104 protein-coding genes, 5 tRNA genes and 1 pseudogene (2 of these 110 cut by a window edge) are annotated in these 112,850 nt (G+C 61.5%); 51 read left to right on the top strand and 59 right to left on the bottom strand.

What is annotated here, in order from left to right:
- Both F7R90_RS00795 and F7R90_RS00790 read right to left on the bottom strand, forming a co-directional pair.
- Window positions 1-162, bottom strand: the 5' portion of a protein-coding gene (locus tag F7R90_RS00795) for a HalOD1 output domain-containing protein (RefSeq protein WP_158055393.1). 120 nt of this gene lie to the left of the window's left edge; 162 of the gene's 282 nt are visible here — the first part of the coding sequence; it begins with the start codon at window positions 160-162; its stop codon lies beyond the left edge, outside the window.
- Window positions 163-254: 92 nt separating this feature from the next.
- The gene (locus tag F7R90_RS00790) at window positions 255-3,215 is read right to left on the bottom strand and encodes a bacterio-opsin activator domain-containing protein (RefSeq protein ID WP_192498366.1); all 2,961 of its coding nucleotides are present in this window, start codon (window positions 3,213-3,215) and stop codon (window positions 255-257) included.
- Window positions 3,216-3,435: 220 nt separating this feature from the next.
- On the opposite strand from F7R90_RS00790, the gene F7R90_RS00785 reads away from it, so the two are divergent.
- Window positions 3,436-4,146: an SOUL family heme-binding protein gene (locus F7R90_RS00785; RefSeq protein WP_158055391.1), complete on the top strand. Its 711-nt coding sequence runs from the start codon at window positions 3,436-3,438 to the stop codon at window positions 4,144-4,146.
- Between the two features lie 3 nt (window positions 4,147-4,149).
- Here F7R90_RS00785 and F7R90_RS00780 read toward each other — a convergent pair whose 3' ends face one another.
- Together F7R90_RS00780 and F7R90_RS00775 are read right to left on the bottom strand one after the other, a co-directional pair.
- Complete coding sequence (locus F7R90_RS00780) at window positions 4,150-4,935, bottom strand: hypothetical protein (RefSeq protein WP_158055390.1); 786 nt, start codon at window positions 4,933-4,935, stop codon at window positions 4,150-4,152.
- A gap of 522 nt (window positions 4,936-5,457) precedes the next feature.
- The gene (locus F7R90_RS00775) at window positions 5,458-6,930 is read right to left on the bottom strand and encodes an aldehyde dehydrogenase family protein (RefSeq protein ID WP_158055389.1); all 1,473 of its coding nucleotides are present in this window, start codon (window positions 6,928-6,930) and stop codon (window positions 5,458-5,460) included.
- A gap of 124 nt (window positions 6,931-7,054) precedes the next feature.
- Between F7R90_RS00775 and F7R90_RS00770 the strand changes: the two genes are divergently transcribed.
- The 12 genes from F7R90_RS00770 (at window position 7,055) to F7R90_RS00715 (ending at window position 21,830) form a co-directional block, all read left to right on the top strand.
- Window positions 7,055-7,486 carry a GNAT family N-acetyltransferase gene (locus F7R90_RS00770; protein ID WP_158055388.1) on the top strand — a complete coding sequence of 144 codons (432 nt, stop codon included), beginning with the start codon at window positions 7,055-7,057 and terminating at the stop codon, window positions 7,484-7,486.
- A 55-nt stretch (window positions 7,487-7,541) separates the two neighbouring features.
- Window positions 7,542-8,807: an MBL fold metallo-hydrolase gene (locus tag F7R90_RS00765; RefSeq protein WP_158055387.1), complete on the top strand. Its 1,266-nt coding sequence runs from the start codon at window positions 7,542-7,544 to the stop codon at window positions 8,805-8,807.
- Window positions 8,808-8,897: 90 nt separating this feature from the next.
- On the top strand, window positions 8,898-10,817 hold the full coding sequence (acs, locus tag F7R90_RS00760) for an acetate--CoA ligase (RefSeq protein ID WP_158055386.1): 1,920 nt from the start codon (window positions 8,898-8,900) through the stop codon (window positions 10,815-10,817).
- Window positions 10,818-10,956: 139 nt separating this feature from the next.
- On the top strand, window positions 10,957-12,717 hold the full coding sequence (locus tag F7R90_RS00755) for a bacterio-opsin activator domain-containing protein (protein WP_158055385.1): 1,761 nt from the start codon (window positions 10,957-10,959) through the stop codon (window positions 12,715-12,717).
- A 160-nt stretch (window positions 12,718-12,877) separates the two neighbouring features.
- Complete coding sequence (gene acs, locus F7R90_RS00750; RefSeq protein ID WP_158055384.1) at window positions 12,878-14,875, top strand: acetate--CoA ligase; 1,998 nt, start codon at window positions 12,878-12,880, stop codon at window positions 14,873-14,875.
- A gap of 33 nt (window positions 14,876-14,908) precedes the next feature.
- Window positions 14,909-15,337, top strand: a complete 429-nt coding sequence (locus F7R90_RS00745) for a DUF4212 domain-containing protein (protein ID WP_158055383.1) — start codon at window positions 14,909-14,911, stop codon at window positions 15,335-15,337.
- A complete protein-coding gene (locus tag F7R90_RS00740; protein ID WP_158055382.1) occupies window positions 15,334-16,977 on the top strand; it encodes a VC_2705 family sodium/solute symporter in 1,644 nt (547 codons plus the stop codon). The genes F7R90_RS00745 and F7R90_RS00740 overlap by 4 nt, the downstream gene beginning before the upstream one ends.
- Window positions 16,978-17,439: a universal stress protein gene (locus F7R90_RS00735; RefSeq protein WP_158055381.1), complete on the top strand. Its 462-nt coding sequence runs from the start codon at window positions 16,978-16,980 to the stop codon at window positions 17,437-17,439.
- A 1-nt stretch (window position 17,440) separates the two neighbouring features.
- Window positions 17,441-17,656, top strand: a complete 216-nt coding sequence (locus tag F7R90_RS00730) for a hypothetical protein (RefSeq protein WP_158055380.1) — start codon at window positions 17,441-17,443, stop codon at window positions 17,654-17,656.
- A 166-nt stretch (window positions 17,657-17,822) separates the two neighbouring features.
- Window positions 17,823-18,917 carry a hypothetical protein gene (locus F7R90_RS00725; protein WP_158055379.1) on the top strand — a complete coding sequence of 365 codons (1,095 nt, stop codon included), beginning with the start codon at window positions 17,823-17,825 and terminating at the stop codon, window positions 18,915-18,917.
- Window positions 18,918-18,990: 73 nt separating this feature from the next.
- A complete protein-coding gene (locus tag F7R90_RS00720) occupies window positions 18,991-20,373 on the top strand; it encodes a TIGR00341 family protein (protein ID WP_158055378.1) in 1,383 nt (460 codons plus the stop codon).
- A 170-nt stretch (window positions 20,374-20,543) separates the two neighbouring features.
- A complete protein-coding gene (locus F7R90_RS00715) occupies window positions 20,544-21,830 on the top strand; it encodes an AI-2E family transporter (RefSeq protein WP_158055377.1) in 1,287 nt (428 codons plus the stop codon).
- 64 nt (window positions 21,831-21,894) lie between these two features.
- On the opposite strand, the gene F7R90_RS00710 is transcribed toward F7R90_RS00715, so the two are convergent.
- Together F7R90_RS00710 and F7R90_RS00705 are read right to left on the bottom strand one after the other, a co-directional pair.
- Complete coding sequence (locus F7R90_RS00710) at window positions 21,895-22,584, bottom strand: hypothetical protein (RefSeq protein ID WP_158055376.1); 690 nt, start codon at window positions 22,582-22,584, stop codon at window positions 21,895-21,897.
- Window positions 22,584-23,195: a hypothetical protein gene (locus F7R90_RS00705; RefSeq protein ID WP_158055375.1), complete on the bottom strand. Its 612-nt coding sequence runs from the start codon at window positions 23,193-23,195 to the stop codon at window positions 22,584-22,586. Before F7R90_RS00705 ends, F7R90_RS00710 begins: the two co-directional genes overlap by 1 nt.
- A gap of 175 nt (window positions 23,196-23,370) precedes the next feature.
- Here F7R90_RS00705 and F7R90_RS00700 point away from each other — a divergent pair, with 175 nt between their 5' ends.
- Window positions 23,371-24,213, top strand: coding sequence for an ion transporter (locus F7R90_RS00700; protein WP_158055374.1), 843 nt, complete (start codon window positions 23,371-23,373; stop codon window positions 24,211-24,213).
- Window position 24,214: 1 nt separating this feature from the next.
- Here the strand turns inward: F7R90_RS00700 and F7R90_RS00695 are convergent, their stop codons facing one another.
- Window positions 24,215-24,748, bottom strand: a complete 534-nt coding sequence (locus F7R90_RS00695; protein WP_158055373.1) for a PH domain-containing protein — start codon at window positions 24,746-24,748, stop codon at window positions 24,215-24,217.
- A 387-nt stretch (window positions 24,749-25,135) separates the two neighbouring features.
- Between F7R90_RS00695 and F7R90_RS00690 the strand changes: the two genes are divergently transcribed.
- The gene (locus F7R90_RS00690; protein WP_225741223.1) at window positions 25,136-25,720 is read left to right on the top strand and encodes an HdeD family acid-resistance protein; all 585 of its coding nucleotides are present in this window, start codon (window positions 25,136-25,138) and stop codon (window positions 25,718-25,720) included.
- A 27-nt stretch (window positions 25,721-25,747) separates the two neighbouring features.
- Here F7R90_RS00690 and F7R90_RS21960 read toward each other — a convergent pair whose 3' ends face one another.
- Window positions 25,748-25,915: a hypothetical protein gene (locus tag F7R90_RS21960; protein WP_192498365.1), complete on the bottom strand. Its 168-nt coding sequence runs from the start codon at window positions 25,913-25,915 to the stop codon at window positions 25,748-25,750.
- A 128-nt stretch (window positions 25,916-26,043) separates the two neighbouring features.
- Here F7R90_RS21960 and F7R90_RS00685 point away from each other — a divergent pair, with 128 nt between their 5' ends.
- The gene (locus tag F7R90_RS00685) at window positions 26,044-26,967 is read left to right on the top strand and encodes a glycosyltransferase family 2 protein (protein WP_158055372.1); all 924 of its coding nucleotides are present in this window, start codon (window positions 26,044-26,046) and stop codon (window positions 26,965-26,967) included.
- A 4-nt stretch (window positions 26,968-26,971) separates the two neighbouring features.
- Here the strand turns inward: F7R90_RS00685 and F7R90_RS00680 are convergent, their stop codons facing one another.
- The 3 genes from F7R90_RS00680 to F7R90_RS00670 all read right to left on the bottom strand — a co-directional run bounded on the left by F7R90_RS00680 (window position 26,972) and on the right by F7R90_RS00670 (window position 30,275).
- The gene (locus F7R90_RS00680) at window positions 26,972-27,667 is read right to left on the bottom strand and encodes a hypothetical protein (RefSeq protein ID WP_158055371.1); all 696 of its coding nucleotides are present in this window, start codon (window positions 27,665-27,667) and stop codon (window positions 26,972-26,974) included.
- Between the two features lie 222 nt (window positions 27,668-27,889).
- A complete protein-coding gene (locus tag F7R90_RS00675; RefSeq protein WP_158055370.1) occupies window positions 27,890-28,849 on the bottom strand; it encodes an oxidoreductase in 960 nt (319 codons plus the stop codon).
- 43 nt (window positions 28,850-28,892) lie between these two features.
- Window positions 28,893-30,275, bottom strand: coding sequence for a phenylacetate--CoA ligase family protein (locus tag F7R90_RS00670; RefSeq protein WP_225741222.1), 1,383 nt, complete (start codon window positions 30,273-30,275; stop codon window positions 28,893-28,895).
- Between the two features lie 144 nt (window positions 30,276-30,419).
- Between F7R90_RS00670 and F7R90_RS00665 the strand changes: the two genes are divergently transcribed.
- Window positions 30,420-33,356, top strand: a complete 2,937-nt coding sequence (locus F7R90_RS00665) for a PAS domain S-box protein (RefSeq protein ID WP_158055369.1) — start codon at window positions 30,420-30,422, stop codon at window positions 33,354-33,356.
- 249 nt (window positions 33,357-33,605) lie between these two features.
- On the opposite strand, the gene F7R90_RS00660 is transcribed toward F7R90_RS00665, so the two are convergent.
- From F7R90_RS00660 to F7R90_RS00650, 3 genes are all read right to left on the bottom strand, one after another.
- Window positions 33,606-33,908 (bottom strand): DUF6360 family protein, encoded by a 303-nt coding sequence (locus F7R90_RS00660; RefSeq protein ID WP_192498364.1) that lies wholly within the window; start codon window positions 33,906-33,908, stop codon window positions 33,606-33,608.
- A complete protein-coding gene (locus tag F7R90_RS00655) occupies window positions 33,908-35,683 on the bottom strand; it encodes a nitrite/sulfite reductase (RefSeq protein ID WP_158055368.1) in 1,776 nt (591 codons plus the stop codon). The genes F7R90_RS00660 and F7R90_RS00655 overlap by 1 nt, the downstream gene beginning before the upstream one ends.
- 123 nt (window positions 35,684-35,806) lie before the next feature.
- Window positions 35,807-36,106 (bottom strand): hypothetical protein, encoded by a 300-nt coding sequence (locus F7R90_RS00650; protein ID WP_158055367.1) that lies wholly within the window; start codon window positions 36,104-36,106, stop codon window positions 35,807-35,809.
- Between the two features lie 248 nt (window positions 36,107-36,354).
- Here F7R90_RS00650 and F7R90_RS21955 point away from each other — a divergent pair, with 248 nt between their 5' ends.
- Both F7R90_RS21955 and F7R90_RS00645 read left to right on the top strand, forming a co-directional pair.
- Window positions 36,355-36,531 carry a hypothetical protein gene (locus F7R90_RS21955; RefSeq protein WP_192498363.1) on the top strand — a complete coding sequence of 59 codons (177 nt, stop codon included), beginning with the start codon at window positions 36,355-36,357 and terminating at the stop codon, window positions 36,529-36,531.
- Between the two features lie 85 nt (window positions 36,532-36,616).
- Window positions 36,617-37,288: a DUF7119 family protein gene (locus tag F7R90_RS00645; protein ID WP_158055366.1), complete on the top strand. Its 672-nt coding sequence runs from the start codon at window positions 36,617-36,619 to the stop codon at window positions 37,286-37,288.
- A 1-nt stretch (window position 37,289) separates the two neighbouring features.
- On the opposite strand, the gene F7R90_RS00640 is transcribed toward F7R90_RS00645, so the two are convergent.
- Both F7R90_RS00640 and F7R90_RS00635 read right to left on the bottom strand, forming a co-directional pair.
- Window positions 37,290-37,472 carry a hypothetical protein gene (locus F7R90_RS00640; protein WP_158055365.1) on the bottom strand — a complete coding sequence of 61 codons (183 nt, stop codon included), beginning with the start codon at window positions 37,470-37,472 and terminating at the stop codon, window positions 37,290-37,292.
- A gap of 4 nt (window positions 37,473-37,476) precedes the next feature.
- A complete protein-coding gene (locus F7R90_RS00635) occupies window positions 37,477-38,787 on the bottom strand; it encodes a M20/M25/M40 family metallo-hydrolase (protein ID WP_158055364.1) in 1,311 nt (436 codons plus the stop codon).
- Between the two features lie 92 nt (window positions 38,788-38,879).
- Here F7R90_RS00635 and F7R90_RS00630 point away from each other — a divergent pair.
- The 3 genes from F7R90_RS00630 to F7R90_RS00620 all read left to right on the top strand — a co-directional run bounded on the left by F7R90_RS00630 (window position 38,880) and on the right by F7R90_RS00620 (window position 40,935).
- A tRNA-Lys gene (locus F7R90_RS00630) sits at window positions 38,880-38,953 on the top strand.
- 401 nt (window positions 38,954-39,354) lie between these two features.
- Entirely contained in the window at window positions 39,355-40,476 is a 1,122-nt protein-coding gene (locus tag F7R90_RS00625) for a chymotrypsin family serine protease (RefSeq protein ID WP_158055363.1), read from the top strand.
- Window positions 40,477-40,515: 39 nt separating this feature from the next.
- Window positions 40,516-40,935, top strand: coding sequence for a hypothetical protein (locus tag F7R90_RS00620; RefSeq protein WP_158055362.1), 420 nt, complete (start codon window positions 40,516-40,518; stop codon window positions 40,933-40,935).
- Window positions 40,936-41,080: 145 nt separating this feature from the next.
- Here F7R90_RS00620 and F7R90_RS00615 read toward each other — a convergent pair whose 3' ends face one another.
- The 8 genes from F7R90_RS00615 to F7R90_RS00580 all read right to left on the bottom strand — a co-directional run bounded on the left by F7R90_RS00615 (window position 41,081) and on the right by F7R90_RS00580 (window position 52,073).
- Window positions 41,081-42,790: a pyrroloquinoline quinone-dependent dehydrogenase gene (locus F7R90_RS00615; RefSeq protein WP_158055361.1), complete on the bottom strand. Its 1,710-nt coding sequence runs from the start codon at window positions 42,788-42,790 to the stop codon at window positions 41,081-41,083.
- Window positions 42,787-43,725 (bottom strand): hypothetical protein, encoded by a 939-nt coding sequence (locus F7R90_RS00610; RefSeq protein WP_158055360.1) that lies wholly within the window; start codon window positions 43,723-43,725, stop codon window positions 42,787-42,789. Before F7R90_RS00610 ends, F7R90_RS00615 begins: the two co-directional genes overlap by 4 nt.
- 158 nt (window positions 43,726-43,883) lie before the next feature.
- On the bottom strand, window positions 43,884-44,318 hold the full coding sequence (locus F7R90_RS00605) for a NusA-like transcription termination signal-binding factor (RefSeq protein WP_158055359.1): 435 nt from the start codon (window positions 44,316-44,318) through the stop codon (window positions 43,884-43,886).
- Between the two features lie 3 nt (window positions 44,319-44,321).
- Entirely contained in the window at window positions 44,322-45,518 is a 1,197-nt protein-coding gene (gene rpoA2, locus F7R90_RS00600) for a DNA-directed RNA polymerase subunit A'' (protein ID WP_158055358.1), read from the bottom strand.
- 6 nt (window positions 45,519-45,524) lie between these two features.
- Entirely contained in the window at window positions 45,525-48,449 is a 2,925-nt protein-coding gene (locus F7R90_RS00595; protein ID WP_158055357.1) for a DNA-directed RNA polymerase subunit A', read from the bottom strand.
- 1 nt (window position 48,450) lies between these two features.
- Window positions 48,451-50,277, bottom strand: coding sequence for a DNA-directed RNA polymerase subunit B (gene rpoB, locus F7R90_RS00590; protein WP_158055356.1), 1,827 nt, complete (start codon window positions 50,275-50,277; stop codon window positions 48,451-48,453).
- Window positions 50,278-50,280: 3 nt separating this feature from the next.
- Window positions 50,281-51,846 carry a DNA-directed RNA polymerase subunit B'' gene (locus F7R90_RS00585; protein WP_158055355.1) on the bottom strand — a complete coding sequence of 522 codons (1,566 nt, stop codon included), beginning with the start codon at window positions 51,844-51,846 and terminating at the stop codon, window positions 50,281-50,283.
- A complete protein-coding gene (locus tag F7R90_RS00580; protein ID WP_158055354.1) occupies window positions 51,846-52,073 on the bottom strand; it encodes a DNA-directed RNA polymerase subunit H in 228 nt (75 codons plus the stop codon). The genes F7R90_RS00585 and F7R90_RS00580 overlap by 1 nt, the downstream gene beginning before the upstream one ends.
- Before the next feature lie 283 nt (window positions 52,074-52,356).
- Here F7R90_RS00580 and F7R90_RS00575 point away from each other — a divergent pair.
- The 3 genes and pseudogenes from F7R90_RS00575 (at window position 52,357) to F7R90_RS00565 (ending at window position 53,179) form a co-directional block, all read left to right on the top strand.
- A tRNA-Asp gene (locus tag F7R90_RS00575) sits at window positions 52,357-52,429 on the top strand.
- A 246-nt stretch (window positions 52,430-52,675) separates the two neighbouring features.
- A pseudogene (locus F7R90_RS00570) lies at window positions 52,676-52,981 on the top strand (group I intron-associated PD-(D/E)XK endonuclease).
- A gap of 125 nt (window positions 52,982-53,106) precedes the next feature.
- A tRNA-Asp gene (locus F7R90_RS00565) sits at window positions 53,107-53,179 on the top strand.
- 220 nt (window positions 53,180-53,399) lie between these two features.
- Here the strand turns inward: F7R90_RS00565 and F7R90_RS00560 are convergent.
- The 4 genes from F7R90_RS00560 to F7R90_RS00545 form a co-directional block, all read right to left on the bottom strand.
- Window positions 53,400-53,885, bottom strand: a complete 486-nt coding sequence (locus F7R90_RS00560) for a twin-arginine translocation signal domain-containing protein (RefSeq protein WP_225741221.1) — start codon at window positions 53,883-53,885, stop codon at window positions 53,400-53,402.
- A gap of 210 nt (window positions 53,886-54,095) precedes the next feature.
- The gene (locus tag F7R90_RS00555; RefSeq protein ID WP_158055353.1) at window positions 54,096-54,443 is read right to left on the bottom strand and encodes a fluoride efflux transporter FluC; all 348 of its coding nucleotides are present in this window, start codon (window positions 54,441-54,443) and stop codon (window positions 54,096-54,098) included.
- A complete protein-coding gene (gene crcB, locus F7R90_RS00550) occupies window positions 54,440-54,847 on the bottom strand; it encodes a fluoride efflux transporter CrcB (RefSeq protein ID WP_158055352.1) in 408 nt (135 codons plus the stop codon). The genes F7R90_RS00555 and crcB overlap by 4 nt, the downstream gene beginning before the upstream one ends.
- A 107-nt stretch (window positions 54,848-54,954) precedes the next feature.
- Window positions 54,955-55,986 carry an ATP-binding protein gene (locus F7R90_RS00545; protein WP_394352023.1) on the bottom strand — a complete coding sequence of 344 codons (1,032 nt, stop codon included), beginning with the start codon at window positions 55,984-55,986 and terminating at the stop codon, window positions 54,955-54,957.
- Between the two features lie 90 nt (window positions 55,987-56,076).
- On the opposite strand from F7R90_RS00545, the gene F7R90_RS00540 reads away from it, so the two are divergent.
- From F7R90_RS00540 to F7R90_RS00530, 3 genes are all read left to right on the top strand, one after another.
- Window positions 56,077-56,280 carry a hypothetical protein gene (locus tag F7R90_RS00540; protein ID WP_158055350.1) on the top strand — a complete coding sequence of 68 codons (204 nt, stop codon included), beginning with the start codon at window positions 56,077-56,079 and terminating at the stop codon, window positions 56,278-56,280.
- Window positions 56,277-57,119, top strand: a complete 843-nt coding sequence (locus tag F7R90_RS00535) for a BKACE family enzyme (RefSeq protein ID WP_158055349.1) — start codon at window positions 56,277-56,279, stop codon at window positions 57,117-57,119. The genes F7R90_RS00540 and F7R90_RS00535 overlap by 4 nt, the downstream gene beginning before the upstream one ends.
- 62 nt (window positions 57,120-57,181) lie before the next feature.
- Window positions 57,182-57,634 (top strand): DUF7382 domain-containing protein, encoded by a 453-nt coding sequence (locus tag F7R90_RS00530; RefSeq protein WP_158055348.1) that lies wholly within the window; start codon window positions 57,182-57,184, stop codon window positions 57,632-57,634.
- A 33-nt stretch (window positions 57,635-57,667) separates the two neighbouring features.
- Here F7R90_RS00530 and F7R90_RS00525 read toward each other — a convergent pair whose 3' ends face one another.
- The 6 genes from F7R90_RS00525 to F7R90_RS00500 all read right to left on the bottom strand — a co-directional run bounded on the left by F7R90_RS00525 (window position 57,668) and on the right by F7R90_RS00500 (window position 62,217).
- The gene (locus tag F7R90_RS00525) at window positions 57,668-58,432 is read right to left on the bottom strand and encodes a protein-L-isoaspartate O-methyltransferase family protein (RefSeq protein ID WP_158055347.1); all 765 of its coding nucleotides are present in this window, start codon (window positions 58,430-58,432) and stop codon (window positions 57,668-57,670) included.
- Window positions 58,433-58,458: 26 nt separating this feature from the next.
- Window positions 58,459-59,397 (bottom strand): class I SAM-dependent methyltransferase, encoded by a 939-nt coding sequence (locus F7R90_RS00520; RefSeq protein ID WP_158055346.1) that lies wholly within the window; start codon window positions 59,395-59,397, stop codon window positions 58,459-58,461.
- Between the two features lie 25 nt (window positions 59,398-59,422).
- The gene (locus F7R90_RS00515) at window positions 59,423-60,079 is read right to left on the bottom strand and encodes a protein-L-isoaspartate(D-aspartate) O-methyltransferase (protein WP_158055345.1); all 657 of its coding nucleotides are present in this window, start codon (window positions 60,077-60,079) and stop codon (window positions 59,423-59,425) included.
- Window positions 60,080-60,119: 40 nt separating this feature from the next.
- The gene (locus F7R90_RS00510; protein WP_158055344.1) at window positions 60,120-60,773 is read right to left on the bottom strand and encodes an HVO_0476 family zinc finger protein; all 654 of its coding nucleotides are present in this window, start codon (window positions 60,771-60,773) and stop codon (window positions 60,120-60,122) included.
- 158 nt (window positions 60,774-60,931) lie between these two features.
- A complete protein-coding gene (locus F7R90_RS00505) occupies window positions 60,932-61,270 on the bottom strand; it encodes a CHY zinc finger protein (protein WP_158055343.1) in 339 nt (112 codons plus the stop codon).
- A gap of 2 nt (window positions 61,271-61,272) precedes the next feature.
- A complete protein-coding gene (locus F7R90_RS00500) occupies window positions 61,273-62,217 on the bottom strand; it encodes an aminopeptidase (RefSeq protein WP_158055342.1) in 945 nt (314 codons plus the stop codon).
- A gap of 194 nt (window positions 62,218-62,411) precedes the next feature.
- On the opposite strand from F7R90_RS00500, the gene F7R90_RS00495 reads away from it, so the two are divergent.
- Complete coding sequence (locus F7R90_RS00495; protein WP_158055341.1) at window positions 62,412-63,425, top strand: type II glyceraldehyde-3-phosphate dehydrogenase; 1,014 nt, start codon at window positions 62,412-62,414, stop codon at window positions 63,423-63,425.
- Between the two features lie 143 nt (window positions 63,426-63,568).
- Complete coding sequence (locus tag F7R90_RS00490) at window positions 63,569-63,964, top strand: Hsp20/alpha crystallin family protein (protein ID WP_158055340.1); 396 nt, start codon at window positions 63,569-63,571, stop codon at window positions 63,962-63,964.
- Window positions 63,965-64,170: 206 nt separating this feature from the next.
- On the opposite strand, the gene F7R90_RS00485 is transcribed toward F7R90_RS00490, so the two are convergent.
- The 7 genes from F7R90_RS00485 to F7R90_RS00455 form a co-directional block, all read right to left on the bottom strand.
- Window positions 64,171-65,034 (bottom strand): ATP-grasp domain-containing protein, encoded by an 864-nt coding sequence (locus F7R90_RS00485; RefSeq protein ID WP_158055339.1) that lies wholly within the window; start codon window positions 65,032-65,034, stop codon window positions 64,171-64,173.
- A gap of 40 nt (window positions 65,035-65,074) precedes the next feature.
- A complete protein-coding gene (locus F7R90_RS00480; protein WP_158055338.1) occupies window positions 65,075-65,419 on the bottom strand; it encodes a VOC family protein in 345 nt (114 codons plus the stop codon).
- A gap of 292 nt (window positions 65,420-65,711) precedes the next feature.
- Window positions 65,712-66,242, bottom strand: a complete 531-nt coding sequence (locus F7R90_RS00475; RefSeq protein WP_158055337.1) for a 50S ribosomal protein L16 — start codon at window positions 66,240-66,242, stop codon at window positions 65,712-65,714.
- A 107-nt stretch (window positions 66,243-66,349) separates the two neighbouring features.
- A complete protein-coding gene (locus F7R90_RS00470) occupies window positions 66,350-68,758 on the bottom strand; it encodes a methyl-accepting chemotaxis protein (RefSeq protein WP_158055336.1) in 2,409 nt (802 codons plus the stop codon).
- A gap of 158 nt (window positions 68,759-68,916) precedes the next feature.
- Window positions 68,917-70,059: a DUF7537 family lipoprotein gene (locus tag F7R90_RS00465; RefSeq protein WP_158055335.1), complete on the bottom strand. Its 1,143-nt coding sequence runs from the start codon at window positions 70,057-70,059 to the stop codon at window positions 68,917-68,919.
- A gap of 102 nt (window positions 70,060-70,161) precedes the next feature.
- Window positions 70,162-70,755 carry a metal-dependent hydrolase gene (locus tag F7R90_RS00460; RefSeq protein ID WP_225741220.1) on the bottom strand — a complete coding sequence of 198 codons (594 nt, stop codon included), beginning with the start codon at window positions 70,753-70,755 and terminating at the stop codon, window positions 70,162-70,164.
- A 73-nt stretch (window positions 70,756-70,828) separates the two neighbouring features.
- Window positions 70,829-71,683 carry a hypothetical protein gene (locus F7R90_RS00455; RefSeq protein WP_158055334.1) on the bottom strand — a complete coding sequence of 285 codons (855 nt, stop codon included), beginning with the start codon at window positions 71,681-71,683 and terminating at the stop codon, window positions 70,829-70,831.
- Window positions 71,684-71,994: 311 nt separating this feature from the next.
- On the opposite strand from F7R90_RS00455, the gene F7R90_RS00450 reads away from it, so the two are divergent.
- Window positions 71,995-72,840 carry an aldo/keto reductase gene (locus F7R90_RS00450; RefSeq protein WP_158055333.1) on the top strand — a complete coding sequence of 282 codons (846 nt, stop codon included), beginning with the start codon at window positions 71,995-71,997 and terminating at the stop codon, window positions 72,838-72,840.
- A gap of 95 nt (window positions 72,841-72,935) precedes the next feature.
- Here the strand turns inward: F7R90_RS00450 and F7R90_RS00445 are convergent, their stop codons facing one another.
- The 6 genes from F7R90_RS00445 to fer all read right to left on the bottom strand — a co-directional run bounded on the left by F7R90_RS00445 (window position 72,936) and on the right by fer (window position 76,414).
- The gene (locus tag F7R90_RS00445) at window positions 72,936-73,130 is read right to left on the bottom strand and encodes a cold-shock protein (RefSeq protein ID WP_158055332.1); all 195 of its coding nucleotides are present in this window, start codon (window positions 73,128-73,130) and stop codon (window positions 72,936-72,938) included.
- Window positions 73,131-73,368: 238 nt separating this feature from the next.
- Window positions 73,369-73,563 carry a cold-shock protein gene (locus tag F7R90_RS00440; RefSeq protein ID WP_158055331.1) on the bottom strand — a complete coding sequence of 65 codons (195 nt, stop codon included), beginning with the start codon at window positions 73,561-73,563 and terminating at the stop codon, window positions 73,369-73,371.
- A 263-nt stretch (window positions 73,564-73,826) separates the two neighbouring features.
- Window positions 73,827-74,495 (bottom strand): hypothetical protein, encoded by a 669-nt coding sequence (locus F7R90_RS00435; protein ID WP_158055330.1) that lies wholly within the window; start codon window positions 74,493-74,495, stop codon window positions 73,827-73,829.
- A gap of 212 nt (window positions 74,496-74,707) precedes the next feature.
- Window positions 74,708-75,244, bottom strand: a complete 537-nt coding sequence (locus F7R90_RS00430; RefSeq protein WP_225741219.1) for a GNAT family N-acetyltransferase — start codon at window positions 75,242-75,244, stop codon at window positions 74,708-74,710.
- A gap of 201 nt (window positions 75,245-75,445) precedes the next feature.
- Window positions 75,446-75,595 carry a rubrerythrin-like domain-containing protein gene (locus tag F7R90_RS00425; protein ID WP_158055328.1) on the bottom strand — a complete coding sequence of 50 codons (150 nt, stop codon included), beginning with the start codon at window positions 75,593-75,595 and terminating at the stop codon, window positions 75,446-75,448.
- 159 nt (window positions 75,596-75,754) lie between these two features.
- Complete coding sequence (fer, locus tag F7R90_RS00420) at window positions 75,755-76,414, bottom strand: ferredoxin Fer (protein WP_158055327.1); 660 nt, start codon at window positions 76,412-76,414, stop codon at window positions 75,755-75,757.
- Window positions 76,415-76,889: 475 nt separating this feature from the next.
- Here fer and F7R90_RS00415 point away from each other — a divergent pair, with 475 nt between their 5' ends.
- Window positions 76,890-77,918 (top strand): tyrosine-type recombinase/integrase, encoded by a 1,029-nt coding sequence (locus F7R90_RS00415; protein ID WP_158055326.1) that lies wholly within the window; start codon window positions 76,890-76,892, stop codon window positions 77,916-77,918.
- 82 nt (window positions 77,919-78,000) lie between these two features.
- Window positions 78,001-78,237, top strand: a complete 237-nt coding sequence (locus tag F7R90_RS21950) for a hypothetical protein (protein ID WP_192498361.1) — start codon at window positions 78,001-78,003, stop codon at window positions 78,235-78,237.
- Between the two features lie 108 nt (window positions 78,238-78,345).
- Here F7R90_RS21950 and F7R90_RS00410 read toward each other — a convergent pair whose 3' ends face one another.
- On the bottom strand, window positions 78,346-79,245 hold the full coding sequence (locus F7R90_RS00410; RefSeq protein WP_225741218.1) for a hypothetical protein: 900 nt from the start codon (window positions 79,243-79,245) through the stop codon (window positions 78,346-78,348).
- Window positions 79,246-79,683: 438 nt separating this feature from the next.
- Here F7R90_RS00410 and F7R90_RS00405 point away from each other — a divergent pair, with 438 nt between their 5' ends.
- On the top strand, window positions 79,684-80,121 hold the full coding sequence (locus F7R90_RS00405) for a hypothetical protein (protein ID WP_225741217.1): 438 nt from the start codon (window positions 79,684-79,686) through the stop codon (window positions 80,119-80,121).
- Window positions 80,122-80,335: 214 nt separating this feature from the next.
- Here the strand turns inward: F7R90_RS00405 and F7R90_RS00400 are convergent, their stop codons facing one another.
- Window positions 80,336-80,623 carry a BRCT domain-containing protein gene (locus tag F7R90_RS00400; RefSeq protein WP_158055325.1) on the bottom strand — a complete coding sequence of 96 codons (288 nt, stop codon included), beginning with the start codon at window positions 80,621-80,623 and terminating at the stop codon, window positions 80,336-80,338.
- Window positions 80,624-80,706: 83 nt separating this feature from the next.
- Window positions 80,707-82,569 carry a bifunctional DNA primase/polymerase gene (locus F7R90_RS00395; RefSeq protein WP_158055324.1) on the bottom strand — a complete coding sequence of 621 codons (1,863 nt, stop codon included), beginning with the start codon at window positions 82,567-82,569 and terminating at the stop codon, window positions 80,707-80,709.
- 801 nt (window positions 82,570-83,370) lie between these two features.
- Here F7R90_RS00395 and F7R90_RS00390 point away from each other — a divergent pair.
- From F7R90_RS00390 to F7R90_RS21945, 3 genes are all read left to right on the top strand, one after another.
- Window positions 83,371-83,973: a hypothetical protein gene (locus tag F7R90_RS00390; protein ID WP_158055323.1), complete on the top strand. Its 603-nt coding sequence runs from the start codon at window positions 83,371-83,373 to the stop codon at window positions 83,971-83,973.
- A gap of 2 nt (window positions 83,974-83,975) precedes the next feature.
- On the top strand, window positions 83,976-84,182 hold the full coding sequence (locus F7R90_RS00385) for a hypothetical protein (protein WP_158055322.1): 207 nt from the start codon (window positions 83,976-83,978) through the stop codon (window positions 84,180-84,182).
- 91 nt (window positions 84,183-84,273) lie between these two features.
- Complete coding sequence (locus F7R90_RS21945) at window positions 84,274-84,924, top strand: hypothetical protein (RefSeq protein WP_192498359.1); 651 nt, start codon at window positions 84,274-84,276, stop codon at window positions 84,922-84,924.
- Window positions 84,925-85,267: 343 nt separating this feature from the next.
- On the opposite strand, the gene F7R90_RS00375 is transcribed toward F7R90_RS21945, so the two are convergent.
- From F7R90_RS00375 to F7R90_RS00365, 3 genes are all read right to left on the bottom strand, one after another.
- Window positions 85,268-85,828, bottom strand: a complete 561-nt coding sequence (locus F7R90_RS00375) for a hypothetical protein (RefSeq protein WP_158055321.1) — start codon at window positions 85,826-85,828, stop codon at window positions 85,268-85,270.
- 1,007 nt (window positions 85,829-86,835) lie between these two features.
- Window positions 86,836-86,909: transfer RNA gene (locus F7R90_RS00370), tRNA-Phe, on the bottom strand.
- Window positions 86,910-87,101: 192 nt separating this feature from the next.
- Window positions 87,102-87,683 carry an FxLYD domain-containing protein gene (locus tag F7R90_RS00365; protein ID WP_158055320.1) on the bottom strand — a complete coding sequence of 194 codons (582 nt, stop codon included), beginning with the start codon at window positions 87,681-87,683 and terminating at the stop codon, window positions 87,102-87,104.
- A 288-nt stretch (window positions 87,684-87,971) separates the two neighbouring features.
- Here F7R90_RS00365 and F7R90_RS00360 point away from each other — a divergent pair, with 288 nt between their 5' ends.
- From F7R90_RS00360 to F7R90_RS22780, 5 genes are all read left to right on the top strand, one after another.
- Entirely contained in the window at window positions 87,972-89,894 is a 1,923-nt protein-coding gene (locus F7R90_RS00360; RefSeq protein WP_233752298.1) for a sensor histidine kinase, read from the top strand.
- Between the two features lie 209 nt (window positions 89,895-90,103).
- Window positions 90,104-91,147: a hypothetical protein gene (locus tag F7R90_RS00355; protein ID WP_158055318.1), complete on the top strand. Its 1,044-nt coding sequence runs from the start codon at window positions 90,104-90,106 to the stop codon at window positions 91,145-91,147.
- 241 nt (window positions 91,148-91,388) lie between these two features.
- The gene (locus tag F7R90_RS00350) at window positions 91,389-92,417 is read left to right on the top strand and encodes an LLM class flavin-dependent oxidoreductase (RefSeq protein ID WP_158055317.1); all 1,029 of its coding nucleotides are present in this window, start codon (window positions 91,389-91,391) and stop codon (window positions 92,415-92,417) included.
- 257 nt (window positions 92,418-92,674) lie between these two features.
- Window positions 92,675-93,769, top strand: coding sequence for a hypothetical protein (locus F7R90_RS00345; protein WP_158055316.1), 1,095 nt, complete (start codon window positions 92,675-92,677; stop codon window positions 93,767-93,769).
- Window positions 93,770-95,165: 1,396 nt separating this feature from the next.
- Complete coding sequence (locus F7R90_RS22780; RefSeq protein WP_158058790.1) at window positions 95,166-95,885, top strand: HNH endonuclease; 720 nt, start codon at window positions 95,166-95,168, stop codon at window positions 95,883-95,885.
- Here F7R90_RS22780 and F7R90_RS00335 read toward each other — a convergent pair.
- Window positions 95,845-95,918 (bottom strand) — tRNA-Val (locus F7R90_RS00335). The two genes, F7R90_RS22780 and F7R90_RS00335, sit on opposite strands and share 41 nt — an antisense overlap.
- Before the next feature lie 92 nt (window positions 95,919-96,010).
- Here F7R90_RS00335 and F7R90_RS00330 point away from each other — a divergent pair.
- Both F7R90_RS00330 and F7R90_RS00325 read left to right on the top strand, forming a co-directional pair.
- Entirely contained in the window at window positions 96,011-96,280 is a 270-nt protein-coding gene (locus F7R90_RS00330; protein ID WP_158055315.1) for a DUF7538 family protein, read from the top strand.
- Between the two features lie 188 nt (window positions 96,281-96,468).
- The gene (locus tag F7R90_RS00325) at window positions 96,469-98,424 is read left to right on the top strand and encodes an ABC transporter ATP-binding protein (RefSeq protein WP_158055314.1); all 1,956 of its coding nucleotides are present in this window, start codon (window positions 96,469-96,471) and stop codon (window positions 98,422-98,424) included.
- Window positions 98,425-98,454: 30 nt separating this feature from the next.
- Here the strand turns inward: F7R90_RS00325 and F7R90_RS00320 are convergent, their stop codons facing one another.
- The 4 genes from F7R90_RS00320 to F7R90_RS00305 form a co-directional block, all read right to left on the bottom strand.
- The gene (locus F7R90_RS00320; protein WP_158055313.1) at window positions 98,455-99,297 is read right to left on the bottom strand and encodes a hypothetical protein; all 843 of its coding nucleotides are present in this window, start codon (window positions 99,295-99,297) and stop codon (window positions 98,455-98,457) included.
- A gap of 131 nt (window positions 99,298-99,428) precedes the next feature.
- Entirely contained in the window at window positions 99,429-100,352 is a 924-nt protein-coding gene (otsB, locus tag F7R90_RS00315) for a trehalose-phosphatase (protein WP_225741216.1), read from the bottom strand.
- 16 nt (window positions 100,353-100,368) lie between these two features.
- Window positions 100,369-101,892: an alpha,alpha-trehalose-phosphate synthase (UDP-forming) gene (locus F7R90_RS00310; protein WP_158055312.1), complete on the bottom strand. Its 1,524-nt coding sequence runs from the start codon at window positions 101,890-101,892 to the stop codon at window positions 100,369-100,371.
- A 228-nt stretch (window positions 101,893-102,120) separates the two neighbouring features.
- Window positions 102,121-102,417, bottom strand: a complete 297-nt coding sequence (locus tag F7R90_RS00305) for a DUF5789 family protein (RefSeq protein ID WP_158055311.1) — start codon at window positions 102,415-102,417, stop codon at window positions 102,121-102,123.
- Window positions 102,418-102,557: 140 nt separating this feature from the next.
- Here F7R90_RS00305 and F7R90_RS00300 point away from each other — a divergent pair, with 140 nt between their 5' ends.
- From F7R90_RS00300 to trpB, 6 genes are all read left to right on the top strand, one after another.
- Complete coding sequence (locus tag F7R90_RS00300; protein ID WP_158055310.1) at window positions 102,558-103,712, top strand: NAD(P)/FAD-dependent oxidoreductase; 1,155 nt, start codon at window positions 102,558-102,560, stop codon at window positions 103,710-103,712.
- A 535-nt stretch (window positions 103,713-104,247) separates the two neighbouring features.
- Window positions 104,248-105,537, top strand: coding sequence for an ABC transporter substrate-binding protein (locus tag F7R90_RS00295; protein ID WP_158055309.1), 1,290 nt, complete (start codon window positions 104,248-104,250; stop codon window positions 105,535-105,537).
- Window positions 105,538-106,422, top strand: coding sequence for a branched-chain amino acid ABC transporter permease (locus F7R90_RS00290; protein ID WP_158055308.1), 885 nt, complete (start codon window positions 105,538-105,540; stop codon window positions 106,420-106,422).
- 37 nt (window positions 106,423-106,459) lie between these two features.
- A complete protein-coding gene (locus F7R90_RS00285) occupies window positions 106,460-107,512 on the top strand; it encodes a branched-chain amino acid ABC transporter permease (protein ID WP_158055307.1) in 1,053 nt (350 codons plus the stop codon).
- 25 nt (window positions 107,513-107,537) lie between these two features.
- Window positions 107,538-108,299 (top strand): ABC transporter ATP-binding protein, encoded by a 762-nt coding sequence (locus F7R90_RS00280; protein ID WP_158055306.1) that lies wholly within the window; start codon window positions 107,538-107,540, stop codon window positions 108,297-108,299.
- Window positions 108,300-108,442: 143 nt separating this feature from the next.
- A complete protein-coding gene (gene trpB / locus F7R90_RS00275; RefSeq protein WP_158055305.1) occupies window positions 108,443-109,603 on the top strand; it encodes a tryptophan synthase subunit beta in 1,161 nt (386 codons plus the stop codon).
- Here the strand turns inward: trpB and F7R90_RS00270 are convergent, their stop codons facing one another.
- Window positions 109,604-111,127: a helix-turn-helix domain-containing protein gene (locus F7R90_RS00270; protein ID WP_158055304.1), complete on the bottom strand. Its 1,524-nt coding sequence runs from the start codon at window positions 111,125-111,127 to the stop codon at window positions 109,604-109,606. It abuts the gene before it with no gap.
- A 168-nt stretch (window positions 111,128-111,295) separates the two neighbouring features.
- On the opposite strand from F7R90_RS00270, the gene F7R90_RS00265 reads away from it, so the two are divergent.
- Window positions 111,296-112,850 carry the 5' portion of a S8 family serine peptidase gene (locus F7R90_RS00265; protein WP_192498358.1) on the top strand. The gene runs 1,268 nt beyond the window's last position, so the window shows 1,555 of its 2,823 coding nt (coding positions 1-1,555); the start codon lies at window positions 111,296-111,298; its stop codon lies beyond the right edge, outside the window.

The raw sequence follows: 112,850 nt of genomic DNA, 5'->3' as shown, positions 1-112,850 counted from the left end.
GACGCCGCCGACTGTGGTCTGAAACAACTGGTCGAGTGCGTCTGGGTCTACGTGGTGATACAGCGGTTCTAACTCCGCTACGTCCACCCCTTTCGCGTCGGCGACGGTCGTCACGACGCGTTCGCTGAGCGACGCTTGTGCGGGCCGTTCGTCGATTGTCATTTGGGCACTCGTCACGCTCTCCACTTACGCCGAAGCGGACATAGCCATTCTTCACAGGTGTATAGCCATGGCCGCAGAGGAGGGCTATTTATCTAGAGACGAGTGGCCCGGTGCTCGAACAACAGGTCGAACAGTTTCCGCTGTGCGACCCGCAAGTGGTTGTTGAACGTCGGTTGCGAGATGTCGAGCGAGCGCCCGATTTCTTCGCCGGTTCGGTTCCGAGGCGACTGGAAGTAGCCGCTGAAGTGGGCGGTCTTCAACACCTCCTGTTGTCTGTCGGTCAGTTCGGCGTCGAGTTCGGCGTGGAAACTGTTCCGCGTTCGGTGTGGTCGCTCGAACTCGCGCTGTGCGAGCAGTTCGACGTTCGGCAGTCGGTCGTCCAGCATCGCAACGAACGAGCGAGCGTCCCCGTCGGCAGGCAGTTCGACGGTGAGGTCTATGGCGTCGTCGTCGACCTCGATGGTAGTTGGAACCCCTCCGTGAGCGAATATCGTCGCGGTGAGACTTTCGTCCGTCAACACCGCCTCGAAGAGCGACCTCGAAGATTCCTCCCACGTCGAGAGGTGCGTGATGTCGGAGACGGCCCCGTTCGGAGCGAATTCAGTGACTCGGTCGGAGTCCGCGCCGGTGGTGGAAAAGTAAACTCGCAACTCGCCGTCCGACTGACGGAATGCCGTCTCGTACGTGAACGAGCAGTCGTGCTCCGAACAGAGGTCGAGTATTTCGACTCCAGGCCCTGTAATCTCGAAGTCCAGTTCGACGACGCTGTCGGCGACGAGCGCCTTCTTGTGTTCGACGGAGTTGATGGCATACGCGATAGTTTCCCCGAGTTCTGTGAGGACGTCTCGCTCCAGTTGACCGAACGTGTTCGTCTCGGACCCGTAGACGGTCATCACACCGTACGTGGACCCGTCGTAGGCGAGCGGAATCGAGATGATGGAGTGGTAGCCGTGAGCGAGTGCGGCCTGTCGCCACGGCCCGAGCGTAGAGTCCCGAAACACGCTATCGACGACTTGTGGTTCACCGGTTTCGATGGCGGTTCCTGCTGGTCCAGTACCAGTGGCTGAGTCGTCGCTCGTAATCGTGATGCTCTGGACGTACTCGTCACCGTCACCGACCCACGTCACTGGTTCCACTTCCGCGTTGACGCCGTCGTACTCCCCCACCCACGCGAGTTTGTAGGAGTCGAGGTTGGCCAGATGCTTACAGACCACCTCGTGTATCTCGTCTCGGGTCGAGGCTTCGACGAGTGCTTGGTCGATAGTTCTGATGATGCTGTTGATGCGGTTCAGTCGTTCCAGTGACTCGTTTCGTTCCTGTAGCGTCGATTCGCGTTCGTGGAGTAACTGTTCGCGCTCGGCACGGTCCAACGCCGATTCGACGTTCAGCGCCATCGTCCGGAGGAAGTCGAGGTCGGTCTCCCGGAACGATTGGGTAGCGGCACCGACCACCAACCCACCGTGGTCGCCCAACGGAACGATGGAATACTCGGAAACCGCATCGTCGTCGGACGCTATCGTGCGCATCTCACCTTCGACGACGGACTGCCACGCTTCACCTTCCCCCGTTCGACAGAGGTCGTCGAGTGGGAGGTGTTCGGCAGCGACTGCGGTGGCTTCGGTCGGTCGAAGCGACGCACTGTCCTCGTCGTAGAGGGCGAGAGCGACGGCAGACAGACCGAACGTGTCCGCGCTATCGACGACCGTTCTACAGACCTGTGCGTGCGTTTCGTCGTCCATCAAGTCCTGCGTGAGTTCGGCGAGGGCGGCGAGGCGGTTCTCTCGGCGCTCGCGTTCGAGTTCCGCGCTCACCCACTCGCTCATCAGTTCCAAGTAGGTTTGCTCGTGGTCGGTGAACGACGACTTTTGTGGCGACGTGTCTGCGAAACAGAGGGTTCCGAACCGTTCGCCCGCGACGGAGACGGCGACGCCGAGGTAACTCTCCAGTCCGTACTTCTGGTGGGCGACGTCCCCGTTCCAACCTTCCTCCGTCGCGTTCGAGACTTCGACTGGTCCCGGAGCGCCGTACGTGCGACGACAGTACGTCTCCGAGAGTTGGGCCGTCTCGCCCGCCTGTAGCAACTCGTGAGAGCCGTGGGCGTGTCGCACTTCGAACCCACCGGCGTCGATTTCGGAGAGGAACCCAACGTCGAGGCCGAAGCGCTCACAGCCGATTTCGAGGAGGCGTTCGACCTTCTCATCGAACGAGAGTTGCAGGTCGGACGTCGTCTCGTAGAGTTTTCTGAGGTAGTCTTCGCGTTCGCTAAGTTGACGGCGGCGACGGTTTCGCTCCGAAACGTCCCGGACGACGCAGGCGATTCCCCCGTCCTCAGTCGTCGTAATCGAGTGCATCTCGGGAAATTCGGTCCCGTCAGAGCGCGTGCCGGTCGTCTCTCCCGACCAGACGCCATCTCGTTTCAGCTTCGGGACGATCTCCGATTCGATTCGCTCGGATTCTGCCGGTGAGTACAACGTCTCCCACTGTTCGCCGACTAACTCTCCCTTTTCGTAGCCGTACGTGTCGTCGTACGCCGGGTTCGAGTACGTTATCGTCCCGTCGTCGTCGAGCAGGCAGATGCCTTCGTGGGCCGTCTCCAGCGCTCTGTGTCCGCGGCGTCGTTGGCGTTCGGTTCGATGGTCTTCGGTCGTCTCGACGATGCAGTCCGCGAGCGTCGAACGGTCCACTGTGTCGTCGCCGCGACGGAAATACTCCGTGACGCCAGCGGAGACTGCCTCGCTCGCGACCGATTCGTCACCGCTGTCGGTGTAGAGGATGAAGGGGAGACCGGGCCGTTCCTCGCGCACTGTCCGAAGCAACTCGACGCCGTCACTACTGGGGAGCGAATACTCGCTGACGACGCAGTCAGCGTGGTCGTTCGTGACGGCCGTCGACGCCCTTTCGAACGTTCTGACCGCGTGACCTGATAGTTCCGGTCGCACCGATTCTAACGCTCGGACGGACTGTTCACCTCGGTCGCGGTCCGGACCGACGTAGAGTACCTCCACGGTGCCCGACGGACGTTCGGTGGTGTCACCTTGATCCACTCCACCCATCGTGTTCTTTCCAGTTCCATTCATATTTGATATATGTTATGGCCGCCGCTCCCGGCACGCTCTTGTCCACCAGCTACACTACTGACAACGTTCACTATAGAGGGAGCCGTCGGCAAGGGCGTTGTGGTCGGGGAAGTCTGCTGTGGCACCGACAATCGCCTAGCAGAAGAATCATTCGAACAGCGGGCAAACTTTTGCCCATTCCGAGCGTACCCGACCCATGCGCAACCGAACGAAAGCGCTACTGGGGGTCGCCGGGGGACTGTTCGCCGCGTGGGTCGGGTGGGGAGCGTACAGCACCTACTCGACCGAGCGGGTGCCCTACGAGACAGTCGAGTCGTTCGACGGCGTCGAGGTTCGTCGCTATCCGCGGACCGTCCTCGTGGAGACGACAGCCGACAGCAGCGGAGCGGCGTTCGGCCGCCTGTTCAAGTACATCAGCGGCGCGAACGAGAGCGAGGACGCAGTTTCGATGACTGCGCCCGTGCCGACGGGCGGCGGTTCGAAGATAGAGATGACCGCACCGGTCCGGATGGCCAAGCCCGGTCGGATTGCGACGTCGAGCGGCGAGGACGTCTCGATGACAGCACCGGTTCGAGTCGCAAGACAGGGCAACAGCGGGGACGACGGTGGACCGGTCACCATGGCGTTCTACCTGCCGCCGGAGTACACGCCGGGGAGCGCGCCGACGCCGACGGACCCGCGAGTGCGACTGGTCGTGGAACCGCCGCGGACGCTCGCCGTCACGTCGTTCTCGTGGTACGCCACGGACAGTCGAGTGGCACGGCAGGAGCAACAACTGCTCGACGCGCTCGAAAGGCACGGCATCGAACCGCTGGACCGGCCGGTGCTGTTCGGCTACAACGACCCGTGGACGCCGCCGTTCATGCAACGGAACGAGGTGGCGGTGGAAATCGAGGCGCGAGAGTAGAAATTAAAAATCGTCCAGTCTGGCGTTCGTCGGCGCGTCGTAGGTGACGGAGACGGCTTCGTCGTCGGACGCCTCGTCGCCGCGAGGAACGCCCTCCGTGCCGTCCGGTGCGATTTGGCGCACCCACGCAGTGTAGCTCTGCGGGAGTTCCGTGACATCGACGCGAATCTTGAGGACGGGCGCGTCCTGCGCTTTGCGCTTCATGCCCTCGCGCTGGCTTCGTTCGAACGAGCCGTCTCCCGCTTTCACCTCACACCAGTACTCGTGGGCGAGTTTCTGGCGAGAGCCGACTCGGACTTTGGCGCGGCAGTCCGGTTGCCACTGCCTGCCCGCGCGCTGGTCTACGACCACTGGCTCGGGGTCGGTGTCGAGTTCGACGCGAATCTCGGCGTCGTCCGGGACTGCCGGGTCGTATTTTGCGTAGTGAGTCAGCAGCGGTGGGTTGGTCTCGGGCGAGAGGACGAGGGCCTCCCCGAGCGCGCCGTACTGGTTCGCGCCCGTGTCGAAGGTCAGCCCCTCGGCGACGGTGCCGTCGGGGTCGTGTTTTCGGCGCTGAGGCCACCCGACGAGGTAGGCGTCCACGTCGGCGGGGTCCATCTCCGAGACGCGCTGAATTTTGACGGGCATGTCGCCCTCGTCGGAGAGTTCCGAGGCGCGTTGGGTGGCTTCGGCTTTGGTGGGGAACTCGATAACGTCGCCTTCTTCGTGGGCGAGTTCGCGGACTGCTTGGTTTTCGTCTTTGGCGGAGTCCTTGACGGCGACGCGATAAGCGGGGGACTCGTCTAGCATTGGGTTGGTGTCTCTTCTGGAAGGTAGATGAATGTGTAGATTCTAATTGGTGACGCAAAGGTGTGAGTTTGGGTGAGTATTACCGAATGAATAGGAACCTTCCTCAGATGATGAACTGCGGTGTTTCAGCTAGCTACTGCCGGTGCCGAGGAGAGACCGCACAGCACCGCACTGCGTCAGCCACACGCCTCCCCAACCGATTCGCTTCACTCCCTCCGGTCGTTCCGCTCATCCCTCGCACGGGTTTGGCGCGACACGGGGTCGCGCCAGCGCGCGCCGTGACCCTAAGTCCTGTTTCGCGTATCTCCACGAACCACTCGGCGCGCGGGGTCGCGCCCAGCGGGCGCGACCGCGCGAGGGTCGAGCGAAGCGAGTCGGTTGGGGAGGACGTGGTGCGGTCTTCTAGGTATCGGGAATAGCTAGCCTCGTGGTCTCAGAACTAGATACCCCCATGCTTCCGACCGAAAACACATCAGCAGAACACCAACCCAAAAATCAAAAACAATCCGAAAAGCCGACACCTTAGAACGGATACTCACGCCGCTCTTCCTGCACCGAGACCCACTTCGTCTGGGTCAACTCGTGCAGAATCTCCTCGCCGTCGTACCGGCCGATTCCGGACTCTTTGACACCACCAAACGGAACGTTCGGCTCTTCGTTGATTGGCTGGTCGTTGATGTGGACCATGCCCGCCTCGATGCGGTCTGCAAGCTCTCGCGCTCTCTCCATGTCGCCAGCGTGAACAGCCCCAGCAAGCCCGTACTCCGTGTCGTTGGCCATCTCGATGGCCTCTTCATCATCCGAGTACGGAATCACGGGCGCGATTGGACCGAAGTGTTCGTTGCACGCCGCCGCCATGTCGTTTTCCGCCCCCGACAGCACTGTCGGCTCGACGAACAAGCCGTCGTGGTCGCCACCGGTCTCCAGCGTCGCGCCAGCCTCGACGGTCGTCTCCACGTAGTCGAGCATCTGGTCGCGCTGGTCCTCGTCGATGATTGGACCGATGACGTTCTCTCGGTCCGTGGGGTCGCCAATCGGCAGGCTCTCTGCGCGCTCCGTTAGCTTCTCGACGTACTCGTCGTAGATGTCCTCGTGGACGATGTGGCGGTTGATGGAGATACAAATCTGGCCCTGATGGAGGAACGACCCGAACACTGCCGAGTCGATTGCCGCGTCGAGGTCCGCGTCGTCGGTGACGACGAAGGGGTTGTTGCCGCCGAGTTCCATCGCGGGAAGCGCGAGATTCTCCGCCGCCTTCGAGGCCACGCGCTTGCCGACCTGCGTCGAACCGGTGAACGCCATCACGTCCAGTGCGGGATGTTCGGCCATCCGGTCGCCGATGTCAGAGCCGTGGCCGGTCACGACGTTCAGCAGACCGTCAGGGAGACCTGCTTCGTCGAAGATTTTCGCCAGCAAGAGACCGCCCGTCACGGGCGTCGGCGAGGCAGGCTTGAGGACGACTGCGTTGCCCGTCGCCAGCGCGGGTGCCACAGCGCGCATCGAGAGATTGAACGGGAAGTTCCACGGCGAGATGACGCCGACGACGCCCGCCGGGATGCGCTCGATTTCGTTTTCCTTGCCGGGGATGAACGAGTCGGCTTCCTCGGTGCCGAGTTCGTCGGCGAGACCGGTCGCGTGGTGGCACATCCCCTGTGCAGTCTGCCACTCGGCGAACGCCTTGGCGTTCGCGCTCCCCGACTCGACGGCCAGCGATTCGAGGATTTCGTCGCGGTGGTCGTCCAGCAGACCGAGGGCGCTCTTGATGACCTCGACGCGCTCGTCCGCCGGTCGCTCGGCCCACTCCGACTGGGCGTCTGCGGCCGCTCCGTAGGCCCGGTCTACGTCGTCCTCGGTCGCCGCAGGGACAGTCGTCACCTGCTCGCGCGTCGCCGGATTCTCGACTGCGATGGTGTCTCGGTCGCCCGCATCCTCCCACTCGCCGTCGATGTAGAGGGCGTTCCAGTCGCCGTCTGCTGTGAAGCCTCTGTCTGACATATCGCCTACTGCTTCGTGTTGGACGTAGTTAAAGAGCGGTAAATCGGCGGGCGTCTCTGGATTCGAGAGACGGACCCCTCGACTCGATAGCAACGTCTATGCTCCCGTCGTTCGCGTATCGACCATGTCTGAACAGGATTCCCAAACCGAGACCTATGCCGTCGAAGAACGGATTCCGACGCCGACGGAGTTCGTCGCACTCCGGGACGCGACCGGACTGCCCCCGCGGTCGCGGGAGGGCGTCGAGCGCGGACTCCCGAACTCCGTCTTCGGCGTGGTCGTTGTCCACGAACCGACCCGAGAGACCGTCGGCATGGGCCGCATCGTCGGCGACGGCGGGACCGTCTTCCAAATCGGCGACATGGCAGTCCACCCAGACCACCAGCGGCAGGGTCTCGGGGCGAAGATTATCGAGGCTCTGCTGGCGTACCTCGACCGTGAAGCCCCGCCGGACAGTTACGTCAACCTCGTGGCCGACGTAGACGGCTTCTACGAGCAGTTCGGCTTCGAGGAAGTGCGACCGGATTCGAAGGGGATGTACCTCCGAACGGAGTAGCGACAGAGTCCCGAAACCGACGGACGAAAAAGGCCGCCGTTCGTACGCCCTGCCAATGCAAATCGAGTTTCTCGGCGGGGCGCGCGAAGTCGGCCGCAGCGCCATCCTCGTCAACGATTCGCTCCTGCTGGACTACGGGATGGCGACCGGCAATCCGCCGAGCTATCCCGTCTCGGACCCCGACCCCGACGCAGTCGTGGTGAGCCACGGCCACTTAGACCACGTCGGGGCGCTCCCCTCGCTTCTTTCGGGTGACGCCCGGCCGCCCATCCACTGGACGCCCCCGACGCGCGAGTTGACCACCGTTCTCGCACGCGACACCATCAAGTTGCACGGCGGGAGCTACGACTGCCCGTTCACCGAGACCGAGGTGAAGCGCCTCTCGCAAGTTTCGGAGACCCACGGCTATCGAGAGACCTTCTCCGCGGCGGGCCACGAGGTCACCTTCTTCGACGCGGGCCACATCCCGGGGAGCGCGCACGTGCTGGTAGACGATGGAGAGACGCGCTTTCTGTACACCGCCGACTTCCACACCGAAGATACGCAGTTGTTGTCGGGGACGACGGCGCGACCCGAAGCGGATATTGTCCTGTGCGAATCGACGTACTCGGACGTGGAGCATTCGCCCCGCAAATCGGTCGAGCAGTCGTTCGCCGAGAGCGCGAAGACGACGATTTGGGAGGGTGGCACGGTGGTGGTTCCTGCCTTTGCGATTGGGCGCACGCAGGAGATGTTAATGGTGTGTGAGGCCCACGATATGGACTGTTACGTGGATGGCATGGGCCAGCAGGTAACGAAGATTGCGCGGCGGTATCCCGACTTCGTGAGGGATGCCGCCGCGCTCCGACGCGCGAAGTCGAACGCTCGCTTCGTGACGGGGAGAGATGGCCAGCGAAAACGCATCGCCGACCAGAACACGGTCGTCGTCACGACTTCGGGAATGCTCACCGGCGGCCCTGCGATGACCTACGTCCCCGCAGTTCGCGCGAATCCGACGAACAAGATTACCATGACTGGCTACCAAGTCGATGGGACACCGGGTCGGAATCTGCTCGACAGAGGGCGTGCCGAGATAGACGGCCAGATGATGGCCGTCAGTGCGCAAGTCGAATCGTACGACTTCTCGGCGCACGCTGACCGGGACGGGTTACTGGACTTCCTCGACTCGTACCGAGACGCCGAAATTCTTGTCAACCACGGCGACCGATGTGAGGACTTTGCAGAAGAACTACGAGACGACGGCTACGACGCGAGCGCGCCGGAACTGGGAGCGGTAGTCATAGACGACGGCGATGCGTCGGATGGTACAAGGGAAACGTGACAAACGGATAGAAGAATCGAGACGAATGACTCGGGTCGGTGGCTCTGGTAGACGAACGATTTTTGTCTGTTTAGATGAATCTCAAAGCGAATGGCCGACGGCAGTGAAAAACGCGGCGGGGTGGACCCGCCATCGTCGTTCGCCGAAGGGGCAAACGTCACCGCGAGCGACTGTGAGTCCTTGCGAGCGGCGGGCTGGCCAGCGTGTTGGGAGCGGGCCGCCGAGTTACTGGACTGGGACCGCCCGTTCGACGCGGTCGTAGACGACGACGGCGCGACGTGCTGGTTCCCCGGCGGGCGACTGAACGCGTCGTACAATTGCGTAGACCGGCACGTAGCGGCCGGTCGCGGCGACGAAGTCGCCCTCGTCTGGGAGGGGAAACTCGACGAGACGCGGACTTACACGTACCGGGAACTGTACGACGAAGTGAACGCGTTCGCGGCGGGCTTACGTGACCTCGGCGTCGGCGAGGACGACGTGGTCACGGTCTATCTACCGATGGTGCCGGAACTCCCGATAGCGATGCTGGCGTGTGCGCGCATCGGCGCACCGCACAGCGTCGTCTTCGCCGGATTCTCGGCGGACGCGCTGGCGACTCGAATGGAGGGCGCAGACTCGGAGTATCTCGTCACCTGCGACGGCTACTATCGGCGAGGCACCGCGCTCGATTTGAAGCGCATGGCCGACAACGCCTGTCTCTCCGTCGAGTATCCAGTCGAGCAGGTCGTCGTCAACCGACTCGACGCCGAGTCGCCTGCTGGGGACTACCACCGCTACAGCGACGTGGTCGAAGCCAACGAGGGCACCGAAGTCGAACCGGTCGCACGTGACGTAGACGACCTCCTCTTTCTCATCTACACGTCCGGAACGACGGGCGAGCCGACGCTGGTCAGGCACGTGACTGGTGGATACCTCGCGCACGTGGCGTGGACGAGTCACGCCGTGTTCGACCTCGGGCCGGACGACGTCCACTGGTGTTCGGCCGATGTCGGCTGGATTACGGGCCACTCCTACGCGGTCTACGGCCCGCTCGCGCTCGGTGCGACGACCGTGCTGTACGAAGGGACGCCGGACCATCCGGAGAAAGACCGACTCTGGAGAGTCATCGAACGGAACGAAGTCAACGTCTTCTACACGGCACCGACCTCCGTTCGGGCGTTCATGAAGTGGGGCAGCGAGTACCCCGAGCGCCACGACCTCTCCTCGCTCCGCTTGCTCGGCACTGTCGGCGAACCGATAGACGAGACGGCGTGGCGCTGGTACCGGGAACACGTGGGCGGCGGCGAGTGTCCGGTCGTGGACACGTGGTGGCAGACCGAGACGGGCGGCGTCGTCCTCTCGACGCTCCCCGGCGTCGATTCGATGCGTCCCGGTGCGGTCGGCCGGAGTCTTCCCGGTGTCGAGGCGGCCGTCGTAGACCAGATGGGCAAGCGAGTTGAGGCCGGACAGTCGGGAGAACTGGTCCTCACCCGACCGTGGCCGGGGATGGCCCAATCGCTCTGTGAGGGGACCGACTGGGGCGCTCGGCGAACGAGGACCGTCGATGGCGAGTGGCAGTACGACACCGGTGACAAGGCCGTCAGAGACGACGAGGGATACTTCCACCTCCGAGGACGGGCCGACGACGTTCTCAACGTCTCGGGTCGCCGACTGAGTAGCACGGAAATCGAGAGCGCCATCATCGGAGTCAGAGGCGTCGCGGAGGCCGCCGTCGTCGGGCGGGCGGACGCCATCAAAGGGTCCGAAATCCACGCGTTCGTGAGTCCGGCGTCGAACGTGGCAGGCGACGAGGCCCTTCGAGCGCGCGTTCGAGAGGCCGTCGAGTCAGCTATCGGGGCTATCGCGGTACCCGACACGGTCACCTTCGCACCGTCGTTGCCGAAGACGCGCTCGGGAAAGGTCGTTCGGCGCTACCTCGAAGCGATTGCGAACGGCGAGGACCTTGGCGACACGAGCGCGCTCCGCAATCCGGAAATCGTCGGCGAACTCGAATCACTCCTCGACGAGTAGTAGTTCGTTTCTTTCTAAGAGCGCGAAACGTCGTCGGTTCGTGACTGGTGTGCTTTCAGAGAGGGTGTAGCGTCGCGAGGCAGAATTCAGGAGCGAATCCCGAATATTTATTCGTCTTTCTCGGAAAGGACGAAACAGAATGGACGGCGAGGCAACCGACGAGTTTCTAACGACGACGGAGTACGAGCGCCTCCGTCGCGCGACCGAAACCTACCGCGAGGACCTCGTCGTGGCGATGGCGGGACGAGTCGGACTCCGACCCTCGGAACTGACCGCAGTTCGTCCCACGGACCTCCGCGAACACGAACGCGACGGCGAGTGTTTCTACTGTCTCACGGTTCCCGAAGGAGACGGCGACACCCGCGAGGCGTACGTCCCACGCGAAGTCGCCCACGACCTTCGCAAGTTCGCTGCTTCGAACGACGTGTCTCGACAGGACCCGTTCGTCGGCGTCTCGTCTCGGCGCGTCCAGATGCTCGTGAGCGACGTCGCAGACCGAGTTGAAGGCCTTCACTACGTGACGTGTCGGGACCTTCGCAAGCACTTCGCGTGGCGACACCTCGTCAACGAAGGGCTCAGTCCACGAGTGGTGCAGTCTGTCGGCGGCTGGAAGAGCCTCGACAGTCTCGCGCGGTACTACAGTACTCCGACGACGACGACGATTATCGACGCCTTCGAGAACCAGGCGCAGGGCCGCGGAAACCGCGAAGGACGTGCGAGTGGACGTGACGAACGTCTCACGAACGAGCGATACTTCCGAAGTACCGAACTCCTGACCTGCGCCGAGGGCTTGGGCCAGACGCTCGCGGAAGCATCCACGGACGAAGACGTACTCACGGCCGCGTGTGAACATCTCGCCGACCTGTATCGCGGCGTCTGGCTGTGCGACGAACGAGGGGTCACACAGACGAGTTCGGTCCCGGCCAGAGCCACTAGCGACGTTCCGAGCGACGTTCTCGACGCGGCGGACGTAGTAGACGAGGAAGACGGCCCCGACGTGACTATCGTCGGCGGAACGTCAGCCGATGGTCCCCTCTCTAATTGTTCGTTCGCTGTCACCCCGCTCCAGTCGAGCGAAAACGTCCACGGAATCGCCTGCGTGGCCGACAGTTCGTTTCGCTCGGTAGACCGGACGTTTCTCGCGGACGTCGGTCGGCGCGTCGGCGCTACCTTGACCGCCATCACGCGCAAGCGATTGCTCCTGACCGACACTGGTGTCTCGCTGTCGTTTCGGAGCACGGATCACGGCGTGTTTCTCGTCGCCGCCTCCGCAGAACTCGACTGTCAGTTCGCGCTCGAAGGCGTCGTCCCCGTCGAAGACCACTCGCTACTGTACTTCGTGACGGCGAGTGGGGCCGCAGTCGGCGACGTTCTCGACTGCGTGACCGCCACGGACGCCGTCGAAGACGCTCGCCTCATCCGTGACTACGGGGACGACGCACTCTTCGAATTTGCCGTTTCTGGCGAGTCGCTCGCGACGGTCCTCGTCGAGCGCGGCGGAAACGTCCGCGAACTCTCGGTGGAGTCGGGCGTGCTCGACGCCTCCGGCGTCTTCTCACAGCACGTAGACGTCCGGAGCGTCGTCGAGACCGTCGAAGAGGCGTTCCCCGAGACGGAGCTGCGCTCGAAGCGCGAGGTCGAGGCACCGAATGGGAGCGGCGTCCGCGTCCGAGAGACGATTCACGACCGCCTGACGGAGCGCCAGCGAACGGTCCTGTGGGCCGCCTACCTCGCGGGGTACTTCGAGTGGCCTCGCGGCAGTACGGCCGAAGAACTCGCTGCGTCGATGGGCGTGTCGTCGCCGACCCTGCACAATCACCTCCGGAAGGCCCAGCAGAAACTGCTAGACAGTGCGTTCGAGGAGACCGACCACCAGTCGGCCGACGCCGGACGACACTAAGTGCTTAGCCTCTCGGCCGCAACAGCGAGTTCACTGCGTCTGTTCGTTCGGGAGATATTGCCGGAAAGCAAGTTTTAGGACCACTGTAGCGTGAAAACGGACGCTTGGTATAGTTAGCGACATCACTTATGTAATCACCTGCGGGTTGTGAACTTAGCGCATGAGTGACGAAGACGACGTAGAACTCGAAGCACGGCTCGAAGAACAGGAAGCGTTCGAGCCACCGGCGGAGTTCGTCGAACAGGCGAACGTCTCCGACGAGTCCATCTACGACGAGTTCGAACAGAACTGGCCAGAGTGCTGGGAACAAGCGGCCGAGTTGCTCGACTGGGACGACGACTACGACGAGGTCCTGGACGCCTCGAACCCGCCGTTCTACGAGTGGTTCACCGACGGCAAACTCAACGCTTCGGCCAACTGTCTCGACCGCCACCTCGACGAGCGCGGCGACGAGGCCGCCATCGAGTGGGTCGGCGAACCAGTCGAGGAAGAGAATCGTACCTACACTTACGAAGACCTGCATCGGGAGGTCAACGAGTTCGCCGCCGCCTTACAGGAGATGGGTGTTGGCGAGGACGACGTCGTGACGATGTACATGCCGATGATTCCCGAACTCCCCATCGCCATGTTGGCGTGTGCCAGAATTGGTGCGCCCCACAGCGTGGTGTTCGCCGGGTTCTCGGCGGACGCACTCGCCACGCGGATGAACGCCGCCGACTCAGAGTATCTGGTCACCTGCGACGGCTACTACCGCCGCGGCGACCCGCTCGACCATCTCGACAAGGCCAACGAAGGCCTTGCCGGTGTCGAACACGAGGTTTCCGACGCAGTCGTAGTCGAGCGACTCCGTGACGGCGACGGCTTCGGGCACGATCTCGCCGACAACCAGAGTTCCTACGCCGACCTCGTCGCCGAACAGGAGGGCGAGACTGTCGAACCGGTCCAGCGCGACGCCGAGGACATGCTCTTTTTGATGTACACTTCGGGCACGACTGGTCAACCCAAGGGTGTCAAACATACGACTGGTGGCTACCTCTCCTGGGCCGCATGGACCTCTCAGGCGGTCCTCGATATCAAGCCCGAGGACACGTACTTCTGCTCGGCAGATATCGGTTGGATTACGGGCCACTCCTACATCGTCTACGGGCCGCTCGCACTCGGCACCACGACGATGATGTACGAGGGGACGCCTGACTACCCCGAACGTGACCGCCTCTGGGAAATCGTCGAAGAGTACGAAGCCGACCAACTCTACACTGCCCCGACCGCGATTCGTGCGTTCATGAAGTGGGGCAGTGAGTACCCCGAGAAACACGACCTCTCCTCGCTCCGCTTGCTCGGCACTGTCGGCGAACCTATCAACCCGCGCGCGTGGAAGTGGTACTACAAGCACATCGGTGACGAGTCCTGCCCCATCGTGGACACCTGGTGGCAGACAGAGACTGGCGGCATGATGGTTACGACACTCCCTGGCGTCAAAACCATGAAACCCGGCAGTGCGGGACCACCTCTGCCGGGTCTAGACGTGCAGGTTGTCGATGCTCAGGGAGACGAAGTTGACCCCGGAAAGGCGGGCTACCTGACCGCCCAGAAGCCATGGCCGGGGATGCTTCGCACGCTCTACAAGAACGACGAACGCTACATCGACGAGTACTGGCGCGAGTACTCCGACACCGACTCAGATGACATGGAAGATTGGGTGTACTTCCCAGAAGACGGCGCGAAGATAGACGACGACGGCTACATCACCGTCCTCGGCCGCGTAGACGACGTTCTCAACGTCTCGGGCCACCGTCTCGGCACCATGGAAATCGAGAGTGCCATCGTCGGTGTCGAAGGCGTGGCCGAAGCGGCAGTCGTCGGCGGCGACCACGAGGTGAAAGGCGAGGCTGTCTACGCCTACGTTATCACCGAAGACGGCTACGACGGCAACGAAGAACTACGGTCGAACATCGTCGGTGGAATCGAAGACGCTATCGGGCCAATCGCTCGCCCCGAGTCCGTCGTGTTCACGCCCGAACTCCCCAAAACTCGCTCGGGCAAGATTATGCGCCGTCTCTTGGAGGACATCGCCAACGGCGACGAGTTAGGCGACACCTCGACCCTTCGAAACCCGGACGTCGTGGACGACATCGCGGCGTCGGTAACGGACGACTGAACGAGTTACGTCCATCCTTATTTGTAACCTACAATGGCAGACAATACCTCACGAAGTAGCGAGCGTCGCACCGATATCGAAACAGACGGCGGTGTCGAGACCGACGGCGGAACCGTCGATTACCTCGACGCCCGCGTCAACATCTTCAAGCCATCGACCCCGTTCATGCGGGACCACCTCAAAATCGTCTGGACGATGTTCGCCGCGTGGGTGCTCATCGTCTTCGGTCCGGTGACGGCGACGTATCTCGCACCTGACCTCATGACGAGCATCACGGTGCTGGGCTTCCCGCTCCACTACTTGCTGACCGCGACCGGCGCGCCACTCGGTGCGCTCGTCCTCTCGTTCATCTACGCGCGCAAGCGTGACCAACTGGACGAGAAGTACGGCATCGACCACTCGACGCCCAAGACGACGAGTGACAGCGGGGCAGTTGCCTCCGATGGAGGGTCCGAGCAATGATGCTGACACCGCTCGACCTACTGCCGGACGCGCTGAACGCCTCGTTCAAAATAGTCCCCGCCATCATGGTGACGGGGATGTTGCTGCTGTTCCTGGGAATCGGGTACGCGTTCCGCGTGGCCGACACCGACGACCTGTGGGTTGCCGGCCGCTCCATCGGGAACGTCGAGAACGGGATGGCTATCGGAGCCAACTGGATGTCTGCGGCGTCGTACCTCGGGATGGCCGCGCTCATCGCGCTGTCGGGCTACTACGGACTCGCGTTCGTCATCGGGTGGTCCACGGGCTACTTCGTGTTGCTCATCTTCATGGCCGCCCAGATGCGCCGGTTCGGAAAGTACACCGCGCCGGACTTCGTCGGCGACCGCTTCAACTCCGACACCGCGCGTGCTATCGGTGCGCTGACGACGATTCTCATCGGGTTCGTCTACTCGGTCGGACAGGCCCGCGGCATGGGACTGGTCGGCATCTACGTCTTCGGCGGCGACTACACCACGATGGTCGTCCTCATGATGGCCATCACCGTCGGCTACCTCGCGCTCTCGGGGATGCTCGGCGCGACGAAGAACATGGCAGTCCAGTACGTCATCCTCATCGTCGCGTTCCTCGCTGGTCTCTACGCAGTCGGCTTCACGCAGGGCTACTCGACGTTCGCGCCCCAAATCGAGTACGGCGCGCTGTTGAGTTCGCTCAGTTCGGAGTTCACCGAACCGTTCAGTAGCAGCAGTTACTACCTCTGGATTGCGACGGCGTTCTCGCTCATCGTCGGGACGTGTGGGCTTCCGCACGTGCTGGTCCGGTTCTACACCGTCGAGAGCGAACGGACCGCTCGCTGGTCCACCGTCTGGGGACTGTTCTTCATCTGCCTGCTCTACCTGAGTGCGCCTGCGTTCGCGGCGTTCGGAACGGACCTCTACGCCAACAACGTCGGTCAGGTCTACGGCGCGAATGGAATGAGCGGTGCAGAGGGTGACGTCATCGTCGTCCTCGCCTCACAGCTTGCGAACCTTCCGACGTGGTTCGTCGGCCTCGTCGCGGCAGGCGGTATCGCCGCCGCAATCGCGACGACGGCAGGCCTGTTCATCGCCGCGTCGTCTGCGGCCGCACACGACATCTACACGAACATCATCAACCCCGACGCGACTCAGCGCCAACAGCTGATTATCGGTCGGCTCACTATCATCGCGCTGGGTGCAATCGTGACGGTCACGGCACTCAACCCGCCAGCACTCGTCGGCGAACTCGTCGCACTCGCGTTCTCGCTGGCCGGTCTCGTGCTGTTCCCGATGTTCTTCCTCGGTCTCTGGTGGGAGAACGCCAACCGAGAAGGCGCGCTCGCCGGGATGACGACCGGACTCCTCATCTGGACCGCCGCGGTGTTCAACGAACTCATCTTCGCCACCGACGCGGGGCCGGTCGTGCCGCTCTACGCCGACATCTTCCCAGCGGTCGGTGCCGCGCTCGCGGGAACCCCTATCGTGTTCGCGGTCACCATCGGCGTCTCGCTGGTGACCGATGAACCACCCGAGCGCATCAAACGCATCGTTCGGCAGTGTCACAGTCCGGAACCCATGGGACAGCAACAGAGCGCCGAAGACGTGGTTTCGGCGTCCAACGGACCCGTCTCGGGGGATGACTAGATGTACGAACGCATCCTCGTTCCGACGGACGGTAGCGAAACGGCAGAACGAGCGGTCGAAGAAGCACTCGGCGTGGCAGAGAAGTTCGACGCCGACGTGCAGACACTCTACGTCGTCGATACGGACGCCGTAGAAGTCAGTCTCGGTGCCGAGCAAGTGGACCGCATTCGAGCCGGTCGGTTCGGCGAGATGGACGACCTCGAAGCACGCGCCCACGAAGCGACGGAGTACGTCGCCGAGCAGGGCCGCGAGCGCGGCATCGATGTCGAAGAACACTTCCGCGGCGGCCAGCCCCACAGGGTCATCGCTAACTTCGCGGACGACCACGACGTGGACCTCGTCGTGATGGGGAGCCACGGCCGGAGCGGCGTCAAACGGATGCTACTCGGGAGCGTCACCGAGCGCGTCCTCCGCTCGACCCACCGGTCGGTGTTGGTCGTAGACGAACGGGAGGCCGAGTAACGTGTCGCTGGCTGGAACCGTTCGTGACCACGTCCGTGAGCATCGGTCCGGGATGGTCGTTGACCTCGCGTTCGCCGTCATCTGGGTCGCAGTCGTCACCGCGCTGTTCGACCAGCTTCCGGCACCGAGGTGGGCGTACCACCTGTCACTGTTCGCTGGCGTCGTCGCGTACTTCGGGTTCTTCGCCTCGTTGGAGACGGCGAAAGACTCGACGTGACCCGGAAACCAGCTTTTGCGTCGTAGACACAGCTTCGGTCGAAAGCGGCCGAGAAGAGTCAGTTCGTCGTCGGTGACTCCTCGCCGTTGACGCGGAGTGAAATTCGGAGCTGGAGTAGTTCCCGTGCGGGCACAAAGATTTTGTCGGCTGAACAATAGTTTCAGCTATGCGCCGCCGTGCCCTCCTCGGTTCCGTCGCGGGCCTCCTCTCCACTGCACTCGCTGGCTGTACCGGTACGTCCCTCACTGGCTCTGACGCCGCATTCGGGGTCGCGGAAGCCCCAACTGTGAGCTTCGAAATGACCCCGATGTCCGACGCCGAACTCGCTTCACGAGTCCTCTACACGATACAGCGAGAGGACGGAGCGGGCGACCGCGCCGACCTCCTCGACGACATCCTTGACGGCGGGACGAGCATCCCGGGGACCCGCGAGCCGTTGCCAACCGACCGCGAGATTCTCTACGAGGAGACCATCTATCGACTCTCTCACGAGATAACCGAGCGAACGCCAGCGACTCGGTACTCGGTAAAGGTAGACATCGTGCAGAAAGACTCCATCCCCGAGTCGAAGACGGTTAACTTCGCCGACCTGCCGAAAGTAGACCGCGAGATTTTCGCCGAGCGGGGATTCGACGACGGTGACACCGTCGGTATCGGGACGACGCTCCTCTACACCGACGAAGAGCGCGAGCAGTCGGCGCTCGTGCCCGAGTCGGAGTACTCCTACATCGTCTGGGAGAACGGCAACCGGGCAGAGTGGGTCGTGGACGACGCCTACGAGACCGAGATTAAGACGTTCGACTACGCCGCCGAACAGGTCGATACGGCCGCCGACTACGGTCGCAAGATGCGCGAGCAGTTCGCGTTCGAGTTGTCCGACCTCTCCGAGAAGCAGGTCGAAATCGTGGAGACGGCCATCGGACCGGGGAACTCGGAGACGGCGACCGGCCAGTCGGGGTACGTCGTCGGCTCTGACGAGACCGCACCACCCGAGATGGTATCGCTGGCCGAGCAGTTCCGGGACCGCGAACACGCCCACAGCTTAGACGAGGACCCCGACGACTACAGGGCGGGGCTGAACGGGTCGTATCTCGTCCGATACGAGGGCGAGGTGTACTGGACGACGCTCTCGGTCTACGGCGACCAGTTCGAGACGGGAGCGGAGACGACGACGGCGGCGGCCGAGAGCGAAATGGAGACGACGACGGTGAAAACCGAGGGAGAAGCAGAGACGACGGGCGGCGACGAGACGAGCCAGTAATCTGCGCTTAGCGGTCCGAATTGTGCATTTCCCCCGCCGCGTTTATGCTCGACACCGTCGTGTCCACTCCATCGTGCGATTAGTCCAGGTTCTCATCCCGAAGGGCAAGCGAACGTCGGTCGTCGCGGCACTGGACGAAGAAGAGATAGACTACGTTATCTTCGAGGAAACTGGCCGCGGCGACTTCGAGGCGATGGTGCAGTTTCCGGTGCCGCCGAGCGGCGTCGAACCGGTCCTCGAACACCTGCGTGAAGCGGGAGTCAGCGAGGACGCGTACACTATCGTCTTGCCGACCGAGACAGTGATTTCGAGACGGTTGGCGGCGTTGCAGGAGCGATACTCTGGACTGAGAATCTCCCGCGAGGAACTGTTGGCGCGAGCCGAGGACCTCTCTCCGGCAACTTCGACGTACGTGGCGTTTCTGGTCCTCAGCACCGTCATCGCCACGACCGGACTGTTACTGGATTCGGCCGCGACGATAATCGGTGCGATGGTCGTCGCGCCCTTGATGGGACCTGCAATCACCGCGAGCGTGGGCACCATCGTGGACGAACGTGACCTCGTCGCACGCGGTGTCACGCTCCAGGTCGGTGGTCTCCTGCTGGCGATTGCCGTCGGTGCGCTGCTCGGCCTGCTCGTCAAGGAGTCGTTCCTCGTGCCGCCCGGACTCGACATCCGGACGATTCCGCAGGTCACGGAGCGGACGAGTCCGAACTTTCTCTCGCTGTTCCTCGCGCTCGGGTCGGGCGTCGCCGGAGCCCTCAGCATCGTTCGGAACGCGGGGTCGGCGCTCGTCGGCGTCGCCATCGCCGTGGCGCTGATTCCGCCCGCCGCGACGTCCGGACTCGGAATCGCGTGGGGCTATCCCGGCGTGGCTATCGCCGCCGCGGTTCTCGTGTTAGTGAACCTGCTCGCCATCAATCTCTCTGCACTCCTGTTGTTCTGGCTGTCGGGCTACCGACCGACGACCCTCGCAGCGACCGACCGAGCGCGCAGAGCAGTTCGCGCACGGGCCGCAGTGTTCGTCGTGGCGCTACTCGTTCTCTCGCTCGTCCTCGGTCTGGTAACGTACGCGTCGTTCCAAACTGCCAGTTTCGACAATCGGGCCAGAGAGACGGCGAGCGCAGTCGTGAACTCGCCGGAGTACTCCCAACTCGACTTCGTGTCGGCGACCGTCGAGTACGACTCGGCGGATCTCGTCCTCCGACAAGATCCGCACGTCGACGTCGTCGTCGGCTATCCCGCCGGAAGTCAACCACCACCTGACCTCGCCGAACGAATCGACGCTCGAATCACCGACGTGACGGGGAGGGACGTCTCGGTACGGGTCGGGTTCGTCCTGGACCAGCGAACCGGCGCGCTGTCGTCACCTCGGTCGGCCGTCGGAGTCCACCGAAACGCGGCAGTTCTGTCGCCTATGCACTCGTTGAACGCGGCATACTCTGTGATTACTTAATCCCGCGTCGGTGGTAGCCTCGAATCGGCGCGAGGGTTTTGCGCTTAGGGACCGAGGAGAAGTACCATGAGACACTGCGTGAACTCGTCTCGACGGCGAGAACGTGTCGAAGAGCCGTGCAAACGGGGTGGACTGCGAGACCCGACTGGAAACCGGTGGTCGTCGTGAGGATGCCCTCGGAGTTCGAGTTCCAACGGGGGCGCTTGGGCTTGTGGGTCGTCGCAGGCGTCCTCTTCGCCGTCCTATCCTACGTCACGTGGCGGTACGTCGGCACCGTGGTGTTGGGCCTGTTCGGCTACTACGTCACGCGGCCGGTGTTGGACCGCATCAACAGTCGGGTTCCGAATCGCACCCTCGCTGTCGCAGTCGCCCTGGTCACGGTCACGCTACCGGTGCTGGTCCTCGTCGCGTGGACGGTGACACTCGCAGTGCAGGAGCTAGCGGCACTGGCAGAGTCCGCGGCGTTCGACCAAGCCAGCGACGTCCTCGAACCGTATCTGGACCTGCCCCAAATCAGACGGCAGGTCGAAGAAGTCGTCCAAATAGTCCTCTCGGACCCGGGCCGTCTCGCCTCACTCGACTTCAGCCCGGTCGGCGGACTGCTGGAAGCGCTCGTCGATTCGCTCGCGTTGGTCGTGACCGTCGGCCTGCACCTGTTCATCGTACTGGTCATCACCTTCTACCTGCTCAGAGACGACGGGCGAATCGCGGCGTGGGCGCGCGGGACTTTCGTGGACGAAGACGGCGTCCTAGACGAGTACTTCGTCGCAGTGGACCGCGACTTGAAGAACGTCTACTTCGGGAACATCCTGAACGCGCTCTTCACGGGATTGCTGGGGGCCACCGTCTACTCCCTCGTCAATCTCGTCGCGCCAGCGGGGGTCCTGATTCCCGAACCCGTGCTGTTAGGCTTGCTGACCGGTGTGGCGAGCCTGGTGCCGGTCATCGGGATGAAACTCGTCTGGGTGCCGGTGGCGCTCGTCGTCGGCGCGGACTCGCTGGCGACCAACCCCGAGACGCTGTGGTTTCCGATACTGTTCGCGCTCGTGTCGGTCGTCGTGGTCGATTACATCCCCGACCAGTTGCTCAGACCGTACGTCTCCGGCAGGACGCTCCACGTCGGCGCGGTCATGCTGGCGTACATCTTCGGACCGCTGTTGTTCGGGTGGTACGGCATCTTCCTCGGCCCGCTCGTCCTCGTCGTCGTCTTCGAGTTCGCCAACGTCGTCTTCCCGTGGCTGATAGACCCCGAAGAGTGGGCGAACAAACGTGAAAAAGCAGAGTCAGAAGCCGAACCTGCCTCCGAACCAGACGCCGAATCAGCGCCTGACGGAGAAGGCGAGTCCGACGAAGCGCCGCCGGTCGCCGAGCGTGAGGAGAGTGACTCGCTTCCCGCCGAGTCTTCGGAGAGTGACGCGCCGGAGCGACCACCGAGCGAAGACGGGACCGACGCCTGACAAGACAGCATCGACGCCGAAAAAGACAGAATCGACGCCTGACAAGACAGCATCGACGCCCGAGTCAGCGTTTCGCCGAGTCCGACTCGAAGCGGGCGCGCAGTTGGTCCGAGACGCCCGACAGGTGGGCCGTCCCGAAGACGGCGACGAGCAGGCCGCCCATAGTGTTGTAGAAGAGGTCGAGGACGGTGTCGTCCAAGCCGTATTGGGTCAGCACTTTCGCAGTGCCGAGCAGTTGGGCGGCCACGCCGATGTAGAACTCGATGAGTTCCCAGAAGACGCCGAACGCCATGACGAAGACGAGTAGGTAGACGAACGTGAACTTCGGCCCCATCTCGATGTAGTCGGTGTGTTCTTCGAGCGCCCGCGTCACGGCGTAGGCGGCCCCGGCGACGAGCGAGGACGACAGCGCGTGGGTCATGTGGTCCCACCACCAGACCGCCTTGTACGGCGAGAGGAAGTCCATGCCGGGAAGCGGGAGCGTCCCGAGCGCGTGCAGAAACATCGCGGTCGTTATCCAGAGGACGAGCGCGGCGTCCATCGTGATTTGATAGCGTCGCTCTAACACCGACGGTAACTGCGTGACGAGTAGACCAACCGCCGCGTTGACCACGACTCCCGCGTTACCGATGTAGAGTCCGATAGCGAAGATGCCGACCATCACGGCTTGCAAAAAGCGGACGAGACCCGACTCCGCTTGCTCGGAGACGTGCAGTCGCTTTCGAACGCTCGACAGACGCTCTCGGACGCTCATCACACAGTCACCTCCTCGGTGCCAGCGTCGGTCTCAGCCGCGACGTTGGCCCTGAGACGCCGCCGGAAGTACCACCGGAAGACGCCTCCAGCGACGAGACCTGCGAGCGTCGCGGCGGTGAAGATGATCATGAGTTGTTCGTTCGTCTCCACGAAGGACGTGCCGAGATAGCGCGCCGAAGCGGCCGACCCGACCGCCCAGAATCCCGCCGTCGCCATCGTCACGAGGACGACGAAGAACACCGCGAAACTGGGCGTCATTCGCACCGAATCGGTCAGTTCGAGCGCGACGACGACGAGCATTCCCAGCGCGGCGATGCTCAGGCCGGTGACGAAATCCGCGAAGAAGTTCGGGCCGAGCGTTCCGGTCGCCAGCGGAATCGAGCAGAGCAACAAGAGCGGCCACGGCACGGTTCTGGTCCACGACCCGCTGGCGAGTGCCGGGACGACTGCGACGAACGCCGCGACGGCCGCGAGCGCCATCCGCACGAGCAGGAATTCGAAGAGCGCGCTAATCGCCACGAGCGCGAGGACGCCGACGAGTAACCACGCGACGGCCGCGTTGACTCGCGTGTCCTTGACGAACCATTCTTCCGGGAGTTGTTGGCTCATAGTTCGAGTGCCTCCAGTTCGGACGACTCCACGTCGGGGTCGCCGGTATTCGACGAGAACGGACAGAGTTCACCGTTCGTTCGCATAACGATTTCCAACGTTCACCGGGCGCGGCGAACGGAAACGAACGCTGTTCGCAAATACTCTTAGGTTCCATCCGCCGTTACCGACTCGTATGGGGCGTCAGGAATCAGCGGCACGTCAGCGCACGACCCGGGAGTCGATACAGTTCTACCTCATCGACCACCGAACCCCGCTCGGCAAACTTATCGACGTGGGGTTGCTCGTGCTGAACGTCGTGTTCATCGCGCTCGTCGTGCTGGACACGTACTCGCTCTCCCAGCAGACGCGAGACTTGCTCTGGCGACTCGAAGTCGCCATCGCGGTCGTGTTTCTGGTCGAGTACCTACTCCGACTGTACAGCGCGCCGGACCGAGTTGCGGAGTTCTTCGACGTGTACGCGATGGTCGATGTCGCGTCGGTCCTCCCCACGTTTGCAGTCGTCCTCGTGCCCGGCGTTTCGACGGCGGCGACGTTCGGACTGTTGCGACTCGGTCGCGTCTTGCGCGTCCTGCGCTTCTTCAGATTCACGAAGGACGAGGAGTTCTTCTTCGGCACCGTCTCGGTCGGCACGCTCCGCGCGATGAAACTGCTGTTGACCGTCCTGACCATCTTTTTCGTCTACGCCGGATTCTTCTACAACTTCGAGAACGCGACTAACCCCGGCATCGAGAACTTCGGCGACGCGTTCTACTTCGCCGTCGTCTCGCTCACCACGGTCGGTTTCGGCGACATCGTGCCGACGACGAGAGCAGGCCGCTGGGTAACCGTCTCGGCGATTCTCGTCGGCATCATCCTCATCCCGTGGGAAGCGAGCAAAATCGTCCGCGAGTGGTCTCACAAGGACAAGGTCAACGTAACGTGTCCGAACTGCGGACTGGCGTACCACGACCGGGACGCCTCTCACTGCAAGGCTTGTGGCCACGTCATCTATCAGGAGTACGACTCCCGGCAGTGAATCAGGCGCCTTCGATTCGGTCTGTGAGGATGCCGTTGACGTACTCCGGTCGTGGGACGCTCGTCAAGACGACTTCCTTCCGGCCGGTTCCCGCCGTGTCGATGAAGAGGTCGCCACAGGAGACCAGTCGCTGGCCGAGCGTCTGGCGCATCGAGACGTTCTGAATCTGGCTGAGGCGCACGGTTTCGAGGTTCCGACGCGTCACGCCGGTCTTCTTGTAGATCTTCTCCGAGGTGACGACGTAGCGGACGTTGCGATACCGAACGTAGGCCCACGCGGCGACGGGGACGCTCGCAACGAAGGCAATAGTCGCAAGCAACTGGAACTCGGGGGGCAGAACAGCGAACACTGCCAGTCCGACGAGCACCAGCCCGACCCAGATAGCGAGCCACTTCTTGACGATGTACGGACTCGGCCGTCCGAGCCAGACGACCTGTTCAGCTGACCCGAGCGTCACCCACTCGGGGAGGTTCGTCTCGTCTGGTGGCGTTCTGACGGTCGGTTCACTCGGTGTCTGTTCTGGTGTCGAACTCATGGTCTTCCCCCATCGTGACGCGGGGCGGTCGTCGCGGTGACGGCCACCCCGAAATCCACAGGCTAGACGCCGACGGCGAAGTTAACAGTTCCTTCAATCTATGAGCGACATCGAATTTGCAGAAGAAAATCACGATTCTCTGGCGACAGTTGTCGGTCGGTAACGAGCAGTGTCCTAACGAGGAGCGGAACGTCACGCCGACGATTCGAGGGTGCGAGTCGAAACTGCACTACTGACCACGCAGTGACAGGTATGGCGTTTCATCGGTGCTTTCTTCGAGCGGCGTGAACGGCCGACTGTCGAAGACTAGTACGAGCCTCGACGGACGCTTCTGAACGATTTGACGCTTTTTTGCTCTCGCTCGACCAACGACACTGGGGGATAAATATGAGTGAAACTGCAAGCGTCGAAATGGGGACGAAACAGATTCGGGGCGCGATGATTGGCGGCGCAATTATCGCAATTCTCGGGATACTGGCGATACTGTTCCCGTTCGTTACGGGACTTTCGCTGTCGATACTTCTCGGGGCGCTCCTCATCGTTGGCGCGCTCGTCCACGTCGCACACGCGTTCTCTGCGGGGAGTTTCTGGAACGTCGTCTGGCAGATCGTACTGGGTCTCGTCTACGGATTCGCTGGAATCAGCCTCATGGCGAACCCGGTTCTCGGACTGACGACGCTGACGATTCTCGCTATCGCGTTCCTGTTCGTGGGCGGTCTCGCTGAGATTGCGTGGGGAATCATCGGCCGTGGCGAACACGGAGCGATGTGGCTCGTCGCGAGTGGCATTATCTCGCTCCTGCTCGCTGGCCTGCTCTGGGCCGGGTTCCCTGCCAGCGCGGCGTGGGCGGTCGGCGTCCTCTTCGGCGTGAACCTGCTCGTCACCGGCGTCTCGATGGTCATGCAAGGGCGAGCGAACCGGCGTGCCGTCGAGAGAGGCACGCCGACGGCCGAACGTGGACAGGAGATGTGACGCGGACAAATTTCAACGGGGTCACGCTCACTCCTGTACCGTGACGACGACTTCGTGGTCGTCGTCGTCCGTGCGGTGTCCGCAGAACGGGCACCACTCGTAGTAGTGAGTCCCTTGCTTGACGTTGTAGCCGTTCGTCTGTTCGCAGGCGAACCGGGTCTGAACCGCGGGTCGTTGGGGAGTACGAGGATTCATTTCAGTGAGTCTCGGTAACAAACCACAAAGAACACCCCGGATATATAAATTTGGGGTGGCGCTGAACGCGGGGCCGCGACAGTTTTTACGCCGTTCGTCGTACCGGCGATGGTCACAGGGGGAGACACGTGGAAGAATCGCCAGCGAATGACGGCCTCGTTTCGGTCGTCGTCCCGACACACTACCGGAACGAGCGACTCCGAGAAGCCATCGAGAGCGTGCGCCAGCAGGAGTACCGACCGATAGAGGTACTCGTCGTAGACGGCGCGGACGACGAACACGCGCGACCCGTCGTCGAGGAGTTCGACGGAGTCCGGTACGTCCACCAAGAGCGCGACGAGGGGCCACAGGCCGCCCGAAGCATCGGCGCGGAGCGAGCGAACGGCCAGTACGTCCAACTGCTGGACGACGACGACAGACTCGCGCCGGAGAAGATTCGCAAACAAGTAAAACTGTTCGAGTCTGCGGGCGACGACTCACCCGTCGGCGTCGTCTACTGCGGAATGCTAGACGAGTCGCGGGGCGAAATCCTCCCGAATCCGGCCGTTCGAGGCGACGTACTCGAACGCGCGCTGGAGATGCGAACGTTCCCGTGCATCACCTCGACGATGCTCATCGACAGTAACGTTCTCGCTGGCATGTTGCCACTGGGCCACCGTCACGGAGCCGACGACACGGGCACGAAGATAGAACTCGCGCTCCGCACGCGATTCGACTTCGTGGACGAGGCGCTGGTGTACCGGGGCGTGACCGACTCGCCGCTCTCGGCGACATGGTCGTATTTGGACGGGCGAAAGCGCGTCGTGGAGGCGTACGAGGACGTGTATCGACAGTTTCCGCCGCGGGTCAGACATCGCGCAGTACGAGAGACGCACTTTCTGGTCGGGCGGAAACTGCTCGCCGAGCGGGGGTGGTCGGCCGGAGCGGTCCTCGAATTCGCTCGTGCGGCCTACTACACGCCCGAGAATCGGCCCTACTATCTCGGCGAGTGTCTCGCGTCGGCGTTCGGACGGCCGGGGATTCGCGTGGCAGACGCTCTCTTCGCCCGGTGACGCGTCACGCGCTCTCTCCGGCCAGTGCCCGTAACTCCGCGTCGAGTTCCTTGAATCGCTCGTGGCGCTGGTCGTCGTCCACCTCGGCGCGACGAATCTGCTGGCGCTCCTCCACGTCGAAGACTGCGTCGGGGTCGATGTCGTTCTCCTCGACCGCTTCCTTGAGTTTCTTGGTGTCGTAGCTTCGCACCGAGTCGGGGTCTACGCCCGCCTCGTGGAGCACTCGCTGGACCGTCTGGTCGTCCCTGACTTCGCGGCGCTTGTAGGTGCGTCGCTGAATCGTCCCGAAGTCGGTCTCGACCTCGCGGTCGTCGTGGATGCTCTCTAAGAGTACGTCTCGGACCTCCTGTCGGGAGGTGTCGGCCGAACTCTGGAGGTGCGAACACAGCGTGTAGAGGTTGGCCAACTGGAACACGTCGAGTTCGTCGAGCGTCTCGAAGTCGTAGTCGGCGACGAGGTCTAGCAGGACGAGTGCGTCGCGTCCCGCTTCCAGCGTGAACCGCTGTGCGGCCGCTTTGTCCTCTTGCTGGTCGCTCTTCTGAGCCATGACGAACTCGCGGGCACCCTCGTAGCCGAGGCGGTCCCACGCGTGGTTCGGGTCGTCGATGCGGGCGACGTGTGCCGCGACCGAGCGCACGTCGTCTTCGTGGTCGCAGTCGGCGACGGGGCACTCGACGGGGTCGTACTCGCGCTCGTACATTCGCTATGGGTAGTTGGGGGTTTGATACTGTATAGTTGTTCGTGCTTCGAGGGGTGAGCGAGAAGAAAGCGAGCAAACGATTGGACCGAGAACTCGGCTGAATCAGCGAACAACAGAGGCTCGAACGACAGCACTGATGCCGAAACCACTGAGAGACCGCACCGCGAGCGCCAAACCGGTCGAGGAAGTCCGAAATAACGCGTTACAACGCTCTAAGTCTCGTCACTCAACTTCTGGAGCCATCCCGAACTCGTACTCCACGCCGGTCAGTTCCGCAGACGACTCCCACAGTCGCTCGGCCCGATTCTCGTCGTAGGAGATGTCGCTCGACTGCTGAATCTCCGGCGCGCCGCGCATGTTTCCGAGGCCGCCCGGTCCGACGTACTCGCCGCCTTCGATAGGTGCCGCAGTCGCCGCATAGAGCATCGGAAGCGCGCCCTGTGCGGCGCTCTGGGCGACGACTGCGTTCATCGCCTTCATGCCCCAGAGTTTGAGCATCGACCCTTCGCGTTCTGGCCCGCGCTTCTGGAGGTTCGTCGCCGCGTAGCCCGGATGGCAGGCGACGCTCAGCACGTCGTCTACGTCGGCGGCATCCAGTTTACGCTGGAGTTCGTAGGCGAACAGCACGTTCGCCAGTTTGCTCTGGGCGTAGGCGTCCCACTTGTCGTAGGCGCGCTCGCTCTGCAAGTCGCCGAAGTCGATTTCGCCGCGTTCGTGGACACCACTGCTCTGGGTGACGACGCGAGTCACACCGGGCGTCTCGCGCAGGCTGTCGAGCAGGTGGCCCGTCAGCGCGAAGTGGCCCAGATGGTTGACGCCGAACTGCATCTCGAAGCCGTCCTCAGTCTCCCGACGGGGGATTGCCATCACGCCCGCGTTGTTGCAGAGGACGTGCAGGTCCTCGTGGTCCGCCTCGAAGGAGTCGGCGAACTCCCGGACCGAGTCGAGGCTTCCGAGGTCGAGTTTCGCCACCTCCAACGACCCGCGCGGGCCTTCGCTCCGAATCTGGCGTTTGGCGTCCTCTGCGCTACCCATGCTCCGGCAGGCCATGACAACGTGTGCGCCCTTCTGTGCGAACGCTCGCGTCGCCTCGTAGCCCAAGCCGCTGTTCGCGCCCGTGACGACGACTGTCTTGCCGCCCAGTTCGGGCATGCTCTCGGTCGTCCACTTAGTCCGTGCCATGGCATCTCCTTGGGCGAGCAGATACAGAAAGCCACCGGCAGAGTCAGAGTTCGGAGACGACCTGCCGGAACTTCCCGCTCGCTTCTCGCTGGGGTACTTCGGGGTCGCGCTCGACGGCGACGTTCGACAAGCCGTGACTGCCGAGAAACGTGGTCAGTGCCGACTCGATTCGTGGCCACACGTCGTCGGAGTCCCACGCTTTCGTCGTCTCGAACCGGACCCGTATCGCGGCCGGAGTCGTCTGAATCACTTGATAGCGATAGACGCCAGCGACCTCCTCCACGACGCTCCCGATGGCCAGCGGGAAGACCGGAATCGACTTCCCGTCGGCGTCGCGGAGCGCGAGCAGGTCGTCCGTTCGGCCCTCGATTTCCATGGTCGGGAACAGGTTACCACAGGAACACGGTTCTGCTGACAGCGTAATACTGTCGCCGAGGTCGTACCTGACGATAGGCTGGACCCGATTGGCGAGATTCGTCAGGAGCGTCGTCTCGGAGGGTTCGCCGGGCGGCACGGGCCGATAATCGCTATCGACCGGTTCGAGGACGCACCAGTCGGTGTTGGCGTGGAGCGCCCCAGCCTCGCACTCGAAGGCGACGGCCACGAACTCCGTCGCCCCGTAGTGTTCCCGAACTCCGCAGTCGAACGCCGAAGCGACCTCGGCCTTCTCGGCGTCGGAGATAGCTTCGCCACTCGCCACGACGAGCGCGGGGTCGATATCGAGTCTGCCCTCGCGCTGTTCGCGGGCCAACAGTTTGTGCGCGCTCGCGTACCCGCCGAGCATCGCCGGCCGAAACTCGTTGAGGTCCGCGACCAGTTCGGCGAGCGGTCGCTGCACCGAGAAGACTCGCAGTCGCTCGGCGGCCAGAGACGGAGCGACTCGCCGCCCCAACTCCGTGCCAGCGACGCCCGCGTAGTGGCCGCCCGTGGCGACGAGCATCGCGCGGCGACCACCGGAACGGACGTACTTGCGAAGCATCTCGCGCGAAAGCATCGCGCCGACCATGCGGAAGAACCCGATAGAGAGCAAGACGGTCAACGCGCGTCGGTCCTGCAAGAAGACGCCGGGTTCGCCGGTCGTCCCCGAAGTCGTCCAGACCGGGTACTCGCCGAGGAACAGTCGGCCGACGTTCTCCTCGTCGGCGAGAAACGCTTCGAGTTCCGTCTCCGTGATTGCCGTGTCGGTGACGACGGCTTCGAGGTTCGCCATCAGTTCCGGTTTCGTCACGGGCGGTAGGTCACCGAACGCGGCGTCTTCCGGGAGTTCTTCGTAGCGGTGCTTGTAGAACCGTGACTGTCGGCGGGCGAACGTCACCGTCTCGTCGATGCGACGGCGCTGTCGATTGGCGATTGCTTCGCGGTCGTCGTCGTTTGCTCGCCACGTCTGCCACGGAATCGTCCCATATTCGTATCTGTGCATCCCCATCCCCGACACAGATACCGGGGAGAGAAGCAAAACAATAGGGATAGTCGAGTCGAACCCTGTAAAAACAAGGGGTGAGTTAAATTTTCGTTATCAGATACAGAATACATACAAATATATTTACTATCCCAGTGTCTGTGGCAGGCTATGGATAGTGTGGGTCGTGGGAAAATTTCCGTTCTGCACGTGGACGACGAACCGGACGTGTCGGAGTTGGCCGCGACGTACCTCGAACGAGAGAGCGAAGACCTCGAAGTCACGACGGCGTCGTCTCCGAACGCCGCACTCGATGTCCTCGATACGGCGTCTATCGACTGTGTCGTCAGTGACTACGACATGCCCGAGATGGACGGGTTGGCCTTTCTCGACGCCGTCCGCGAGCAGTACCCCGACCTGCCGTTCATTCTCTTCACCGGCAAGGGGAGCGAGGAGATAGCCAGCGACGCCATCTCGGCAGGCGTCACCGACTACCTCCAGAAACAGGTCGGCACCGACCAGTACACGATGCTCGCCAACCGCGTTCGGAACGCGGTCGAACACTACCGGACCGAGAGCGCCCTGAGAGAGAGCGAAGAGCGGTACCGAACCGTCGTGGAACGGAGCCACGACGGTATCTACATCTACCAAGGCGAGCAGTTCATCTTCGTCAACGACCGAGCCTGCGAAATCAGCGGCTACGACGAGGACGAACTGTACGACATGAACATCTGGGCGCTGGTTCACGAGGACGACCACGCCCGAATCAAGAACATCGCCAAGAAACGAGCGATGGGCGAACATTCGCCCTCGACCTATGAGGCCCGCGTCGTCACCAAGAACGACGAGATTCGCCACTGCGAGTTCAGCGTCCAGTCGATAACGCACGACGGCGAACACGCGGTTCTCGGGTCGGTGCGCGACATCACCGAGCGACGACAAGCGGAACGACGGTTCAAGGCCCTCATCGACCAGTCCACCGACATCCTGACCGTCCTCGATGCTGACGGCGACATTCGTTACCGGAGCGGCGCTGTCGAAGAGTTGCTCGGATACGAACAGCAGGAACTCGTCGGCGAAAGCGCCTTCGGCTACATGCACCCCGAGGACCGCGACGCCGTCCGTGCAGAGTTCCAGCGTTGCTTGGAGAATCCCGACTACGAGGCCGAAGCGACGTACCGCTGGAAGCACAAAGACGGGTCGTGGCGCGTCCTCGAATCGAGAGCGCGGAACCACTTGGACGACCCGGCCATCGAAGGCATAGTCATCAACTCGCGTGACGTGACCGAGCGCCAGCAGGCCGAACAGTGGTATCAGGCACTCATCTCGAACTCGACGGATATCCTCACTGTCATCGACCCGGACGGGACGATTCGGTTCGAGAGCGACTCCGTCGAGTCGATTCTGGGCTACGACCCCGAGGAACTCGTCGGCGAGTCGGTGTTCGAGTATATCCATCCCGACGACCAAGAGACGGTGGTCGAAACTCTGCAATACGGTATCGAGAACCCAGAAAGCGACCACACGGCCACGTATCGCTGGCGACACGCCGACGGCGACTGGCGGATACTCGAATCACGCGGACAGAACCACTTAGACGACCCTGCAGTCGAGGGACTCGTTATCAACAGTCGCGACGTGACCGCGCGTCAGGAGGCGCAATCGGCGCTCGAAGCGGAGCGAAACCTCACGGATTCGGCGCTCGACGCGCTGGACAACATCTTCTTCGTCCTCTCGCCGGACGGGGAGTTCGTGCGCTGGTCGGACAAACTCAAAGAGACGACCGGCTACACCGCCGAGGAGATAGACGAACTGCCCGCCGAGACGTTCGTCCGGGACGAAGACAGCGAGCGCATCAGTTCGTTCATCGAAGCGGTCATCGACACCGGGCAGGCGAAAGTCGAAGTGGACCTCCTGACGAAAGGCGGCGAGACGATACCTCACGAATCGCACGGGGTGCGACTGACGGACGACGACGACGAACTCGTCGGCGTCTGTGGCATCGCCACGGACGTCACCGAGCGCAAGCGGCGCGAGCGCGACCTCGCGTTCTTCAAGCAGGCGGTCGAGCGCGTCGGTATCGGCGTGGGCATCTACGACGAGAGCGGCCGATTCGAGTACGTCAACGGCCACTACGCCGAACTGCTCGGAACGACGCGCGAGGAACTCCTCGGCACCGGCATCTGGGAGTTCGCCACGGAGTACGACCGAGACGACTACGAGGAGTTCTGGGACTCGTTCGAAGACGGCGAGACGCAGGTGTGCGAGACGAACTACAAGCGGTTCGACGGCGGCACCGTCCCCGGCGAGGGCGTGACGACGCGCACCGAGATTCACGGCGAGGCGTACAACATCGAGACGGTGCGGGACATCACCGAGCGCAAGGCGCGGGAACGAGAGTTACAGCGTCAGAACGACTACTTACAGGAGTTCGCCAGCATCGTCTCCCACGATTTGAAGAACCCGCTGAACGTCGCGGAAGGCCGGATGGGTCTCGCCAAGGAGACCGGCGACACGGAACACTTCGAGGCGGCAGAGCGTGCCCACGACCGAATCGGCCAGATAATCGACGACCTGCTGTTGCTCGCCCAGCAGGGCCAAGCCGTCGATAGCGAGGAGACGGTGGACGTAGAGCGCGTCTGCGAGGCGGCGTGGACGACTACGGACACGGGTGAGGCGGCGACGTTGTCACTAGACGACCTCGATACCGTCGAGGGAGACCCGGAGCGACTCAGACAGATGTTCGAGAATCTCTTCGGTAATGCCGTCGAACATAGCTTACCACCCAGTCAGGAGTCGGCCGACGGGACACTCGAAACGCACGGCGAACACGTCTCTGTCAGCGTCGGCCAGTTAGAGGACGAAGCGAGCGAAGACTCGTCGGACGCGTCCGGCGGTGGCTTCTACGTCGCCGACGACGGCCCGGGAATCCCGGTCGAGGACCGCGAGACCGTCTTCGAACACGGCTACTCGACGGGTAGCGACGGCACCGGATTCGGTCTGAGCATCGTCGAGGAAATCGTCGAAGCCCACGGGTGGAGCGTGAGCGTCACCGAGTCGGCCGAGGGCGGCGCGCGTTTCGAAATCAGGACTGCGGGAGACGAGTGAGAAGTCACTTGTTCTGTTTCGAGACGACGAATCCGTGGCACTGCGGGCAGACCACTGGCCCACGTTCTTCGAACTGCGCGCCACAGAGCGTACAGACGTACGGGGCGTCCGACTGCTGTTGAAATTTCTCTGTGAATCGTTTGAATAGCCGCATCGTTGCTCAGCGTACTGACGACTGCGGACGAGAAAACAGTTGTCGCCGTCCGGCGACCAGTCCGCTGTCGGACCGATTCGTCCCGTGGTCCCGGCTTATTCGCTCGCCACGTCCTGCGAGTCGGTCGCTTCCTCGACCTTCGCGGCGGACTTTCGCAAGTCGTCGGCCAGCTTTCTGGCCTGCTCGGGCGAGAGGTCGAACTCTTCCATGTGCGCTGGCAGATGGTCTTCCTGCATGTTGTCGAGTTCGACCTGCAACTGCACCCTGTCTGGGTTCTTGCGCGGCGCAGTCGCGTTGACGACGGCAGGTGCGTCCTGTTCGAACCCGTGGCCAGTGACCGTCGCGTCCACGAGGTCGAGCGTCGTGTACGCGTTGACCTTCATCAGACGGTCGGCCATCAGTCGTCACCCGACAGCGGCACGTCGTCCGGCGAGGCGGGCGCGGGACTGGCATCCATGTCGTCCTCGTCGGCGTAGGGATACCACGTCTTCTTCGTGTTGTGCATGTACGGGTCCTCGTAGTCCGTTTCTTCTGGCTCTGCCAGTTCCGCCAGCACGTCCTCCTCGTGGCGCTGGATGAAGTCGCGGAACGATTCGCCCTCGTCGCGGAGGTTCTCGTAGTTCTGGATGAGGTTCTGAATCGCGCCGGGCACCTCGTCGGCGGCGACGCGCTCTTGGACCCATTCGGCGAAGTGCGGGTCCTCGCCGAGGCCGCCCCCGAGACCGATGTCGAGCGCTTCGACCGGTTCGCCGTTCTTGCGCGTCTTCATGCCACGGAGGCTGACGTCCGCGATTTGCGGTTGTGCGCAAGATGCGGTACAACCAGACAAGTGGATGTGGAAGTCCGTCACGTTGTCGGGCAGTTCCACGTTGTCCCGAAGCCAGCGGGCGAGTCGCACCTGCCGGTTCTTCGTCTCCACGATGGATAGCGAGCAGAACTCCGTACCGGTACACGCAACGGAACCGCGCATGAACGGGTGAGGGTCCGGCGAGTAGTCGTCCAGCAAGGGTTCGTCCAAGAATTCATCGAGGTTCTCCTCCGGAACGTCCGGAATCAGGACGTTCTGGCGCTGGCTGAGACGCGCTTCGCCGGAGCCGTACTCTTCGGCTAAGTCGGCGAGTTCCAGCACGTCCTGCGCGCCCATCCGGCCCACGAGAACGTCGAGACCGACGTAGTAGTCGCCGTCCTTCTGCTCGTGGACGCCGACGAGGTCGCCGTAGCCGTCCTGCTTGCCCGAGTTGTAGGTGTACTGGTCGCGCACGTCCTCGCCCGCCGATTCGAGCGGGTAGTCCATGTACTCCTCCTGCAGCACGGCCCGAACCTTCTCGGTGCCCCACTCGTCCACGAGGAACTTGATGCGGGCCTTGTAGCGGTTCTCGCGGTCGCCGTGGTCGCGGAACAGCGCGGAAAGACCGGCGGCCACGTCGGCGGTCTCCTCGGGTTTCACGAACACGTCGATGTCGCGGGCGAGACGTGGCTCCTTTCTGGCGAGGCCGCCGCCGACGCGGACGTTGAAGCCCCGAATTTCCTCGCCGTCGATTTCCTTCTTCGCGGGTTCGAACGCGAGGTCGTTGATGTCGCCCTGACCGGAGCCGTCCGTGGAGCCAGCGACGCTGACCTTCCACTTGCGCGGGAGGTTCGCGTAGTCCTCGTCGCCCTTGAACGTCTCGTTGAGGTCGTGGATGACTGGGTCGGCATTGACGAACTCGTTGGCGTCTTTCCCGGCCATCGGGTTGCCGACGATGTTTCGCCACGAGTCGCCACAGGCTTGCTGGGTCGAGAGACCGTTATTTTCCAGTTTCTCGAAGATGTCCGGTACGTCCTCGATGTTTATCCAGTGCAGTTGAATCGCCTGTCGCGTCGTGAAGTCAGCCCACGCGTCGCCGAATTCGGGATTCGTCGCGGGACCGGTCGCGTACTCTTCGGCGATTTCGCCGACGACGCGGAGTTGCCCCGGTTCGAGCAGGCCGTTGGGCGTTCCGATGCGCATCATGAAGTAGCTCTCTTGGCCCGCTCGCTGGTGGTACAGTCCCCACCACTTGAACCGCTCGAACCACGCGTCGTGTTCGTCTTCGGGGATGGCGTCCCAGCCCTCCTCGGCGAAGCGATAGAGATGTTGGCGAATCTCGTTGCCGTACACCTCGTCTTTCCAGTTCTCGACCTTGGTCGGCATATCCCACGTTATTCGGTCTATCCATAAACCCGCGCCCGTGGCGTCAATCCTGCCCGGTGTTCACCGGTACCGGCAACAGTATCCTGTACTCGGGACGCGGCTTCACTGACGTTCGTACTCTCCTCACCCGGTGTGCAACGACTCAAACGCGACCGGTCGCAAGGTTCCCTCCCGGATGCGACCCACTGGAAGCCAGTCGGTGACGCCCTCCGTGCCGCAGGCGATGCAGCGACCGGCCGCGCGGGTCTCGACGTGTCGGCCGTCGGCACCGACCTCAGCGAACGCTTCGACGAGGAAATCCGCTTTCTCGCAATCGCACACGTCGTGGTCCGCGAGAAGCCAGAGGTCGCCCGCGCCGACGACTCTGGAGTTGTTAACGCTGACCCACGCACCGTCGTCCAACGTACACAGCGGCACTGTCATTGGCCACAGTACGAGACCGGGTCCCCTCAGCGCGTCGGCGCGGGCAAGCCTCGCCGGGCGTCGAAGAAAGCGGCACCGTTCGCCCCCATTGGGGAGCATCGGCCGAGATTACGCCTGAAAGCGGCCTTAAGACGGTCGAAGAACTACAATCAGTCGATGAACGGAACCGAACCGACAGCGGCGCGGGACTATCTCGCGGAGGCGTCGCTCGAAGAACCGGCCAGTCGAGCGCACGAGGAGGGTCGGAGATGACGAAAGAGTGTGCGCACGTCGTCGAAGATGAGGACACGAGAAACGCGGAGGAAGACCCGGAAGACGACGTGACCGCCCACTTGCAGGACGTGGAAGACGGCGCTGGCTGTACCGAAATCTGGGAGCATCTCTCCGAAAAGCGCGACGAGGACGCCGAACGGGACGAAGAGTGACGACGTCTCACCGCGAACGCGGCGACTCGCGCGAACATCGCACAGACCCACGAGTTTTTGCCGCCTGCGTGCAATCAGTTCTGTAATGCGTAGGAATGGATCCGGTGAGGGGCCACCGACCGACCGCGAGTCGCCGGTCGGTCAACCGGTCGTGCGCGGCGACGCGCGAGTCACGGGCCAGCAGGCCGACGAGGCGAAGGCGTTCGACCCCGACGACCCCGAGAGCGTCGCGGAGGCCGCCGACACGGTGCGGCAATTCGCCGAGAACACGGCCGGAAGCGAGGACAACGTCTTCATGCTCCGCGGGGCCGCCGCCTGCGCCGCGCTCGTTCGTGGCGTCGGGTCCTACAAAGCGGCCGCCGAGGAGTCCGGTGGCGAAGTCACCGTCGCGTTCATCCGCAAGTGGGCGCGAGTCCACGACCTCCCACAGTCGATTCGGCGATACGTCGCCATGGGGAAAATCGCGCCGACCGCCGCGAAGCACATCGCCCGCGTGGACGGCGAAGAGCGATTTCAACTGGCGTGGGCAGTGCTGGACAGCGACCTGACGGTCAGAGAGGTGCGCTCGGTCGCCAGTGAGGTCAACGGGGGGACGCCAGTCGAGCGCGCGCTCTCGAACCACGGCGTCACTCCGGGCGAACTGACCCTCTCCTTGCCGAGCGAGACGTACCGGGAACTCCGGCGTGCGGCCGCGATGGAGGGCAAACAGCCGGAAGACGTAGTCGCGGACGCGCTGGAAACGTGGATGGAAGAGTAAGTCAGTTCGTTCCGTTCTCGGCGAACTGCGAACCGACCTCGATAACGAGCGCGGCGACGCCGAGCAGCAGTCCGAAAACCATTATCCAGAAGCCACCCGGCATCGAGTAGTTGGGTTCCAGCCAGAGGAAGCCACCGAAGAGGACGACCTGAATTGCGAGGAAGTGGAGGTGTTTCGTCGCCATGTCGTTAGGTCGAGGACTCGCTCAAGAATTCTCTCGCCGCACCACTCAACACTTCCCCAGCGGTCAGGACCTCGGACCACGTAATCGTCTCGTCAGGGAAGTGCGCCTGCTCGATGCTACCGGGGCCGAACATCACAGTTGGAATTCCAGCCTCGATGTAGTGGCGCGCGTCCGCACCGTAGGTCGCTCCTCTGGGGTCTGTGTCGGCGAGGTCGTTCGCCTCCATCGCCCGCTGGAGCGCGCCGACGACTGGTTCGTCTGTGTCGATTTCTGAGGCTTCGAACTGAATCGAGAAGCGTTCGAACTCCGGTGGATGCTCCGCGAGCCACTCGTCGTCGGCGACGAGTTGCGCGAGTCGCTCTTCGAACTGCGCTTCGACTTCGACTACTGTCTCGCCCGGCGCGACCCCGATGCGTAACTCCGCGGTGAGTTCGGCAGGCACCGAGGAGGCCCAACTTCCGGCTTCGACGCGGCCGACCACGACAGGCCACGGCACGGGAAACCGCTCGTAGAGCGGGTGGTTCACCGACTCGCCGCGCTCCGATTCGAGGGACGCGAACTCGCGGCGTATCTGTTCGAAGTACGGTAGTACGTCCACGCCCCGCCAGCGAGTCGCGGCGTGGGCGGAGCGCCCCGTAAGCTTGAGTCGCTTCATCAGGCTTCCCTCGGAGGCGACGATAGGTCGCAGTTCGGTCGGTTCCGCGATAATCGCGGCGTCGCGCTCGAAGGGATAGGGGTTCGACTGGGCGGCCGCGGCCGCGCCGATGCCGCCCGCTTCCTCGCCGACGACGCTCTCGACCACGAGTCGGCCGTCGAGGTCGTGGTCGGAGTCGTGGAGGTGTTTCGCCGCGAAGACGCAGGTCGCGAGACCGGACTTCATGTCGGCCGCACCGCGAGCGGTGAGAGTGGGTTCGGTGTCGTCGTTGTTCTCGTCACCGTCGTCGTTCTGGTCGTCGCTTTCGCGCCAGACCGGTTCGAAGGGGTCGCTCGACCACGACTCGCGGGCGACTGGCACCACGTCTACGTGGCCGTTCAGCACGAGCGTCGGTCCGGCGTCGGGGTCCCCGAATTCGAGGACGCCACCGACCGAGGGGCGATTTTCGACCGCGATTTCCGCGGGGTCGTCTGGGAACGAGCGGTGGCTGGAGAGTTCGTCTGCATCCGCAGTCCACGCGTAGGTCTCGAAGCCCATCGCGTCCAACTGCTCGCGAAACCACTCGTTTGCGGGTGCCTCCTCGCCGCCGGTCGTGTCGAAGCAAAGCAGGTCTTCGACGAACGCCCGCAAGTCAGCGTCGTAGTCAGCGAAGTCGTTCATGGTCGTTTCGACCGACGGCGGTGCGGTAAAGGTTGCGCTGGACGCGCGAGATAGTAAAGGTTTAACCCTCGTGGCGCGCAAAACTGATTCGAGGGCTGGTAGCTCAGTTAGGCAGAGCGTCTGGCTTTTAACCAGACGGTCAGGGGTTCAAATCCCTTCCAGCCCGTACATTCTACGACGAGCAACACGGCGAGCGTCTCGTACGCTCGCCAATTCCGCGAGTCGTGAATTTCGAACGCTGGAAGATTTGAACTACGGAAGAGGCAGTCTCGCCGGAGGCGGGGAAGCGTCTTCAGGTGGTTCAAATCCCTTCCAGCCCGCTTCTGCGACGAACGTAGGTGAGGAGCGAAGCGGTTACGAAGGGATTTGAAGTAGACGAATAGCACGTACAGCGAAATTGCTGTTTTTTCACATACAGTACATTCTCTATATCAAAGAGTTCGGAAGAAGTGAATTGAATTATATATAATATAGTTAGAAAGATTTAATTAGTATCGTTTCAATCTGGCTTGTATGGTTCGAACAAAAGAACTTACGCAAATGGGAAGGCGGTGATTTCTGAACACGTTGGCGGGCCTCGGTCTGAGTGGTGCCGCACTAGAATACATCTCAAAAGACGCACTTGCGGCAGTTACCTCTAATCCTGAAAAAGAAGTTCCCCGACTTCTCGGACTCGTCCACACTAATCACAAAGAAGTTGTTTCAAACAATGCAGTTCCGGAACGAGAGCCGAGGTTCTATACTATTCCGCGAGATGAGTGGGCACGAACTGAAGCAGTTCACAACGCTGCGACAAGAATCAGTAGACGGTTCACATCCGAACCCTTTATCGAGGTAGAGGTTTCGTCAAGCGACTCCGAGTTAGGAATCGCGGTCCACTATTACGAGGTTCATCACGCAGATGGAACAGAGAGTACACCGAATATTTCGTTCGAGAAGGTTAAGGAAGCAGTACCATCACGTACTGACGGTTCGGTGACGTCAAATGGGAAAGAGTACAAAACGACTGACCTGAAAGTCACGGTTCACAAATCTCGTGCTAAAGAACAAGCGACCTTCAATTCGAATTACAGACCAGTTCCGAGCGGTGTTCAGATGGGACTCAGTAACGAGTGCTGTTGTACCTTAGGCACTCCAGCGACCGCACTACAAGACAACTCCCAAGTATGGGTTACAGCTGGACACTGTATCAATAGGACAGCAGGCAATAATGTTCATCAGCCAAAAAATCCTTTAATTGGCTCAAACAAAATCGGCGAGAGTCGTCAATATACCCAGAAAGGGAACGGCGACCTCGGAACAGTTGTCAGTAGCGGACCTGACAATTCCTACAATATAGCAGATAAAAATGGTTCGTACGGATGGCAGGTTTCTGGGGTACTCAGCCGTGACAAACTTAAAGACATGCATTCAAACGGGGAGTCCCTTTATCAACAAGGGAGAACAACAGGAAGAAATACTGGGAAAATCCTCGGTGTCAAAACAAACTCACCAGAACGAGTTAAAATCGACCACAATGTGAAAGGAGGTGATTCTGGAGGCCCATTTTTCCACATTACAACAGACAACCTCGCGCTCATCGCTGGAATCAATCACGCATCTATCGACGATGACGGGGATGGTACCTTCGATGAAGCCAGAGGAGATATTATGGCGTGGGCCGAAGAAGTCTTAGACGTAAGGGTGTAAGCCACAAGATATTTTTATCACTGACAGGTTGTATATTACATGAAAAAGTCCTCCATAGCTGTTGTTTTTTTGGTTATCATTGCACCTATGCCAGGGTGTATGACAAGTCAGCTAAGCAAGTCGCCTGCGAATGGAAGTGAATCTAACCCCAGTACCGGAGATGGTGAAATAACGGCAGAAGTAGTTTCAGAAGCACCACCAAACGCTACCGTTGTTGCGTACACTGATAGCCGAGTGCAGGCAAACAAGTATATAAAAAAGGCGGTTCGGAAGGCCGTCAACAAGTCAGGGAGATCAGTCGTCACTGTCCCGGAAAGCAAGGTTGAGAAGATGAAAGAAGACCGCGCGAGGTTGCCGGGCTACTTCCCCAAAGATAGAAATTCCAGCAACTACCCGTCTGGTTACTACATCGAGTTCAATCAGACCGTGGTTCACGTCGAGTTCGCTATCTTGACGTGATCGGGATATTTCCCGAATTCAAAACACCACCGAGGCGGTGCCGTCGCGGTCCAAATCCACGGTGTAGAGCGGTCCGAGGAACTACCTAACTTACCTCTCGTCGGTGATGAAGATACGACTCGAACTCTCATTCGGGCCGTCCCGTTCAGTTCCCGGCCCGGAGCGAGAACACCCCGACCGTGTTGCCGTTCCGGGGAGAGCGAAGCCCGCCGCCACCGGCCTGCACTGCGACGTACTGCTTGCCCGTTCCGGGGTCGTACCAACTCATCGGCGAGGCGTTGACCGAGGCGTCGAACTGGTGTTGCCAGAGGCGTTCACCGCTCTCGGAGTCGTAGGCGATGAACTCGCCCGACCCGTTGCCGGTGAAAGTCAGACCGGTCGTCGTACTCATCGACCCACCCATCGAGAGTTCGTCGTACTCGTCCTGCCAGACAACTTCGCCGGTCACCGGGTCCACCGCCGAGAACAGTCCGACTTTGCCGTTCCACGCGTCGGGTGCCGGACCGGGGTCGTCCATCGCCGGATACACCGTGAACCCGCCGCCGAGGTACTGGGCAGGGAAGTTCCACTCGGGGTCTGCATCCCACTGGAACTTGCTCGGGTAGTTCATCGCCTTCACGTGGAGGTTGCCCGTCACCCGGCTGTAGGAGGCCGGGTTCCACTCCGACCCGCCGTCGGCCGACGGCATCACCCACGGCGAGTCGTCGTAGGTCTGCTGGGGTAGATACCACGTGTTGAGGTGCTGGCAGAACTCTTGGCTTCGCTCGTACAGTTTGCCGTCTCCGGCGTCGAGCAGGTAGTTCCAGCCGTCTTTCCCGGGGTGCGTGACGACCCGCTGATTCTCGCCGTATATCTCGGCGTCGAACAGCACCGGCGGCGTCGAGGCGTCGTAGTCCCACCAGTCGTGTGGTACCTCTTGGAAGTACCACTCCAAATCGCCTGACTCCGTGTCGAGCGCCACGACCGAGTCCGAGTAGACGTTGGGTCCCGGTCGGACGATGCCGTTCACGTCCGGTCCCGGATTGCCGATGTTGGCGTACAGCGTGTCGGAGTCGGCATCGACCGTAATCGACATCCAGTTCGGCGCGGCCCCGCGACGCCACGAGTCGCCGACCCACTGTGCTTCGGGCGTCATCCACGTGCGCCACTCGCGCGTGCCGGTCGTGGTGTCTACCGACTCGATGAATCCGCGAATGCCGTACTCCCCGCCCGCGCTCCCGTTGAGGATGCTCCCGTCGTAGACGATGGGTGCCCACGTCGCCGAGTAGCCCTGTCCAGTGGGCGCGGAGTCGTACAGCCACTGCTGTTCACCGGTGTAGCGGTCGATAGCGACGAGGTTCGCGTCGAGCGTCGTCATGTAGAGGCTGTCGCCCAGCACCGCCACCCCGCGGTTGTTCGACCCACAACACCAGACTGCCGAGGCTTCGTCAGGTCCCTGTTGGTCCCGTGCGTAGCGGTACGTCCAGATGACGTCACCAGTCCGGGCGTTGATTGCACGCAACACGTCCGGCCCGTTCGTCTGGTACATGATGGGCGGGTCCGACGGTACCACGACCGGCGTTCCCTCCAGCGTTCCCTCCTCTTCGGTCTCCACGATGTACTCCAGCGAGAGGTTCGAGACGTTCTCCGGCGTGATTTCGTCGGCGGTCGTGAACCGCTGTTGGTCGTAGGCCCCGCCGTACATGAGCCAACTTCTGGCGTCGTCGCCAGACTCCAGTAGCATCTCCTCCGTGACGTTCAGCCGCGGAATCTGCTGGCCGTCTTGGCGAATCGTCTGCGGGCCGTCGATGGTGTACTCGATAGTCTGGCCGTCTTCCGTCGAGTGGACTCGTGCGTGTGGATAGTCAGAACTCATGTTGGGTCACCTCCCCGCGGTGCGCGCATCTCGTCGTCGATTCTGAACAGGTCGGCCGCGATGTCTTCTTGGCCGAGAATCGCCACGGCAGAGCCAGCGGTGACCCCCGCCGCAAGTTCGCTCGCTGGACGCTCGTTCTCGGCGGCCACGTCGCGTACTGCTCGCACGACGAGCGAGACGCCGCCGAGCATCGCCCTCGCGTGTCGAATCCCGTCGTCGAACATCTCGTCGGTGATGAGGACTTCTTTCTGCCAGAGGTGCTGGTCGAGTTCGTCTATCCACAACAGTGCGCCGCCGACGGCGCGCTGTTGGAGCGGAGCCACGTCCTCGACGTCGTAGTCGTCCGGATTCGCCGGAAGCGCCTCCGTCGAAACCCACTCTGCCAGCCGCTCGTCGTTGGTCGCCGCGCCGACGACGAGTTCGGTTCGCTCCTGTTTGTCGAATCCCGCGTCGGCCAGCGCCGTCGCGAGCGGCGACGACTGGACGAGTTCGGTCGTCGTCGCGCGAATGTGTTCTGGCGTGAACTCCGGCAGGTTGTGCTCGGCCGCTTCGAAGAGACCGACGTCTGCGAGGTGGTCGTAGGCGTCCCACGCTGGCGCAGTCACCTCGGCGTAGGCGTCGGTCGGTTCCGCGGGGAATCCCTCGGCCCGAAGTTCCGGCAGGCGCGCGATGCCGGACTCGATTCCGGTGAGCGCGCTCGACAGTCGCTCGGCGTCGAGCGTTCCGGAGAGGTCGGCCCGAATCGCCTCGCCCATCGTCGCCAGTTCTTCCGTCGAGGCCGAGTTCGAATCGACGACGCCGCGGAGGTCGTCCAGCGCGAACTCGCTCGCCGCACCGACGCTTCCCGTGACACCCAGAATTTTCAAGAAATTTCGGCGGTCCTCGTCGTCTACGTTCGGTACCGTGTCAGTCACGTCTGTTCGTTCGTGTGTCATATTCCCCATCCCACGCTACACACACGAGTCAACACATTCGTTCTTTGCGTCGGGTGCGTGGTTCCGAGGCTAAAATTTCGAGTGCGAAACGTCGGGGAGAGAAAAGTTCGTGTAGACCGTCAGGCGACGGGACGACGGCGTACGTCACCCAGACGCCGTCACGTCAACTGGATGTCGTCGATGCCGTGATGGCGCTCGGCCAGTTGCTTGGCCACCGCGATGTTGCGTCCGCCCTCGCCGATGGCGATGCCCGTGTCCGCCGAATCGACTTCGACGTAGGCTACCGTGTCGTCGTTCTCGCTGATGGTGACGTTGTACACCGCCGCCGGAGCGAGCGCGTTGGCGACGAACGCCTCCGGGGTGTCTGCGTCCTCGACCAGCGTCACGGGGCGGCCGAGTGCCTCTTCGACCTGCCGGACGGTTTCGCCGCCCGACCCGATGGCCATACCCATGTCGTCGGCCTTCACGAGGAAGACGAGGCGCTCTTCCTCGTCGTCGCCGTCCAAGACGAGACAGTCGCGGGCCGTCGCGCCCGACTCGTCTTCGAAGCGGGCGATGAACTGCCGGGCCTCGTCCGAGAGCGTGACGACCATCCGTCAGTCCGACGCCTCGGGTTCGGCGTCGCCGGAGAGCGACCCCATGCGGAGGTCCACGTCGCCGGTGCCGAGTTTGATGGGTTTCCCGACGATGACGTTCTCCGTGACGCCGTTCAGGTCGTCCACTTCGCCGTGGATGGCGGCGTCGAGCAGGTGGTTGACCGTGACCTCGAACGCCGCACGCGCCAGCACGGACTCCTTGCTGCCGGAGATACCGTGACGACCGATGGACTCGATTTCGCCGCGGTTGGTCATGATGTCCGAAACCAGCATGAGGTGCCGAACGTTCACGTCGTCGAGACCCTGTTCTTCCAACGTGTCCATCGTCTCCTCGATGATGGACTCGCGGGCCGCCTCGATGCCGAGGTTCTTGTGAATCTCGTGGATGTTGTTCGTCGTCGTGCGCGAGGCGTCCACGCCCTCTATCTCCATCGCGTCACCGAACGCAGAGCCTTCGGTGTAGAGGACGAACTCCTCGCCCTCGTCGAGTTGCTCCTTGCGGATGACGACGCGGGTCACGTCTTCGATGCCCTTGAAGACGATTTCGCGCAGTTGCTCGACCAGTTGCAGGAGTTCGCGGTAACTCGGCTGTTCGGGACCGAACTCGATGACCGCACCCTGCTGGTTCGTGGAGACGCCGAGTTCGTCCTCGATGATTCCCGCGACCTCGTCGGGGGTAATCATCCGCTCTTTCAGGGTGTCTTCGTTGAGGTCGATGGAGACGATCATGTCCGCGACGTTGGTCGAGATGTCGCCCAAGGCGAGAATCTTCGTCGCCTCTATCTGCCAGACGACCTCGTGGGCCTTCTCGCGGTCGGTCGCGTACTCGTCTTCCAGGTGGACCGTCATCATCGGCGTGTCCGGGGTCTTCCGGGCGTCCACCAACTCGATGAGTCGGGGCAGGCCCTGCGTGACGTCGATCTCCGCGACGCCCGCGTAGTGGAAGGTGTTCATCGTCATCTGCGTACCGGGTTCCCCGATACTCTGAGCGGAGACGGTGCCGACCGGGTCCAGCGGGTCTACGCGCGTGTCGAGATACTGCGTCTCGACCGCACGGGCGATTTCGTCCGCTTGCTCGACGGTTAGGTCGTCGCCGCGGTCTTCGATGGTCTCGTACACTCGGTCCTTCAGCCGCCGGGGGAGGTCGGTGTCCTCGACGACGGCTTCTACGTCCTCGGTTACGTCGTACTCTGTCATGGTTGCTTAGTCGTCTCCTTCGACCCCGCGGGCGTCTGCGTATTCCGAGAGGTTCGTCGGCGGTCGCTTCTCGCCGATGAACTCGTCTTTGCGCTGCTCGCTGTCGAACTCTTCGTCCATGATGCGGTCGGCGATCTGGTCCACGTCGATGTCGTGTTCCTCGTTCGAGGAGACCTTCACCGGACTGGTGCCGTCCTCGCCGAACTCGAACTGGACGATGGTGTCGCTGGTGTCGCGCACCGTGCCGTCGTACTGGGTCTCCAGTTCCGACAGCGCGTTGATGAGGCGGCGCTGGAGGTATCCGGACTTGGAAGTGCGGACTGCCGTGTCCACGAGGCCCTCGCGGCCACCCATCGCGTGGAAGAAGAACTCGCGGGGGTTCAGTCCGCCAGTGTAGGAGTGTTCCACGAAGCCGTGTGCCTCTGCGGAGAGGTCGTTGGGCTGATAGTGGCTCAGCGTGCGGTCCTCGTAGCCGCGGTTGATGCGCTCGCCCCGAACTGCCTGCTGGCCGACACAGCCGGCCATCTGGGTCAGGTTGAGCATCGACCCACGCGCGCCGGACTCGGCCATGACGACGGCCGGGTTGTCGTCGGCGAAGTGGTCCTCGGCGATGTCACCCGCGGAGTCGCGGGCCTTGCCGAGCGTCTGCATAATCTTCATCTCAAGCGTCTCGTCCACCGTTCGGCCGGGCAGGGATTCGAGGTCGCCGTTCTCGTAGGTGGTGATGAGTTCCTGCACGCGGTCGTAGGCGTTCTCCATCGCTTCGTCGATACGCTCTTGGGCCTCTTGGGGAATCGACTCGTCGTCGATTGCGATAGAGAACCCGAAGTGCATGATAGAACGCATCGCCAGCGAGGCGACTTCGTTGATGAACACGCGCGAGCGGGTGTTGCCGTACACCTTCGTGATGGTGTCCACAATTTTGCCACCGAACTCGCCGACTTCGTCCTCGGCGATGGTGCCTTCGAGCAGTTGGCCGTCCTCGATGACGACCGGTTCGCCGACCGTGCCAGTGAATTCGAGGTCGAGTCCGCTCGGGAGCAGTTCCGAGAAGATGTCCCGGCCGGTCCAGTACGGTTCGCCGTCGTCCTCGTGACCCGACGGGTCGGGCAGTTCGTCGATGCGAGTCGCCCGCAAGAGGTCGAGTGCCTGCGTCTCGTTGAACTGCGGGTTCTCGTTGGTCAGCAGGTACATCCCGCTGATGTGGTCCTGAATCGCACCGATGATGTTCTCGCCGAAGCGCGGGGAGAGAATCTGTTCCTGCACGCGCATGAGGACGCGCGCTTCCGCGCGGGCCTCTTCGTTCTGCAAGGCGTGCATGTTCATCTCGTCGCCGTCGAAGTCCGCGTTGTACGGCGGGCAGACGACGGTGTTGAGACGGAACGTCTTGTACGGCATCACGACGACTTCGTGCGCCATGATGGACATCCGGTGGAGCGACGGCTGGCGGTTGAAGATGATGATGTCGCCGTCCACCATGTGGCGGTTGACTTCCCAACCGGGTTCGACCTTCGTCGCCAGTTCCTCGCAGTTCTTCTCGGTCACCTTGAGACGGCGGCCGTCGGGTCGCTTGACGTAGTTCGCGCCCGGATGGCCTTCCGGCCCGTTGGCGACGTAGCGACGAGCGTCTTCGAGGGTACGGTCGGTGACGTTCATCGTCTGAGTCATCTCACGTGCGACGCGCTCCGGTACACCGACCTCGTTGAGCGAGAGCGTCGGGTCCGGCGAAATGACGGTACGCGCAGAGAAGTTCACGCGCTTCCCGGACAGACTGCCACGGAAGCGACCTTCCTTACCCTTGAGACGCTGTGAGAGCGTCTTCAGCGGACGGCCCGAGCGGTGTCGGGCGGGCGGCGTACCCGAAATCTCGTTGTCCATGAAGGTGGTGACGTGGTACTGGAGCAGTTCCCAGAGGTCCTCGATGATGAGTTGGGGCGCACCGGCCTCGCGGTTCTCCATGAACCGCTGGTTGATGCGGATGATGTCCACGAGTTTGTGGGTCAGGTCGTCCTCACTACGCTGGCCGTTGTCCAGCGTGATGGAGGGACGGGCCGTCACCGGCGGCACCGGCAGGACGGTCAGAATCATCCACTCGGGCCGAGAGCGGTCGGGGTTGATGCCGAGCGCGGCGATGTCGTCGTCCGGGATGTCCTCGAACCAGTCCCGGATGTCGCTGGGCATCAGCTTGTTCATGTCCTCCTCGGTGAGGTCGATGTCCAACGCCTTCTCGATGGCCTTGCGGTCGGACTCGCGTGGCCGGAACTCGCCGGAGAGAATCTCGTTGACCCGCGAGATGTCCAGTCCGGACTTCTCGGCGAGTTCGGGCGGCGAGATAGGTTCGGCCTCTTCTTCCTCGTCCTCGCTCTTGCCCTGCATCGCGGCGGCAATTTGCTCGGAGTACTCGCTGGTGAGGACCTGCTGGACCTCGTAGTAGGTCGTCGGCTTCTCGTGGTTGATGTCGTACTGGACCTCGCCACAGTAGGGACAGCGGTCCTTCTTTCGGGCCTCTCGGATAGCGGACTTCGTCACGTCGTTGATGTCCTGTCCGAGTTCCTTCGTGCGCTTGAGACTGCCCTCGTACTTCTCCTTCTCCTCCTCGGTGAGTAGCAGCTTCGAGCAGTTGCGGCAGGTACCACGGAGCAGTCGGCGAATGAGCTTCGTGAACCCGACGTGGATAACGGGTGCGGCGAGTTCGATGTGGCCGAAGTGACCGTTGCACGACCCCGAGTGCTTCCCGCACGTCTTGCACTCCAGTCCGGGGTCGATGACGCCCAGTCGCGGGTCCATCAGGCCCATGTCGATTGGGAAGCCGTCGTCGTCGTAGGTGTCGGCCGTGATGATCTTCGTCGCCGACATCTCGCGGTACTCTTCGGGGTCCATCAGCCCGAAGCTAATCTCGCCGATCTCCTTTGGTGTTTGTCCTGTTGACATGTTAGACTGCGTCCTCCAGTTCCAGTCGCGGAGCGATACCGAGTGCCTTCATCTCGTCGAGCAGGAGCTTGAACGCGTAGGACATCTCTATCTCGTGGATGTCCGTCTCCTCGTCACAGTTCGGACAGTAGACGCGGTTCTGCTCGACGTTCTCGACTGCGCTCATGCCACAGTTGGCACAGACGTAGATCCACTCGCGGTCGGACTCGTCCAGCAGACGCTCCTTGAGCGTGAGCGCCGCACCGTGGCCGATGAGAACGTCGCGTTCCATCTCACCCACACGGAGACCACCCTCGCGGGCGCGACCTTCCGTGGGCTGTCGGGTGAGCACCTGCACGGGACCGCGCGAACGGGCGTGCAGCTTGTTCGAGACCATGTGGTAGAGCTTCTGGTAGAAAATCGTGCCGAGGAAGATTTCGGCCTCGATTTTCTCCCCGGTGACGCCGGAGTACATGATCTCCTTGCCAGAGGACTTGAAGCCCTGCTCTTCGAGTCCGTCGCGGAGTTCGTCCTCGTTCTCGCCGGTGAAGGCGGTGCCGTCAACGCGGCGGCCTTCCAGCGCGCCGACCTTCCCGCCGATCATTTCGAGAACGTGGCCGACCGTCATCCGGGACGGAAGCGCGTGCGGGTTGACGATGAGGTCCGGCACGACGCCCTGTTCGGTGAAGGGCATGTCTTCCTGGGGTGCGATGTGACCGACGACACCCTTCTGACCGTGCCGAGATGCGAACTTGTCGCCGAGTTCCGGAATCCGCTCGTCACGAACGGAGACCTTCGAGAGCTTCGAACCGTCTTCGCCCTCCATGAGCGTGACGGTGTCCACGACGCCGGATTCGCCCGAGCGCATCGTGACCGACGTTTCGCGTCGTTTCTGCGGGGAGAGACCACCCATGTCGTCCGGTTCTTCGAGGAACCGGGGCGGACTGGTCTTGCCCAGCAGGACCGAGTTCTCGTCCACCTGCGTCTCGGGGTTGACGAGGCCGTCTTCGTCCAGATGCGTGTAGGCGTCTTCGCCGCGTGCGCCGCGCACGTCGTCGGACGGAATCTCGAAGCGGTCTTCCTGACCGCCGGGGTAGCGTCGTTCCTCGCCCTCGTACGTTCGGAAGAAGTGTGAACGGGCGAGTGCGCGCTCGACCGACCCTTTGTTCATGACGAGCGCGTCCTCGATGTTGAACCCTTCGTAGGACATGACCGCGACCGTGAAGTTCTGGGCGGCCGGACGGTCGTCGTAGCCGATCTGCTCGGTGGTCTGGGTCTTGACCATCGAGAGCTGTGGGTAGTGCAGCAGGTGCTGGCGCGTGTCCGGGCGAATGCGGTAGTTCGCCGCGGGCAGGCCGAGCGACTGCTTGATCATCCCCGAACCCATCGTAATACGCGGCGAGGCGTTGTGTTCTGGGTACGGAATCATCCCCGCACCGATACCGAAGATGAGCTGTGGGTCCACTTCGAGGTGCGTGTGGTCCTCGTTGAGTTCGTCGCGGTTGACCGCGACGTAGATGTCCTCTTCCTCTTCGGCGTCGATGAACTCGACCTTACCGCGTTCGACGAGGTCCTCGAATTCGAGGTCGTCGTTTTTCACGGCCTCTATCTCCTCGTCGGTGATGAGGGCTTCCCCGTTCTCGATGACGAGGAGAGGTCGGCGAGCGCGTCCTGCGTCGGCGTTGATGATGACCTCGGCCGTGCGCTCTTTGACCGAGACGTTGACCATCTCGGAGACGTCGCCGCGTCGGCGCGCCGCACGTACTTGTTCTGCGAGCTGTTCGGGGTCGGGATGCGTCCCGACCAAACTACCGTTGACGTACACTTTCGCTTCTCGTCCCTGACTCATGGCTTAGTCGTCCGCGGATGCGGTGGAATCGACGCCCTCGATGCCGGGGATACCTTCGACACCCATCGACGCCAGTTCTCGTTTCAGGCCCTGTTCGTCCTCGATGTTCTGGGAGAGTTCCATCGCCTGCGCGAAGTTCTTCACCAGACCACAGTTCGGTCCCTCCGGGGTCTCGGAGGGGCAGATGCGACCCCACTGGGTCGCGTGGAGGTCCCGCGCTTCGAAGTGAGGCTGACTGCGCGATAGCGGCGAGCGCAGTCGGCGCAGGTGCGACAGGACACCCATGAAGTCCGTGCGGTCCACCAACTGGGAGACGCCGGAACGGCCGCCGACCCAGTTACCGGTCGCAATCGGGTGTTCCAGTCGCTCGGTCAGCACGTCCGATCGAACGACGGTGTTCACGGACAACTGCCGGTTACGCATGTTCGCACGTTCGAGCTGGTACTTCACGTCGCGCGCCAGCTTGTTCAGCGCGGTACGGAACAGGTCCTTCATCAGGTCGCCGCTGACCTTGAGTCGCTTGTTCGCGTAGTGGTCCTTGTCGTCTGCTTCGCGGCGCTGGAGCGCCAGTTCGAAACACGCCTCGGCCATCCGCGCGAGGTAGTACGCCTTGTTGATGCGCACGTCCTCTTCCTCGACGCCGTCCTCGTGGAGGTGCGGCAGGAGGTATCGGTCGATGACGTAGTTGGCGCGTTTCAGCTGGTAGTTCTTGCCCTGCCCGGAGGCGACACGCTTCCCGAGAGACTCGATGGCCTCTTCCTCGGTCTGCACGTCGGCGGCCTCCAAGTTTTCGAGCATGAACTTCACGATTTCCGGGTCGTCGGAGACGCGGTGGACGATCTCTTCGTCGGATTCGAGACCGAGCGCGCGGACGAGCGTGACGAAGTTGACGCTCCCCGAAACGCTGGGGAACGACACTTCGAGCAGACCGTCACGGGTTCGCTCGACCAGCACGAGGGCACGGTAGCCACGGCGCTGGCTGAACGTCTTCGCGACCTGAATCTCGTCGCCGTACTTCGTGTCGTACTCGGCGAGAATCTTGTTCGGCGCGAGGTCTTCGCTCGTCATCAGGACTCGCTCGGAGCCGTTGACTATGAAGTAGCCGCCGGGGTCGGCGGGGTCTTCGCCGATGTCGATGAGCTCCTCGTCGGAGAAGCCCGCGATGTTACACTTCTCGGAACCGACCATGATGGGCATCCGGCCCACCTTGGTCTCAGTGCTGTCCACGACTCGCTCGTCTTCACCCTCTCCTTTGACGATGCTCATCTCCATGAACACCGGTGCGGAGTAGGTGATGTTGCGGAGGCGAGCCTCCTGTGGGTACAGCAGTTCTTCACTGCCGTCTGCTTCTCGCACACGCGGTGTGACCACGCGAACGTCACCGAGTTCGACGTGGACCGGCTCTTCGTCTTCTTTGTCGCCGATGTCCGTGTCGATGGTGCCTTTCTCGCTGACGACCTCCTGCATGCCGCGGAGCAGGAAGCTGTTGAACGAGCGGTAGTGGTGCTCTGCGAGGCGTTCTTTCGAGAAATACTCCCGCGAGATGGCGCGTCTGTTTTCCCTGTTCATTATTCTACGACGAGTCGGTATACGGTCGCGCTGTCTGTCGTTCGTGAGTCGCGCACGATCTTGATTACGTCACCGACCTCGGCGTCGTCTGGGAGCGCCGAGTCGGTTCGCTTGATCTTCGGCAGGTCGGTTTCTTTGATGTTGTACTCCTCCAAAACGCCGTCTAACTCCTCGTCGTCGACGACGCTGTGGTCCGGAACCATGTTGTGTTGGCTTACGTCTACCATGTGTGGGCTGGTCTCTGGCTAGAGGGAGAAATGGCTGTCACGAGATACTACAGGGCATTACCCGTCGCTCCGATTTAAGACTTGCTAAGTAGCCTGCGCACCGCTAACTACTCGACCCACCCCGAGTCGAACCGGCCAACCGCGGCGAGGTTGCCCACTGGTGACACCCAATTCATCGAGGTATATATTGTTTGTGGCGGTCCCCCACGGTTGAACGTCCCAGCCCAATGGCGTTTGAGAAGTCTTAAGTCTACCCGCAGGAAACGGATGAATGCGTTCGAAGGCCCGGATGGTGTAGTGGCCCATCATACAACCCTGTCACGGTTGTGACGCGGGTTCAAATCCCGCTCCGGGCGCTTTCTCTGATTCCAATTCGTGAGCAACCAGCTTGCTGTGGTGCGAACAATCGGAAACCACCTCTGTGGGAGCAACCGGAGTCGGTTGTGGATAACCTACGAGAGACTGTAATTACGGCACCCTAGCCGCCGTCATAGACGGTTTATGCCACTCGCCGCGGAAGAAAAGAACAAGATGCGCCGCGAGAAAGGAACCAATACGAAAGACAGGGGCGCGAAACAGAAGCCTGAGCTATTCAGCGGTTGATATCATATGGCTACAGCGTCTCGATTCCCTTCGGAGACAACGACAAATATGACCTCGTAGTAGACGACGGGAACACCTTGTATCGGGTTCAATGCAAGACAGGATAGTCAAACAAGGAAAACACGATGGGGTTCGATACACACTCTCAGACGACGAAGGAGGGTAACTATCACGAAGAAATAGATGCGTTTCTCGTACGCTATCCAGAAAATGGGACGTTCTATTGGGTCGGTATCGGTGAAGCCACCAGCCAAAAGATGGAGTTGCGTTTCGACTCGAAGATAAACCATCCCTCAATAAACTAGGCTAGCGACTACGAGTTCGATGGGAAAATTCCGTGAGTGCGATCCCCTTCGCCAACCCCTACCAAGCGGCGGGGGAATCGACACCCATTAATAAGGCCGGGCAGAAGAAAGAGATGCGTTCGAAAGCCCGGATGGTGTAGTGGCCCATCATACAACCCTGTCACGGTTGTGACGCGGGTTCAAATCCCGCTCCGGGCGTACTTTTCCGCGAACTACACTGCGAGCAGGCTTGCCTGCGAGCATGTCTGAGTCCGGTTCAAATTCCGAAAGACGCTCGGCGTTCGCAGACCTGCGGTCTGCTCACTCCCGCTCCGGGCGCTTTCTGCTGACGCGAACTCACGAGCGAGACGTTTCCACCTACAATTCTACCAAAAAGAGCGGCAAACACGTCGGAGTCGAACGACAGTCGTTCGCGGACTCAGTTGCGGCGGCGGAACGTCGCTCCCAGAACGTTCAGTTCGCTACTGAACACTTGGGCGGACGCCGAGAGTCGGTATCGCTGGTCACGCTGTAGGTTTCGTCGCGTGAACAGAAACGTCGAAATCGCCGCGCGTGGATTCCCCATCTCGTATCGAATGACGTATCCGTTGTAGTCGTCTGGCTGGCTGATTTCCGGAACCGTGTTCCCACCCGGGAGACGGAGCAGTCGAACCGTCGTCGCTGCCGGGAGTTCGTCCTCGACTCGGAAGTTCGTCGCAGGGTGGTACTCGTAGGCGTACACTAACGCTTGTTGAGCGTTCTGTGCGGCCCCAATGTCTGTGCTCGAAGCCCCGAGAGCGAGTCCACCGGCCGCGAGTGCACCTGTCTTCAGGAACGAACGGCGCGAGTCCCCCGCTCGCGTGTCGTCGGTTTCGGCCGTCGATCGGTCGCTATCCGTCGGGTCGGTCGTGTCGGTTGTCGTCATCACTGGCCCCCTCCGCACGTGAATACATACGTCCCACAACAATAACACTAAGCTAACCATAACGTTACCGCGTTATACGGAAGTGATTCTTCGGTTCGTACGTCTGTGAGAGCGCGAAGTGAGCTAGATAATAGCACACCTTGACCCGTCCAGCACTTCAAGTTTAAATACGGTCAGAGCGCCGTTCCAACCGTTCCCCGAATCCCGTTCTCAGAGTTGGGCAACGGCACTAGCTCCCAGCACGACACCCACGAGTGCCCCGAACAGATTCACTGCGGCGTTGCCGACTGCGGCCCGTTTCTCGCCGCGCTCGTACAACTGAACCGTCTCGACGGCGAAGCTCGAAAACGTGGTGAAAGCCCCACAGAAGCCCGTGCCGAACGTCGTCAACAGTGTGGCACCATCGGCGAATCCCACGGTGAGCGCACCGAGCGCGAAGCTTCCGAGGACGTTCACTACGAGTACGTCCCGACGTTCTCCGGGCAGCCACTCGCCGACTGCGTAGCGCGAGAGTGCGCCGAGAACACCACCAACACCGACGAACACGAACGGGTTCATCTGTTGGCCCTCCGAACTGCCGCGCGACCAGCGAGGACAGCCGCGAATCCGAGGACGTAGTTCGCGGCGACGTTCGCGACTGCCATCGTCGGGGAGAGTGCGACAGTCTGGACCGCGAACGTGCTGTAGGTGGTGAACGACGACAGAAAGCCAGTTCCGAGAACGAGGCGCGTCTTCTCGCTGAGCAGGCCGAGCAAGCGGGCTTCGTACAACAGGACGCCGAGCACGAAACTCCCGACGACGTTGACCGCGAGCGTCCCCCACGGGAAGCCACCAGGGAGAACGACTGCGACCCCGTAGCGAGAAATCGCTCCGGCGAATCCACCGACGGCGACGAGCAGTCCCGGTTCGAGTCGGGAGAGAAGCGTCGAATCGCCCGTCGAATGCGCGTCCGTCTCGGCCATCGTTGCTGTCGAATGGGAGTCGAGCCTCCGAGATACGGCTTTCGAAGTGGCTCTGTAGCAGAACGACGCGAGACTGTGACGACGACGCTACGGCAGCGACAACGGTGCTACGACAGTTCGGCGGCGCGCCTGCCCGCGCCGCCGTGTGGCGTCTCGCGCTCTCGGATTCGGAGCGCGTGAGTACTCTCGGTCGCGTCGTCAACCACCACGACCTCGCCCGGCCTCTCGGGGAGTCGGGTGTCGAGCGGCTCCGCCACGTAGGTCGGTCGCGCTTCGGCGAGCGCGTCCAAGTCAACTCGCGACGTGAGTCGGTGCGCGACGAGCAGGTCGGCCTGCGAGATAGCAACCTCGGGAAGAGCACTCGGTCGCTGTGTGGCGGCAACGAAGCTAACGCCGGGTTGCCGGCCGCGAGTGAGGACTGTTCGGAGTGCCGTCTCCGCGACACCGCCGAAGAAGGTGTGGGCTTCGTCCAACAGAAGCCACGGGAGTCGCTCCGGAGTCTGGCGAACGCAGTGCTGATAGAGTCCGCGCGCGACGGCAGACACCACTGCGTTTGCTGGCGCACGGTCGAAGCCAGAGAGGTCGAGAACGCTTCCCGAACGAGTCAGGAGGTCGGTCGGGGTCACTCCGTTCGAGTCGAAGACACCCCACGAGGCGGCCAGTTCGAGGTGGTTGTCGGCCGCACGGGTAATCTCGGACGGCGCGTCGATTTCGGCGACGAATTCGCGCATCCCTGCGAGCGTCTGGCGTTTCGCCGCCGCACGCCAGACGACTGTTCCACTCGGGGAGTCTGGGTCGAGGCCAAGCAAGTCACACCACGTGCGCGGTGCGAGCGAGTCAGGCACGACGCGCGGGCACGAGACGAGTTCGATTCCATCGAGGTCGGCGAGCGACTCGAAGACGCCCATCGGGTCGGCGACGACTGGCGCGACACCACTCGCCTGCACGAGTTCCTCGGCCAGCACACCGAGCGTGTAGGACTTACCGTACCCACGCTTGCCGACCAGCAGTCCAGCGTGTGGACGGTTCAAGTCGAGATGAACCGTCGCACCGGGACTCCCATCGCGAGCACGATACGAACCGAGGTGTGCGGTTTGCTTGTCGGAGTCGTCAGTTGTTCGCCCGAGGACGTGAAACACGCCACAGAGTGGTCCCGCCATCGTACTTCAATCTCCGGCCGTTCGCTCCGGTGGGCGAATCGTTAACACGTCATCGGCGCAACGAGACGTATGGCCTGCCCCTATCTGGAGTATCGCCAGCAGTTCGGAGAGCGGGAGTTCGCCGAGGAGCGCGCGTTCTGCACGGCCGCCGAGGAGTTCGTCCAGCCGATGCGCGCGGACATCTGCAACGACCGGTACGACCTCGACCACGAGCGCCACTGCGAAATCTACCGAGAACACGCAGACGGAGCGGAGTCCGGAGGCGACTCGTGAGCTACGAACAGTTTCTCGCGGGCGAACCTCTCATCGTCACTGCGGCGCTGACCGGCGGCGTCCACGGCAAGGAAGCGAACCCGAACCTCCCGGAGACGCCCGAGGAAATCGGTCGTGCCGCGGCCGAGGCAGAGCAAGCGGGGGCGTCGGTCGTGCATCTGCACGCACGCAAGCCCAACGGCGAGCGCACCTTCGCCACCGAGCGATTTCAGGAGATAGACGACGCCGTCAGGCGATACGCCGACGACGTGATACTTCAGCACTCGACGGGCGGCACGGGCGCACCCGACGAAAACCGACACCTGCCGCTTCGAACCGACCCGCCACCGGAGATGGCGAGTCTCGACATGGGACCGCTGAATCGCTACGACCACCTCACCAGCGAGAACACGCGCGGGTTGGTCGATTCGCTTCACGAGGAGATGGTCGAACGGGGCATCAAACCCGAGTTAGAGGTGTTCAACGACGGGCATCTGAACGAGGTCCACGGTCTCCTAGAACGCCGCGACCTCGCCGATCCAATCTATGCGACGCTCATCTTCGGACCGGGGACGCTGACCCGACCCCGACCCCAGAACTTCCTAAACGCCATCCAGAATTTGCCGGAGGGCGCGCAGTTCAACACCCTCGGCTTCGGCCGCCATCAACTCCCGTTCGCCACGATGGGTATCCTCTTCGGCGGCCACGTCCGCGTCGGGTTGGAGGACAACGTCTACTACGAGCGCGGAGAGTTGGCGACTAGTAACGCGCAACTGGTCGAGCGCGTCGTTCGAGTTGCGGAGGAACTCGGGCGGGAAGTTGCGACTCCGGCGCAGACCCGCGATATTCTGGGGTTGTAGTAAGGGAGCTTCGACGACGACCGTCCTGACGTTTATATTCGAAGAAGGGACCAACCCTTCTCATGCCGCCACTCTGGAACCGCTTCAAATCCGATTCTCGCGCCATCGAAGGCCTGCCCATCAGACTCGTCATCGCGCTCGTCGTCGGCGTCGCCAGCCTCTCGGTAATGATGAACATGCTCTCTGGCGTCAGCGGTCTCACCGTCACGGAACTCGACGCGAAGCCCACTCCCGACGTGATTTCGCCCGGTCACCAGTCCATCGAAATCGCGGTTCTCGACCCAGATGGGAGTCCGGTCTCTGATGCGACTGTCGTCGTGAAAAGTGGCACCGCCAGAATCGACGGCGTGGAGACTGCGACGACGGGGACAGATGGGAAAGCAACCATCTCAGTTTCGTCTTCGCTTGGAGCGAATCAACAGGAAGGAACGCTCGAGGTTTCCATCAAACCGCCCGCTGGGAGCGAGTACGCCGACGAGCGAGAAAACACGGCGATACTCGTCATTCGGGGGTAATCGTCCCAATCGACTCAGTTCAATCGGCTCAGTTCAGTCGTCCCAGTCAATCCACTCGTGTTCCCAGCCGTGCCGTCGCTCGGCGTCGCGGGCGGCGCGTTCGCGGTCCTCCCGAACCTGTCGATTGCGCTCGATGGAACCGGCTTGCTCGCCATCTACCAAGAGCGGCGCGAACGCGACGGTACCGCTCGGTCGGCCCTCGATTGGGTCGCCAGCGAGCATCGCGTCTGCCTCCGCGCCGTCGATGGCGGTCAGCGTCTGCTCGCGCGCTCCCAGCGGGATGACCAGGCGGCCGTCGTCAGCCAGTTGGTCGAGCAGTGCGCGCGGCGGTTCGACCGCGGCGGCTTCCACGAGAATCTTGTCGAACGGCGCGTACTCCGGAAGCCCCTCCGCACCGTCGCGGCAGTCCACGAAGACGCCCTCGTAGCCCGCAGAGGAGAGGTTCTCGCGGGCGTCGTAGACGACCGGTCGAGTGATGTCCACCGCGTGGACGTTCTGGTCGCCGACGATTTCGGCGAGGAGGGCGGCAGTGTAGCCGACGCCCGCGCCGACGACCAACACCGAGTCGTCTGGGTCCGTGTCGAGGGTTTCGAGCAGTCGAGCGACGGTGCCAGGTGCGAGAACTCGCGTGCCGCGGTGTTCGAACGACTGGTGAGTGTAGGCGTGTTTCTCTTCGTCTACGAACGTCTCACGGGGCACGGTTCGCATCGCAGTGCTGACGCTGTCGCTCCGCACGAGTCCCTTCGACTCGTGTGCCAAACTATCGACCATGTCGTCGCGCAGCACCGCAGGGTCCATGTTGCAATCGTCGGGCCGAACCCACTTCAATCGCGCGGCGCGATGCCGGTGAGGGCTTGGAGGTTCGTCCCGGGAACGTCCTTGACTTCGAAAGCTTCCAAGCCAGCCGCGTCGAACCAGTCGGCGAACTGCGACTCGGTGTAAGTGTCCCCGCGCTCGGTCTGGGCGAGCATGTGCGCACCGAACAGTGCGGCGTCGTCGGCGTGACCTCGCACCTTGTCGGTGAGGACTACCGCACCACCGGGTTCCAGCGCGTCTGCGGCGTTGGCGAGCAGTTGTTTGTTCTCCCCCGGACCGAGACCATGAGCGAGGCGCGAGCAGAAGACGATGTCGAAGCCGGTGGGAAGCGAGTCGGTCACGTCTCCTTCCACGAGTTCGATTGGCTCGTGTTCGAGGAATCGTCGGTCGATGTCGATTACCTCCGGTCGGTCGAGCAGGGTCACGTCGAACCCCCGCCGGACGAACTCCTTGGCGAAGCGACCAGGACCGCCGCCCGCGTCGAGGACGCGCTCGGCGTCCGGGTTCCGGTGGACTGCTTCGGTGACGCTCGCCCGAACGGTGGCCTCGTCAACGTCGTACATCGCGCCCACGAAGTTGGCTGTCCAGTCGTCGGAGGTCGCGGATTCGTCGGGGTCGTCGGATTTTTCGGGTAGTTCGCCAGTCTGCATCGTCTCCGGCAGGTCGAACCAGCGGTCGAGGCAATCCAATTGGTGTGGAATACTCCCGATAGAGCGAACGTCGGTCTTGGCGACGAAGCCGAGCGCTTTGTTCGTGGTTTCGTAGCTCCCGCCGACTTCTTTCAGATACCCCTGTTCGGCCATCGCTTCGAGGGTGATGCGAGCGGCGCGCTCGGTGACGCCAGCCTCCTCGGCGACACCGTCGGGCGTTCCGGCGTGGAACGTCACGGCCTCCAAGACGCCCGACTCGCGGGCCGCCCAGAGCAGGAGTAGTTCCCGGTAGTCCATGAAGAGAAAAGCGAGCGCAGGGCGCTTAATCGTCCTGCATCCGGACGAATCTGACCGGTCCCTTCGTCTCCCTGTCGAGACCACCATCGGCACGCTTGCGGGCGTAGACGAGACGCTGAGTCGTCGTGCCGATAGGTGCGAGCAGTTCGCCTTCCGGGCGGACCTGCTCGACGACTTTCTGGGGAAACTCCGGCGCGGCGCAGGTCAAATACGCGGCGTCGTACGGCGCGTGTTCCGACCAGCCGTCGTTGCCGTCGCCGACGCGAATCGAGATGTCCTCGTACCCGAGTCGTTCGAGTCGCTCTCGGGTCTGCGTGGCAAGGGTGTCGTGGTACTCGACGCTGTAGACGTTCGCCGCGCCGACTACTTCGGCAGTGACGGCCGCGTGGTAGCCACAGCCAGTGCCGATTTCGAGTACTTCGTCGCCGGAATCGAGCGCGAGCATCTCGACCATCATCGCCACCATGTGCGGCGCGCTGATGGTCTGGTCGCGCCCGATTGGGAGCGGGCGGTCCTCGTATGCTTTGCTTCGCCGACTGGTGGGCACGAACTCGTGGCGCGGCACCGCGCGCAGGGCGTCGAGCGTCGAGTCGCGTTCGATGTCCTCGCGGCGTGCGAGTCGCTCGACCATGCGGTCTCTGGCGCGCTCGAAATCGTCGTCTGTGTCCCCTCCCCCAAACATATCTCAGTTCGATTCCTCGCTACTTACTTAGTTGCTCGGGTCACCACGCAGACCACGCCGAGGAGGTCTCGTCGTCGCCGTAGACGCGCTTTACGTCCTTGGCGATGGCGGTGTCGCCCTCCTCGCTCAGCGGGTTGAAGTGGTACCCCTCCGCGTCGTCGCGGATGGCGATGGACTTCACCTTGAATTCCTCGTTGGCGAACTCCTCGCTCTCGCCGACCTCGAACTCGTAGTCGCCCGGCACGTCGATTTTGACGCTCGTCGAGTCGTCGTGGCTCCCGTCGTCGGGATTGATGGTGACGTTCACCCGGACGTTGTCCACGGCGCGGGTCCAAAACGTCTCCACGTCCTCAACTTTCGCCTCGTCGGTGCGCTTCTCCTCGCTGAGTTGCAAGTCGGTGATTCGCACGACCATGATGGCCTCCTCCGTTTCGAGGATGAACTCCTCGCCGACGGCGACTGTTTCTTTTGGGGGTGCATCGACGGTGGCCGAGAAGGACTCGCCGTCCTGTGAGACGACGACGTCGCGCTCGACTTCCTCGTCGGTCTCGGGCGTTACCTTGTGGACGTGACTACACTCCGTACAGCGCACGGTCGCTTTGCCGCCACCCATCGTCAGCACCTCGTGGACGGTCTCCACGTCGGGCGAACACGACGGGCAGGCGACTGGGACTCGCTCTGCAGTTTCGGTCATTGAAAGTTGATATGGGGTGGAAGGGTAAAAACGCGTGGAGTTTGGCTAAGGGTGAGAGTGAGTGCGGTTGTGGTGCTGTGCGGTCTTCTCGGTATCGGAGTAGCTAGTCACTGCTCTCTTCGCCATCTTTCTACCATTCCTGAAAACCCGCGTACCAACTACTCCTCAGGGTCGAAGTACAACTCGTAATGCTCAGCACACCCCGGATTGAACGCCGCGCCACACTCCGGACACGAGTGCGAACCCTCCACGAACTCCCGCGCTGTCAACTCCGCACCGCAGACACCACACAGTACGACCGACTCCACACCATCGACCGAAAATCGCTCCGCAGAATGCCCCGCTAACTCCTCGTGACACCGAAAACAGGGCCAATACGTCTCACAGCACACGAACTTCAGCGCCACCACATCGCGCTCCGAATCGTAGTGCGCACACCGCGTTTCGGAGTCCACATCGACCCCACGAACCTCGATTCCCGCCACCTCCCGTTTCATAGTTAGACTTGCGGCAGTTCGACCTCTTCGCCATCCGCGTACACGGTCGGCTCTCGAAGAATCCCGTCGAGGTGAATCGGTGCGTCGGTGTCGCCGCCGATGCCCGCGTCGTCGCCGATGGCGATGTGGACCGTGCCGCCCGCCTTCTCGTCCAGCAGGACCGACCCGACGAGTTCCGTGACCGCGACGTTCGTGCCGATTCCCAGTTCAGCAAGATTGTACGCCGCGTCGCCGACCTGCTCGCTGGCGACTTCGACGTCCGCGCGGATGTCGTCGTCCGAGATGCTGGTGACGTAGCCATCCTCGACTTCGAATTCGAGGGCGCTGTCGTCTGCGAGCAGTCCGTGTGGCATCATCGTGCCGTCCACGACGTAGGTGCCGTTCGCGTCCTCGGGAGAGACGAACACCTCGCCCGCAGGCAGATTCGAGAAATCGCCGTCCTCGTGGACGATGCCCGTGTCGTCGTGCCACTCACGACTGCCGGGTTCGAAGGTGATGTCCGTGCCCTGTGGCGACGTGACCCGAATCTCGTCGGCCCCTTCGACCTGCGCTAGCACGTCTTGGCAGTGCTGGTAGATGGCGTCGTAGTCGGCGTCCAAGCCAGTGGTGAAGACCTCCTCAGTGATGCCGGGCAGGGTCGCACCGCGCGCTCCGGCCTCGTTGGCGTTGCCCCGGGCGCGAGTGTGACTCAGGCTCTTCGTCGTGGGTGCCAAAAATACGTCCGCGCCAGCCATCGCGGCGGCGACCGGTTTCGGTGGTTCCGCGCCGTGAGACTCGCCCGGTGGGTATCGAATGACCGTCGCGTCGTCCGTGACCTCGCTGGCGACCTGATACAGCGCCTCACCGATTGGCTGGCGCTTGTCGTCGGTGACGATGCAACAGGATTCGTCCGCTCCCAGCGCGAGACACTGCTCGATTGCGGTCTCCGCCGCGTCTCTCAGACTCATGTTCTGGCGGTGGTTCGGGGCAAGGTTAGGTCTTGTCTTCGCGGCCTCTGTGTGGAATTTCTTCGGCACAACCCGCGTGTTCCGTGGTATCTTCACTCAGTCCCGCAATCGACTTCGACTTACTCGGCCGAGAGTTACTTTCCGCGAAGGAGGCCCGAAACCATTATGCGAGCGGTCGTACCAGTATCAGGTACATGCTACGGGTCGGAATCAACGGATACGGAACCATCGGTAAGCGCGTCGCGGACGCCGTGCAGGCACAACCTGACATGGAACTCGTCGGCGTCGCCAAGACGCGCCCCAACTTCGAAGCCGAGCGCGCCGTTGCGAACGACTACCCCCTCTACGCCGCCATCGAGGACCGCGCGGACCAGTTCGACGACGCGGGCATCGAAATCGCGGGCATGGTCGAGGAACTCGTCGAAGAGAGCGACGTAATCGTGGACGCCTGTCCGTCGGGCATCGGCGAGCAGAACAGCGAGATGTACGACGAGTACGATACGCCCGCGCTGTATCAGGGCGGCGAGTCGGCGGACTTCGTAGACGCGAGTTTCAACGCTCGCGCCAACTACAGCGACTCTATCGACGCCGACCACGTGCGGGTCGTCTCCTGCAACACGACCGGTCTCTCTCGACTCACCGCGCCGCTCCGCGAGGAGTACGGCATCGAGAAAGTCCGCGCGACGCTCGTCCGGCGCGGCGGCGACCCCGCCCAGACCGGCCGCGGCCCCATCAACGACATCGTTCCGGACCCGGTGACGCTCCCGAGCCACCACGGACCGGACGTGAAGACCATCTTCCCCGACCTCGACATCGACACGCTCGGGCTGAAGGTGCCCGCCACGTTGATGCATATGCACAGCCTGAACGTCACGCTCGAAACCGAGGCCGAAGCCGAAGACGTTCGTGACCTGCTCGAAGACGAGTCTCGCCTGTTCGTCTTGCCAGACCACTACGACATCGACGGCGCTGGCAAACTCAAAGAGTACGCTCAAGACGTTGGTCGCCCGCGCGGCGACATCTGGGAGAACTGCATCTGGGGCGAGTCCATCACTACCGAAGGTAAGGACCTCTACCTCTTCCAAGCCATCCACCAAGAGAGCGACGTGATTCCGGAGAACATCGACGCGATTCGCGCTGTGACGAACAGCGCCGACGCCGAGGAGAGTATCGAGACTACCAACGACTCGCTCGGAATGGGACTGTAAGCGAGCGCAACCGTCTCTAAGCGACCGTCGTCCTTTCTTTCACGCAATCACATAACGCCGTTATCGGTCGAGAGATCGCGCAAAACCACCGTGAGACCACCGCTGTCCAAAACCTTTTGCCGACCTACCGCCTAACTCCGCACATGCGAAGAGACGACCGCGACGACCCCTTCGACGACCTCTTCCGGGAAATCGAGCGGATGATGAACGAGATGATGGGTGGCGACGTAGACATGCGCGTCGAACACGAGGGCGGCCCCGCAGGCTTCGGTGCGGAGACCCACGTCGATATTCACGAAGAAGACGACCAAGTGCGCGTCATCGCCGACCTGCCCGGCGTCGAGAAGGACGACATCGACCTCAAGTGCGACGGGAAAACGCTGACCATCAGCGCCGCGAGTGACCACCGCGAGTACGACGAACGCGTGCGCCTGCCTGCCCGAGTAGACGAGCACTCCGCGTCGGCGACGTACAACAACGGCGTCCTCGAAGTGAGCTTCGACAAGACAGACGACTCCGCAGACATCGACGTAGAGTAAGTCGTTCGCGTAGGTCCGCGTTTCGGGTCGTCAGAGCCGATTGGCTGTTCGTAGTTTCCTTTTCCAGACGAAGGTTGAAATAGCGAGCCGCGGCCAACTCTCGTCGGACGTTTAGGGTCGGCGAGGCAGTCGAGAGCGTGCCGACCACCAGTCCGACTAACCCGAAAGGGCTGAGCCTACATCCGCTATCGAGTGTCGAGAAGCTATCACACCTGCTCGCGAATCAGGTCGGCCAGTCGGTCGTAAAATCCGTCGTCGTACTTCGTCGCGGCGTCGATGGTCGGGCGAGCGTTGGTCTCGTTGACGACTGCGCGGCCGTCCGAGACCAAAATATCGACTCCCAGAAACGGCACGTCGAGCGCTGCGGCAGTCCGTTCAGCGAGAGTCCGAAGTTCGTCGGGCAAGTCCACACTCGACGCTTCTGCGCCGCGGTGAACGTTGTGCTTCCAGTGGCCAGACGCTCGTACGTCGTCGGGGAGGCGGCGTTCGACGCCGCCGACGCAGTCGCCGTCCACGACCATCGCGCGGTAGTCGGTCGCGTCCGGGAGGTACTCCTGAACTAAAAACGACTTGTCGCCGGTCGCGCGGTAGTCGTGGACCAAGTCGAGGTAGTCGGTGATACCGAGAAACGAATCTGCATCGCCGACTTTCGCCACGCCGACGCCGCGCGTGGTCGAGTTCGGCTTGACGACGACTGGGCCGTCGAACCGCTCGAACGCCGCCAGTACGTCCACCTCGTCGGCAGGGTTCGAGACCAGCACGGTTTCGGGAACTGGCATGTCCGCCTGCTCCAGCGTGGCAATCACACCGGCCTTATTTCGAGAAGTGAGGACGGCATCACGGTCGTTGACCCACGGCACGTCGAGCATCGCGTCTACGACACCGCCTTCCATCGCCCGCGAGGGGTAGACGAAGCCCACGTCGAACTCCTCAGGGGACCACGGCGGGTCCGACAGTGGCAACACTCGGCCTTCGCTCGGGACGTGTTCGGCGCGGATACCGCGCTCGGCGAGCGGGTCGGCCATCCGCTCGAAGGTCTCCTCTCGGTAGGCGACCGCGAGGTGTAGCATACGCGCTGGGACGGAGCGAGCGGGCTAAAAAGGTATGTTTCTACTCTCCGGTAATCTCCACGAGTCGGCCGTCGGGGTCCCGGAAGTACGCCGACCGACCCCAGTCGTAGTCGGCGGGTTCGCGGTACACCTCCAAGTCCTTCCCCGAGTTAGAGAGACGAGAGAACGCATCGTCTACGTTCTCGACGGCGAACGCGTAGTGGTCTTCACAGGGCAGGTCGCCCGCTTCCGGTTCGTACGTCTCGTGAATCAGCACCTCGACGCCTTCGACGTCGAACAGCGCCATCGACTCCTTCTCGAAGACGGGGTCGCCGACGAAGCGTTCGTAGAACGCCTTCGTCTCTGGCACGTCGTCGGTGAAGATGGCGACCTCGCGTAACTCCATACCACCTTCCTATCACAAATCGGTAAATTTGTTTCGGTGAGGATGACGACTGTCTGACGCGCTCCGAGCAAGTGAGCAGGGAGTTTCGCGCTCGGCCGGTCAGCCGAGCGGCGGTCAGTCGCAAGTGACTCTCAGAGGAGCGAAATCTGCGCGCGCCGCGCGCAGATTTCGCTCGTCGCTTTTTTGGTCCAGATTTTTTGCCGGAGCGGTGGCAGAGGCGCGGAGCGCCTCGTTGCCACCCGACGACAAAAAAGGTGGTCGTGTGAAAAAGGTGGAAACTGGTGGTCGCGTCCTAACGGACGAGCAGGTCCTCGCCACGCTCGACGGTGATGCGGCACGGCGGGGAGATCTTGTTGTAGGCGCGGCGGAACGCGTCCTTGACCACGGGCGCGTCCTCTGGCTGGCACCACGCGGTGAAGATGCGGTCGTTGCGCGGGATTCGTGCGGCCGTGCCGACGACCTTCCCGAACGCCTGGCGCATCCCGTCGGAGACACGGTCTGCACCCGCACCGGTCGCCTGCTTGTTCTCCCGGATGACGTGGTGGGGGAACTTGCGGAGAATCATCTTGTAGTTCTCCGGGCCGAGTTCCTTCAGCAGGTGGCGGTTGGCCGACAGGCGCGAGGCTTCGAGCGCGCCGTGGCGGAGTTGGCACTCCTCTTCGGTGCTGAGGCTAATCTGGACGGGGTAGTCGTCCTCGGCGGTTTCGAGGTTCCCCATCTTGTGCTGTGCGATCTTCGAACCGGGGATACCGGTGATGTACTCTCGTCGCGTGTACGCAGGCTTACTGATTTCCCGGTACATCGAGGCGGGTTTGTCCGACATGGTTATTACTGGATTCTGAAGGTCAGGCCGCGGATAAACCCTTCGAAGCGAGCGCAGGAGTGGCGTTCTCTCACGCACTCGCCGCGTCGTCGAACGGCGGGGTGAAATCAGGCGTCCTCGGCGTCGGTCTCGACTGGGTTCTCGACGTACTCGAATCGGCCGCCGTCGGCCCGAACTGCTTCGCGTTCGACCGTCTGGTCTACGTCCACGTCGAACTCGTCCAGCAGGTCTCGGAGGCGGTCTGCACGGTCGGCGACCGACTCGATGTCCTCGGCCACGTCGGCCAACGCGGTGGTCTGCTGTTCGGCCGCGCTGGCGGCGTCGTCCGCGCCAGCGGCCGCCTGCTCGCTGAGCGACGCCACGTCTTCGACCATAGCGACGGTCTCTTCTGTCGAGTCGGCCTGCGTGTCCGTCGCGTCGCGTATCTCCTGCAAGCCGTCGTTCGTCTGCTCGACAGCACCGACGATGTCGTCCAGCGAGTCAAGTGCCGTCTCGACCGTTTCCGCGCCGTCGGCGACTTCCGTCTGGGCGTTTCGGATGTCTTCGACGGTCGTCTCGGTCTGCTCGCGCACGCGCTCGATGGAGTCTTCGATTTCGTCGGTCGCCTCTTGGGTCTGTTCGGCGAGTGCTTTGACCTCCTGTGCGACCACTCCGAACCCTTCGCCGCCCGACCCCTCGCTGGTGGCGCGCGCCGCCTCGATGGACGCGTTGAGTGCGAGGACGTGTGTCTGGTCGGCGATATCCGTGATGAGGCCGACGACGCGCTCGATGTCGGCTATCTCGGCGTCCAGTCGCTCGACCGATTCGACGGTCGATTCCACGTCGCTCTCGATGCGGTCGAGTTCGGCGAGTGCTTGGGTCGCCGACTCGCGGCCGTCTTCGCCGGTCTCGACCGCCGCGTCGGCCTGCCGAGCCACCTCGTCTGTCGCGGCCGAAATCTCTTGGACCGTCGCAGAGAGGTCGTTTAGCTCGGCGACTGCCGACTGGAGGCGGCGGTCTTGGGCGTCGGCGCTCTCCGAGATTTCGTGGACGGACTCGCTGACCTGTCCGGCCGCACCGCGAACCTCCCCGGCGTTGTCGGTCGCGCGCTCGCCAGCGGCGGCCACGTCGTCGCTGAACGTGCGGACTCTGAGGATGGTCTGTTCCCACTCGTCGAGCATCTCGTTGAACGCGCGGGCGATTTCGGCCATCGCCTCGCTCCGGGCGTCTTCGTCCATCCGGCGCGTCAAGTCGCCCTCGGCGCAGTCTTCCATCACGTCGCGGTAGGCGTCGGCCTTCGCTTCGAGGTGGTCGTTGAGGTCGGCCGCGCGACGTTTCGCTTCCTCGGCCTCTCGACGCTCGCGCTCGGCTTCAGTCTGAGCTTTTTCGGCCTCTGATTGGGCCTTTTCAGCCGTCTCTCGGGCGTCTTCGGCGGCTCCAATCTGTTCGCGTATCGACGCGCGCATGCCGTCGAACGCGGCGTAGAGTTGCCCGAGTTCGTCTTCCCGACTCGTCTCTAAGTCCACGTCGAGGTCGCCGCTCTCCATCGCGTCGGCCTTCCCGGCGAGTCGCCGGAGCGCCCGGGCAATTCGACGACCGAACAGCGTCGAGACGACGCCGAGGACGACGACGGCCGTGAGAACCGTCGTGAGGAGACTCGTGCCCACGGCGTCGCGCATGGCGTAGGCGCTCGACTTCGGTGCGTAGGTGACCGTGACCCAGTTCGTGCCCTCGACCGGCGCGTAGGCGGCAACTGTCTCCTCACCCGAGACGAACCCGGTGTTGCGGCCGTCCGCGCCGTCTTCGACTGGCACTGACTGGTCGATAACATTGCCGTCGGTACCACCGCTGGCGAGTATCGTCTCGCCGTCTTGGTTCAACACCTTCGTATAGCCGCCATCGACGGTCTGGTGGAGACTGCCCGCCCGCTCTGCGAGCGTGGCAGTGACGACGACTGCGTACTGGTCGTTGCCGGGTACTGCCGTGACGAACGCGACGACTCTGTCGTCGCTCGCAACGCTTTCGTAGGGAGAAGAGACGAGAACGTTGCTCGTGTCGCCGAGCCAGTAGCCCAGCGAGTCGTCGGCCCACGAGACGTTTGCCGACCGGAGGTCGGTGCCTGCGGTTCCGTTCGCCGAACTCGCCACGACGGTCCCCGATTCGATGTCCACGAAGTGCATGGCGACGACTTCGTCGGGATACGTCGCCATCTTCGAGTCGAGATACGCGCCGACCTCGCTGTCGTTGGTCGTCTGAAACGGTTCTGCGTCGGAGAGGGTTCGGGTCTGTAACCGCATGTTCGAAATCCACTCCTGCAAGCCGTCGGCCTGCAACTCGGCCGTCGAGACGAGTTGCTCGCGGACCTGATTCTCGACGGTGTCTTTCGCCGAGACGTAGTTGTACGCCCCGACGCTCCCCGTCACGACCATGATGAGGAGGACGACAGCGAAGAACTTCGCCGCGAACCGCGTCCGAACGGCGTCCGGCAGCAAGTCGGCCGCCTCGACCGACTGGATTCGTTCCCTGATGCGACTCATTGACACAGCCGATACAGTCTCGGATGTTAAAATTACCCCATGATGACTAAACAGACATTTGATACTATTTGGCGACGTTCGAAGACTCGGGAGACAGTCGAAATCGAGAGAGGCAGTCGAGAAGCCGAGGGAAACAATCGAGAAATCGAACCGCCGCTTCAGTTCTCGGGTTGCAACAGTATCGAGACGTTTCTCGACGTTCCAGAGATGACGAGTCGGTCGCTCTCCGAGAGGTTGAGTGCGACCTGGTCGCTAGACGGTCGGTCGCCGACGCTGGCACGCACGTCTCGCTGGCCGTCGGCCGTCTCGGCGACGTAGAGGTACGCCGTCTCGCCTGCGCTCAGTTTCGAGAGTTGTGCACCATCGACGACGCTATCGGTCGCCATCGACAATCGAGTGCCGTCTTCGACTGCTGGGCCGCCAGTGTGTTCGATGGCGACGGCACCGTCCTCGGTGATGGTCGCGTTCAACTGCGGGATACTGCTGGCCCAGTCGGGGCGCTCGACGCTCGCCGACCCGAGGTCGCTGAGGTCGTAGCCGACTTCGTTCGTCCGCGATTCGGCGTCTACCGTCTCGGTGACAGTCGCCTCGAACTCGTGGACGACGCCGTCCGAGTCCACGAGTACTCGCGCTTCGAACGCATCGACGGAGACGTTCGACTCCTCGCCCGCGAGTTGGTCGACCGCACTCCGGTTGATTCCTGTCGCGGTGAGTTCGACCAGTTTCGTCCCGTCGCGGGTGACGACGTCCGTAGTCTCGTACTCGCCGACTCGCAAGTACGTCACGAGAACTGCTCGCGTCAGGTCAGCGTAGGTGTCGAAACCGAGTGCAGACTCGTACTCGCCCTGGACGAGTCGATAGCCCCGCTCGCCGTCGGCCGTCTGAACCATCGAGGTTCGGGACCCCTGCGTCCAACTGCGGGTGGTCGTGTTAGCGGAGTTGGCGACGAGGAGCGTCGCGTCCAGCCCTCGCGCCGCGCGGATACGCGAACTGTACTCCGAGGAGTTCGACTCGAAGGCGAAGCGGTACGACCGGTCGGCGAGCGAGCGGTTGTGCGCCGTCACGAGCGCCGATGCGTTTTCGAGTCCGTTCGCCGTGACCCCCGCCGGGAGCGCCATCTGGGAGGCGTCGCTTTCTTGGGCCGTCGTCGTCGGATTTATCTCACCGACAGTGGTCGCGGTCGTGGTTGCGTCGGGACTCTGGTCGCTCGTGCCGGAGCAACCGGCCACGACGAGCAGTACCGCGACGGCGACTGCGGCGAGACTCCGTCTCTGAATCATGTAGTCGGCCTTCTCGGTCACCGCTCTTATAACGTCTGATTAGGTGTCGAAAATCGACCGCAGAGACGAGGGTAGCGTGGAGACGGCGAAAGCGAGGGGAACCGACACCGAACGAGAGAGAACTTACACCGAGAGCGGAATCCGCGCCCAGACGCGCTCGGGAAGCCACTCGACCAGTCGCTCGCCGAAGGTGACGAGGCGCTTCCGGAGGACGGCGTAGACGACCGACACCCCCAGAAGCACCAGCACGAATGCCTGTAGCGGCCGAGCGTACAGCACGCCCGGCACGGCCAGCACAGCCGCGAGCAGGAGGTCCTCGGGCGCGCCGTCGTAGGGGACCCAGCGGCGCGGCGCGACCCAGCGACCGTTGAAGTGGTCGTAGACCGCCCTGTCGGAGGTTCCCTGCCACGGACGAAGTTCGAGTCCGCCGCCGAGTGCGTCACTGGCCGCGTGGGCAGCCGCCGCGAGCAGGAACGCCGTGACGGCGATAGTTACCGCGCTCGGAGCGACAATCGCTCCAACGAGCGCGACGCTGGCCGCTATCGAGAAGTACACCGGGAAGTGGAGCGTCTTGCGGTGGTCCCACGGCATGTCGAAGTCGGGGAACAACCCGCCGAAGGCACCCGCCGCGATGGCGACCGTCGCGTACTCCGGCGCGACGAGGAGCGCGACCGCTCCCAGAAGCATCCCGAACAGCGCGTGGGTCGTTGCCATCATGTGGAAACGAATGTACGCACGTGAGCTATAAACGCCTGTCGAGTTTGCGAGATATTCACAAACACCGAGGTGGCTACACCGATTCTAAGGGGCCTGCCGTCTCGTCCGGCGCGAACGCGACGAGCGTCAACGCCGCGAGGAGCGCCCCCTCCACGAACCCGGCCGCGTGCGCGAACACGTCGATGAACGAGCCATCGACGAGCAACTCCGCCGGGAAGAGCCCGTACACCGACCAGACGAGCAGCGAGAAGACGAGTCCGACCAGAATCAGGTCCAAGCCGACCTGCTGGAAGTGCTCGTCCGAGAGCGTCCGACCGCGGCCACGCGAGACGACACCGACGACCGAGAGCGCGAGACCGAGGACGACTGCGCCCGCTTCGAGCGGTGCCACGACGTCGGCGTAAATCCAGAGCAGTTCGCCGAGCAACAGCAGGACGGCGAACTGGCCGACGAAGAAGGCAGTCGCCCGCGAGTACGTCACCCGGAGTTGGACCACGAGCGCGACCAAGAGGAAGCCAGCGAAGCCCGCGACGACGCCGGAGAAGCCACGCGAAACCGGTTCTGCACCGGGGTACCGCGAGGCGAGGATGGCGTAGCTGGTGAGGTTCACCGCGACGGGAAGCACGATGAGAAAGACGGCGAACGTCCGAAGGAACCAGCGGCGTCGGTGGGTGTGCAAACAGACGAAGTACGTGACGATTGCGAGCGAGAGGAAGCCGCCGACGTTGTTCAGCAGGTGCGCCTCGCCCGCGTGGACGTACGCGGCGGTGAGCAGGGTCACGGGTGCGAACGCCGCGTGGTCGAACGCCAGACGGTCCTGTATCGCCGACGGGACGGCCAAGTAGACCACGACGAGCAAGACGCAGACTGCGGCCACGAGCGTGAGGTCCACAGCGAGCGCCCTGCGCGACTGGTCGAACGACTCCATCTGGTTGGTAGTTCGGCGGGAACCCTCTAAAGAGTCGCCCCCGAAACGAGGTGCCCGGTGAAACTCTCAACCAGAAACGCCCGGCCGACCGACCACCGAGAACACCCGGCCGACCATCCACACGGGCGGGGGCTTTCGAAGAGGCAGACGTCGCTCTGTTAACTCCGAAAGCCTGCGTATGGGATTTCCAAATAGAGACGCCAACGTGGCAAGAACTCGAAGGCACTGACTCTACTACCCTGAACACCACAGAAGGAACTCCTGATTGCCGTCGCCCGAACGCCTATTGAGCCAGCGAATGCAGAAATGGTATGGTCGAAAACCAGAGTGACACCTTCGAAGTCGGCGGCGAGCTGACGGTCAATCGACTCGGGTACGGCGCGATGCGACTGACCGGCGAGGACATCATCGGCCCGCCCGACGACGAAGCGGTCGCTCACGACGTGCTCCGCCGAGCGGTCGAGTTGGGCGTCGATTTCATCGACACGGCCGACTCCTACGGGCCGGGGGTCAGCGAGCGACTCATCGGCGAGGCGCTCGACCCCGAAGAGGCAGTCGTGGCGACGAAGGCCGGACTGCTCCGCAACGCGAGCGGCGACTGGATTCCCCACGGCGGCTCGGACTACGTCCGAAATCAGGTCCTCTGTAGCATCGACCGACTCGGCGTCGAGAGCATCGACCTCTATCAACTCCACACGCCCGACGTAGACGCCCCCTTCGAGGACGTGCTACAAACGTTCGGCGAGTTGCAGGACGACGGTCTCGTAGACCACGTCGGCGTGAGCAACGTCAGCGTCGAGCAACTGGACCAAGCCCGAGACGTGGTGGACGTGGCGACGGTACAGAACAACTACAACGTCGGCAACCGCGAACACGAAGACGTGCTGGAAGCCTGTGAAGACGCCGGAATCGGATTCATGGCGTACTTCCCAATCGGCGGCGGCGAACTCGACAAGGCAGACGTGCTGGAAGACGTTGCGGCGAACCACGACGCGACTGTTCGACAGGTCGCGCTGGCGTGGGTGCTCCAACACTCGCCCGTAACGCTCCCGATTCCGGGCACGTCGAGTGTCGAGCATCTGGAGGAGAACATCGCGGCGTCGGCCATCGAGTTGTCAAGTGAGGAGATGAAGCGGTTGGGTGAGCGAAGCGACTGAGTCGGTGAATAGAACTGGTCGAATCCCACCGGGTCGGCGTCGTCACTGGGACGAGATAGAAATACGGAAAAGTCGTCGGGCCGCGGTCTCCCGAGTTAGAGTCGGGTGACGTTGGTCGCGCGCGGTCCTTTCTCTGCTTGCTCGATATCGAATTCGAGCTCCTGTCCTTCTTCGAGGTCCGGGCCGCCAACGTCGTCCATGTGGAAGAAAACGTCCTCGTCCGCGTCCTCGCTCTCGATAAAGCCGTAACCGCCTGTGTCGTTGAAGAAATCAACCGTTCCTTTCGCCATTGCTTTTAGAGCGAACAGCGGAACACGGTTAATACTTCCGGGACGCAGATATCGGAGAAATCGAGGGTTTTGAGTGCCAGAAGACCAGTCTGCGGCATTATTTCGTTCGAGATGTCGAGAGAAAGCTACCGGCGAATCGACTCGGCATCTGCGTCGTCAAGTCGAACTGACGCGTCGCTACGTGGTAAAAAAATACGGAAAATTGGATCGAAAGTACGCTCGCGAATCTGAAACCGAGTTAGAGTCGGGTGACGTTGGTCGCGCGCGGACCTTTCTCTGCTTCTTCGATGTCGAATTCGAGGTCCTGTCCTTCTTCGAGGTCCGGGCCGCCGACGTCATCCATGTGGAAGAAAACGTCTTCGTCCGCGTCGTCGCTCTCGATAAAGCCGTAACCGCCTGTGTCGTTGAAGAAATCAACGGTTCCTTCTGCCATTGCGATTAGACACAATAGCTATCCACGGATAAGACTTGTGAGGGTCGCAATGTCACGGAGGTTAGGCGGACGAATTTCCACGATACAGGCAGAATTGTGGACATTTGAACGAAGAGAGATGGTAAGGACGGATGGCCCGCAGGGTTCAAACAGCAATTGCCTTCGTTCTGGCTCGATACACGATTCTTCGTTCCGCGGTCGCTCGAATCGTTGGAGAGCAGTTTCACGCGCCCGAACACCGGTCACGCGACGTGTGGGGCCGGTCACGTGACGTGTGGGACGATTTCGTCGCGGAGGTACTGCAAGAACTCCGCCGTCTCGAAGTCGCCCGGTTGGTATATCTCCACGTAGCCGCTTTCGGAGGCGGTCATCTTGAGGTCGTGGTCTTCGTACTCGCAGTCGAGACCGAGTTGGTTCAACCTCGCCCCTTCGACGACTGCTCCGAGATTCTCGTCGGCCAAGAGGTCGCTGCCGTGGAGGACGCCGTTCTCGCAGTTGCCGTCGGTGTCGTAGAAACCCGCCTTCCACGGCTTCGCCGCTTTCTGGGAGTCCAGGACGGCGTTCAGGTCGAGTTCCGCGCGCTCGATACCGGTGCCAGTCTCCCATTCGACCATCTCGAACGCGAACGTTCCGCGGCCGTTCTCCACGACGACGAACTCCCCCGGGACGCCAGCGACGGCCGTCGAGACAGTCTCCGTACTGGTGGACTCTCGGACGCGAATCTCGCCTGCGTCGATCTCGGTGGCCGTTCGAGTCGTCGGCCGTTCGACCGCTGCCCGACCCTCGAACGCCGCCGTGCCCGAGGGCAGCGAGAAAACTCGGTCTACTTCGAGACAGCGCGTCAACTCTCGGTCGTCTTTTCGAACGCTGTTCGAGAACGACTGGACGACGGCGAAGTCGTCCTGTGCGACTCCGAGGACCCCTGCGTGCATACGAAATGCGTTTTCAGGACAGATAGTTAACTGCCTCGAAATCGGGGGTTCGACCGGTGAGCGGAGAATTGACCGTCGAATCGCACGACTCCGGACCGTCCACACGACGCCGGACGGTCGTTCCTCACTCAAGAAGAGTCGTCGGTCTTCGTGTTCGTCCACTTACCGTTGGAGAGACATTGGGTTGGCTACATCAGCCGGAGTTCACGCACTCAGAGGTAGCGAGACATCCGATGCGTGGGACCGAGCGGATTGTCTAAGGTGAATCCGGCATCGCTGTACAACTTCTGGACGCCTCCTTTCCACGATTCGACGGTCAGCCAGACCTTGGTGACGCCGCGTTGGTTGGCGTACTCTAACCCACTCCGGAGGAGTTTTGAGCCAATCCCGGCCCGCTGGTAGTCCTGATGGACGAAAATTGCGAGTTCGTGGCGACCCACGCCGTCCGGCACGAACGCGACGTGGCCGACGACTCGGTCGTCGTGCCACGCAACGACGGAAACGGCGTCGCAGTTTTCGTTGCTGTCTCCGTCGTTGCCGCCGAGGATGCAGTCCAGCCAGTTACGAATCCCGGATTCGCCGAGCGGTGGCGTGCCTTGCGCACGCTGTGCTGGGTCGAAGGTGTCGTACATCGTGACGAGCGATTCGAGTGCCGCGTCGTCGTACGCCCGCAATCGAATCTCGCGCTGTTCTGCATCGGTGATGCGGAGCGGCGGTGCGACAGGGTCGGGGTTCTGCGGACCCCGCAAGCGTGAGTACAGCGTTCGGACGGGTCTAAAGTAGTTGGACATCGTGGGAAATCTTCTTCGAAGGTTCTGTGTCGCGGAGGCCGTGGGTAGGGGTTTGCAATGCTACTCGTTAAGTCTCTGTACTGGTGTCGTACTGCATCGGGGCCGCGGACCATACCGGACCACTGACTGTACGAACGGGTCGCAGACTGTACGAACGCCTCACTCACGCGGGACGGTGAGGTTGCGAAGCGTCCCGCTACATTCGGGACAGACCGCTCGATGCTCCGTCGCAGAGGTCCTATTGAGACACTCTTGGCATTCGTACTGCCGCGGTTCTGTGCCGGTACTGAATGGGTCGTGCCGAACCATGACGGTTGAGAAAAGAAGCCACACTGATTGTAAAGCTATTCCTATTATGACCTAGAGGAGCTAGCATTTATTGATAGTTAGTTTGCCCCTTCGTAGAGTTATTCGACATCTTCTGCGACAAAGATGCTATTTTTCGAGTGTGCGTAGAGAATCCCGTCGTCAATCGTCGGAGTACGCCTGTTCGAACGGCTTCGGTGGCAAGAGGAGGTCGTCGAGTTCGGGCATGTGCTTGACGTTGTAGACGACCTGCAACTCGTCGGTGATGGGCATCCCGTTACAGGAGAGACGGATGTTCTCCGCCATCATCTCGGCAGGGAGGACGTGACTGGACGGCATCGACAACTCACCGTCGAAGAGCATGATTGCACAGTTCGCGCACGCACCCCCGCGGCAGGCGAATGGCCACTCGTACCCGCGGTCCTCTGCGGCTTCGAGCAGTGATTCACCGGGTTCGACCTCGAACGTGCCGTAATCTGTCTCGGGGAGGTCTTTGTCGGCCGCCTTCTCGAACAGCGCGTCGTCGCCGATTTCCCAGCCGTAGTCCGGGAGTACGTCGTAATTGAGGTACGTGACTTCTGAGTAGGCCCGCTTTTCGGGTGTGGTTTGGTCGTCGGTGGTGTCGGGTTCGGCGTCGGGGAGGTCTGCTGACTCTTCGTAGCCTGCTTTGATTTTCTCGTAGGCTCGGCGGACACGCTGGAACTCTTGGACCGAACCGCCCTGGTCTGGGTGCGCCTGCTTCACCCGCTCTCTGTACGCCTGCTCTACCTGCTCGTCGTCTGCGTCGGAGTCGAGGTGGAGGACCTCGAACGGGGAGTCCATTAGTGGATGCTAGCGAAATGTGCGGTAAAAGTCTTCGCTCGTGGGGGGATGGACACTTCTTCTCTGGCAGAACCTTTCGGCAACGTCTGAGATACTGGCGGCAACTCGAATACCGTGGTGACATCCGAAAATAGAGCTGAAAGTGGAGTCCCAGATTTGAACCGAAACCAGACGTTCCTGCTCGCTTCCTCGCGGTTTCACCGCTCGCATATTCGAGGCGCTTCGCGCCTCGCATTCGCTGCGCGGGCATGCGACTGGTAGGGTTCAAATCCGTCCAGTAAGCAGATTTGCGGTTCACGGTGTGGGAAGCATACGCTACGCGGTGCTTCCCGAGTTGTTCACCGCAAAAGTATGCCGCCTCCCGGATTTGAACCGCCGGAAGACTTCGCTGCGCTCGTCTTCCGAGCCCCCGCTCGCTACGCTCGCGGGGACGGGGACAGCACGTCCGACGCTCATGGGCGCTTCGGTGAAACCCATGACGAAGGAACAACTCGAACCCATCTCGCCTGCTGAGGCGAAGGAGATGTACCTCGATGCGCGTAAGCGCGAAGTCTCGAAAAGTACGCTCGACGGCTACCACTACCGACTGAAACACTTCATCCGGTGGTGCGAGCAAGTCGAGGGAATCGAGAATATGAACAACCTCTCCGGTAGGGACCTACAGAGATTCAAGACGTGGCGGAGAGACGACGGCGACCTGAAACCCATCTCGCTTGAGGGCCAACTCGACGCCCTCCGAATCTTCATTCGGTGGTGCGGATCGATTGACGCAGTGGAACCGAACCTTCATGAGAAGTTCGAGGCGCTGATGCCGAAGCTCGACAAGACCGACGAGCAGAGTGAGAGTATCCTCGACACAGAGCAAGCGGAGGCCCTGCTCGAATACCAGCGGAAGTTCGAACACGCCTCACGCCCTCACGTCATCATAGAACTCCTGTGGCATACCGGGATTCGACTCGGGGCCTTGCACGCGCTTGACGTAGACGACTACGATGAAGAGGCTGAACGAATCTCTCTTCGCCATCGACCGGAGACAGGGACGCCTCTCAAGAACGGGAAAGAAGGAGAGCGTATTGTCGCTCTAAGCGCCGAGGTTTGCCGCTCAATCGAAGACTGGAGAGACTATAATCGTCATGATGTGGAGGACGAGAATGGCCGTGAGCCGCTTCTCACGAGCCGGAATGGGCGGATGAATCGGTCGAGCATCCGGGATTCGGTCTACATGGTGACTCGACCCTGCTACTATGGAGCGGACTGCCCCAAGGGTCGAGAGCCTGATGACTGCGAGGCGGCTGAGTACGGAGGATATAGCAAGTGTCCGGTGAACGTCTCACCTCACGACATTCGGCGGGGCTCCATCACTCACTTCTTGACTGAGGATGTGCCGGAGAAGGTCGTCTCTGACCGGATGAACGTGGGTCAAGATGTTCTCGACAAGCACTACGACAAACGAGACGAGGAGGTGAAGGTCGAACAACGGAGAGGGTATTTAGATAACATCTGAAACGTCGGGGCACTCTTTTCTCGTCATCTAAGAGTATTTAGAGCGGGTAACTTATGTATGAAGACAACTAGTTGACAACCATATGTCGTCAATTGGAGAATCATTCGAAGCGGCAGACAACATCCTTACCCTACTCGCCGTGATTCCGTTTTGTCTCGGTATCGCGGTTGCATCGAATAATATCGGGAACCCGAACTTCGATATGACCGGTTACACAACCGAGATGCTAACCGGGTTAGTTCATTCTCTTGTCCCGGACATCGGCGCAATCGTATTCCTCGGCGTTGCCATTTACCTGTTCGTCAATTTGCGGAACTGAGAGAGTTATCTCATTAGGTCGCACAAAGGAAGTCTTCTTGATAAGTACTACAACAAGCGAGATAGAATTCAAATAGAATCAAAGCCGTACGCAGGCATTTTTGAATCCTTAATCGGACTCTTCATCTTGAACAAGTCTTCGGAGAACCTTTCTTGCCTGTCTCTTGCCAGGCGGAGTAAGCCTGACCGTTGCAGATGGCCCCCTTCCCTTCCGATCGAAATATCGGTCACCGTCACCCTGATACATATTCCCCATACCTGAAGATGAGATATTTGAGAGTTCAAGTGCGTCCTTCAGGGAGGTTGATTTCACTCTATCTGCATCATAGCACTCATGCCAGAGGTACAGGAGTATTAGCGAAGCGACTCTCTGTTTGTCCGTTTTCCGTTGACCAATGTTCCCAATCTCGTCAACATAGATTACCGGGAAGTCATCCTCAACAGGGTCCACGTAGAGGAATTCCTCTAATTTAAACTCTGGTACTCTCAAATTAGAGGCAATCTCACTCAGGGGGCCAGGTTCAGTTTCACTTTCCTCTTCCTCTTCACCTCCATTTGGAGTGAACTCCTCCAAAGACGTGACTTCAGATTTGGAGGGACCCATCTCCGAAGGGTCATCGTCCCTCACTAATCCTTCCAGTGACTCCTGATTATCCTCGATAAATTGAATGAGGTCAAGAACCTCTTCTTGGTAGCCTTCGTCGTTGAGCGCGTGAATCTCGACTTCTAACGGACCGTATTCTAACTTGGCTGTTGTTTCCATTTCTTGGTAATACGCTCCAACTGTACAAACATAAGTCCTTCGCAGAAATGTCGATGAATCTCCGAAAGGTTTGATTCTATGTATCTGAACCCCAATCACCATACAGGAATGGAAATGGAGGGATAGACGATTACAGCCGCTTAAGCCCCTTAGAGGCAACATTAAATATTTCACCATCACTGCAACGGGACTCATATTCCCCGCATCTTTCTGCGGGAATACAAAACCATACTCGGAGAGTGCCATTTGAATCCATCTTCGGAACCACCCACAAGGGAACATTTAAGTCATGGCCGTACGTTGGTGTTATCAAACGCTGGTCATCCCAGTCTAAGATACATATCAAAACGAAATACGACTCGGCCCGCGCGGTTCCCTGGCAGGTTCCGCGGGCCGATGGTGCAGCCCCTTCAACACCCCGTCCAGCCGCAAGGACTTGGGTTCCCCGCGACAAGAGAGGCTGTCAGGGCTTACGCTATACTTTAGCGGCCCTCTCCAAATAGTTTGCTCTTGTCTCAGACGGACTGGACAGACACTCAAATGAGTTCCACTTCGGAAACTCCATCCGACGATCCAGAACATACACCGTGGAACGAACTCACCACGGCACGACAGCGAGTAGCACTGACTATAGCCCACACGCACGGGCCTCAAACCTTTAACCGTCCTGACCTTCGCGACGACGTGGAGGATACGGACGACATCGAGGACGTCATCGACGACAAAGACCGGGTCCTCACTTCGCTGAAGTACACTCGGCTCCTGAACGACCTTACCGAGGACGGTTACCTCGTGAAGGAGTTTCAGGGAGGGACCAACCCCATTATCCTTGACGTTGAGTACGACTCCGACCGCGACATGCGGAACTCGGCCCCATTCGGGGACACCAGCGCGCTCCATACGCTGGTGGCTCAAGTCTGCGACCGAGAAGGTATCATTCGAGACCTTCTTGATGAAGTCGACAACCCGTACGACTTCAATGAGGTCAAGGACAAAGTGAACAAGGCCGTCGGTCGAGCAGTCCTTCTGCCCTACTCCGACCCGAGCAAGTACCGCTTCACGAAAGAGGCGTACTCGCTCGTCTACGAAAAGGTCGAAGAGGCGAAGGACACCGACGAGTAGGCCAACAGGCCATACTCTCCTTCAAACGCGAAAAGGATTTTCGTTGAACTAAGACGCTCATTTCGCGCTCACGGCTCTCCATGCCACTCTCAGCGAGTTCTCAAATCAAGCAAGGGGAATCATCGGCTGAGTATTATCTTCGCTCATATCGCAGTCTACTCGCTCTGACAAGAAATAGGCCAGAAGGCCCCGTCCGAACACTGAAACGTAGTCCTTACTCAGTGGTGTCCTGCCACTCTGCACCTCGATTCTTCAGAAACACGGCGAGTCCTCGCTCTTGGATGGTTGGCAGTCCGAGGTCAGAGGCGACTTTCACCCTACCCAAATCAGCAGAGGGATTGACAACGAGGTAGTCCGTCTCTTCGGAGATTGCACCGGCTACGGTACCACCGTTGGACTCAATTAGTTCTATCCAGTCCGAACGTCGACCTGAGAGATCTCCACCAGTAAAGACGAACTCAAGACTGTCAACCGCGTCGTCCGTATAGGGTTTTGATGCCATACACGACCAAGAAGGTGAGAAACCAACATTAGGGAAGTGTTTCCTCTAACCGCTATCTCACGAAAGGCACCCAGCTGATGTTTTCAACTTGGAGCGCCCGGTCCCCAAAGGTCATCTTTCTCACAGACAGACACCTTCTCGTCGGTACTTGGCAGTGAATCGAAAGCAGGTATCCCCGGTCCCCAGTTCATCTCCCCCCAGTGAACCACGACTTCCAAGTCCTCGTTCAACGTCCTATGGCGATGAGCGTCGTCGCTGGCCTGGTTCACGTGATTCATCAGATGTCCCGGCTCACCGACAACCGTTCGACTACACCCGTCAATCGGACAGGTATACACTTCAGGGCCTTCCGTCGAACTCTCATCACCATCTCGGGCTTGGCGAATCTGTTTGAGCTTGTTGTGGCTCTCGGACTTACTCATGCTCACACCTCCGTCGGTCATCACTTCCTGCTCGGTCGTTTCCTCGGGGAGTTCTGGGTCTCGCTCTTCACCTCCACATCGGACGTATCGGGCGTTTTCGGGGTCGGGGAGGTCAGCCGGATAATAGACGTATCTCTCACCATTTGCCCTCAAAGGGCAGAACGCCATCGCTACCTCTTTGTACTCAGTTTTGAGCCATTTCTTCAACACCCACTCATGGTACGAGCGTTCACGCTTCGGGTTGATTTGATGCGCGAGTTCCCCGATATCACTGGCTGTGGGACGGCCCACGAAATCACCCGACGACCATGACCTTGAGGGGGTATTGATTTCCCCACAGTAGGTGGGGGGTAAGGCAGAGAGGTCAAGTCCGTATTGCTCGGCAACCTGTTCAGGAGTTACTGGGCTGGCAAGGAGACGCGTCGCGGCTCGAACTATATCGAGTTCTGTAATGCTGGGCTTGCCATCCTTCTCGGGGTCAGTCCATGGCTTGTGTTCCTCGGCGTTGAATCCATTCTCGTATTCGCGCCGTCGCCAGCGATGCCACTTCCCGACATCAAACTCCTCCTGTACGGCGTCCATCTGTTCAAGCAGATATCTCTCTCCCTTTCGGAGCCACTTGCGCGTGTTCCCGGTCTTGTCGTAGGGGTTCTCCCGACAGTATCGCTTGAAGACTGAGAGAGCAAGCTTTCTCGCATCCCCTTCATCCTCTCCTCGGTAGAAGAAGGCGCCGTAAAGCAGTTCAAGCGCGTAGTAATCGGCGGCGCTCTGGTTGATGCCAGTCTCGTCATCTCGTCGAAGTTCGTAGGAGCCCGTTCCTCCTCGAAGGAGGTCCATCAAGTCTTCCCCGGCGAGTCGAGTTGAGTGTCGGGTGAACTCGGTACAAATGTAGCGTTCTCCCTCGTCGGCCGGAGTATCATCAGGAAGGGTGATTTGCTCTCCGCCGTAGTCCTCCTTCAAGGTCTTGTCGCTGCCGCTCGAAGCACAGACTTCGCGGAGATGTTCGAGATAGTCGCCGGAGAGCGTTGTTATCGGCTTGTTGACTGCAATTTCGTATTCCCCGGTTCCTTCGCTCGGGCAGTTCGCTTTGCCGTCACCACATTCGCCGTGGTCGATAGTCGAGCCGGGTCCGACGACATACTGCCCTTCGTAGCGGATGCTCCCCCAGTCAGTTTGCGCGTTCGAGATGCCTGTATCGTCCTTGAGGGCGTAGTAAGGATGATAGCCCCCATGCGGCGACTCGACTACGAACGTCGAGGGAAGATCCGCTGTCTCCTCAGGGAGTTCTTCGAGTTTGTCATCCACGTCGAGGAGAACCAGCCCATCACCACCGTGGATAGTGTAATTCCCGGAGGTCTTCGTCGGGAGTCGCTGGTTATCATGGTAGTAGCAGGCCTTTGATTCTTCCTCGACACTGGCGCTCCGTTCGACTCGAACACCTGCATCGCTGAGTCGTTTCTCTACAAGCGTCTTAGGGCCTCTTGCCCCGGTAGCGTTATCGGAATCGCGGGATATTTTAGACATGGAACTTGGTCACCTCCGAGTTCCGCTGTACCACGTCAGCCTGACTTCGCCCGGAGTGGAGTCCGTCTGAGACCGTCAAATGCCCACACTCTTCGACAGTTCGTCGTAGGGGGTTCCGAGTGCCCAGCTCGCCCCCGTTCTTCGTTATGTTCATACGTACGTGTTAGTTGTTAGTCTGAGATTCCGATTCTTCCGGCAGCACGTACCAGACGAATAGGGGACCGCTCGTCGTTCTAGCCGCCTGCGTATTGATGATTTCAGCTTCAGCAGGGATAGTGTCGCTGTTCAGTACTTTTTCACGGTGAATCGTTCGTCCACTCATTATCCGTTACCTCTACTTGTCCGGGTCCAGTTCCACAGTGGCTCTCTGTACAAACTCGTCCCATGTGATTCCGAGCTTTGCTTTGGTCACTCGGGCCTCATCGCGGGTTGACTTCGTCGCGAGGATTCGTGGCTTTGCTTCTTGCGCCATATGGAATGAAGGGGCTTATAGTCTATAAGGTTGTGTCTAGAATAATGCTAGTTCCCACTGTGAAATTCTGGTCTTAATGAGAGAATGCTAAACCCGTATTGCTCTAATTTGCCGTGAGCGGCTCCTTCTCGGATTTGATATCCAATCAGGCCCGATTCCCCCAGAGATGGCAAGAAATCGACTGAGTGGCGCGAGAGCGAATTCTAAGAGCAAGTGAGACGAACCCTCCTCTCAAAAAGACGCAATTCGCCTTTTAGATAGCCTGTTTGTACGAAATACGGCCGATTCGCCCGGTAACCTCATTGGAGATGTCAGCTATTCCTCAATTGATGGCACAAGAACTAACCGAGGAACAGAAGGCAGCCGTAAGGGAGCAAGTTCAGGAACACGTACAGAAGGAAAAAGAGGCGGTTGTGCAGGCTGTTCGAGAACACAAGAAGGAACAGCTCCCATCGAGGATTTCAACCCTCTTAGAGGATGTACTCATTGGACTCAATGAGCGCGGTATCGATATTCATCAGGAAGAGGTCGATGTTGTCGAGATTGCTCGGGACACTGTAATGGAAGCCGTCCTCGGGTCTGAGTTCCAAGAAGAGACTCCCGATACTCCGGTCAGCAGTCGAGATAATCGGGATATTGCTACCGAAGACGCCTCGGATACGAAGCTGGAACCGGAAACATACACTGAGGAGATTCCTCTCGAACGTGGAGAGGACCCCGAAACGGTGGAGATTGAAAGAGTTGAGCCACCCACAGATCCACGTCTAAACGCGGATCTGAATGCCTCCGAAATATCTTGGGCGTATAAAGAAGGAGTGCTTCCCGACAGGATTCTCGGGAAACCTCGAACGAACGAAGATGACACGTCTACTTCCGAGGAAGAGTCTGACCCGGAGGATGTTCCTAGAGCCGGACTACCTTGGTATCAGTAACAATGAGCGAGAGTGATTCCCCCGACGTGATGCCCAAAGATGCAGGTTGGGTAGTGAAATCCGAGCGGAACAAGGTCTACAACCCAGTAGTCTCGACAGAAGAGGTCGCCGAAGAACTCGGGATTAGTACGGAAGAGGCGTTCGAGTTACTCGAAGAAGCCCCCCGACCCTCGGGAAAGCCAATTGGCGACACCCACGTCTGGTGGTAGAGAGGTACAGGATGAGGATGAGAGTTCCAAGGATTAGACTCCCCTCCGTCTTACCTCGACCACCATACCCTAATCTCACAAATCAACACTCATGACCGTCAAGAACGAGGAACGGTATCTCGGGATGGAATTCGAGGACGTTCCGAAGGCCGAACCCGATACCGCTTGCAACGGCAAGAAGGCCGAAACCACAGAAGATGGTAAGCGACTGTTCGACGGGTACTGTTCTCTGCCGGCAGGATGGGGCGTCATTGATGGTGGCGAAGATGGCCGTCGGTGCAAGTTACACGGCGGCGTTCCGAGCGGTGGTGCGCCAGCGAGCAATCAAAACGCCGCAAAACATAGTCTCAGCGCCGATCCTCATCACTACTATCAGAACCTTGACGCAGAGGAGCAGGAGTTCATTGAGAAGATTGCATCGACGATTGAGGACCGTGTTCGAGAGAACACTGGAGCAGTCGACCACATGGACCAGGTCTTGTCCAGACGAGTAGCGATTAAACTTCACATCGTCTCTAAGGCGTCCGCATACATAGAGAAGGAATCGGGACTGGTTCAGGAAGTGGCGACCCGGGGTTCGACCCGAAAAGAAGCGGCACCTCTCCTCGAAGAGGTACGTCGATACGATAGTTCGATTTTTACGAATCTCCAGAAACTCGGGGTCCTCGACGATCCGGAGAGTCAGAAGGTCACCGCTCTCGAAACTTGGCGAGGTTTCATAGAGGATAGCCGGGATTCCTGAGAAGCCGCTGAGAGCCAGTCTCTCGGATATGATACCTCGGCAGGGCTATTCCCCTGCTGGAGATGAGAACTCCAAGAAGCGGCAAATATGGCCGGATATGGGGCAGTGAGAATCAGAGCCCCAATGCAAATTCGCCTCAGCCACCTCATTCACGTCCTATTGACGTGACCCCCGGTCCCTCTCGTGCCTCGGCGGGGGGCGCCATTAGAACCAGATTCCCGAAAACACGTGAGGCCCAAAATCGCCAATACGGCGCGATAGTGTCCAACGCACAGGTCACTCTAGAACGGGTGTCGATGATATCGTGTTTTCCTATCGATAACGTTCCGGACTCCAGAGGTATTCACTCATCGTCTTGAATTTCGAAGTCGAGATTGTCAAGTTCTTCTTGGTGTTCCTCGGCTTCTTCTCTTCGGGAATCATAGGCACGCTCTAGTGAGTCCATATTCTGGAGCTGTTCGTTAAACTGCTCCATGTCACTTTGCAAGCTTTGGAAGTTTTGTTGAATCGCGTCCACACGGTCTTGGATCTCATCACTGAGATTCGGTGTGTCGCGTGGGATATCGAAGCAAAGGTAACCATCCTCAACGTAGCAGTCATAATAGGAAACGCGACTGCTTGACGGCTGCCACCGAAGTTGCTGCTCGTCTCCCTCAAAGGGTATGCGTACGACCAGAAGCTCACGATTACGCTTTGTCCGTTTGACACCATCCTGGTTATCAAAGTCAAGTTCAGGCAGATCAAAAGAATACTCGGCAATCAACCCGTCAAGATACTCATCGTTGTCGTTTTCGAGGATTTCATCATAGTCGGCATACCGAATTTCATCGTGAATCTCACTTTCTCGACTGCGTTGGATCTGGAGTATCGATTGTCCACCGAAAACGCTGAATGTACGAGTCATTGAGTTCTTTATTATCATCAATCGAACTTTAATTCTCTGTTTTTGAGATTGCAGTCCTCTTGGCCGTCATCTCAATCGGTAACATTCTCCTGATACAGTCTCTGTAGTCTGCACGACGTTCCTACCCATCCTGGAGGAGCGAATGTATCGGGAAGAACTGCAACATCGGGAATGCTACTGCGTCACTAATATCCTCGTAGGCTGGTATCGCCCTCGTGAATGGTTTGGAAATGAAAATCAAGGAAGGGACATTATCGAAATGCGAGCTACGCCGGCCAGTCAACTTCAGTTGCGTTTTCTTGTCCGGGATAGTCAGGCCAGTCGTTGTGTTCGTCCGGGCCGTATTCCTCTGGACGGACTATCTCAGACCGCTCTCTTACAACTCGATCAGTGACTTTGATAGCTGCGTCATTGCGTTTATGAACTCCAAACACTCGCTCGTCTTGGTGTTGGAATCGCCAATACTGGTGGTCATCGAGGAAGATTAGTCCCGGGTTCTCGCAGCCGGGTCGTCCGCAGGTCGCGGCCGTATCGGGATATCCGATAGGTTCGACGGCAGCGACGTAAGTGTACCCACCTTTCCGTTCCTGAGGACCCCCACCGTCAACGTGCCCATTACAGCGACTGAGCATAGTAAATAGGTCAATGTCCTTCCGGAAATAGACAGCCCTCAGCCGTGGTATGAGCAGCGATAATATTAATCCGGGTCTTCCCCTTCTTCTACACAAAAACTTGCTTTATGGAGCAGTCAGCCGCCTTAGAATCGATTCAAGGCCAATTGCGAGGTCATGGCCTCCTCTAATCTCCAGAATTTCACTCTATCAAGGCCTGAGTGTACCGTGTACTGGTCACGAGTAATTACAAGAGCCTCCCGAGTCAATTGAGAGCGAAGTGCCTGAAGGCGTCGGGGCGCGAGTGAAATCATGGTCAAATCTAATCGGGCTATTCGCGGGAGAATCGCCGGAAAGCGATGCTCTCTGTCGAATATTGTCCGAGTAGAAAGGCCATGCCGCCTCCCGGATTTGAACCGGGGACAGCTCGATCTTCAGTCGAGTGCTCTCCCAGTCTGAGCTAAGGCGGCGCATTCGCAACGAAGCGCATGAGAGAGAAAAGGGTTTCGAAAGGCGGCGACGGCGTGGACAAGACACTTGCTCCCTGAAACCGACTACCAAGGTATGGGTGAAAGAGCGTGCTACCTCAAATTCTGTCCGGAGTGTGACGCTCGAATAACAATCATCGAGGAGACGTGCCCCCACTGCGGGGCCACACTGGATTAGGCGACTTTGCGTCGCTCGGAGAACTTCGTCGTGCCGCTATCGGACTCGACGATGGTGACGATGGTCACGTAGCCGTCGTTATTTTTGATTTTCGCGCCGCCGATGTAGCCGACTTTCACCCGCTTCGTGGAGGTGTGCGTGCCACCTGCTTCGAGGGTGCCGACCGACTCCTCGCCGGTCCAAATCTTGTCGTCGTCAGCGTACACCTTCGTCGTCACGTGGACGTTCTCACGGCGTTGGTCGCCCGTGTTCTTCAGCGTCGCCGTCACGTCTCGGCAGGTGCTGCCACACTTCTCGATGTTGTCGATGGTGAGGAAGTAGCCAGTGTCGGTTGAATCGCTCCCACTACTGGAACCGCCGGAGTCGCCGCCACTGCCCCCCGAGCTACCGCCGCTGGACCCCGAGTTACTGCCGCCCGACTCACTGCCGCTACCGGAGTCGGAGCCGGCGGGTACCGTCGTCGGACTCGTCCCCGTGGGGTCCGCTATCGACCCGGACGGGAAACCACCCAAGAAGAACGCCGTCACCCCAGCGACGGCCAGTAGCGCGACACCGACAGCCAACGCGCGCTGATTCACAGTTTCACCCACTCGAAATTCGCGTGCCAGTGCATTGGACTAATCGTTGCTATTTGGGGGATATATGTTTGGCGGTGGAATCGGACAGGATTAATGTGTCGCCCCGCAATCGATTTTGGGAAAACAGATTGCTCCCACAGGATTATTTACATTCATACTGGAAACACCCTATATAATTGACCATACTGCGGAGCGTGCGGTCGGCGTTTAGCCGACGTGAAACTACGACGACCAAAGAGAATATATGGACAGCCACCCGGTACCTTGACAGCTACAATGTCGGAGACGATGTACCGTGAAATTTACGACAAAGTCAACGACGGAATCGTCATTCACGACCCCGACACTGGTGCGATTTTAGACGTCAATAAGCGTGCGACCGAAATATACGGCTACTCCGAAGCGGAGTTGGTGAACCTCCAGGTAGAAGACTTCAGTGCGGCAGACGAGGGCTTCGACCAAGAGCACGCTATCGCCCACATCGACCGCGCGCGAGAAGAGGGTGACCATCGATTCGAATGGCTACTCGACCCCAACGACGGCGAGCGATTCTGGGCCGAAATCAACCTCCGCAACGCGACGATTCGAGGCGAGGACCGCATCTTGGCGATCGTCCGCGACATCTCCGAGCAGAAAGCCTACGAACGACGACTCGAAACGGCCGAGAAGCGATTCCGTGCGCTCGCCGAAAACGCGTCGTTCGCCGTCGTGACTATCGACGACACGAGTACGATTCGATACGCGAACGAGGCCGTCTCCGACATGTTCGGGTATCGGCCCGACGAACTCGAAGGCGACTCTATCGAGAGTATCATCCCCGAACGACTCCGGGACGACCACACCGACGGAATCGAACGATATCTCGAAGAAGGCACCCGTCACATAGACTGGGAGGGACTCGAACTCCCTGGCAGACACCGTGACGGCCACGAACTCGTCTTGGAGGTGAGTTTCGGGGAACTCGAAGTCGAAGACGAGCGACTGTTCACCGGGATTCTACAGGACGTCTCCGAACGGGTCGAGCGCGAACGCGCCATCGAGTCGCTCCACGACGCGACCAGAGAGATGGTTCGCGCAGACGACCCACAGGAAATCGCCGACATCGCCGTCAGAACTGCACACTCTATCCTCGACTATCCGATCTGTGGACTCTGGGTCAGCGACGAGAGCGGCGAGCGATTAGAACCGCTCGCGTGGACCGACGAGGCCGAGGCGTTCTTCGACGAGATTCCTGCCGTGACGGCGGCCGCCGACAGTGTCGCGTGGCAGGCATACGAGCAAAACGAACTCGTCGCCTACGACGACGTGCGGACGGCCAATGCGGTCTACAACCCCGAGACGCGCGCCCGAAGCGAGATGTTCATTCCAGTCGGCGAACGAGGCCTACTCATCATCAGCGCACAGGTCGAAGAGGCGTTCACCGAGGCCGACCACTCGCTGGCGTGTTTGCTCGGCGCGAACGTCGAAGTCGGTCTCGAACGCGCAGAGCAAGTCCAAGAGCTCTCCCGGCAGAAGAACCGCCTCGAATTCCTCAACAGCCTCCTCCGTCACGACGTGCTGAACGGCATGAACATCATCGCTGGCTACGCCGACTTGCTCGAAGACCACGTCGAAGACGACGAGCAAGCGGCGTCGCACGTCGAGACGATACAGTCGTGGAGCGACGACATCGTTGACCTCATCCAGCGAGTGCGGACGATGCTCGACGTGCTGACCGGGCGAACCAGTCCGGAAGTCGAACCGAAGACGCTCGCCCCGGTTCTCCGAGACGAAGTTCGACGGCTTCGCAAGACCCACTCCACTGTCGATATCGACCTAAACGTCGCCGACGGTGTCCACGTGCAAGCAGACGAGTTCCTCCCGGAAATCGTCGGCAACCTGCTCACGAACGCCGTCAACCACAACGACACAGAGGGTCTGCGTATCGATATCTCGGCCGACGTGAGTGACGGAGTCGTCCAGATTCGAATTGCGGACACAGGCAGTGGTGTCCCCGAAGAGCTAAAAGACGCAATCTTCCACCGCGGGAAGACTGGCGAGACAGACAACTCCGGCAGTGGTTTCGGACTGTTCTTCGCCGAGACGATGGTCACCGAATACGGTGGAGACATCTGGGTCGAGGACAACGAGCCGTCAGGTGCAGTGTTCGTCGTGGAGTTACAGAACTCGGGTGGCAGTCGTGGCACCGGCGGAGCGAGTTGGGAGCAGTGAGTAGGCGGAACTGTTGAGTGGAGTTGTCGTGTCGCGCTAATCGCCGGAAGTCCCAGTCCCAGTCCGAACGCAGGTGGAACGCTAATACAATTCAGAGTGGAAAACAAAGATACTTACTTCCGGAGTCGGTCGAAATCGACAAACGGGCGACACACGTCGAGCAGTCACCATTTCTCGGCGGTCGCTCGACGCGCCCGGTTCTCCCCAGTATGTCCGGACTCTCTTTCGAACACGAGACGTTCACCTCCACCACGTTCGTCGTCCCGGCGTTCCTCCTCGTCGGGGTCGTCCAGACGATGAATCGCTTCCTGCGAATCAGCGCGGGCGTCCAACAATCGCACATCGACGTGCGGTGTTGTTGGCGACCGCTCGCAGAAGCCGTTCTCTCGGGGACGCCGCTGTACGTCCGACCAGCGGTCGATAACAAGCCACCGCTGTTCGAACTGCTGAACGTCGCCGTCGCCGCCACGGGGCGATATCTCCTCGTGTTCTTCCTGTTGGTCGGTCTCGCCAACGCCGCGACTGCCATCCTCCTCTGGCACGTCTGTGACCAGCGGGACGCCTCCCGCGTCGGACTCGTGGCCGGTGGGCTGTTTCTGGCCAGCGTCCCCGTGGTTGGCGGACTGGTCGTCAACGTGCGCTCGTTCGCAGTCGCGGGCATCCTCCTCTCGCTGTCGATGACGAAGCCGACCACTCGCGGTGCCGCGATTGCTGTCGCGGGACTCTTCTCTCAGCACGCCGTGTTCGCAATCCCGGTGCTGGCCTACGACAGAGTTCGGGACCTCGAACGGACTCAGAGCGTTCGATGGCTCGGCGTCTTCGCGCTCTCGGGACTGGGCGTGGTCGCCGCCACGTTCGGCGTCGTCTACGCGGTCTGGGGCACAGAGTCGCTACACGGCGCGCTCTACTGGACCTTCGGTGCTGCAAAGCAGTACACGACCAATCCGGAGGTGCCCTCGCTCGTCGGCGACACGAGTCAGTGGGCGATGGCGCTCTACCGCGAGGGCGTGCGCCACCTCGTCGTCGTCGTTCCCGCCGCTATCGTCGTCCAGTTGGCGCTGACCGAGCGCACCCCGAAGCGACTGCTTCGCTCGACGAACGCGCCACTGGTGACGGCCGCACTGCTCGCGCTCTCGATGAGCATCCCACTGTTCGTCCGTGCGTATCGCGCCTACTGGCTCTACCCGTTCCCCTTCCTCGCACTGCTAGCGAGCATCGGGTATCGGCAGTTGTTCACCGTCGGTGAGGTGTGACCGTGACTGCGAACCCAAGACTGCAAGCCGACAACCGTTTTTCCGACGAAGACGTAGTCGTCGCCGATGTCCAAGACACTCTCTAAAGTTGCAAAGGTCGGTATTGCTCTCTTCGCCATCGTCCAACTGGCCGCATTGGCCGAGTGGGCGTCGAACGCGAACTAATCCCGCAGGTCTGCAACGTAGAGGCAAAGACCTGTGGAGTGACAAGCGTTATTCTTCGCAGTCTCCGAGACGAGATATGGACCTCTCTGTGGTAGACTTGTCGCCGGTTCCCGGTGACGGCACCGCGACCGACGCCTACGCGAACACCGTCGAAGCCGCCCAACAGGCCGAACGACTCGGCTACAATCGCTTCTGGGTGGCCGAACACCACGGAATGGCCAGCACGCTCGCGGGAACGACGCCTGAGGTCCTGCTCGGCCACCTCGCCGCCGAAACTGATTCGATTCGACTCGGCTCCGGCGCGGTACTGCTCAACCACTACAGTCCGTTCAAAGTCGCCGAGGAGTTCGGTGCGCTCGACGCGCTCGCTCCCGGCCGCATCGACGCGGGCCTCGGGCGCGCCAACGGGTCGCCAGCCGTGGACCAAGCCCTCGGCACGGAGCGCCACGTTCAGAACCCCGACGAAGACCACCGCGAGAAAATCGAAGCCGTGGTCAACCACCTCTACGACGACTACCCAGACGAACACGAGTACAGCGACATCGAGATTCCGCGGTCGGGCGACGGACCTGCCGTGCCGTGGGTCCTCGGGTCGAGTCCGTCGAGTGCGACGCTGGCGGGCGAACTCGGCCTGCCGTACTGCTTCGCCGCGTTCATCCGACCCCAGTTCGCCGAACACGCCTTCGAGGAGTACCACGAGAGTTTCACGCCGTCGCGGTTGGCTGGTGGCGTCGAGGAGCCACGAGGCATGGTCGCGGTGAACGCAGTCTGTGCCGAGACAGACGAGCAGGCCGCACGACTGCGAGCGATAGCCGAAGCGTCCTACAAACGACTGCGCCGCGGCGAACGCGGCACCACGCCCTCCGTGGAGGAGGCCATCGACGAACTCGGCGGCGTCCCCGACCCGACGCCCGCCACCCTCGACGCAGACGAGTGGCCACGAGCGATTTCCGGCAGTCCAGAGACGCTCGCTGGGTTGCTAGAGCAACTCGCAGACCGTGTTGGCGTCGAGGAAGTCATGATTCAGCACGTCCACGCCGACCACGGAGACGCACTCCGCTCGCACGAGTTACTGGCTGAAGGCGTCGGACTCACCCCGCGGTGATACGGGTAGCGTCTACCGAACCGGAGTTGCAGAATTTGCGCCTCGTGAAACTGTTTCCAGAAAGAGCGGGCTTCACCGAGAGCCACTAGCGACGGTGTCCCCGTGCTTCGAAAAATTTCGACGGCTGAACTTCGACTTTCCCCTGTTTCCTTTACTTTCGATAAACGCAAAAGGAATGGCAAACGACCACAAAACACATATTTCGGTTATTTGTAAGTTGAGAAAACTTATTCCATTCCAACTAACAAGTACACGCAATGCCCCGTTCACGACGAACCCTCCTCAAGACGACGGGTCTCGCACTCGGTAGCGGAACGCTCGCGTCGATTGCCGGGTGTCTCAGCAACTCGTCGATTGGCAGTGATAGCAGTCCAGAGTCAACCGCGTCGGACTCCACGACTGGCAACGAAAGTAGTTCAGACGAGACCTCCACGTCAGACCCATCGGGTGGAACCGAGGTGAAGGAGTTCGTGCAGTGGCTCCCAGACCCAACCTCGACCCCCCTGCACGACGGCTACGGGTTCCAGTATTTCGACGTCGAAGGAATCCGTTCCTACCAGGAGAACATCCACGAGAACTCGTACTCCCGACTCGAAGAGCAGATGGCTCGCCGCATTCCCGGCGAATACATCGACGAAACTGCGGTCGATGCCGCCCTAGAGGTCGGCCACACCTCACGGCTGGCATTCGGGTCGTTCGACCCCGAGACGTTCCGCGAGAGACTCACCAGTGACAGGCAGTCGTCCGCGACGGCGACAGCGACACAGACTCCCGCGACGACGACAGCGACGACAACCACCCGAACGGATCCGGAACAGTACCACGGGTTCGACCTCTACGTTGCGGGATACCACGTCTACGCAGTCTCGAAGGACGTCGTGATGGAGGCGGCTCCGATGGGCAGGGACGAGGACGCGGCCGAGTACGCGAAAGCGATCATCGACGCGCCGTCTTCGGAGACGAGCCAGTACACCGATAGCAACGAGTACGTGGCGGCGATGATGGGAGTCGAAGACGCCACCCACGCGCTCTGGTGCTACCCGGAAGCGATGGACGGGTCAACGTCGCGAGGCTTCCGAAAGGACGTCATCACGGGAGAGCTCAAATCGTGGCGATTCGGCACCGAGACGACCCACCTCACGTGGGCGAACACCTACCCCGACGCCGAGACGGCGGAGAACGGAGAGTTGGCGGACTACATCGAGTCGGAATCCGACCGGTTCGGTGCCTACGACGGAATCGACGTCGAGGTCGAGGGCCGACTGGCTTGGACCGACGGCACCATCCCGACGACGGAATTCGATCACCTGTCACCTCGCGGCCCAGGCAGTGGTGTCACCACCTCCAACTAATTCCGGCCTCTTCTGAAGGCTACCGCGGCTACCTTCGTGACAGTGGCCCATACGAGTCCAGTTTTTCACGTTGGGGACGCTTCCTTGAAAGCGAGTTCTAGACGAAGACTTCGCTGCGCCAATATGCGACTCACAGGGTTCGAACGCCCTACGTCATAATTTTTGCCTCACAAAGTTACATCGAATATCATGTGTTGAATCTGGGCTAGCTCACATCCCAAACATGGGCCGGATATGGAATGGAGAGATGCTCCGCCTCAAATTTGAATTAGAGAGCAACCGACACTTGCAGTACGAAAAGAAAGCTATCCCGTGGAGTCCACAAGTTGGAGTTCCGCAGGAGGTCCAGTCACTTTCACAGGGAAGTGGCCTTCGTCCCCGACACAGACGAGTGCAGGACTATAGCCACGTTCTCGCGTCCCTGGGTTCACTTGCCTGAGAAACGTTCCTTCGCGCTCGTTCAATCCCAGTAGTTTCCGATGCTCCTCGGATAATCCGGGGAGGCGTTGGCGAATCTTAATTGAGGATGCTCTGATGAGGACTTCGGCTTTCTCGTGTTAGTTTCGTCAACTTGACTGTTTTTGTTTACTTATCTGATGTAATCTCCGATAGGTTGTATTTGGGGAATTACGGATTCACCAGCGCGAAGCGGACCGTTCGAGCGGATAGCGGTGCCCGATAGCGTAGATTACACCCCGAAAGTAAGACGCTGGTGAGTCCAAGAGAGAGTGTATTGAGAGAGATTGGTATCCTAGAAGCGAGGGGCAGAGAGGAGTGAGAACGCCGAAATCGCATGACAGCAGTGCAATAAAGTCTGCATCGAGGTTTGTGTCGAGTGCATCACTATGTCCGAATGCAAGAAGAAAACATCCCGAAATCCCGATACCCGTATTCAGTCCTGCGATGCCGGATGGGTATCGGGATATCAGAACACAGAGGTGTCCGTGAGCGCGAGGATATCCCAGTCCGCCCAACACGCCCGACACCGCCTCACGACAGCCCTCGACAGCCCTCGACAGCACTCTTTCGCTACCAAGACACGGCACCCCATCGTGCCAACTCGATACTCTTCAGTTCCCCCTCTACATACTCCTCCTTCCGGAGAACCCAACTCCCTATCGGACCCTAGACGGTGCGCCTACCCCTCTCTCGAGGGTTCTTAGCGAGTAACGTCCACAAAAATCCCTATCGTGGGTTCCAGAGACCGACCGTGAGGAGGACATGCTATCCTGTTCCGGGCGGACTCACCGCAGTACAGGACTCAATTGGACCCGAAGCGAGCAGTATTCTTTCCACTCAGAGACCGACACCGAGTACGCCTTCTCTCGGGGGAGTTTTTCTCGCGCCCTGAAGAGCGGGCGCGATCCGAGAAATCGTGTCCATCACGGTGTTTTCGATGGAAACAGTCGAGTGTACCCACTGCAACGAGTCGTACCGCGTCAAACCCTGCAAAGTCAAACAGACGAAATACTGTTCGAAAGAATGTCACACCGAATCTCAGAAGCGACGTGTAACGCTAGTCTGTGAATACTGTGAGGACCAATACGAAGTCAAGCAATCGCACAGCAAAGCCTCTCGATTCTGCAGTCGAGTGTGCAAAGACACCCACAAGCGAGAACGACCGAACCCCACAGTTCCGTGTTCATGGTGTGGCGAGTCATTGGAACGCCGAAGGTACGATATAGAACACTACGAGAATCAGTTCTGTGACGAGCAGTGCATGGGCAAGTGGCGGAGCAGAAACATCGTCGGGGAAGAACACCCGCAGTGGAAAGACGGCACCTACGCGCAGTTCGGCGATAATTGGTTCTGGATGCGCCGGAAAATCAGGGAGCGCGACGAGGTGTGTCAAATCTGCAGGGAGGATGGTTCGAGTCACATGCTGGACGTGCATCACATCGTCCCACGACGCGAATTCGACATGGTTGAGAACTCAAACACACCGTACAACCTCGTCCTGCTCTGCCGGAGTTGCCACAAACGAGTCGAACACGGGTCGATACCCTGCCCCCACCCAACGATACAATCTCGGAGCGTTGCAGACAAAATAGACCGATTTCTACGTTTATTTCGAGTGGGTCTGGACGGATTCGAACCATCGGCTTCGGCCTTGTAAAGGCCGCGTCATAACCAACTAGACCACAGACCCGGCGTCCGACAAAAATCGCTCGCCGAAAATAACGGTTTCCTTTCGTAGTGCCTTCCGCAACGACTACCACGGTCCCGCACGAGGAACGCCGCATGGACGAACGAGTCGCCGCACTGAGCGAGCAGGACGGCTGGCAGGTCGAAGGGTTCGCCGCGCGCGTTCACTACAAGGGCGCGGACGACTACTACAGCATCGAGTACTACGCGCCGAGCGAGTGCGTCCTCTACTGGAAGGTGAAAGGCGACGGCGAGACTGCGGTGCCGGTCGGCCGGGGAACGGTGCCGACGCCGCTCCGCGACCGGGTGCGACAGGATTTAGCGGAGGCGGACATCGACCCCGAAGTGGAAAAGCGGAACCTCTGAGTCGGCGTCGGGCAATTCTCCGAGTTCGCTCCTTTCAGTCGCTCACGTGTTCCACTTCGAGGTCTCCGCTTCGCTCCACATCGCGGCTACGCCGCTCGCTTTTCGGAGACTCCTCACACCGTTCGGAGTCTCCCATATTTCGATTCGAAGGAAAGTTTTTCAAGAGTCCGACTCTTTCGGGAGTGATAATGGGAATCAATGACGAAGACGACGACCCGTTCGAGGAACAACGGGAGAACGCCGAGAATCCGATGAAACGGCTGTTCCTCGAATACGGGTCCGAGAACAGGTTGGCTTTCTTCACGGGGGTGACGGCGAGCATCTTCGCCCGAGTTCTCAACCTGCTCCCGCCTATCATTCTCGGTGTCGCTATCGACGCGTTCTTCGCCGAAAATCCAGTCGCGTATCCCGTCGCGTTCTCGAAGCAGTTCCCGCTCGTCTCTGAGGGTCTGGCGGCAGCGATTACGCCGCCGGGAGCGACCGGGCAGTTCTGGTTCTCGGTGACGGTCATCGCGGTGGCGTTCGGTGCCGGTGCTGCGTTCCACTGGGCGCGCAACTGGGGTTGGAACTCCTTCGCCCAGCACATTCAGCACAACGTGCGGACCGACACGTACGACAAGATGCAGCGGCTGAACATGGACTTCTTCGCCGACAAGCAGACCGGTGAGATGATGTCGATTCTGAGCAACGACGTGAACCGCTTGGAGCGGTTCCTCAACGACGGGATGAACTCCGGGTTCCGTCTCGCGGTGATGGTGCTGGCAATCGCGGTCATCCTGTTCAGCATGAACTGGCAACTCGCGCTGGTCGCGATGGTGCCGGTGCCGCTCATCGCGCTGTTCACCTACAAGTTCGTGGAGATAATCCAGCCGAAGTACGCCGACGTGCGTACCGCGGTCGGCAACGTCAACTCCCGACTGGAGAACAACCTCGGCGGGATTCAGGTCATCAAGACGTCCAATACCGAGACGTACGAGTCCGACCGCGTCGAGGACGTGTCCAACGAGTACTTCGACTCGAACTGGGGCGCTATCGTCACGCGCATCAAGTTCTTCCCCTCGCTCCAGATTCTCTCGGGTCTCGGCTTCGCGCTCACCTTCGTCGTCGGCGGTCTGTGGGTGTTCCAAGGCCAAGCGCCGTGGTTCTTCTCGGGCGAGTTGACTCGCGGTGAGTTCGTCGTGTTCATCCTGCTGACTCAGCGGTTCATCTGGCCGATGGCGCAGTTCGGCTCCATCATCAACATGTACCAGCGCGCCTACGCCTCCAGTGCGCGCATCTTCGGGTTGATGGACGAACCGAGTCGCATCCGGGAGGACCCCGACGCAGACAGCCTCGTCGTCAAGGAGGGCGACGTCGTCTACGACGACGTGACGTTCGGCTACGACGAGAGCGAGACCATCGTCAACGACATCAGCTTCGAAGTCGAGGGCGGCGATACCCTCGCGTTGGTCGGCCCCACAGGAGCAGGAAAATCCACAGTTCTCAAACTCCTCCTCCGAATGTACGAGGTAGACGAGGGAGCTATCCGCATCGACGGCACGGACCTCCGGGACGTGAGTCTGCCGAGCCTGCGCCAATCTATCGGCTACGTCAGCCAGGACACGTTCATGTTCTACGGCACCGTGCGCGAGAACATCGCCTACGGCACCTTCGACGTAGACGACGAGGACGTGGTGGAGGCCGCGAAAGCCGCCGAAGCCCACGACTTCATCCAGAATCTACCCGAGGGCTACGATACGGAAGTCGGCGAGCGCGGCGTCAAACTCTCGGGTGGGCAACGCCAGCGCATCTCCATCGCTCGCGCCGTGCTGAAGGACCCCGAAATCCTCGTGTTGGACGAGGCGACCAGCGACGTTGACACCGAGACGGAGATGCTCATCCAGCGCAGTCTGGACGAACTCACGGAGGACAGGACGACGTTCGCCATCGCCCACCGACTCTCGACTATCAAGGACGCGGAGAAAATCGTCGTCCTCGAAGACGGCGAAATCGTCGAACGCGGCGCGCACGACGACCTACTGCAGAACGACGGTCTCTACGCGCACCTCTGGGGCGTGCAGGCTGGCGAGATAGACGAACTGCCCGAAGAGTTCATCGAACGGGCCGCTCGGCGCACTGCACGCACGGAAACGGACGACGACTGAAGCGAAAAACACGCCCGAATCGAATCAGAATTATCGACCGCGACGGAACTCGTTGCTGCCTTTCCCGCGCTGAATGTCGCGCTGTCGTTCCTGCTGTCGGTTGAACTGTTGCTCGTAGCGGCGCATCGTCCGCTCGCGTCTGCTGTTTCTGGTTCGTTGCCACGAGGGGTCTACTGGCCCACCGTAGCGCTCCGGCGGTCGGGATTCGGTCCCCCGGTCGCCTGTCGGTTGGTCGCCGCGAGGCGACTGCTCGGCCGGTGGCGTCGGTTCTCGCATCGGTTGGGTTCGCTTCGGTTGCTCGCCCGGTCTACCGGGTTGTGCTCTCGTCTCGGGAGATTCCGCTCGACTCCGGCGCGGCGTCTCGTCGGCCGGGGCTGGTTCACTCGACGTTCGTCGCGACTCCTCGTTCTCGTCAACTGGAGGCGAGTCCTCTCGACTCGTGTCAGTTGTCTCGTCGGGGTCCATCGGCGTAGAGTCGCTCGGCGCAGGTTCGGTCGGCGTTGGGTCCGTCGGAGTCGGGTCGGCCGTCTCGGTCTCGGAGCGTTCGGTGGCCCGACTCGGCGGCCGGGAGCCGTAGCGGCGGTTCTGCGCCGGACCGCCTTGCGGAGCGCCTGTCGATTGGTCCGGATTTCCGGCGTTCCACGCCTGTCCGCGTTTCCCGGTCGCGCCTTCGCCTTCTCGACCGCCGTTCTCGTAACGGTCTACGGAAGCGTCGCTCGGGGCAGACTGGGGGTTCGTCGGTCGGTTGCTTCGGCGTCGGGACCGTCGTGTAGACGCGTCGCCTCGTCGCCGTCGGTCCGTTTCGGTCGAGCTCTGGCTCTCCAGCCACTTTCGGCGTTCGCTCCGCTCTCCGTCGGTGTCGTCGGTGGTCATGGTTACATCCGGGGCTTTGACTGATTCGGCGAATAAACTGAGCCGACCGTTTACACCGTTCAGTCGCCGTCGGCAGAGCTTTCCCCGATTCAACGCCGCGTTACGCCGCGTCGTGCGGCGAACAGGACCGCTCACGCGATTCCAAGCGGGGACCGCGGCAGGTCGGCGTGGATGAACTCGACGCCGTAGGCCGCAAGCCACGAGAGCAGTTGTCGGACTGCCTCGGGGTCCGAGACGCGGTACGGTGCGTCCGTCGGCGGATGGCTCCCGACCTTGACGCCGAACCCCCGGTCGTGGTCGGCGAGCGCGGCGAACGCCGCTTCGTCGGTCGTGTCGTCGCCGAGGTAGACGGGGAACCACTGTTCGCCGTCGGGGACGACTTCGTCGGCGAGCCAGTGAACCGCCTCGCCTTTATCCCACGCGACGGCCGGGCGCAGTTCGAGCACGTCCTTGCCCGTCGTCAGTCGCACGTCGTCGTAGGTGGAAGCCAGCGACTCCACGATGGCCGAGACGAACGGCACTGCTTCGTCGGCGACGAGTCGCGTGTGGACCGTCGCGGTGACGCCCTTGCGCTCGACGAGCGCCCCGTCGATGCCCAGCAGTCGTTCGGTGAGTTGGTCACAGAGGTGTTCGATGGTGCCCTGCGTCTCCCTGGCGACCGGATGGACGACTCGCTGGCCGTCGGCGTACAGTTCGAGTCCGTGGTTACCAGCGTAGGCGATTTCGGAGCGTTCGCGAACCGACTCGCCGCTGTGAGTGTCACCGTTCGCGTCGCTCACGGCGACTCGCTCGTCTACCGCCAGTCGCTGGCGCACGTCGGCCAACGCCCGACCGCTGACGACGCCGACTTCCACGTTTGGGGCGTCGGCCAGTCGCACGATTGCCTCGCGAGTCGGGTCCGGCATCGTCGCGTCGTCCGGCCGAGATTCGATACTGGCGAGCGTTCCGTCGAAGTCGAGCAGGACGAACAACCCCTCGGCGGCGACGAGTCCCTCTACGAGCGCGTGGAGGTTCTCGCGGAGTAGTGGGGGCGAGTCACGTTCTTCTGTCATCATCTGTCTCACCCCTCGCTCATCGTTCGAGCATCGCGCGAGACGACTGCCGCCCGCGTTCGACTGCGGCGACGGTCTGGAACTGCGATTCGAGCCAGTCGTACACGTCCTCGGCGTGGACCGACCGCTGGAGCGCGGCCATCCGGCGGGCACGCTCGTCTCGAGAGAGTTCCAGCGCGTCGGCGATGCCGTCGGCGACACCTGCTTCGTCGTACGGATGAACGAGAACTGATTCGTCGCCGAGTTGTTCGTGCGAGCCTGCGAGTTCGCTCAGCACGAGGACGCCCGACTCGCCTGTCTGGGAGGCGACGTACTCCTTGGCGACGAGATTCATCCCGTCTCGGACCGGCGTGACGAGTGCGAGGTCCGCCTCGCGGTAGAGCGCGGCCAGTCCGGCGTCCGGAACGTGGTCGGTCAGCGAGACGACTGGCGTCCAGTCGTCGGTACCGAATCGGTCGTTGACGCGCTCGATGGCGTCCGCGACGCGGTTCTGTAGCTCGCTGTAGGCCGGGATTTCGCTCCGACTCTCGGTGCCCTTCTGGACGTAAGTCAGTTCGCCGCGCCACTCGGGGTACTGCTCCCAGAAGCGTTCGAGCGCGTCGAGTCGGCGTTCGATGCCCTTCGTGTAGTCGAGGCGCTCGACACCGAGCGCGAGGCGTGTGTCGGCGTCGATGTCGTACCCTTCACGGAAGCGTTGCCAGTAGTCATCGGCCGCCTCGCTGGTGGCGAGTTCGGCCCGCTGGGCGGCGTCGATGCCGAGCGGGAACGAGCGGACGAACGTCCGCTGGCCCTTGTAGGAGACGCTCGCGCTGGCTCTATCGACGCGAGCGTGCGTGGCGGCCTCCACGCAGTCGAGGAAGTTCCGGCAGTACGCCTCCGTATGGAAGCCCACGAGGTCGTTCGCCAGCAGGCCGTCGAGCAACTGCTCGTACTGCGGGCATGCCTGAAATGCGTCCCACGTGGGCCACGGGATGTGCCAGAAGTGCGCGAGCGTGGCGTCGGGCCGGGCGTCTCGCACTCGTCTGGGAGCGAGCGCGAGGTGGTAGTCTTGGAACCAGACGACCGAGTCGTCCTCGGCGGCGTCGAGAATCGCGTCGGCGAAGTCCGCGTTCGTCTGTCGGTACTGTGCCCAGAACGTCGGGTCGGCGTTCACTTTGGCAGTGTCGAGGTGGCAGAGTGGCCACAGCACCTGATTGCTGTAGCCGCGGTAGTAACCCGACACTTGCTCGTCAGAGAGCCAGACGCGCCGTAAGTCGTAGGCGGGGTCTTCGGGCGGCACACCCACTGTCCCCTCGTCATTGACGACTTCTCTGTCTGCGTCGCCGTCGCCCCACGCGACCCACGTGCCTTCGACTGCCTGCATCACCGGGTCGAGCGCGGCGGTCAGTCCGCCAGCGGGGCGGTCCACGACTATTTCTCCGTCCGTGTAGCCGTGGCTGTACGGTTCGCGGTTCGATGCGACCACGAGTTCGCGTCCGTCTAGTACCGCCGCGACAGAGTCTGCGGCGGATTTGGCTGTGGCCCCAATCGTGTTTGAAGTCATTTGGTAGTAGTATACTCCCCAGCGCGGGCGAGAGTTCGCGGCGACCCCGCGCGAGTTTGCTGCTATTCCGTGTTCAACAGATGGTCGGATAACGTAGTCGTCCGTTCAGAACCGTTTGGGAGCGCAAACGGACCCCGCTGGCGATTAAGGCGCGTTTGTCGCCGAGAAAGCAGTCGTTGTAGGAGTTATGCCGACCTTAGAGCGACTCGCGACACCGAGAGCGACTTGCTACATCGATTCGTCTTCGCGCTCGTGTTCGGTCCCGCCGCGGTCGGTGTATCCCTTGCGCCCGATTGCGCCTTCGCCGACCATGTTGAAGATGGACTGGCGAACGTCGTCGGCGGAGTCGTACGTCTCGGAGAGTGGTTCCAACAGTGAAGCGACCGTCTCTGACCCGTCGGCGTAGCTAACTTCCTCGTCGCCGAACTCCGCCACTATTTCCTCAGTCGTCGCCGGGTAGTCGTGGGCGTCAAGTCGCGATTCTAAGTCGCCGAAGTCCACGCCCTGTTCGCGGTCGTCGGCCATACGATTAGGTCGCCCTGCCGGGCGATAAACCGAGGCGTCCGTTCACGAGTTCTCGTGTCGTTACCAGTCGAAACCGAACGGCACGCGAACGAGAACTGAGCGGGGGAACCGTTATTCTCCGTGGCGTGCTACACCACTGCATGCACGTAGCGGTCGTCGGGGGCGGCATCGTCGGACTCGCCAGCGCGTACTACCTCGCCGAACGCGGCGCTGACGTGACCGTCTTCGAAAAGGGAAACGTCGGCAACGGGAGTACCGAACGCTCGGTCGGCGGCATTCGCGCGCAGTTCTCCACGCCGGTCAACGTCGAGTTATCCGTCGCCAGCATGCGCGTCTGGAACGACTTCAGGGAGACGTTCGGCACCGACATCGCCCACCGCAAAGCGGGCTACCTCTTCGTCACCCGCGAGGAAGAGGCGGCACGCCAGTTCGAAGCCAACGTCGCCATGCAGAACGAGCGGGGCGTTCCGAGCGAGTTGTTGACTCCGGAGCAAGCGAGCGAACACTGTCCCGAACTGAAGATCGAGGGACTCCTCACGGCGACGTACTCGCCGACGGACGGCTTCGCGGACCCGCACCTTGCCCTACAGGGCTTCGCCACCGCGGCCCGAGAATCCGGGGTCGAGATTCGGACGAAGACGACTGTGAGCGCAATCGAGCGTGGCGGGGGCGGAGCGGGCGTCACGGGAGTGGTCGCCGACGGCGAGCAAATCGACGCCGACTTCGTCGTGAACGCGGCGGGACCGTGGGCACGACGAGTTGCGGCGATGGCCGACGTGGACTTGCCAGTGCGCCCGAAGCGCAGGCAGATGCTCGTCGTGGAACCCGAGATACGGGTGCCTGAGGACGTGCCGCTGACCATCGATTTGGATTCGGGGGCGCACTTCCGGCCGGAACGCGAGGGTGCGGCGCTCGTCGGCGGGAACTTTGGGGGACAAGACCCCGACGAGGATCCGGACGCGTTCGACCAGAAGTTCGACCTCGACTGGGCCGCCGAGGCCGTCGAACGTGCGGGGGACCTCGCAGGCTACTTCGGTCCGGACTCGCGGATTCGGCGCGGCTGGGCCGGTCTGTACGCGGTGACGCCCGACCACCATCCAATCGTCGAAGAGACCGTTCCGGGCTTCGTGAACGTGGTGGGGTTCTCGGGCCACGGCTTCCAGCACGCGCCAGCGACCGGGCAGTTGGTCACGGAACTGGTGCTGGACGGGGAGGCGTCGCTGGTGGACATTTCTGGGCTGGGGAGTGATAGGTTCGAGAGCGGGGAACTGCTGGAAGAACGGAACGTGGCGTAAGAGTGAGGAGTTGGTTTCTCGAACTTCGTCGTACTACCCGGCGCGCGCTGGTGTGACCCGAAGTGTCATCCTGAGCGTAGCGAAGGAAGGCTCGTCGGAACTTGCTCCGACGGTGGTCGCACCGAAATCGTGCGAGGAATGAGCGAACGGATGTGAGCGAATCGGTTGGGGAGGTGTGTGGCAGTCACGCGAACGAAGTGAGTGTGACCTCGTCGGACGCGGTTTGTCCGACGGTGGTCGCGGTGCTGTGCGATGCGGTCTCTCATCGGCTTCGGGAATAGCTAGCGTCACTGCGTTCGTCGTTGCTGCACAGCAGTCAGAACAATCAACGTGCCTTCCTCGAAAGCCCTTGTCCAGTCCCACCCTGTCTTTTAGCCAGGCATCTCTACCTCCCCAAACACACCAATCCACGAGGTAGAACCCTCAAATCCACCGAACCACTAAACCAACACCCCCGAACGCTTATCCAACCGACTCGTTTCGGCGATTACACATACCACTCTTAAGCGCGCCCGCGGGGATTGACAAATGTGCCATGAGAACAAATGACGCGAAAATTGGCCGCCGAGCGGTGCTGAAGGCGGTCGGGGGAGTGGGTGCGCTTGGGGGAGCAAGTGCGCTCGGCGTCGTCGGAAGCGCTGGCGCACAGAACGGACCGGTGACGTTCGGGCAACCGGCGTCGCTGACGGGGAAGTGGGACTATCTGCAACCGGCAGTCTCCCAATCGACGGACCTCGCCATTCAGGAGATAAACGACGCTGGGGGCGCGCTCGGGCAGCAGGTGAACCTTCAGCGGCGCGACACCGCAGTAGACCCAGCACAGGCGCGACAGGTCGTCCAGCAGTTGAAGAACAACGACGACGCGATGGCCATCCTCGGCCTCTTTTCGAGCGAGATTACGCCGCTGTTCGACTTCCTGAAGAGTCAACAGGTGCCAATCGTCACGCCGTGGCCCGGTTCGACCGCGCTGGACGGCCGAGGCGGCGACAAGGAGACGCCCCAGAATCTGGGCGACGACGACTGGGTGTGGCGGACCATCATCAGCGACACGGTCCACACCATCGGCGCGGCGAAGAAGTTGCTCGACGAGGACATGGGCCGGGTCGGCATCTTGAACGGGACGAGTCAGGGCGAGCGGTCGTGGGCCGACGCGTTCCAGTCTGCCTACGAGAACGGCGGTGGCACCGTCGCTACGCGTCTCGAAGTCGAGGAGGGGAAATCGACCTACCAGTCGGAACTCAACCGCCTGTTCAGCAACGACTTCGATGCGTGGGCGCTCGCCGTCGCGCTACAGGACGCTGTGACAATCGTCCGCGAGTGGTCGTCCGCGGGGTACGGCACACAACTCCTGCTCGAAGACGGCCTCAGGAGCGAGGACCTCATCAACAACGCCGGGCAGGCCGCCAGCGGTGCGTGGTTGGCGGTCGCAACCGGCCAAGGACCGGGCTACGACCAGTTCCTCGAAAAGTACAACCAAGCTGGTGACGCCGACCTGCACGCGTGGGGCGTGGCGGCCTACGACGCGACGAACGTCGCGGCGTTAGCGATGGAGCGCGCGGGAGAAGCCAGCACGCAAGCCATCGAGCGAAATCTGGGACCGGTCTCACGCGAGGGCGGCACGACCGTTCAGACGTTCGCGGAGGGCAAGCAGGCGCTCTCCAACGGCGACGAAATCAACTATCAAGGAGCCGCGACGCCAGTCAACTTCACCGGCTTCGGCAACGTGTTCGGCGACGTAGGCGTCGAGCAGGTCTCGCCGCAGGGCTTCGAGCAGATAGACGTGATACCGACCGACGAACTCAGGCCGTTGGTGGACACCTACTAGATGGTCTTGCTGGTCTTGCAGGACGTCGTCTTCGGCGTCGTCCTCGGGTCGTACGTCGCCGTCGCGGCGGTCGGGTTCACCCTCGTCTACGGACTGGTGAACATGATAAACTTCGCGCACGGCGAGTACGTCACCGTCGGCGCGTTCGTCGGCTTCGGATTGGCAGAGAGCGTCGGCTTGCCGAGCGCCGCCGCGATTCCTGCGACGATTCTACTCTCGGCAGTCGTCGGGTGGGCACTGGCGATGCTCGTATTCAGACCAATCCAGCAAACAGGGCCGATTCCGCTGTTACTCACATCTATCGGTCTCGGTCTCGTGATGCGCAACGGGATTCGACTGCTCGCGGGACCGCAACCGAAACGCTTCGCGCTCGGCGAAACGTCGGTCTACCGAGTCGAGTCGCTCGACGTGTTCGTGACCAGCCAGCAGTTGTTCGTAATCGGCGTGGCTATTGCGTCGTTTCTCGCCATGCACGCCCTGCTCCAGTACACCAAACTGGGCACCGCGCTCCGGGCGATGAGCGACAACGAGGACTTGGCACTCGTCACGGGCATCAACACCGCCCGGATGCGAACGGTCGTCTGGCTGTTTTCGTCCGGACTCGCCGGACTCGCAGGCTACTTGCTTGCGGTCCAGCGCGCCGCGACGCCCACGGTTGGGTTCGGCCAACTCCTGCTGGTCATCACCGCCGCGATTCTGGGCGGCGCTGGGAGCGTCTACGGCGCGATAGTGGGGTCGTACATCTTAGGAATCACCATCTCGCTGGCCGTCGCACAGCTACCGAGTTGGGCGACGCAACTCGGCACGACGATGGCGTTCGTCGTGCTCATCGTCGTCCTGCTCGTTCGGCCGGGCGGCATCGCTGGCGCGGAGGTGCGAGCATGAGTTTGGAGGGAAAGATGAGTTTGGAGGAAAAGCACAGATGAGTGTCGTAGACCGCCTCCGCGAGAACCGGCTTCCGCTGTCGCCAGAGGTCGCAGGTCTACTCCTACTCGGTCTGACCCTGCTACTGCTCGGCGTACCGTTCGCCGTCCCCCTCCCGAACTGGGCGCTCGTCTTCTTGGAGGTGAGCGTCACCTTCCTGCTCTACGGTCTGCTCGTTCTGGGACTGGACCTCCAGTTCGGTAGTACCGGACTGGTCAACTTCGGCCATGTCGCCTTCTTCGCGGTCGGCGCGTATGCGGCCGCGATGGCGACGGCGAACGATCCCTTCGCGGGCATCGGTCTCGGATATCTGTGGCCGGTCGGCCTACTGGCGGGCCTCGTCGCCGCCGGACTGCTCGGCGCACTCATCGGCGTGGCGACCCTGCGACTGCGCGACGACTTTCTGGCAATCGTCACGCTCGCCGTCGCCGAAATCGTCCACGACTTGTTGGGAAGCTTCGAGGGCATCACGGGCGCGGACATCGGTATCTTGGGGGTCCCGCAACCGGTCGCGAGTCTCGCTGGCGACTCGGACACGACGCTGGCCGCGACGGTGTTACTGCTCGCTGGTGTCCTCTTACTCGCGTACGCCGGCGTCTCCCGACTGACGAACGCTCCCTACGGTCGCGTTCTGCGGGCGATTCGAGCAGACGACAGAGTGACTGGCGCGCTCGGCAAGCACGTTTTCAGCTACAAGTTACAAGCCTTCGTCTTCGGCGCGGTACTCGCCGGACTCGCTGGCGCGCTCTTCGCGTTCTACAACGGCGCGGTCGCACCCGGGTTCTTCGGCCTGAACGTCACCGTGCTGGTCTGGATTGGCATGCTCATCGGCGGCGCGGGCAACCACCGCGGCGTGCTGGCCGGACTCGCAATCGTGCTGGGTCTGCGCCTGCTCACGCGATTCCTCAACGAGAGTTTCCCGTTCGTCACGCAGGACCAGTTCGCGTCGATGCGACTGGTGCTGGTCGGTCTCGCACTGATTCTCATTATCCGGTATCGTCCGGCAGGCATCTGGGGCAATCCGGAGGAGTTGGGGGTCGAGCGAAGATGACGCAAAAATCGGAGGTCGAACGAAAATGACCCTACTCGAAGCCCAAAACCTCGAAAAGTCCTTCGACGGCGTGCAGGCGCTCGACGGCGCGACCTTCGAAATCGAGCGCGGCGAACTCGTCGGCCTCATCGGCCCGAACGGCGCGGGCAAGACGACGCTGTTCGACTGTCTGTCGGGTGTGCTTTCGCCGGATTCAGGGACAGTACAATTCGACGGTGAGGACGTGACGGACCTGCCGACCTACCAGCGAGCGCGGGCCGGGATGGTCCGCACCTTCCAGCAGACCCGCGAGTTGGAGACGCTAACCGTCGCCGACAACGTGCGGCTTCCTGCGAGCGACCATCCGGGCGAGCGTGCAAGAGACGCGCTAGTCGGCACCCAGCGGGCGGCCGACCGCGAGGCGGAGGTCCGAGCGCGAGCGACCGAACTCATCGACTTCTTCGACCTCGGGGAACTCGCCAACGAGTACGCGGGCCACCTTTCGGGCGGCCAGCGCAAACTGCTGGAGTTCGCTCGCGCGCTGATGCTCGACCCCGAGATGCTTCTGCTGGACGAACCGCTGGCGGGCGTCAATCCGACGTTAGGACGAAAAATCGGAGGCTACGTCGAGCGACTGAACGACGACGGGACGACGCTACTCGTCGTGGAACACGAAATCGAGACGCTAGCCGCGCTGGTCGATAGACTGGTCGTGCTGAATCAGGGCGCGGTGCTGGCCGACGGCGACCCCGAGGAAGTGTTAGGTGACGAGCGCGTCGTCGAAGCGTATCTCGGTGGGAAAACGTAGAAAACGCCAGTTGTAAATTCCTGGATTTCAATCAAGAATCAAATATCGAGCAGTCTCGAATTCCTTCGAGAGCCGCTACGCACCCACGATACAGTTCTGGCGTTCGATACACATTTATACACAGCAGACGACACCATTGCACCATGGCAGACGAATCACAGTTCGGCGACTTCGGTGGTCGCCACGTCCCCGAACCGCTGGAAGAACCGCTCGAAGGACTGGCCCAAGCGTTCGACGAGATTCACGACACCGACGCGTTCCAAGACCGGTTTCGGAATCTCCTACAGGACTTCGCGGGCCGACCGACGCCCGTCTTCCACGCCGAGCGACTCTCCGAGGAGTACGGCGCGCAAATCTATCTCAAGCGCGAGGACCTGCTCCACGGCGGCGCGCACAAGATAAACAACTGCCTCGGGCAGGCGCTGCTCGCCGACGAGGCGGACAAGACCCGACTCATCGCCGAGACCGGCGCGGGCCAGCACGGCGTCGCCACCGCGATGGTCGGCGCGCTCCTCGACTTGGACACCGAGATTTACATGGGGAAGAAGGACGCCGAGCGCCAGCAGATGAACGTCTTCCGGATGCGACTCATGGGCGCGGAGGTCAACGAAGTCACCCGCGGCGGGTCCGGCCTCGCCGACGCCGTGGACGCCGCGCTCGAAGACTTCGCGGAAAATATGGACGATACGCACTACCTCGTGGGGTCCGCCGTCGGTCCCGACCCCTTCCCGCGGATGGTTCGGGAGTTCCAGTCAGTCATCGGCCAGGAGGCACGCGACCAGATTCGAGAGCAGGCAGGCCAACTCCCCGACGCCGCGGTGGCCTGCGTCGGTGGCGGGTCGAACGCCATCGGTCTGTTCCACGCGTTCCGCGACGACGACGTAGCCTTCTACGGCGCGGAGGGCGGTGGCGAAGGAGGCGACTCCAAGAAGCACGCCGCACCACTCTCCTCGGGTACCGAAGACGTGATGCACGGCATGAAGACTCGCGTGCTGAACGACGACACGGAAGTTCACTCTGTCTCGGCCGGACTCGACTACCCCGCAGTCGGCCCGGAACACGCGATGTTCCGCGCCGTCGGGCGCTGTGAGTACCAAGCCGTCGAAGACGACGCCGCGCTCTCGGCCTTCCGAGAACTGAGCGAGTTGGAGGGCATCATCCCCGCACTCGAATCGAGTCACGCCGTCGCGCTGACGAAGGACCTCGCAGAAGAGATGGACGAAGACGACGTGATTCTCGTGAACCTGAGCGGCCGTGGCGACAAGGACATGGAACAGGCCGCCGAGATGTTCGACCTGAGTTGATCAGTCTGCCGTCCCGCTTCGAGCGCCAGTATCCGCATCGACTTCTGGCCGTCCCTCCAAGGTCGCTCGCACCTCGGGCACCAGTCGGTTGACGACCGCTCGGCCCTCCCGTTCGCGCTCGATTAGCCCTGCGTCTTCGAGGCGCGAGAGGTGGTGCGAGACAGTACTGGCGTCCCGACCCAACTCGTCTGCGACGTCGCCGCCACTGGCGTCGCCGAGGCGCGCGAGTGCGTGCAACACGGCGGCAGTCGCCGAGTCTTCGATCGCGGCGGTGAGTTCCACGTCCTCCGCGTGCGCCGGATAGAAGCGACGCTTCCCTCGAACTTTGGCCGCCATTATCAGCCCTTCCTTCTCCAGCACGTCGAGGTGGTGCTTCGCCGTGGAGACCGGCACGTCTACGCGGTCGGTGAGTTCCGAGAGGTACGTCCCCGGCGAGCGCTCGATGCGCTCGTGGAGCGTCGCCCGCGTCCGGTGATTCAGGGGGTCCGAATCGTCGTAGCTACTGTAGCGGAACGGCGCGACGAGTCGCCAGAGGTCTTCGAAGCGACTCCTGACTGCGGCTTTCGCACTGGACGCTCCAGCGGAGACCGTCGCGGCCGACGAGGACGCCACGCCGGAGTTGCCGACCAAGGTGATGCCATCGGAGAACTGGTGGACCAGTGCCGCCGCCGTCAGCGCGCCGAGACCGACCGCCGCGGTCGTTCGATTGACTGGAATCGGGGCCGAACCATCGGTCCCGACTGAAAGGAGACGGTCGGAGTCGGACGCGCCGACAGTCGCGTCGTCCGTGGAGTCGTCGGTGTTTCCGTCGGCGTCACCAGCGTCGCTCGCTCCGGCCATCTCCGAATCTGCTTCGGACTGCTGGTCTCCGTCGGAGTCGGAGCTACCAGCGTCCGAACTGCCGGACTCGCCGCCGTCTTCTCCACTTCCGGTCGCCGACCCCCCGCCGAGCGACCCTGAGACCGTGAGATTCGCGTTCTGGGTACTCGAAACGTCGTCCAGTACAGTCGTGTTTTGCAGCGAGTCGGTTGCGTCTCCGACCGACCCTGCGACGGTGGTCGCCCCGTCTGTCGAATCATCGAGGGTATCGTTCGCGCTCGGGGCCGTTCCGGCCGTCGAGTCGGGCACATCCGTCGTCACTTCGACCGCGGTGGTGTCGTTCACGGGAGAATCGACCGTCGTGGTGACCGACTCCTCAACTGTCGTGACGGCCGAATCGAGCGTGGTCGTGTCTGGTGAGTCCGTGACCGTGGCGTTCGTCGGGTCTGTCGTAGTGACCGTCGGAGAATCGGAGAGCGTCGTCGTAGTGGGGATGGTGGACGCCTCGGTAGCAGTCACCGCCGACCCGCCAGCGTCACCGCTCGCGTTGCCATCGACTGTCGTCGTCACTGACGAATCGACCGTCGTAGTTAGCGGCGCATCGACTTCGTTCGCGGCCGGTCCGGCGGACACGAGTACCACCGCTCCGCTGAGCGAGACCGCGAGGAGAAACGCGACGGCGAAACGCGTGGTACGACTGAACATGCCGCTCTAGAGGTATCGGATAAAATGGGTTTCTACCGTAAAAATACGACGGCTTACAGATTGGTAGTTGGCCGGTTGAAACGTTGGACCAAGACGTTTGGACGGTTTTGCCAGAAACCCTTTTTTCGAGTATTTACTCCAATGGGGTACGGTGTCAAACACTCACAGATGACAGGGGAAGACGACACACGTTTCGACGGGAGCGGAGATAGTGCTAATTCTGACTTGAGTCGGCGGACTTTCCTGCAAGCGTCGGGAGCAACTGCCGCGGTCGGGTTGCTGGGCGTTTCCGGGACGGCCGCCGCGGCAGATGGCTTCGACGGCACGTATCGCAACTGGCGTGCCCGCGAGGCCCAACACGCGTGGGACCGGGGCTATCGCGGCCGTTCGGACCGAACGCTCGCGCTGACCGACAGCGGCCAAGAGGTGCGCCACCCCGACCTCGGGCCGTGGAACGGCGTCCAAGCGTTCATCGAAGACGGCCAAGTGAAACTGACCAAGCCCGAGGAGAACGACGTGAGTCGCGTGAAGACCGGCGACAGCGAGTCGTTCTCGGGGACGATGGGACCGGGAACCTTCGCCACGGGCGAGGAGAAGTATCACGAGTTCACCGCACCGAGCGGCGTCGATGAACTCGACGCGGAACTCTCGTGGTCGCCGAACGCCGACGCGAGCAACGACTTGGAGTTCCGCATCGACGAGTACGTCGATGGCCAGTGGGAGACCAGTGCCCGCGCGGCGACGGCGAGCATGCCCGAGAAGATTACCGTGCCAGTGGACGCTGGGACGAAGTACCGCTTCGTCGTCGAGGCATACGTCAACACGACGACGACCTACGAGATTTCGGGCACCTACTACGAAATCGAGGGGACGGTGCAGACCTACGATTCGAGCGTCGTCTTCGAGGGGACTGGCGGCGCGCCCGCACCGGACACGCCGAAAGCCGTTGGCTGGTACGACGCCAGTTCGCGCTACGGCCTGCGGAAGAAGCCTCGCGACCCAGACGGCCACGGCAGTCACTGCTCGTCCATCATGGCGGGGAGCGGCCGCGGCAGCGCGATAGACGAATCGGCGGCCGAGGAACACGCGCCGCAGACCGTCCTCTCGGCCGTGACTGACGGCGTTCTCGCCTACGAAGTCGAGGCCGAGGCCGGAACCGGCGTCTTCGGGTCGGCGTACGGCAAACTCCTCCAAATGCGAATCGAGGGACCGGACGGCCAGACCCTCGACACCTCGACGGCGACGAACGACGCCAGCGAGTGGGACAACAACGTGGTCGAAGCGCCCGCCGAGCAGACCGGCACGTACACTGTCTACGTCGAGACCCAGGAAGGCCAGAAGGCGACGGCGGCCTACGCCGAGACGGTGGCCGTCGGACCGTTCCTCGACCCACAGAGTACGGTCGGCGACCGCTCGGCCGACGGCGACGCTGGACTCCACACCGGACTCGCACCCGACCAGAGCATCATGTGCCTGCAAGGGCTGTCGGCCCCGACAGAGGACCTGAGCCGTCACGCGAGCCAGTTCGCCGACATCTTCAACATGCGGACGGTGAACATGTCGTGGGGCTACGTGGGCGGCCTGCCGCTCGGTGCGGCCGCGGGCACGCTCGACCGGATTCCCGGTTCGATTAAAGAAATCGCCGAGGGCGGCATCCTGACTTGTGCCGCGGCTGGCAACGCCGCGACGCCCGCCAACGGTAACGGGTCGCCCGCGGTCGCAG

Origin of the sequence: Halorussus halophilus, assembly GCF_008831545.1 — an archaeon.
GTDB classification, from domain to species: Archaea; Halobacteriota; Halobacteria; order Halobacteriales; family Haladaptataceae; genus Halorussus; species Halorussus halophilus.
The sequence above is the reverse complement of the archived record's forward strand: the minus strand, read 5'-3'. Positions and strand labels throughout refer to the sequence as shown.

What these genes read in the sequence shown, in the direction of transcription:
- F7R90_RS00660 (WP_192498364.1), bottom strand. Translation starts at nt 33,908, where the DNA reads ATGGCCGACCGTCTGATGAAGGTCAACGCGTACACGACGCTCGACCTC.
- F7R90_RS00785 (WP_158055391.1), top strand. Translation starts at nt 3,436, where the DNA reads ATGCGCAACCGAACGAAAGCGCTACTGGGGGTCGCCGGGGGACTGTTC.
- F7R90_RS00745 (WP_158055383.1), top strand. Translation starts at nt 14,909, where the DNA reads ATGGCAGACAATACCTCACGAAGTAGCGAGCGTCGCACCGATATCGAA.
- rpoA2 (WP_158055358.1), bottom strand. Translation starts at nt 45,518, where the DNA reads ATGACAGAGTACGACGTAACCGAGGACGTAGAAGCCGTCGTCGAGGAC.
- F7R90_RS00665 (WP_158055369.1), top strand. Translation starts at nt 30,420, where the DNA reads ATGGATAGTGTGGGTCGTGGGAAAATTTCCGTTCTGCACGTGGACGAC.
- F7R90_RS00300 (WP_158055310.1), top strand. Translation starts at nt 102,558, where the DNA reads ATGCACGTAGCGGTCGTCGGGGGCGGCATCGTCGGACTCGCCAGCGCG.
- F7R90_RS00560 (WP_225741221.1), bottom strand. Translation starts at nt 53,885, where the DNA reads ATGACGACAACCGACACGACCGACCCGACGGATAGCGACCGATCGACG.
- F7R90_RS00615 (WP_158055361.1), bottom strand. Translation starts at nt 42,790, where the DNA reads ATGAGTTCTGACTATCCACACGCACGAGTCCACTCGACGGAAGACGGC.
- F7R90_RS00480 (WP_158055338.1), bottom strand. Translation starts at nt 65,419, where the DNA reads ATGGAGTTACGCGAGGTCGCCATCTTCACCGACGACGTGCCAGAGACG.
- F7R90_RS00705 (WP_158055375.1), bottom strand. Translation starts at nt 23,195, where the DNA reads ATGAGCCAACAACTCCCGGAAGAATGGTTCGTCAAGGACACGCGAGTC.
- rpoB (WP_158055356.1), bottom strand. Translation starts at nt 50,277, where the DNA reads ATGAGTCAGGGACGAGAAGCGAAAGTGTACGTCAACGGTAGTTTGGTC.
- F7R90_RS00515 (WP_158055345.1), bottom strand. Translation starts at nt 60,079, where the DNA reads ATGTTTGGGGGAGGGGACACAGACGACGATTTCGAGCGCGCCAGAGAC.
- F7R90_RS00605 (WP_158055359.1), bottom strand. Translation starts at nt 44,318, where the DNA reads ATGGTCGTCACGCTCTCGGACGAGGCCCGGCAGTTCATCGCCCGCTTC.
- F7R90_RS00325 (WP_158055314.1), top strand. Translation starts at nt 96,469, where the DNA reads ATGGGAATCAATGACGAAGACGACGACCCGTTCGAGGAACAACGGGAG.
- F7R90_RS00690 (WP_225741223.1), top strand. Translation starts at nt 25,136, where the DNA reads ATGAGTGAAACTGCAAGCGTCGAAATGGGGACGAAACAGATTCGGGGC.
- F7R90_RS00445 (WP_158055332.1), bottom strand. Translation starts at nt 73,130, where the DNA reads ATGGCGAAAGGAACGGTTGATTTCTTCAACGACACAGGCGGTTACGGC.
- F7R90_RS00425 (WP_158055328.1), bottom strand. Translation starts at nt 75,595, where the DNA reads ATGGTTCGGCACGACCCATTCAGTACCGGCACAGAACCGCGGCAGTAC.
- F7R90_RS00435 (WP_158055330.1), bottom strand. Translation starts at nt 74,495, where the DNA reads ATGCACGCAGGGGTCCTCGGAGTCGCACAGGACGACTTCGCCGTCGTC.
- F7R90_RS00320 (WP_158055313.1), bottom strand. Translation starts at nt 99,297, where the DNA reads ATGACCACCGACGACACCGACGGAGAGCGGAGCGAACGCCGAAAGTGG.
- F7R90_RS21945 (WP_192498359.1), top strand. Translation starts at nt 84,274, where the DNA reads ATGACCGTCAAGAACGAGGAACGGTATCTCGGGATGGAATTCGAGGAC.
- F7R90_RS00415 (WP_158055326.1), top strand. Translation starts at nt 76,890, where the DNA reads ATGACGAAGGAACAACTCGAACCCATCTCGCCTGCTGAGGCGAAGGAG.
- F7R90_RS00710 (WP_158055376.1), bottom strand. Translation starts at nt 22,584, where the DNA reads ATGAGCGTCCGAGAGCGTCTGTCGAGCGTTCGAAAGCGACTGCACGTC.
- F7R90_RS00310 (WP_158055312.1), bottom strand. Translation starts at nt 101,892, where the DNA reads ATGACTTCAAACACGATTGGGGCCACAGCCAAATCCGCCGCAGACTCT.
- F7R90_RS00475 (WP_158055337.1), bottom strand. Translation starts at nt 66,242, where the DNA reads ATGTCGGACAAACCCGCCTCGATGTACCGGGAAATCAGTAAGCCTGCG.
- F7R90_RS00385 (WP_158055322.1), top strand. Translation starts at nt 83,976, where the DNA reads ATGAGCGAGAGTGATTCCCCCGACGTGATGCCCAAAGATGCAGGTTGG.
- F7R90_RS00485 (WP_158055339.1), bottom strand. Translation starts at nt 65,034, where the DNA reads ATGCTACACCTCGCGGTCGCCTACCGAGAGGAGACCTTCGAGCGGATG.
- F7R90_RS00500 (WP_158055342.1), bottom strand. Translation starts at nt 62,217, where the DNA reads ATGAGTCTGAGAGACGCGGCGGAGACCGCAATCGAGCAGTGTCTCGCG.
- F7R90_RS00595 (WP_158055357.1), bottom strand. Translation starts at nt 48,449, where the DNA reads ATGTCAACAGGACAAACACCAAAGGAGATCGGCGAGATTAGCTTCGGG.
- F7R90_RS00775 (WP_158055389.1), bottom strand. Translation starts at nt 6,930, where the DNA reads ATGTCAGACAGAGGCTTCACAGCAGACGGCGACTGGAACGCCCTCTAC.
- F7R90_RS00540 (WP_158055350.1), top strand. Translation starts at nt 56,077, where the DNA reads ATGGCCTGCCCCTATCTGGAGTATCGCCAGCAGTTCGGAGAGCGGGAG.
- F7R90_RS00470 (WP_158055336.1), bottom strand. Translation starts at nt 68,758, where the DNA reads ATGAGTCGCATCAGGGAACGAATCCAGTCGGTCGAGGCGGCCGACTTG.
- F7R90_RS00520 (WP_158055346.1), bottom strand. Translation starts at nt 59,397, where the DNA reads ATGGACTACCGGGAACTACTCCTGCTCTGGGCGGCCCGCGAGTCGGGC.
- F7R90_RS00655 (WP_158055368.1), bottom strand. Translation starts at nt 35,683, where the DNA reads ATGCCGACCAAGGTCGAGAACTGGAAAGACGAGGTGTACGGCAACGAG.
- F7R90_RS00270 (WP_158055304.1), bottom strand. Translation starts at nt 111,127, where the DNA reads ATGTTCAGTCGTACCACGCGTTTCGCCGTCGCGTTTCTCCTCGCGGTC.
- F7R90_RS00290 (WP_158055308.1), top strand. Translation starts at nt 105,538, where the DNA reads ATGGTCTTGCTGGTCTTGCAGGACGTCGTCTTCGGCGTCGTCCTCGGG.
- F7R90_RS00725 (WP_158055379.1), top strand. Translation starts at nt 17,823, where the DNA reads ATGCGCCGCCGTGCCCTCCTCGGTTCCGTCGCGGGCCTCCTCTCCACT.
- F7R90_RS00460 (WP_225741220.1), bottom strand. Translation starts at nt 70,755, where the DNA reads ATGATGGCAACGACCCACGCGCTGTTCGGGATGCTTCTGGGAGCGGTC.
- F7R90_RS00360 (WP_233752298.1), top strand. Translation starts at nt 87,972, where the DNA reads ATGTACCGTGAAATTTACGACAAAGTCAACGACGGAATCGTCATTCAC.
- F7R90_RS00450 (WP_158055333.1), top strand. Translation starts at nt 71,995, where the DNA reads ATGGTCGAAAACCAGAGTGACACCTTCGAAGTCGGCGGCGAGCTGACG.
- F7R90_RS00610 (WP_158055360.1), bottom strand. Translation starts at nt 43,725, where the DNA reads ATGACACACGAACGAACAGACGTGACTGACACGGTACCGAACGTAGAC.
- F7R90_RS00395 (WP_158055324.1), bottom strand. Translation starts at nt 82,569, where the DNA reads ATGTCTAAAATATCCCGCGATTCCGATAACGCTACCGGGGCAAGAGGC.
- F7R90_RS00585 (WP_158055355.1), bottom strand. Translation starts at nt 51,846, where the DNA reads ATGAACAGGGAAAACAGACGCGCCATCTCGCGGGAGTATTTCTCGAAA.
- F7R90_RS00375 (WP_158055321.1), bottom strand. Translation starts at nt 85,828, where the DNA reads ATGACTCGTACATTCAGCGTTTTCGGTGGACAATCGATACTCCAGATC.
- F7R90_RS00410 (WP_225741218.1), bottom strand. Translation starts at nt 79,245, where the DNA reads ATGGCACTCTCCGAGTATGGTTTTGTATTCCCGCAGAAAGATGCGGGG.
- F7R90_RS00285 (WP_158055307.1), top strand. Translation starts at nt 106,460, where the DNA reads ATGAGTGTCGTAGACCGCCTCCGCGAGAACCGGCTTCCGCTGTCGCCA.
- F7R90_RS00400 (WP_158055325.1), bottom strand. Translation starts at nt 80,623, where the DNA reads ATGGCATCAAAACCCTATACGGACGACGCGGTTGACAGTCTTGAGTTC.
- F7R90_RS00495 (WP_158055341.1), top strand. Translation starts at nt 62,412, where the DNA reads ATGCTACGGGTCGGAATCAACGGATACGGAACCATCGGTAAGCGCGTC.
- F7R90_RS00700 (WP_158055374.1), top strand. Translation starts at nt 23,371, where the DNA reads ATGGGGCGTCAGGAATCAGCGGCACGTCAGCGCACGACCCGGGAGTCG.
- F7R90_RS00620 (WP_158055362.1), top strand. Translation starts at nt 40,516, where the DNA reads ATGAAAAAGTCCTCCATAGCTGTTGTTTTTTTGGTTATCATTGCACCT.
- F7R90_RS00580 (WP_158055354.1), bottom strand. Translation starts at nt 52,073, where the DNA reads ATGGTAGACGTAAGCCAACACAACATGGTTCCGGACCACAGCGTCGTC.
- F7R90_RS22780 (WP_158058790.1), top strand. Translation starts at nt 95,166, where the DNA reads ATGGAAACAGTCGAGTGTACCCACTGCAACGAGTCGTACCGCGTCAAA.
- F7R90_RS21955 (WP_192498363.1), top strand. Translation starts at nt 36,355, where the DNA reads ATGACGAAAGAGTGTGCGCACGTCGTCGAAGATGAGGACACGAGAAAC.
- F7R90_RS00280 (WP_158055306.1), top strand. Translation starts at nt 107,538, where the DNA reads ATGACCCTACTCGAAGCCCAAAACCTCGAAAAGTCCTTCGACGGCGTG.
- F7R90_RS00390 (WP_158055323.1), top strand. Translation starts at nt 83,371, where the DNA reads ATGGCACAAGAACTAACCGAGGAACAGAAGGCAGCCGTAAGGGAGCAA.
- F7R90_RS00790 (WP_192498366.1), bottom strand. Translation starts at nt 3,215, where the DNA reads ATGGGTGGAGTGGATCAAGGTGACACCACCGAACGTCCGTCGGGCACC.
- F7R90_RS00645 (WP_158055366.1), top strand. Translation starts at nt 36,617, where the DNA reads ATGCGTAGGAATGGATCCGGTGAGGGGCCACCGACCGACCGCGAGTCG.
- F7R90_RS00635 (WP_158055364.1), bottom strand. Translation starts at nt 38,787, where the DNA reads ATGAACGACTTCGCTGACTACGACGCTGACTTGCGGGCGTTCGTCGAA.
- F7R90_RS00295 (WP_158055309.1), top strand. Translation starts at nt 104,248, where the DNA reads ATGAGAACAAATGACGCGAAAATTGGCCGCCGAGCGGTGCTGAAGGCG.
- F7R90_RS00780 (WP_158055390.1), bottom strand. Translation starts at nt 4,935, where the DNA reads ATGCTAGACGAGTCCCCCGCTTATCGCGTCGCCGTCAAGGACTCCGCC.
- trpB (WP_158055305.1), top strand. Translation starts at nt 108,443, where the DNA reads ATGGCAGACGAATCACAGTTCGGCGACTTCGGTGGTCGCCACGTCCCC.
- F7R90_RS00350 (WP_158055317.1), top strand. Translation starts at nt 91,389, where the DNA reads ATGGACCTCTCTGTGGTAGACTTGTCGCCGGTTCCCGGTGACGGCACC.
- F7R90_RS00765 (WP_158055387.1), top strand. Translation starts at nt 7,542, where the DNA reads ATGCAAATCGAGTTTCTCGGCGGGGCGCGCGAAGTCGGCCGCAGCGCC.
- F7R90_RS00345 (WP_158055316.1), top strand. Translation starts at nt 92,675, where the DNA reads ATGCCCCGTTCACGACGAACCCTCCTCAAGACGACGGGTCTCGCACTC.
- crcB (WP_158055352.1), bottom strand. Translation starts at nt 54,847, where the DNA reads ATGGCCGAGACGGACGCGCATTCGACGGGCGATTCGACGCTTCTCTCC.
- F7R90_RS00650 (WP_158055367.1), bottom strand. Translation starts at nt 36,106, where the DNA reads ATGACAGTGCCGCTGTGTACGTTGGACGACGGTGCGTGGGTCAGCGTT.
- F7R90_RS00510 (WP_158055344.1), bottom strand. Translation starts at nt 60,773, where the DNA reads ATGACCGAAACTGCAGAGCGAGTCCCAGTCGCCTGCCCGTCGTGTTCG.
- F7R90_RS00675 (WP_158055370.1), bottom strand. Translation starts at nt 28,849, where the DNA reads ATGGCACGGACTAAGTGGACGACCGAGAGCATGCCCGAACTGGGCGGC.
- F7R90_RS00755 (WP_158055385.1), top strand. Translation starts at nt 10,957, where the DNA reads ATGGACGGCGAGGCAACCGACGAGTTTCTAACGACGACGGAGTACGAG.
- F7R90_RS00735 (WP_158055381.1), top strand. Translation starts at nt 16,978, where the DNA reads ATGTACGAACGCATCCTCGTTCCGACGGACGGTAGCGAAACGGCAGAA.
- F7R90_RS00440 (WP_158055331.1), bottom strand. Translation starts at nt 73,563, where the DNA reads ATGGCAGAAGGAACCGTTGATTTCTTCAACGACACAGGCGGTTACGGC.
- F7R90_RS00740 (WP_158055382.1), top strand. Translation starts at nt 15,334, where the DNA reads ATGATGCTGACACCGCTCGACCTACTGCCGGACGCGCTGAACGCCTCG.
- F7R90_RS00525 (WP_158055347.1), bottom strand. Translation starts at nt 58,432, where the DNA reads ATGGACCCTGCGGTGCTGCGCGACGACATGGTCGATAGTTTGGCACAC.
- F7R90_RS00680 (WP_158055371.1), bottom strand. Translation starts at nt 27,667, where the DNA reads ATGTACGAGCGCGAGTACGACCCCGTCGAGTGCCCCGTCGCCGACTGC.
- F7R90_RS00305 (WP_158055311.1), bottom strand. Translation starts at nt 102,417, where the DNA reads ATGGCCGACGACCGCGAACAGGGCGTGGACTTCGGCGACTTAGAATCG.
- F7R90_RS00330 (WP_158055315.1), top strand. Translation starts at nt 96,011, where the DNA reads ATGGACGAACGAGTCGCCGCACTGAGCGAGCAGGACGGCTGGCAGGTC.
- F7R90_RS00355 (WP_158055318.1), top strand. Translation starts at nt 90,104, where the DNA reads ATGTCCGGACTCTCTTTCGAACACGAGACGTTCACCTCCACCACGTTC.
- otsB (WP_225741216.1), bottom strand. Translation starts at nt 100,352, where the DNA reads ATGATGACAGAAGAACGTGACTCGCCCCCACTACTCCGCGAGAACCTC.
- F7R90_RS00770 (WP_158055388.1), top strand. Translation starts at nt 7,055, where the DNA reads ATGTCTGAACAGGATTCCCAAACCGAGACCTATGCCGTCGAAGAACGG.
- F7R90_RS00505 (WP_158055343.1), bottom strand. Translation starts at nt 61,270, where the DNA reads ATGAAACGGGAGGTGGCGGGAATCGAGGTTCGTGGGGTCGATGTGGAC.
- F7R90_RS00490 (WP_158055340.1), top strand. Translation starts at nt 63,569, where the DNA reads ATGCGAAGAGACGACCGCGACGACCCCTTCGACGACCTCTTCCGGGAA.
- fer (WP_158055327.1), bottom strand. Translation starts at nt 76,414, where the DNA reads ATGGACTCCCCGTTCGAGGTCCTCCACCTCGACTCCGACGCAGACGAC.
- F7R90_RS00695 (WP_158055373.1), bottom strand. Translation starts at nt 24,748, where the DNA reads ATGAGTTCGACACCAGAACAGACACCGAGTGAACCGACCGTCAGAACG.
- F7R90_RS21960 (WP_192498365.1), bottom strand. Translation starts at nt 25,915, where the DNA reads ATGAATCCTCGTACTCCCCAACGACCCGCGGTTCAGACCCGGTTCGCC.
- F7R90_RS00530 (WP_158055348.1), top strand. Translation starts at nt 57,182, where the DNA reads ATGCCGCCACTCTGGAACCGCTTCAAATCCGATTCTCGCGCCATCGAA.
- acs (WP_158055386.1), top strand. Translation starts at nt 8,898, where the DNA reads ATGGCCGACGGCAGTGAAAAACGCGGCGGGGTGGACCCGCCATCGTCG.
- F7R90_RS00455 (WP_158055334.1), bottom strand. Translation starts at nt 71,683, where the DNA reads ATGGAGTCGTTCGACCAGTCGCGCAGGGCGCTCGCTGTGGACCTCACG.
- F7R90_RS21950 (WP_192498361.1), top strand. Translation starts at nt 78,001, where the DNA reads ATGTCGTCAATTGGAGAATCATTCGAAGCGGCAGACAACATCCTTACC.
- F7R90_RS00670 (WP_225741222.1), bottom strand. Translation starts at nt 30,275, where the DNA reads ATGGGGATGCACAGATACGAATATGGGACGATTCCGTGGCAGACGTGG.
- F7R90_RS00715 (WP_158055377.1), top strand. Translation starts at nt 20,544, where the DNA reads ATGCCCTCGGAGTTCGAGTTCCAACGGGGGCGCTTGGGCTTGTGGGTC.
- F7R90_RS00640 (WP_158055365.1), bottom strand. Translation starts at nt 37,472, where the DNA reads ATGGCGACGAAACACCTCCACTTCCTCGCAATTCAGGTCGTCCTCTTC.
- F7R90_RS00555 (WP_158055353.1), bottom strand. Translation starts at nt 54,443, where the DNA reads ATGAACCCGTTCGTGTTCGTCGGTGTTGGTGGTGTTCTCGGCGCACTC.
- acs (WP_158055384.1), top strand. Translation starts at nt 12,878, where the DNA reads ATGAGTGACGAAGACGACGTAGAACTCGAAGCACGGCTCGAAGAACAG.